The organism is Frigoribacterium sp. VKM Ac-2530 (assembly GCF_015350835.1).
In the GTDB taxonomy this organism is placed as follows: Bacteria; Actinomycetota; Actinomycetes; order Actinomycetales; family Microbacteriaceae; genus Frigoribacterium.
In genome coordinates this window covers 1,727,359-1,840,503 of record NZ_JADKSE010000001.1, presented here as the reverse complement: position 1 = coordinate 1,840,503, position 113,145 = coordinate 1,727,359, and the positions used below count along the sequence as shown (strand labels likewise).

Annotated in this window: 106 protein-coding genes (1 of these 106 only partly in view); 44 read left to right on the top strand and 62 right to left on the bottom strand. The window is 73.3% G+C overall.

Translation table 11 applies throughout. The features are described from left to right. Both ITJ48_RS08650 and ITJ48_RS08645 read right to left on the bottom strand, forming a co-directional pair. Window positions 1-1,665 carry the 5' portion of an ATP-dependent endonuclease gene (locus tag ITJ48_RS08650; RefSeq protein ID WP_194613196.1) on the bottom strand. Its footprint begins 114 nt before the window's first position, so 1,665 of the gene's 1,779 nt are visible here — the first part of the coding sequence; it begins with the start codon at window positions 1,663-1,665; the stop codon falls past the left edge of the window. 625 nt (window positions 1,666-2,290) lie between these two features. Continuing rightward, window positions 2,291-4,180, bottom strand: coding sequence for a DUF4209 domain-containing protein (locus ITJ48_RS08645; RefSeq protein ID WP_194613195.1), 1,890 nt, complete (start codon window positions 4,178-4,180; stop codon window positions 2,291-2,293). A gap of 507 nt (window positions 4,181-4,687) precedes the next feature. On the opposite strand from ITJ48_RS08645, the gene ITJ48_RS08640 reads away from it, so the two are divergent. Continuing rightward, complete coding sequence (locus ITJ48_RS08640) at window positions 4,688-6,589, top strand: ABC transporter ATP-binding protein (RefSeq protein WP_194613194.1); 1,902 nt, start codon at window positions 4,688-4,690, stop codon at window positions 6,587-6,589. Between the two features lie 22 nt (window positions 6,590-6,611). After that, window positions 6,612-6,947 (top strand): hypothetical protein, encoded by a 336-nt coding sequence (locus ITJ48_RS08635; protein ID WP_194613193.1) that lies wholly within the window; start codon window positions 6,612-6,614, stop codon window positions 6,945-6,947. A 24-nt stretch (window positions 6,948-6,971) separates the two neighbouring features. On the opposite strand, the gene ITJ48_RS08630 is transcribed toward ITJ48_RS08635, so the two are convergent. From ITJ48_RS08630 to ITJ48_RS08610, 5 genes are all read right to left on the bottom strand, one after another. Then, on the bottom strand, window positions 6,972-7,148 hold the full coding sequence (locus ITJ48_RS08630) for a hypothetical protein (protein ID WP_194613192.1): 177 nt from the start codon (window positions 7,146-7,148) through the stop codon (window positions 6,972-6,974). An 89-nt stretch (window positions 7,149-7,237) separates the two neighbouring features. Beyond that, a complete protein-coding gene (locus ITJ48_RS08625) occupies window positions 7,238-7,486 on the bottom strand; it encodes a DUF4287 domain-containing protein (protein ID WP_194613191.1) in 249 nt (82 codons plus the stop codon). Window positions 7,487-7,590: 104 nt separating this feature from the next. Further along, window positions 7,591-8,802 (bottom strand): DUF4232 domain-containing protein, encoded by a 1,212-nt coding sequence (locus tag ITJ48_RS08620; RefSeq protein ID WP_194613190.1) that lies wholly within the window; start codon window positions 8,800-8,802, stop codon window positions 7,591-7,593. A 150-nt stretch (window positions 8,803-8,952) separates the two neighbouring features. Beyond that, entirely contained in the window at window positions 8,953-9,417 is a 465-nt protein-coding gene (locus tag ITJ48_RS08615) for a hypothetical protein (protein ID WP_228506245.1), read from the bottom strand. A 59-nt stretch (window positions 9,418-9,476) separates the two neighbouring features. Then, complete coding sequence (locus ITJ48_RS08610) at window positions 9,477-10,193, bottom strand: B3/4 domain-containing protein (RefSeq protein WP_194613188.1); 717 nt, start codon at window positions 10,191-10,193, stop codon at window positions 9,477-9,479. A gap of 250 nt (window positions 10,194-10,443) precedes the next feature. Here ITJ48_RS08610 and ITJ48_RS08605 point away from each other — a divergent pair, with 250 nt between their 5' ends. The 11 genes from ITJ48_RS08605 (at window position 10,444) to ITJ48_RS08555 (ending at window position 22,944) form a co-directional block, all read left to right on the top strand. After that, window positions 10,444-11,889, top strand: coding sequence for a sugar porter family MFS transporter (locus ITJ48_RS08605; protein WP_370544843.1), 1,446 nt, complete (start codon window positions 10,444-10,446; stop codon window positions 11,887-11,889). Then, window positions 11,886-12,857 carry a 5-dehydro-2-deoxygluconokinase gene (gene iolC, locus ITJ48_RS08600; RefSeq protein WP_370544842.1) on the top strand — a complete coding sequence of 324 codons (972 nt, stop codon included), beginning with the start codon at window positions 11,886-11,888 and terminating at the stop codon, window positions 12,855-12,857. Before ITJ48_RS08605 ends, iolC begins: the two co-directional genes overlap by 4 nt. Further along, window positions 12,850-13,779, top strand: coding sequence for a deoxyribose-phosphate aldolase (locus ITJ48_RS08595; protein ID WP_194613186.1), 930 nt, complete (start codon window positions 12,850-12,852; stop codon window positions 13,777-13,779). Before iolC ends, ITJ48_RS08595 begins: the two co-directional genes overlap by 8 nt. 35 nt (window positions 13,780-13,814) lie before the next feature. After that, window positions 13,815-15,356: a CoA-acylating methylmalonate-semialdehyde dehydrogenase gene (locus ITJ48_RS08590; protein ID WP_194613185.1), complete on the top strand. Its 1,542-nt coding sequence runs from the start codon at window positions 13,815-13,817 to the stop codon at window positions 15,354-15,356. A 74-nt stretch (window positions 15,357-15,430) separates the two neighbouring features. Beyond that, window positions 15,431-16,357: a 5-deoxy-glucuronate isomerase gene (gene iolB, locus ITJ48_RS08585; protein ID WP_194613184.1), complete on the top strand. Its 927-nt coding sequence runs from the start codon at window positions 15,431-15,433 to the stop codon at window positions 16,355-16,357. Further along, window positions 16,354-18,252, top strand: a complete 1,899-nt coding sequence (gene iolD, locus ITJ48_RS08580) for a 3D-(3,5/4)-trihydroxycyclohexane-1,2-dione acylhydrolase (decyclizing) (RefSeq protein ID WP_194613183.1) — start codon at window positions 16,354-16,356, stop codon at window positions 18,250-18,252. The genes iolB and iolD overlap by 4 nt, the downstream gene beginning before the upstream one ends. 47 nt (window positions 18,253-18,299) lie before the next feature. Continuing rightward, window positions 18,300-19,268, top strand: a complete 969-nt coding sequence (locus tag ITJ48_RS08575) for a sugar phosphate isomerase/epimerase (RefSeq protein WP_194613182.1) — start codon at window positions 18,300-18,302, stop codon at window positions 19,266-19,268. 29 nt (window positions 19,269-19,297) lie between these two features. Then, complete coding sequence (locus tag ITJ48_RS08570; RefSeq protein WP_194613181.1) at window positions 19,298-20,359, top strand: Gfo/Idh/MocA family protein; 1,062 nt, start codon at window positions 19,298-19,300, stop codon at window positions 20,357-20,359. A gap of 6 nt (window positions 20,360-20,365) precedes the next feature. Further along, a complete protein-coding gene (locus tag ITJ48_RS08565) occupies window positions 20,366-21,244 on the top strand; it encodes a sugar phosphate isomerase/epimerase family protein (RefSeq protein ID WP_194613417.1) in 879 nt (292 codons plus the stop codon). 41 nt (window positions 21,245-21,285) lie between these two features. Continuing rightward, entirely contained in the window at window positions 21,286-22,395 is a 1,110-nt protein-coding gene (locus tag ITJ48_RS08560; RefSeq protein ID WP_194613180.1) for a transaldolase family protein, read from the top strand. A 129-nt stretch (window positions 22,396-22,524) separates the two neighbouring features. After that, entirely contained in the window at window positions 22,525-22,944 is a 420-nt protein-coding gene (locus ITJ48_RS08555) for a tautomerase family protein (RefSeq protein ID WP_194613179.1), read from the top strand. Between the two features lie 21 nt (window positions 22,945-22,965). On the opposite strand, the gene ITJ48_RS08550 is transcribed toward ITJ48_RS08555, so the two are convergent. Beyond that, window positions 22,966-23,721 carry a GntR family transcriptional regulator gene (locus tag ITJ48_RS08550; protein WP_194613178.1) on the bottom strand — a complete coding sequence of 252 codons (756 nt, stop codon included), beginning with the start codon at window positions 23,719-23,721 and terminating at the stop codon, window positions 22,966-22,968. 211 nt (window positions 23,722-23,932) lie between these two features. Then, the gene (locus ITJ48_RS08545; RefSeq protein WP_370544841.1) at window positions 23,933-24,814 is read right to left on the bottom strand and encodes a helix-turn-helix transcriptional regulator; all 882 of its coding nucleotides are present in this window, start codon (window positions 24,812-24,814) and stop codon (window positions 23,933-23,935) included. Window positions 24,815-24,923: 109 nt separating this feature from the next. On the opposite strand from ITJ48_RS08545, the gene ITJ48_RS08540 reads away from it, so the two are divergent. Next, a complete protein-coding gene (locus ITJ48_RS08540) occupies window positions 24,924-25,349 on the top strand; it encodes a VOC family protein (RefSeq protein ID WP_194613177.1) in 426 nt (141 codons plus the stop codon). Window positions 25,350-25,518: 169 nt separating this feature from the next. On the opposite strand, the gene ITJ48_RS08535 is transcribed toward ITJ48_RS08540, so the two are convergent. The 5 genes from ITJ48_RS08535 to ITJ48_RS08515 form a co-directional block, all read right to left on the bottom strand. After that, window positions 25,519-26,262, bottom strand: a complete 744-nt coding sequence (locus tag ITJ48_RS08535; RefSeq protein ID WP_194613176.1) for an SDR family oxidoreductase — start codon at window positions 26,260-26,262, stop codon at window positions 25,519-25,521. A 149-nt stretch (window positions 26,263-26,411) separates the two neighbouring features. Further along, window positions 26,412-26,966 carry a phosphoribosyltransferase family protein gene (locus tag ITJ48_RS08530; protein WP_370544840.1) on the bottom strand — a complete coding sequence of 185 codons (555 nt, stop codon included), beginning with the start codon at window positions 26,964-26,966 and terminating at the stop codon, window positions 26,412-26,414. Between the two features lie 28 nt (window positions 26,967-26,994). Further along, window positions 26,995-27,516 carry a tetratricopeptide repeat protein gene (locus tag ITJ48_RS08525; RefSeq protein ID WP_194613175.1) on the bottom strand — a complete coding sequence of 174 codons (522 nt, stop codon included), beginning with the start codon at window positions 27,514-27,516 and terminating at the stop codon, window positions 26,995-26,997. A gap of 9 nt (window positions 27,517-27,525) precedes the next feature. Continuing rightward, window positions 27,526-28,905 (bottom strand): MFS transporter, encoded by a 1,380-nt coding sequence (locus tag ITJ48_RS08520; RefSeq protein ID WP_194613174.1) that lies wholly within the window; start codon window positions 28,903-28,905, stop codon window positions 27,526-27,528. Then, window positions 28,902-29,501: a helix-turn-helix domain-containing protein gene (locus ITJ48_RS08515; RefSeq protein ID WP_194613173.1), complete on the bottom strand. Its 600-nt coding sequence runs from the start codon at window positions 29,499-29,501 to the stop codon at window positions 28,902-28,904. Before ITJ48_RS08515 ends, ITJ48_RS08520 begins: the two co-directional genes overlap by 4 nt. 270 nt (window positions 29,502-29,771) lie before the next feature. Here ITJ48_RS08515 and ITJ48_RS08510 point away from each other — a divergent pair, with 270 nt between their 5' ends. After that, complete coding sequence (locus ITJ48_RS08510; protein ID WP_192042799.1) at window positions 29,772-30,350, top strand: MarR family winged helix-turn-helix transcriptional regulator; 579 nt, start codon at window positions 29,772-29,774, stop codon at window positions 30,348-30,350. 85 nt (window positions 30,351-30,435) lie between these two features. Here the strand turns inward: ITJ48_RS08510 and ITJ48_RS08505 are convergent, their stop codons facing one another. The 4 genes from ITJ48_RS08505 to ITJ48_RS08490 all read right to left on the bottom strand — a co-directional run bounded on the left by ITJ48_RS08505 (window position 30,436) and on the right by ITJ48_RS08490 (window position 32,105). After that, entirely contained in the window at window positions 30,436-30,633 is a 198-nt protein-coding gene (locus ITJ48_RS08505; RefSeq protein ID WP_194613172.1) for a hypothetical protein, read from the bottom strand. After that, window positions 30,630-31,235 (bottom strand): hypothetical protein, encoded by a 606-nt coding sequence (locus ITJ48_RS08500; RefSeq protein ID WP_194613171.1) that lies wholly within the window; start codon window positions 31,233-31,235, stop codon window positions 30,630-30,632. Before ITJ48_RS08500 ends, ITJ48_RS08505 begins: the two co-directional genes overlap by 4 nt. A gap of 279 nt (window positions 31,236-31,514) precedes the next feature. After that, complete coding sequence (locus ITJ48_RS08495) at window positions 31,515-31,706, bottom strand: hypothetical protein (RefSeq protein WP_192042796.1); 192 nt, start codon at window positions 31,704-31,706, stop codon at window positions 31,515-31,517. 69 nt (window positions 31,707-31,775) lie between these two features. Continuing rightward, the gene (locus ITJ48_RS08490; protein WP_194613170.1) at window positions 31,776-32,105 is read right to left on the bottom strand and encodes a hypothetical protein; all 330 of its coding nucleotides are present in this window, start codon (window positions 32,103-32,105) and stop codon (window positions 31,776-31,778) included. A gap of 216 nt (window positions 32,106-32,321) precedes the next feature. Here ITJ48_RS08490 and ITJ48_RS08485 point away from each other — a divergent pair, with 216 nt between their 5' ends. After that, on the top strand, window positions 32,322-33,056 hold the full coding sequence (locus ITJ48_RS08485; protein WP_194613169.1) for a VanZ family protein: 735 nt from the start codon (window positions 32,322-32,324) through the stop codon (window positions 33,054-33,056). A gap of 101 nt (window positions 33,057-33,157) precedes the next feature. After that, window positions 33,158-33,949, top strand: a complete 792-nt coding sequence (locus ITJ48_RS08480; RefSeq protein WP_194613168.1) for a hypothetical protein — start codon at window positions 33,158-33,160, stop codon at window positions 33,947-33,949. A 201-nt stretch (window positions 33,950-34,150) separates the two neighbouring features. On the opposite strand, the gene ITJ48_RS08475 is transcribed toward ITJ48_RS08480, so the two are convergent. Both ITJ48_RS08475 and ITJ48_RS08470 read right to left on the bottom strand, forming a co-directional pair. After that, window positions 34,151-35,584 (bottom strand): MFS transporter, encoded by a 1,434-nt coding sequence (locus ITJ48_RS08475; protein ID WP_194613167.1) that lies wholly within the window; start codon window positions 35,582-35,584, stop codon window positions 34,151-34,153. A 120-nt stretch (window positions 35,585-35,704) separates the two neighbouring features. Further along, window positions 35,705-36,091 carry a carboxymuconolactone decarboxylase family protein gene (locus ITJ48_RS08470; protein ID WP_194613166.1) on the bottom strand — a complete coding sequence of 129 codons (387 nt, stop codon included), beginning with the start codon at window positions 36,089-36,091 and terminating at the stop codon, window positions 35,705-35,707. Window positions 36,092-36,183: 92 nt separating this feature from the next. Between ITJ48_RS08470 and ITJ48_RS08465 the strand changes: the two genes are divergently transcribed. Then, a complete protein-coding gene (locus ITJ48_RS08465) occupies window positions 36,184-37,542 on the top strand; it encodes an MFS transporter (protein WP_370544839.1) in 1,359 nt (452 codons plus the stop codon). Window positions 37,543-37,659: 117 nt separating this feature from the next. After that, a complete protein-coding gene (locus ITJ48_RS08460; protein WP_194613165.1) occupies window positions 37,660-38,706 on the top strand; it encodes an NAD(P)-dependent alcohol dehydrogenase in 1,047 nt (348 codons plus the stop codon). Window positions 38,707-39,058: 352 nt separating this feature from the next. Here the strand turns inward: ITJ48_RS08460 and ITJ48_RS08455 are convergent, their stop codons facing one another. Further along, the gene (locus tag ITJ48_RS08455) at window positions 39,059-39,718 is read right to left on the bottom strand and encodes a TetR/AcrR family transcriptional regulator (RefSeq protein ID WP_194613164.1); all 660 of its coding nucleotides are present in this window, start codon (window positions 39,716-39,718) and stop codon (window positions 39,059-39,061) included. Between the two features lie 124 nt (window positions 39,719-39,842). On the opposite strand from ITJ48_RS08455, the gene ITJ48_RS08450 reads away from it, so the two are divergent. Next, complete coding sequence (locus tag ITJ48_RS08450) at window positions 39,843-40,157, top strand: multidrug efflux SMR transporter (protein ID WP_194613163.1); 315 nt, start codon at window positions 39,843-39,845, stop codon at window positions 40,155-40,157. Next, entirely contained in the window at window positions 40,157-40,570 is a 414-nt protein-coding gene (locus tag ITJ48_RS08445) for a multidrug efflux SMR transporter (RefSeq protein WP_194613162.1), read from the top strand. The genes ITJ48_RS08450 and ITJ48_RS08445 overlap by 1 nt, the downstream gene beginning before the upstream one ends. On the opposite strand, the gene ITJ48_RS08440 is transcribed toward ITJ48_RS08445, so the two are convergent. From ITJ48_RS08440 to ITJ48_RS08415, 6 genes are all read right to left on the bottom strand, one after another. Then, entirely contained in the window at window positions 40,560-40,706 is a 147-nt protein-coding gene (locus ITJ48_RS08440; protein WP_194613161.1) for a hypothetical protein, read from the bottom strand. The genes ITJ48_RS08445 and ITJ48_RS08440 overlap by 11 nt on opposite strands. 211 nt (window positions 40,707-40,917) lie before the next feature. Further along, window positions 40,918-41,457 (bottom strand): putative immunity protein, encoded by a 540-nt coding sequence (locus ITJ48_RS08435; RefSeq protein ID WP_194613160.1) that lies wholly within the window; start codon window positions 41,455-41,457, stop codon window positions 40,918-40,920. Between the two features lie 187 nt (window positions 41,458-41,644). Continuing rightward, a complete protein-coding gene (locus ITJ48_RS08430) occupies window positions 41,645-42,127 on the bottom strand; it encodes a MarR family winged helix-turn-helix transcriptional regulator (protein WP_194613159.1) in 483 nt (160 codons plus the stop codon). Window positions 42,128-42,196: 69 nt separating this feature from the next. Next, window positions 42,197-43,423 (bottom strand): FAD-dependent monooxygenase, encoded by a 1,227-nt coding sequence (locus tag ITJ48_RS08425; RefSeq protein WP_194613158.1) that lies wholly within the window; start codon window positions 43,421-43,423, stop codon window positions 42,197-42,199. A gap of 215 nt (window positions 43,424-43,638) precedes the next feature. Beyond that, window positions 43,639-44,190 (bottom strand): YbhB/YbcL family Raf kinase inhibitor-like protein, encoded by a 552-nt coding sequence (locus ITJ48_RS08420; RefSeq protein WP_133739207.1) that lies wholly within the window; start codon window positions 44,188-44,190, stop codon window positions 43,639-43,641. Window positions 44,191-44,341: 151 nt separating this feature from the next. Next, the gene (locus tag ITJ48_RS08415) at window positions 44,342-45,139 is read right to left on the bottom strand and encodes an SDR family NAD(P)-dependent oxidoreductase (protein ID WP_194613157.1); all 798 of its coding nucleotides are present in this window, start codon (window positions 45,137-45,139) and stop codon (window positions 44,342-44,344) included. 55 nt (window positions 45,140-45,194) lie between these two features. Here ITJ48_RS08415 and ITJ48_RS16685 point away from each other — a divergent pair, with 55 nt between their 5' ends. Further along, the gene (locus ITJ48_RS16685) at window positions 45,195-45,800 is read left to right on the top strand and encodes a TetR/AcrR family transcriptional regulator (protein WP_192042783.1); all 606 of its coding nucleotides are present in this window, start codon (window positions 45,195-45,197) and stop codon (window positions 45,798-45,800) included. Between the two features lie 126 nt (window positions 45,801-45,926). Here the strand turns inward: ITJ48_RS16685 and ITJ48_RS08405 are convergent, their stop codons facing one another. Further along, window positions 45,927-46,985 (bottom strand): hypothetical protein, encoded by a 1,059-nt coding sequence (locus ITJ48_RS08405; protein WP_194613156.1) that lies wholly within the window; start codon window positions 46,983-46,985, stop codon window positions 45,927-45,929. 211 nt (window positions 46,986-47,196) lie between these two features. Continuing rightward, complete coding sequence (locus tag ITJ48_RS08400; protein WP_194613155.1) at window positions 47,197-47,421, bottom strand: hypothetical protein; 225 nt, start codon at window positions 47,419-47,421, stop codon at window positions 47,197-47,199. Window positions 47,422-47,514: 93 nt separating this feature from the next. On the opposite strand from ITJ48_RS08400, the gene ITJ48_RS08395 reads away from it, so the two are divergent. After that, window positions 47,515-48,180 carry a hypothetical protein gene (locus ITJ48_RS08395; RefSeq protein ID WP_194613154.1) on the top strand — a complete coding sequence of 222 codons (666 nt, stop codon included), beginning with the start codon at window positions 47,515-47,517 and terminating at the stop codon, window positions 48,178-48,180. A 94-nt stretch (window positions 48,181-48,274) separates the two neighbouring features. Here the strand turns inward: ITJ48_RS08395 and ITJ48_RS08390 are convergent, their stop codons facing one another. Further along, entirely contained in the window at window positions 48,275-49,006 is a 732-nt protein-coding gene (locus ITJ48_RS08390) for an alpha/beta fold hydrolase (protein ID WP_194613153.1), read from the bottom strand. 99 nt (window positions 49,007-49,105) lie between these two features. After that, on the bottom strand, window positions 49,106-50,527 hold the full coding sequence (locus ITJ48_RS08385; RefSeq protein WP_194613152.1) for an MFS transporter: 1,422 nt from the start codon (window positions 50,525-50,527) through the stop codon (window positions 49,106-49,108). Between the two features lie 122 nt (window positions 50,528-50,649). On the opposite strand from ITJ48_RS08385, the gene ITJ48_RS08380 reads away from it, so the two are divergent. Continuing rightward, window positions 50,650-52,530 (top strand): GAF domain-containing protein, encoded by a 1,881-nt coding sequence (locus ITJ48_RS08380; protein ID WP_194613151.1) that lies wholly within the window; start codon window positions 50,650-50,652, stop codon window positions 52,528-52,530. 101 nt (window positions 52,531-52,631) lie between these two features. Here ITJ48_RS08380 and ITJ48_RS08375 read toward each other — a convergent pair whose 3' ends face one another. The 4 genes from ITJ48_RS08375 to ITJ48_RS08360 all read right to left on the bottom strand — a co-directional run bounded on the left by ITJ48_RS08375 (window position 52,632) and on the right by ITJ48_RS08360 (window position 57,698). Further along, entirely contained in the window at window positions 52,632-53,519 is an 888-nt protein-coding gene (locus ITJ48_RS08375) for an alpha/beta fold hydrolase (protein ID WP_194613150.1), read from the bottom strand. Further along, window positions 53,519-55,003 carry an FAD-binding oxidoreductase gene (locus tag ITJ48_RS08370; protein ID WP_194613149.1) on the bottom strand — a complete coding sequence of 495 codons (1,485 nt, stop codon included), beginning with the start codon at window positions 55,001-55,003 and terminating at the stop codon, window positions 53,519-53,521. Before ITJ48_RS08370 ends, ITJ48_RS08375 begins: the two co-directional genes overlap by 1 nt. Before the next feature lie 368 nt (window positions 55,004-55,371). Beyond that, window positions 55,372-56,169 carry a response regulator transcription factor gene (locus tag ITJ48_RS08365; RefSeq protein ID WP_194613148.1) on the bottom strand — a complete coding sequence of 266 codons (798 nt, stop codon included), beginning with the start codon at window positions 56,167-56,169 and terminating at the stop codon, window positions 55,372-55,374. Next, complete coding sequence (locus tag ITJ48_RS08360; RefSeq protein WP_194613147.1) at window positions 56,166-57,698, bottom strand: histidine kinase; 1,533 nt, start codon at window positions 57,696-57,698, stop codon at window positions 56,166-56,168. The genes ITJ48_RS08365 and ITJ48_RS08360 overlap by 4 nt, the downstream gene beginning before the upstream one ends. 84 nt (window positions 57,699-57,782) lie before the next feature. Between ITJ48_RS08360 and ITJ48_RS08355 the strand changes: the two genes are divergently transcribed. Further along, entirely contained in the window at window positions 57,783-58,487 is a 705-nt protein-coding gene (locus tag ITJ48_RS08355; protein WP_194613146.1) for a DUF4232 domain-containing protein, read from the top strand. 64 nt (window positions 58,488-58,551) lie between these two features. Here the strand turns inward: ITJ48_RS08355 and ITJ48_RS08350 are convergent, their stop codons facing one another. The 4 genes from ITJ48_RS08350 to ITJ48_RS08335 all read right to left on the bottom strand — a co-directional run bounded on the left by ITJ48_RS08350 (window position 58,552) and on the right by ITJ48_RS08335 (window position 62,628). Next, window positions 58,552-59,832 (bottom strand): amidoligase family protein, encoded by a 1,281-nt coding sequence (locus tag ITJ48_RS08350; protein ID WP_370544838.1) that lies wholly within the window; start codon window positions 59,830-59,832, stop codon window positions 58,552-58,554. Window positions 59,833-59,840: 8 nt separating this feature from the next. Then, window positions 59,841-60,626 carry a hypothetical protein gene (locus ITJ48_RS08345; protein ID WP_194613145.1) on the bottom strand — a complete coding sequence of 262 codons (786 nt, stop codon included), beginning with the start codon at window positions 60,624-60,626 and terminating at the stop codon, window positions 59,841-59,843. Window positions 60,627-60,936: 310 nt separating this feature from the next. Beyond that, window positions 60,937-61,980 (bottom strand): NAD(P)-dependent alcohol dehydrogenase, encoded by a 1,044-nt coding sequence (locus ITJ48_RS08340; RefSeq protein WP_194613144.1) that lies wholly within the window; start codon window positions 61,978-61,980, stop codon window positions 60,937-60,939. Window positions 61,981-62,145: 165 nt separating this feature from the next. Next, window positions 62,146-62,628, bottom strand: coding sequence for a MaoC family dehydratase (locus ITJ48_RS08335; RefSeq protein WP_194613143.1), 483 nt, complete (start codon window positions 62,626-62,628; stop codon window positions 62,146-62,148). A gap of 200 nt (window positions 62,629-62,828) precedes the next feature. Between ITJ48_RS08335 and ITJ48_RS08330 the strand changes: the two genes are divergently transcribed. The 4 genes from ITJ48_RS08330 to ITJ48_RS08315 all read left to right on the top strand — a co-directional run bounded on the left by ITJ48_RS08330 (window position 62,829) and on the right by ITJ48_RS08315 (window position 66,409). After that, entirely contained in the window at window positions 62,829-63,887 is a 1,059-nt protein-coding gene (locus ITJ48_RS08330; RefSeq protein WP_192042768.1) for an ABC transporter ATP-binding protein, read from the top strand. After that, complete coding sequence (locus tag ITJ48_RS08325; RefSeq protein WP_194613142.1) at window positions 63,884-64,537, top strand: ABC transporter permease; 654 nt, start codon at window positions 63,884-63,886, stop codon at window positions 64,535-64,537. Before ITJ48_RS08330 ends, ITJ48_RS08325 begins: the two co-directional genes overlap by 4 nt. Further along, window positions 64,534-65,361: an ABC transporter permease gene (locus ITJ48_RS08320; RefSeq protein WP_194613141.1), complete on the top strand. Its 828-nt coding sequence runs from the start codon at window positions 64,534-64,536 to the stop codon at window positions 65,359-65,361. The genes ITJ48_RS08325 and ITJ48_RS08320 overlap by 4 nt, the downstream gene beginning before the upstream one ends. 127 nt (window positions 65,362-65,488) lie before the next feature. Then, window positions 65,489-66,409 (top strand): ABC transporter substrate-binding protein, encoded by a 921-nt coding sequence (locus tag ITJ48_RS08315; protein ID WP_194613140.1) that lies wholly within the window; start codon window positions 65,489-65,491, stop codon window positions 66,407-66,409. A gap of 365 nt (window positions 66,410-66,774) precedes the next feature. Here the strand turns inward: ITJ48_RS08315 and ITJ48_RS08310 are convergent, their stop codons facing one another. The 3 genes from ITJ48_RS08310 to ITJ48_RS08300 all read right to left on the bottom strand — a co-directional run bounded on the left by ITJ48_RS08310 (window position 66,775) and on the right by ITJ48_RS08300 (window position 70,981). Further along, a complete protein-coding gene (locus ITJ48_RS08310; protein ID WP_228506229.1) occupies window positions 66,775-67,482 on the bottom strand; it encodes a hypothetical protein in 708 nt (235 codons plus the stop codon). 80 nt (window positions 67,483-67,562) lie between these two features. Then, window positions 67,563-69,413: a cation:proton antiporter gene (locus tag ITJ48_RS08305; RefSeq protein WP_194613139.1), complete on the bottom strand. Its 1,851-nt coding sequence runs from the start codon at window positions 69,411-69,413 to the stop codon at window positions 67,563-67,565. A 146-nt stretch (window positions 69,414-69,559) separates the two neighbouring features. Next, window positions 69,560-70,981 (bottom strand): alpha-amylase family glycosyl hydrolase, encoded by a 1,422-nt coding sequence (locus ITJ48_RS08300; RefSeq protein ID WP_194613138.1) that lies wholly within the window; start codon window positions 70,979-70,981, stop codon window positions 69,560-69,562. A 119-nt stretch (window positions 70,982-71,100) separates the two neighbouring features. Between ITJ48_RS08300 and ITJ48_RS08295 the strand changes: the two genes are divergently transcribed. Continuing rightward, on the top strand, window positions 71,101-71,754 hold the full coding sequence (locus ITJ48_RS08295; protein WP_194613137.1) for a hypothetical protein: 654 nt from the start codon (window positions 71,101-71,103) through the stop codon (window positions 71,752-71,754). Here ITJ48_RS08295 and ITJ48_RS08290 read toward each other — a convergent pair. After that, on the bottom strand, window positions 71,723-72,907 hold the full coding sequence (locus tag ITJ48_RS08290) for a glycosyl hydrolase family 18 protein (protein ID WP_194613136.1): 1,185 nt from the start codon (window positions 72,905-72,907) through the stop codon (window positions 71,723-71,725). The genes ITJ48_RS08295 and ITJ48_RS08290 overlap by 32 nt on opposite strands. Before the next feature lie 139 nt (window positions 72,908-73,046). Here ITJ48_RS08290 and ITJ48_RS08285 point away from each other — a divergent pair, with 139 nt between their 5' ends. Then, window positions 73,047-73,757 (top strand): hypothetical protein, encoded by a 711-nt coding sequence (locus ITJ48_RS08285; protein ID WP_194613135.1) that lies wholly within the window; start codon window positions 73,047-73,049, stop codon window positions 73,755-73,757. Between the two features lie 156 nt (window positions 73,758-73,913). Here the strand turns inward: ITJ48_RS08285 and ITJ48_RS08280 are convergent, their stop codons facing one another. The 4 genes from ITJ48_RS08280 to ITJ48_RS08265 form a co-directional block, all read right to left on the bottom strand. Next, window positions 73,914-74,366 (bottom strand): VOC family protein, encoded by a 453-nt coding sequence (locus ITJ48_RS08280; protein ID WP_192170568.1) that lies wholly within the window; start codon window positions 74,364-74,366, stop codon window positions 73,914-73,916. A gap of 165 nt (window positions 74,367-74,531) precedes the next feature. Further along, window positions 74,532-75,257, bottom strand: coding sequence for a response regulator transcription factor (locus ITJ48_RS08275; RefSeq protein ID WP_194613134.1), 726 nt, complete (start codon window positions 75,255-75,257; stop codon window positions 74,532-74,534). Further along, window positions 75,254-76,882 (bottom strand): sensor histidine kinase, encoded by a 1,629-nt coding sequence (locus tag ITJ48_RS16680; protein ID WP_370544837.1) that lies wholly within the window; start codon window positions 76,880-76,882, stop codon window positions 75,254-75,256. The genes ITJ48_RS08275 and ITJ48_RS16680 overlap by 4 nt, the downstream gene beginning before the upstream one ends. Window positions 76,883-76,947: 65 nt before the next feature. Beyond that, window positions 76,948-79,125 carry a serine hydrolase gene (locus tag ITJ48_RS08265; RefSeq protein ID WP_194613132.1) on the bottom strand — a complete coding sequence of 726 codons (2,178 nt, stop codon included), beginning with the start codon at window positions 79,123-79,125 and terminating at the stop codon, window positions 76,948-76,950. Between the two features lie 116 nt (window positions 79,126-79,241). Here ITJ48_RS08265 and ITJ48_RS08260 point away from each other — a divergent pair, with 116 nt between their 5' ends. Further along, window positions 79,242-79,886 (top strand): hypothetical protein, encoded by a 645-nt coding sequence (locus ITJ48_RS08260; protein ID WP_194613131.1) that lies wholly within the window; start codon window positions 79,242-79,244, stop codon window positions 79,884-79,886. A gap of 211 nt (window positions 79,887-80,097) precedes the next feature. Here ITJ48_RS08260 and ITJ48_RS08255 read toward each other — a convergent pair whose 3' ends face one another. The 3 genes from ITJ48_RS08255 to ITJ48_RS08245 are packed head-to-tail and all read right to left on the bottom strand — an operon-like array spanning window position 80,098 to window position 82,976. After that, the gene (locus ITJ48_RS08255; RefSeq protein WP_194613130.1) at window positions 80,098-80,835 is read right to left on the bottom strand and encodes a response regulator transcription factor; all 738 of its coding nucleotides are present in this window, start codon (window positions 80,833-80,835) and stop codon (window positions 80,098-80,100) included. Further along, a complete protein-coding gene (locus ITJ48_RS08250) occupies window positions 80,832-82,157 on the bottom strand; it encodes a sensor histidine kinase (RefSeq protein ID WP_194613129.1) in 1,326 nt (441 codons plus the stop codon). The genes ITJ48_RS08255 and ITJ48_RS08250 overlap by 4 nt, the downstream gene beginning before the upstream one ends. 9 nt (window positions 82,158-82,166) lie before the next feature. After that, window positions 82,167-82,976: a DUF998 domain-containing protein gene (locus ITJ48_RS08245; protein ID WP_194613128.1), complete on the bottom strand. Its 810-nt coding sequence runs from the start codon at window positions 82,974-82,976 to the stop codon at window positions 82,167-82,169. A 244-nt stretch (window positions 82,977-83,220) separates the two neighbouring features. Here ITJ48_RS08245 and ITJ48_RS08240 point away from each other — a divergent pair, with 244 nt between their 5' ends. Beyond that, a complete protein-coding gene (locus ITJ48_RS08240; protein WP_194613127.1) occupies window positions 83,221-83,838 on the top strand; it encodes a hypothetical protein in 618 nt (205 codons plus the stop codon). A 138-nt stretch (window positions 83,839-83,976) separates the two neighbouring features. Here ITJ48_RS08240 and ITJ48_RS08235 read toward each other — a convergent pair whose 3' ends face one another. From ITJ48_RS08235 to ITJ48_RS08225, 3 genes are all read right to left on the bottom strand, one after another. Further along, a complete protein-coding gene (locus ITJ48_RS08235) occupies window positions 83,977-84,708 on the bottom strand; it encodes an ATP-binding cassette domain-containing protein (protein ID WP_194613126.1) in 732 nt (243 codons plus the stop codon). 79 nt (window positions 84,709-84,787) lie between these two features. Next, window positions 84,788-85,660, bottom strand: coding sequence for an ATP-binding cassette domain-containing protein (locus ITJ48_RS08230; protein WP_194613125.1), 873 nt, complete (start codon window positions 85,658-85,660; stop codon window positions 84,788-84,790). Then, entirely contained in the window at window positions 85,657-88,905 is a 3,249-nt protein-coding gene (locus tag ITJ48_RS08225) for an ABC transporter permease (RefSeq protein ID WP_194613124.1), read from the bottom strand. The genes ITJ48_RS08230 and ITJ48_RS08225 overlap by 4 nt, the downstream gene beginning before the upstream one ends. 99 nt (window positions 88,906-89,004) lie before the next feature. Here ITJ48_RS08225 and ITJ48_RS08220 point away from each other — a divergent pair, with 99 nt between their 5' ends. Together ITJ48_RS08220 and ITJ48_RS08215 are read left to right on the top strand one after the other, a co-directional pair. After that, entirely contained in the window at window positions 89,005-89,442 is a 438-nt protein-coding gene (locus tag ITJ48_RS08220; RefSeq protein WP_194613123.1) for a hypothetical protein, read from the top strand. 139 nt (window positions 89,443-89,581) lie between these two features. After that, a complete protein-coding gene (locus ITJ48_RS08215) occupies window positions 89,582-90,613 on the top strand; it encodes an LLM class flavin-dependent oxidoreductase (RefSeq protein ID WP_194613122.1) in 1,032 nt (343 codons plus the stop codon). Between the two features lie 24 nt (window positions 90,614-90,637). Here ITJ48_RS08215 and ITJ48_RS08210 read toward each other — a convergent pair whose 3' ends face one another. Further along, entirely contained in the window at window positions 90,638-91,426 is a 789-nt protein-coding gene (locus ITJ48_RS08210; protein ID WP_194613121.1) for a FadR/GntR family transcriptional regulator, read from the bottom strand. Between the two features lie 94 nt (window positions 91,427-91,520). Here ITJ48_RS08210 and ITJ48_RS08205 point away from each other — a divergent pair, with 94 nt between their 5' ends. From ITJ48_RS08205 to ITJ48_RS08195, 3 genes are read left to right on the top strand one after another with little or no spacing between them, the layout of a single operon-like run. Continuing rightward, on the top strand, window positions 91,521-92,423 hold the full coding sequence (locus ITJ48_RS08205) for a proline iminopeptidase-family hydrolase (protein ID WP_228506241.1): 903 nt from the start codon (window positions 91,521-91,523) through the stop codon (window positions 92,421-92,423). A 56-nt stretch (window positions 92,424-92,479) separates the two neighbouring features. Beyond that, complete coding sequence (locus ITJ48_RS08200) at window positions 92,480-93,925, top strand: APC family permease (protein WP_194613119.1); 1,446 nt, start codon at window positions 92,480-92,482, stop codon at window positions 93,923-93,925. Beyond that, window positions 93,922-94,860, top strand: coding sequence for an acetamidase/formamidase family protein (locus ITJ48_RS08195; RefSeq protein WP_194613118.1), 939 nt, complete (start codon window positions 93,922-93,924; stop codon window positions 94,858-94,860). Before ITJ48_RS08200 ends, ITJ48_RS08195 begins: the two co-directional genes overlap by 4 nt. A 127-nt stretch (window positions 94,861-94,987) precedes the next feature. Here the strand turns inward: ITJ48_RS08195 and ITJ48_RS08190 are convergent, their stop codons facing one another. The 4 genes from ITJ48_RS08190 to ITJ48_RS08175 all read right to left on the bottom strand — a co-directional run bounded on the left by ITJ48_RS08190 (window position 94,988) and on the right by ITJ48_RS08175 (window position 98,540). Then, the gene (locus tag ITJ48_RS08190; RefSeq protein WP_194613117.1) at window positions 94,988-95,680 is read right to left on the bottom strand and encodes a hypothetical protein; all 693 of its coding nucleotides are present in this window, start codon (window positions 95,678-95,680) and stop codon (window positions 94,988-94,990) included. A 173-nt stretch (window positions 95,681-95,853) separates the two neighbouring features. Further along, window positions 95,854-96,447, bottom strand: coding sequence for a hypothetical protein (locus tag ITJ48_RS08185; protein ID WP_194613116.1), 594 nt, complete (start codon window positions 96,445-96,447; stop codon window positions 95,854-95,856). 118 nt (window positions 96,448-96,565) lie between these two features. Beyond that, window positions 96,566-97,723 carry a M20/M25/M40 family metallo-hydrolase gene (locus ITJ48_RS08180; RefSeq protein ID WP_199732362.1) on the bottom strand — a complete coding sequence of 386 codons (1,158 nt, stop codon included), beginning with the start codon at window positions 97,721-97,723 and terminating at the stop codon, window positions 96,566-96,568. A 208-nt stretch (window positions 97,724-97,931) separates the two neighbouring features. After that, window positions 97,932-98,540: a hypothetical protein gene (locus ITJ48_RS08175; RefSeq protein WP_194613115.1), complete on the bottom strand. Its 609-nt coding sequence runs from the start codon at window positions 98,538-98,540 to the stop codon at window positions 97,932-97,934. Window positions 98,541-98,690: 150 nt separating this feature from the next. Between ITJ48_RS08175 and ITJ48_RS08170 the strand changes: the two genes are divergently transcribed. Together ITJ48_RS08170 and ITJ48_RS08165 are read left to right on the top strand one after the other, a co-directional pair. Further along, window positions 98,691-99,920 (top strand): exonuclease SbcCD subunit D, encoded by a 1,230-nt coding sequence (locus ITJ48_RS08170; protein WP_194613114.1) that lies wholly within the window; start codon window positions 98,691-98,693, stop codon window positions 99,918-99,920. Further along, the gene (locus ITJ48_RS08165) at window positions 99,917-103,162 is read left to right on the top strand and encodes an AAA family ATPase (protein WP_194613113.1); all 3,246 of its coding nucleotides are present in this window, start codon (window positions 99,917-99,919) and stop codon (window positions 103,160-103,162) included. The genes ITJ48_RS08170 and ITJ48_RS08165 overlap by 4 nt, the downstream gene beginning before the upstream one ends. Before the next feature lie 101 nt (window positions 103,163-103,263). Here ITJ48_RS08165 and ITJ48_RS08160 read toward each other — a convergent pair whose 3' ends face one another. The 3 genes from ITJ48_RS08160 to ITJ48_RS08150 form a co-directional block, all read right to left on the bottom strand. Beyond that, window positions 103,264-103,524, bottom strand: a complete 261-nt coding sequence (locus tag ITJ48_RS08160; protein ID WP_123547128.1) for a DUF6458 family protein — start codon at window positions 103,522-103,524, stop codon at window positions 103,264-103,266. 318 nt (window positions 103,525-103,842) lie between these two features. Beyond that, window positions 103,843-104,637, bottom strand: coding sequence for a type I 3-dehydroquinate dehydratase (gene aroD, locus ITJ48_RS08155; protein WP_194613112.1), 795 nt, complete (start codon window positions 104,635-104,637; stop codon window positions 103,843-103,845). Between the two features lie 2 nt (window positions 104,638-104,639). Beyond that, entirely contained in the window at window positions 104,640-105,605 is a 966-nt protein-coding gene (locus ITJ48_RS08150; RefSeq protein WP_228506240.1) for a shikimate dehydrogenase, read from the bottom strand. A gap of 213 nt (window positions 105,606-105,818) precedes the next feature. Here ITJ48_RS08150 and ITJ48_RS08145 point away from each other — a divergent pair, with 213 nt between their 5' ends. After that, complete coding sequence (locus ITJ48_RS08145; protein ID WP_194613110.1) at window positions 105,819-106,268, top strand: GNAT family acetyltransferase; 450 nt, start codon at window positions 105,819-105,821, stop codon at window positions 106,266-106,268. A 78-nt stretch (window positions 106,269-106,346) separates the two neighbouring features. Here the strand turns inward: ITJ48_RS08145 and ITJ48_RS08140 are convergent, their stop codons facing one another. Next, on the bottom strand, window positions 106,347-107,285 hold the full coding sequence (locus ITJ48_RS08140; RefSeq protein ID WP_370544836.1) for an EamA family transporter: 939 nt from the start codon (window positions 107,283-107,285) through the stop codon (window positions 106,347-106,349). 211 nt (window positions 107,286-107,496) lie between these two features. Between ITJ48_RS08140 and ITJ48_RS08135 the strand changes: the two genes are divergently transcribed. From ITJ48_RS08135 to recQ, 3 genes are all read left to right on the top strand, one after another. Next, on the top strand, window positions 107,497-109,788 hold the full coding sequence (locus ITJ48_RS08135) for a bifunctional UDP-sugar hydrolase/5'-nucleotidase (RefSeq protein WP_228506238.1): 2,292 nt from the start codon (window positions 107,497-107,499) through the stop codon (window positions 109,786-109,788). A 75-nt stretch (window positions 109,789-109,863) separates the two neighbouring features. Continuing rightward, window positions 109,864-110,817, top strand: coding sequence for a CPBP family intramembrane glutamic endopeptidase (locus ITJ48_RS16675; protein ID WP_194613108.1), 954 nt, complete (start codon window positions 109,864-109,866; stop codon window positions 110,815-110,817). 31 nt (window positions 110,818-110,848) lie between these two features. Further along, window positions 110,849-113,020: a DNA helicase RecQ gene (gene recQ / locus ITJ48_RS08125; protein ID WP_194613107.1), complete on the top strand. Its 2,172-nt coding sequence runs from the start codon at window positions 110,849-110,851 to the stop codon at window positions 113,018-113,020. The last annotated feature ends 125 nt before the right edge of the window (window positions 113,021-113,145 follow it).

Below are 113,145 nucleotides of genomic sequence, written 5' to 3'. Positions count from 1 at the left end.
CTTTCTCGCCGTGACCTCAGGGGCAAGGCGCTCCAACTCACCGACTCGCACGAGTACGATTCCTATCGTCTCTAGGTAAGTAAGGAACTTAAGGAGGGCAGCTCGTGCTTCGCCCTTGAACGCATCCACACCATAGGCCTTCACTTCCGCCCAAGGAGATTCGCGACTTCGGGCCTGCGCGAGCAATTCCTCGCGAATGGTTGCAGTAAAGGGCTCTTTTCGCCTGTCACTAAACAAGGCTGCAATCGCATCTAGGACGTGCCCGGTGCTTACGGCGTCTCGCGGGGCTCGTTGAGCCGCGGTCGCTTGCCTCCAAGTACCCCTTTCCATGTCACCCCACTGACCCCCCATGGCCACTATGAGGCGGCCAATTGCTGCTTCGTCGTTCAGCATGTCAAGGTCGGGACTCGCGACGACCGGAACGGCTATAGCTCGAAGAGTTCGCGCGACCTTCCACATGGCGTCTTTTCCACCCGTCGGGATGAAGAGCATTTCGTTTCGCGGTAGGTGGTCTGCCTTTTCTTGAAGGTGATCTAGGGCCGCATTTAGGTATGCGCAATCTCCTTCCGCCTCTCCCAACACGACGACTCTGTGAAACAGCCCGTCAAGAACGTTGGTGTACTTCAAGACCGGATCGTGCCAGAGGTCTTTCAGCTGATCGGAATTTAATTGGTGAGCTCGCGTTGGTCCATTGGTTCTGCTGACTCGCACTACAGATACCTCAACGCCGGAGTCGAGAAGCCCTGTTAGCAAACTGCGATCATGCGTTGCGACAAAGATCTGCACACCTCGCTCAACGGCAAGTGCGCCAAGTTCGGCACCAAGCGCGTGAGCCTGCGGTGGGTGCAGAAAGGCCTCGGGCTCGTCAAGGACGATGACCGGGTATGTAGCTGCGATGACAGGCATAACTTGGCCAAAGAACCCGCGCATACCGTCACCTTGATCGTCAAGGGGCCGAAGTCCAGTCATGGCTGCCCGGTAGTCAGCAGGTATGTTGTCGATCGTGGGCGCGGCAGCGTCAATTTTACCAACGCGTAGGCGAATTGTCCGGCCCAGTGTGTCAAGGGTCAGGGGTTCCCCAAACACTGATTGTGAGGTGGCGCTAAGTCGATCACGTAATTCACGAGAATCCTGGAGGGTGTGGATGGGATGCACCGCCGGATCGTCACCCGACTCCCGCATGTCGGCGGAACCGCCGATAGAGAATCTACCGGCAGCATTGCCATAAAACGTAAAGACACTGTTGAGTTGGCCCAACCCGCTTTCTTGCTGCTGCCATAGGTACGAAATGGTTGCGGGGTCGTGGATGGTGCCAGCGCGTGCGAAGCCCATGTTCGTACCATCGACGGTGAACGGTGCAGTTTGCCCTATCCATTGGAGCATGTCACCAGTGGTCCCGCTGGTGTTAAGTTGGACAGACTCTACGGACTTCATAGGTGGACGTGCTTGACCAGGGTACTGCTGCATCCACTCGTGCACCTCTCGCAATATCGTGGATTTACCTGCGTTGTTCGAACCCACCAGCACCGTGACACCAGACGATTGGGGCCGGATGACGTCACCGCTCTTCAGGACGATATCTCCGACGCTGAAGTGGAACGCACTGGGGTCTCCGATAGTCCACTCGGGATTACGGGATGCGTAGAGAGAGGCAAAAGTTTCCATGTCGACACGCTGCACATTGCTGAGCATTGCAGAATAAGGCGCCCTTTGCGACAAGCTCGTCGGATTTGGCCTGTTCTGGGCATGCAATTCGTACCCGCCGCCGATATACGCTGCTGCGAGCAGATTCGGGCGAGTGCATTCCCGAGGCGAGGAACCGTGGGAGAACGTCAAGCAAGTCTGAGATGTCGATAGCAGCTGTCGCCGCGCCTGAGGCTATGGGGTGGGCAGCGCGAATGGTGTCGGCAGCGCGTCGGAAAGGGGAGGCCGGATCGGCTGTCTCCAGTCGCGCAGCATCTGCTGTCCAAGTCGCTGCGCGCGGCCGCGAGCTGGAGCGCGCGGTCGCAAATCGCATTTCGGTTAGCGTGATCCGTCACATTGCCGTTGTTGGCGGGGCCTACGACGTGAAGTCTCGTGCCGCCGTTCCCGGTCGCGCTGCAACTGTTGAGATCGCTTCACTCGCGGGGCGCCAGGTCAGGACTAAGAAGACGGACTTCATGGCGTGCCCCAAGACCGCGGTCTTCGGCACGAGGGGCCGCCTTGACAAGGGGGCAGGGTTGCGGGACGCCGACTTGCTCGGAGGCTAGGTTGCGCGAGCCGCAGATGCTGTATGCGGCCCGTGTCCGCCTCAGTTGCCTGATTCGGCTTGGGCTCGCTCGGCTGGCTCTTGCTCATCCACGGCTTGTGCGTCGTGAATCCTGTTCCAGTAGGGAATGAAGGTAAGTCGGAGCATGAACCACCAGCAATGCAGCGACTGCGCGGAGTTCACCCACGAGTCATTGACGAGCCCATGCGCGATCTCGTTTCGAAGGTTTGGTCCAATGGGCCCACAGAAAAAGGCACGAATGGCATAGGCGATATCATCCCCAAGAATATCTGCTGCAATTTCACGGGCCATGAGGGCCGATAAGCCAACTTCGTTCTCTATTCCCTGTCCGTCTATGGTCGTGGTCGCCTGGCCGGCGTTGCGGAAATGCGTTCGGACCAGGTGCTCGAGTTGCGGTGTGAGTAGCTGGGCTGCCGTGGCGAAGTCACCGTTGAAGCCATAGAGGAGCGCTTGCGCGTAGAGCATTTCGCGGTCGGCCGGAACGATAGAGCTCCCGTGCGTGACTTGGAGAAAATCGCCAACCGACAAGGTGTGCTCGTTGGTGAGCGTCAACCACGCTGGCGCTAGATATGCCTGTACCTCGAGCCCAATCCGAAATTCGTACCCCTGCACGAGTTGGCGCCAGATGCTTGGATCCTCACCATAAATGGGCTCCCCACCCTGCCCTGCTGAACGATGCACCACTCGCCCGTCGTGCGAGTAGTGCACGTTTGAAAACAGGCTTTGAAGTGGGTGCTTCTGAATCAACTCTTGAGCAAACTGTCTGTCATGGGCTAAGGATGCGATGGGCGTGAGGCCTGTGAAAGCACGGAGGGCCTCGAGCGGGCTTTTGTTCGAGACTGCTTCGATGCTGGTTCTGCGGAGGTCACCCAGGTCCGCGGATTCGGATTGAAAGACTCCCATCGACCCCAAGGCGGCTGCGCCTGCCGTGCGAATTCTCGAGGCTATTTCCTGAGTGAGATCCCCCGCTCCGAGAGCTTCTCGTCGTGAACGAGGGATTCGACGCAGTTCCTTCAGGGCTCTCTCATAGAGGTATCCAGATTTAGGGGCTGAATTAGAGCCAGGGGAAACGGCGAGGGTTTCGGCTTCCGACATGAGGCTCTGGACGACCGCAAAACGCTCCTCGTCGGCGCGGCCTTTCTGGCCGGCCTTCGAATACCACTCTGCGGCACGGTCGAGATAGGCGCGGGCTTGCTCAGGGTCGACCAATTCGGGATCTGTGCCAATGTCATGCATGCGGGCTGCGATGCCGCTCGCGCGAGTTCGAGCCAGACCATGTTTAAGGAGGAGATCCGCACCCCATCCAGGAAAATCAGTGACGTCCGCCGTCAAAGCATGCTCGATGACAAGCGCCTCGAGGGTTCGCACTCCGTCCTGCAGCGGTTTCCCGTAGCGGAGTCCAACTCGCAAACCGCGGTCCAGGATCACTTGATCTTGTCGCCGCGACACCCGCACAAGGTCGAGTTCACTGAGGGCGGCCAGCTCATGATTGAACCAACCAACTCGCTCTCCACCAGATGATCGAATAGCTATGACGTCGCAGATGCGAGCGCGCAGGATGAGATCGGGGACCAGAGACGCCAGGTCCGTGAGAATCTCAATTTCGTCATCAGATAAGTCGGAGGGAACGGCTGACCGTCCCTCACGCATGTTGAGCATGGGTTCGTAGGGCTGGGACAAGTCGTCTGGGCGGCACATGAACGACGCGACATGGGCTAGGAGCGTGCGAAGCCTGTCGACATCCTGGTCGTTTGAGCCTGACTCGGCATTTGAGAGTCGACTCCACAGCGATGGAAGCCGCTCCTCATCCTCGCTGGGTTCGTCCCGGAAAGCGCCGCCAACCTCAAGTTCTTTCAACGCTCGAATCCATGCAGCTGAACGATCTGCCGGTGTTTTTTGAGCATCGTTCATACTGTGACTTTAGACCGATCTAGATGCGTCCAGAAAGTTAGTGCCCTGAGTGGGTCGAGTGCGCCTGCAGGACGAACTCTGCCTTGCTGGCATCGTGAACATTCGGACTTGGCAGTCTCTGCGTCGAGGGCGGCGGCGCCGTATTCTTAGATACACTTCCCCGTTTGCCTCCTTGAGGCAGGGCGGGCGTTGTCCTGATTGAGGGGCCCTCAGTCTTGGGTGGAAGACAGCCCATCACGCGGGTCCTCGGGGCTCTTCGTGGCGGAAGGGCCTGACAACAGCCTCCTAACCTCGCTCCCCATTGAGCGGGCCTCTCAGGAAAGGCCGTCATCGGCGCCGACCTGCGCGCAGGGTCACCTCCGTAGCCGCCTCGCGACCGCCGCCCACACAACCGCCCCCACCCGAGTTGACTCGTACTGCCCCCATCACGCCGCCCAGGGGCAGAACCGCGACCCCGGGGCGGCCTGCCGCAGACGTCGGGCCTGCACCCCACGGAAGGAACCACCCATGAGCATGGAAGGCGCGGCCTGGAGCTCGCTCTACAAGATCTCGTCCGCGAGGGACGGCAAGCACGGCATCTCGCGCGAGTCCGTCCGGCGGATCATGACGTTCGCCGTGCCCTACCGGGCCAAGCTCGTCATCTTCATCGCGCTGTCCGTCGTGGGGGCGTTCCTCGCCGTCGCGACACCGGTGCTCGCCGGCCGCGTGGTCGACGTCATCGTGGCGAAGGGCGAGGTGTCGATGATCGTCCGGCTCGCCGTCCTCATCGCCGCCGTGGCCGTGGCCGACGCCGTCGTGTCGCTCATCACCCGCTGGTACTCGGCCCGCATCGGCGAGGGCGTCATCCTCGACCTCCGCACCGCCGTCTTCAACCACGTCCAGAAGATGCCGATCGCGTTCTTCACCCGAACCCGCACCGGCGCCCTCGTCAGCCGCCTCAACAACGACGTCATCGGCGCCCAGCAGGCCTTCAGCGGCACGCTCTCCGGCGTCGTCACCAACGTCGTCGCACTGATCCTCACCCTCATCGTCATGCTCAGCACCTCCTGGCTCGTCACGGTGCTCGCCGTCATCATGCTGCCGATCTTCCTGATCCCCGCCCGCCGCATGGGCAGCCGCCTCGCCGCCCTCCGCCGCGAGGCGGCCGACCACAACTCCGCGATGAGCACCCAGATGACCGAGCGCTTCTCGGCACCGGGCGCCACCCTCGTCAAGCTCTTCGGCCGTCCCGACGAGGAGGCGGAGGAGTTCCGCGTGCGCGCCGCCCGTGTCCGAGACATCGGGGTCCGCAGCGCTCTGCTGCAGTTCGTCTTCGTCACCGCGCTGACGCTCGTCTCCGCCCTGGCCCTCGCCCTCGTCTACGGCCTCGGCGGCTTCCTCGCCCTCGCCGGCCAGCTCGACACCGGCGAGGTCGTCACCCTGGCGCTCCTCCTCACCCGCCTGTACGTGCCGCTCACCGGCCTCGCCAGCGCCCGGGTCGAGATCATGAGCGCCGTCGTCAGCTTCGAGCGCGTCTTCGAAATACTCGACCTGGAGCCGCTCATCCAGGAGAAGCCGACCGCCTCCTCCGTCCCCGAGGGCCCGGTGAGCGTCGAGTTCGACGACGTCCGGTTCGCGTACCCGTCCGCGGACAAGGTGTCGCTCGCCTCCTTGGAGGAGGTCTCGACCCTCGACACCCGCGGCGGCGAGGAGGTGCTGCACGGCGTCTCGTTCCGCATCGAGCCGGGGCAGACCGTCGCCCTCGTGGGCACGTCGGGTGCGGGCAAGTCCACGATCGCCCAGCTGCTCTCGCGCCTCTACGACGTCGACAGCGGTGCCGTGCGCCTCGCGGGCGCCGACGTGCGCGACGTGACCTTCGCCTCCATGCGCCACACCCTGGGCATGGTCACGCAGGACGGGCACCTGTTCCACGAGACCATCCTCAGCAACCTGCGCCTGGCGCGGCCGGAGGCGACCGAGGACGAGGTGTGGGGCGCCGTCCGTCGTGCTCGGCTCGAGCCGCTGCTCCGCTCGCTGCCGGACCAGCTCGACACGATGGTGGGGGAGCGGGGCTACCGGCTCTCGGGAGGCGAGCGTCAGCGGATGACGATCGCGCGCCTCCTGCTGGCCCAGCCTCGCGTCGTCATCCTCGACGAGGCGACCGCGGCGCTCGACTCGACCTCGGAGGCCGCCGTGCAGGCGGCGCTGAGCGAGGCGCTCGAGGGGCGGACGGCGATGGTGATCGCCCATCGCCTCTCCACGATCCGCAGCGCGGACCTGATCCTCGTGGTCGAGGACGGCTCCATCGTCGAGCGCGGCACCCACGACGAGCTGCTCGCCGCGGCCGGCCGCTACGAGGAGCTGCACCGCACCCAGTTCGCCGTGCAGAAGGACGTGACGGCCGACGAGGAGGCGGCGGTCCGGCCGTAGGACCGGCTCGGCGAGTGGTTCGATGACCCTCATGACGAACCCGCCGAACATCGCACGAGTCACGGTCCAGGGCGCCGAGGTCTCCCGTGACCACGACCTCGGCGGCGAGCCGGTGTTCGAGTTCGAGACCGATCGGGGCAACTCGTACCGCGTCACGGCCGAGGAGGCGGGACGGCAGCGGACGTGGACCGTCACCCGCCTGTCGACTACCGGGGACGTGCCGGCAGGGACCGTCCGGCACGACAAGCCGTGGCTGATCTTCGGCTCGAGCGCCCACCACTACTACCGACCGGGCGCCCGGACCTCGTCAGGGTTCCAGAACGACCTCTGGAACGCCGTGCAGTCGCTCGCCGAGTGAGGGCGGCTTGACCCCCGAGAGGCGTCAGAGGACCGCGTAGGCGATGACGGCGGCCGCCACCACGCCGGCGGCGCAGTAGGCCGACAGCGTTCGGCGCGACATGGACCGGTCCGCACGGATGTCCCTCACGCCGAGCACGATCGCGACGACGGCGATGACGACCGCCACCGCGACGCCCGCCAGGATCACCGTACGCATCACGCGTCGACCGTAGTGCTCCCTGCCCCGTGGCGGCCGGTCACGTCTCGTGCGGCCAGCAGGTCAGGGTGTCGGGGCAGCAATGCGTCGGGTCAGGCGCGGGCGGCCCGCACATACGCGACGATCGCGTTCGCGTGGCCGTGGCCCATGCCGTGCTCGGACTTCAGCCAGGCGACGACCTGCATGTGAGTGTCGTGGTCGAGGCGCTCGTCCACGAGGTCGAGCCACTCCTGGACCGGGCGCCCGTAGGTCTTCTCGATGCTCGGGAAGTACGACGCGGGGCCCTTCAGCTTCGCGCCGTCGGCGGGCGGCTCGGGGGCGAGGACGCGGTCTCCGGACATGGCTCAGAGGGTAGCGGCCGGGCCCGCCGGGTGCGTCGTATTCCGTCTCGTTCTGAGCATCCCGTCCGGCCTCGACGCGACGTGATGCTCAGAACAGGACCGCGTCAGGGCGTCGCGCCCTGGCCGCCGGTCTCGAGCGCCCACGCGGTCACGTGCACGACCGACCCCGCGACGACGTCGAGCTCGACGGGCCACGAGCCGCGTTCGTCGGTCGCGAAGGGCGCCGCGAAGAGGGTCCTGGCGACGAGGGCGTCGGAGGTGGCGCCCGCGTCCCAGCCCAGTGTCGTGACGGCCGAGGCCCCGGCGGGCAGCTCGAACTGGTCGTAGCCCGGGTCCTCCGCGAGGAACGACGCGCCCTGCTCGACGGTGACCGCGAGCTCGTTGCCGTTCTGGTCGGCGAAGGCGACGTCGGGATAGCCCTCGACGACGCACGAGGCATCCGTGAAGTTCGTCAGCCGCAGCGTCTGGCTGCGGTGACCCGTCGCCGCGCCGGTCTCCCCGAGCAGCAGCATCGCCTGGTCCCGGGTGCACCACGACGGATCGCGGTCCGGATCGCGGTCGGGATCCAGCGTCGGGACGGGCGTGCCGTCAGCGTACGGGTCGGGGAGGGCACCCAGGCCGGGGTCTGCGCCCTCGGCGACCGCCGCCTCCTGCGCGGACGCGACGCGTGCCGCACGCTGCCCGAGCGCGCCGGTCGCGACGACCGCAGCGGCCGCGACGACGGCGGTCGTGACGAGGACGGCCTGCCGCCGACGGGCGGCGGAGCCCGTCGCAGGGGTCGTCCGGTCCTCGGGCCCGGAGGGCGACGTGGCCGTGCCCGTCGCGTGCCGCCGGACGAGCAGGGCAGGCAGCCAGCCCTGCACCACTCCCCACCAGGCGCCGACGGTCGCGCCCGTGCCCAGGCCGTCGAGGAGCATGCGGAGGCGCGGTGCCGGGAGCGCGCCCACGATCGTCGCGAGGTCCAGGGCGAGGCCGGCCGAGCCTCCTGCCAGGACGAGCGCGAACCAGGCGAGCGCGAACCGCGCGGTGCGGTCGTCGACCCGACCGGCGAGCGGGACGAGGAGGCGAGCGACGAGGAAGACGACGGCTGCGGCCAGCAGCGTCGTGCCCACGCCCCAAGCCCAGGGGCGCACCCCGGGCGAGAACGGGACGGTCGCGGGCAGGACCGCGCCGACGCTGGCCGGCAGCACTCCGCTCCAGCTGACGGCGACGGCCAGGCCTCCGCTCACGAGCCACAGCGCCGCGGCCGTCGCCGCTGTCGTCACGGCGCCGGGTCGAGACGTGTGCGGGGGAAGTCGGGCGTCACCATCGGTCATGGGACGAGTCCATCACGTCGGCGCGTCGGCATCATCCGCCGGGGGGAGCATCGTGAGTCGGGTCGGGTCGGGTCGGGTCGAGTCGGGTCGGGTCGAGGGCGTCATGCTCGACGGAGGACGCGTCGGTCGTTCGACGGCCTGCGGGCAGCCTCAGCCGACGCTGCCGGGATGCTGCGCTCGAAGCCGGCCTGCCCGCTGCGCGACGGCCGACAGGACGTAGGCCGCCGCGAGGGCTGCGTAGACCAGCGCCGAGACGACCGCGACGGCGGCTCCGTCGTCGCCGGCGGCCAGGGCGAGGACTGTGCTCAGCCCCTGGAGGATGAAGAACCCTGCCATCACGACGCTCGAGGTCGTCCCGCCGGTGAGGCGCCACGCGGGACGAGGAGGGGCGGTCGGCTCGTCTTCTGCCCGGAAGGTGCGCCCGCAGAAGACGACCGTGGCGACGGTGACGGCCAGGAGCGTGAGGGCCCCGGCCGTGGGGCCGAGAAGGAACATCGCGAAGAACCCGAGGGCGAAGCCGAGGACGACCGCCACGAGGACGACGCCGACCTTCGAGGTGGCCGAGGTGATGCGGAGTGCCATGTCGCTCCCGTCGTGGTGGAACGTGTGGGTCACTCGACTCTAGGGGGCGAGATCGCCTCGGCGGTCGGTGTTCCGGAAGGTCGCCGGGGGCGTCAGATGGCCTCGGGGCCGCCGAGGGTGCGGGACTCGACGAGCACGTCCGGTCCGAGCCGAGTCAGGTGCGACGCCAGGTCGTCCGTCGCGGCCCGGAGCTGCTCGTCGGTCATGGGTGCGAGGGCGTCGAGGATGAAGAGGGAGCTCGTGGTGCTGTCGCGCAGCTGCGTTCGTCGGCCCTGGCGCCAGTTCCACCGTCGGCAGGTGACGCCGGCGTCGTCGCGCCAGACGACCTCGCCGGCGTCGGGGTGCTCGGTCACGTCGGCGCCGCCGGCCGCCGTGTCGAAGTCCTCGTCGCCGGAGGCGCGGGTCAGGTGGGCCGCGCCGACGTAGTGGTCGAGGTCCTCACCGCCGAGGGGCACCTGGTGCAGGACGGAGATGGCGTTGTAGACGTCGGTCAGCCTGTTCACCCGCGGCAGGCCGCCCTCGGCGCGGCGGAGGAGTGCCTCGAGGCTGTTCCGGGTGCGCTGGGGCTTCGCCCCGAAGCTGCGGTAGGCGTCGCGCCAGGCTGCGACGTGCGCCAGCTCCTCCACGGGGGAGTCGGCGAGCAGCGCACGGGCCTTCTCCTCGGCGGCGCTCAGGAGATCGTCGGACGCCTGGTCGCTGTCGCCGGGGGTGAGACCCGACACGGCGAGGAGGGACACCCGGTAGTCGGGCCGTAGTGCCAGGACGGTGTCGTCGATCCGGGCCTGGTCGAGCAGGTCGAAGGTGGTCATGGTCGGTCCTCTTGCAGTTCTTCGGACGGGGGCTGGGCGATGAGCTCGGGGCGCGAGGCGTCTCGGGACCATCCTCGTCGTGCGTCAGGGGACCCGGTGACGTGGCAGTGTCGACTCGCCGGTCCCTGTCGGGTCAACTATGAATGATTGACAGGACATTACGGCATGGCTAGTCTCATCCTGTCGCTGGCACCAGGGCGATGCACCCGCACCGATGCGCGGCGCAGTCACCACAACCAATGGAGGAATCGTGGTCACCAACACGTCCGGGAGCAGCCCTCGCACGGCGCTCCCCGCCCTGGTCTCAGGGCCGCACACGAAGAGACTGGGCACGGTCGCGGTCATCGCCACCTTCGGCGGCCTCCTCTTCGGCTACGACACCGGTGTCATCAACGGTGCGCTCGACTCGATGGAGGAGAGCCTGGGGCTGACCCCCGCCAGTGAGGGCATCATGGTCTCGGCCATCCTCATCGGCGCCGCCGTGGGCGCGTTCTTCATCGGCCGCATCTCCGACGCCTTCGGTCGCAAGCCCACGATCAACACCCTCGCGATCCTCTTCTTCTTCGCGGCCCTGGCGTGCGTGCTCGCCCCGACCTGGGAGTTCCTGACCGGAGCGCGGTTCTTCCTCGGCATCGCCGTCGGCGGAGCGTCGGTCACCGTCCCGGTGTTCCTCGCCGAGCTCGCTCCGACCGAGCAGCGCGGCGGGCTCGTCAGCCGCAACGAGCTCATGATCGTCTCCGGCCAGCTGGCCGCGTTCACGATCAACGCCGTCATCGGCAGTGTCTGGGGCGAGCACGACAACGTGTGGCGCTACATGCTCTCCGTCGCCGTCCTGCCGGCCATCGCGCTGTTCATCGGCATGTTCCGGGTCCCCGAGAGCCCTCGTTGGCTCATCGCCAAGGGCCGTGACGACGACGCGCTCGCCGTGCTCAAGCAGATCCGTGCCGACGACCGGGCCGTCGCCGAGATGGCCGAGGTCCGGCTGCTCGCCGAGGAGGAGAAGGAGGCCAAGAGCGCTCGTCTCGCCGACCTCGTGGCCGAGCCCTGGCTCCGCAAGATCCTCTTCATCGGCATCGGGTTGGCCGTGGCCCAGCAACTGACCGGGATCAACTCGATCATGTACTACGGCACCCAGGTGCTGCAGCAGTCGGGCTTCTCGCAGAGCGGCGCGCTGATCGCCAACGTCGGCGCCGGCGTCATCGCGGTCGTCGCGATGCTCGTCGCCCTGCGCGTGATCAACAAGGTCGGCCGACGCAACATGCTCATGTTCGGCTTCGCCGGCGTGACCGTCTTCCACCTGCTGATCGGCCTGTCGTCCCTGCTCATCCCCGAGGGCCTCGGCCGGGCGATCGTGGTGCTGATCTTCGTCATCTGCTTCGTCGGCACCATGCAGGGCACCATCGGCCCGCTGGTCTGGCTGATGCTCTCCGAGATCTTCCCGCTGAAGCTCCGCGGCGTCGGCATGGGCCTGACCGTGCTCATCCTCTGGCTGACCAACTTCGCCGTGAGCCTGCTGTTCCCCATCCTCGTGGCGGGCATCGGCATCTCGACGACCTTCTTCATCTTCGCGGTGCTGAACGCCGCCTCCCTCGTCTTCGCCGCCACCCGAGTGCCCGAGACGAACGGACGTTCGCTCGAACAGCTCGAGGAGGACTTCAGCACCGGAGCCATCTACGTCGTGAAGGACAAGAAGTGACGACCGACGAGACCACCACGAGTGCGCTCGACGTCCTCACCATGGGACGCATCGGCGTGGACATCTACCCGCAGCAGTCCGGCGTTCCCCTCGAGCAGGTCGAGACGTTCAGCAAGTCCGTCGGCGGCAGCGCGACGAACGTGGCCATCGCCGCCGCGCGGTACGGCCGCCGCGCAGCGGTCCTGACGCGGACCGGCAACGACCCGTTCGGCCGCTACGCGGTGCAGGAGCTCGAGCGGCTCGGCGTCGAGACCCGGCTGATCTCGACGGTGGAGGGCCTCCCCACGCCCGTCACGTTCTGCGAGATCTTCCCGCCCGACGACTTCCCTCTCTACTTCTACCGCCAGCCCAAGGCCCCCGACCTCATGATCAGCGCGGGCAAGCTCGACCTCGCGGCCATCGAGCAGGCAGGTGTCTTCTGGACCACCGTCACCGGCCTCAGCGAGGAGCCGAGCCGTCAGGCGCACCACGTCGCGTGGCAGGCACGGGCGCGCCGGCCGCTCACGATCCTCGACCTCGACTACCGGCCGATGTTCTGGAGCAGCTCCGAGGTCGCCCACCGCGAGGTCGAGCGCGCCCTCGAGCACGTCACGGTCGCCGTCGGCAACCGCGAGGAGTGCGAGGTCGCCGTCGGCGAGACCGACCCCGACCGGGCCGCTGATGCGCTGCTCGAGCGTGGCGTCGAGCTCGCCGTCGTCAAGCAGGGCCCGAAGGGCGTCCTCGCGAAGACGCGTGACGAGCGCGTCGAGGTGCCCGCGCACCTGGTCGAGGTCATCAACGGCCTCGGCTCGGGCGACGGCTTCGGCGGCGCCCTCTGCCACGGCCTGCTCGAGGGCTGGTCGCTCGACCGCGCCCTCCGCTTCGCCAACGCGGCCGGCGGCATCGTCGCCACCCGATTCGAGTGCTCCACCGCCATGCCGACGACCGCCGAGGTCGAGGCCGTCCTCGAGGAGGCGCACCGTGCCTGAGCAGACCGCCACCGTCGACGAGGCGGTCACCGTCCAGCAGTTCGACCGCCTCCGTGAGATCCGGGCGACCGAGCCGGAGCGTCTCGGCGAGGTCCTCGCCTCCCGCACGCGCCGCGCGCCGCTCGCGGGCGACGGCAAGCTCTTCATCGTCGCCGCCGACCACCCGGCTCGCGGTGCCCTCGGGGTGCGGTCCGACGCGACCGCGATGGCCGACCGGTACGACCTCCTCCGCCGCCTCGTCGTGGCTCTGGGGCGACCGGGCGTCGACGGGGTGCTCGGCACGCCCGACATCGTCGAGGACCTCGCGCTGCTCGGGGCCCTGGACGGCAAGGTCGTCGTCGGCAGCATGAACCGGGGCGGCCTGCAGGGCGCCTCCTTCGAGCTCGACGACCGCTTCACCGCCTACTCGGCCGGGTCGATCGGCGCCTCACGGCTCGACTTCGCGAAGCTGCTCGTGCGGATCGGCCTGGGCGACCCGGGCACCGCGGCGACCCTCGAGGCGACCGCCCACGCCGTCACGGAGTCGGCGGCGCTGCGCCTGCCGATCATGCTCGAGCCCTTCATGAGCGAGTGGCGCGACGGGCGCGTCGTCAACGACCTCACCGCCGACGCCGTCATCAAGTCGGTCGCCATCGCCTCCGGCCTGGGGGAGTCGTCGGCCTACAGCTGGCTGAAGCTGCCCGTCGTCGACGAGATGGAGCGCGTGATGGCGTCGACGACGCTGCCGACCCTCCTGCTCGGCGGCGACCCTGCCGGCCACCCCGACGAGACGTACGCCCGCTGGGGCGCCGCCCTCGCCCTCCCCGGCGTCCGCGGCCTCGTCGTCGGCCGCACCCTCCTCTACCCCGCCGACGGCGACGTCGCCGCGGCGGTCGACGTGGCCGCCGGCCTCGTGCACGCCGACGAGCCCGCCCGACGCTGACCGCGCCTCCTCTCGAGATCCGGAACGGAACCACCATGACCACCACCAGCACCTCCACGCCCACCGACGGCACCGTCGCCGCCGACAGCCGCCCCCTCGTCGCGCACTGGATCGACAACGTCGAGGTGCCCGGCGCCAGCGGCCGCACCGCCCCCGTCTGGGACCCGGCCCTCGGCGTCGTCACGAAGGACGTCTCGCTCGCCGACCGGTCCGAGATCGACGCGGCCGTCGCCTCCGCCGCCAGGGCGTTCCCCGCCTGGCGCGACCTGTCGATCACGAAGCGGCAGCAGATCATGTTCCGCTTCCGCGAGCTGCTCAACGAGCGCAAGGGGGAGCTCGCCGAGATCCTCACGTCTGAGCACGGCAAGGTGCTGAGCGACGCCCTCGGCGAGATCACCCGCGGCCTCGAGGTCGTCGAGCTGGCGACCGGATTCCCGCACCTGATCAAGGGCGAGTTCTCCCAGCAGGTCTCGACGGGGGTCGACGTCTACTCGACGAAGGCGCCGCTCGGCGTCGTCGGGATCATCAGCCCGTTCAACTTCCCCGCGATGGTGCCGATGTGGTTCTTCCCCATCGCGATCGCGGTCGGCAACACCGTCGTCCTCAAGCCCAGCGAGAAGGACCCGTCCAGCGCGATGTTCCTCGCCCGCCTCTTCGCCGAGGCGGGCCTGCCCGAGGGCGTCTTCAACGTCCTTCACGGAGACAAGGAGGCGGTCGACGGCCTGCTCACCCACCCCGAGGTGAAGAGCATCTCGTTCGTCGGCTCGACCCCGATCGCGCAGTACATCTACGAGACCGCCGCCAAGCACGGCAAGCGCGTCCAGGCGCTCGGCGGCGCCAAGAACCACATGCTCGTGCTGCCCGACGCCGACCTCGACCTCGTCGCCGACAGCGCGATCAACGCCGGGTTCGGGTCGGCGGGCGAGCGCTGCATGGCGATCAGCGTCGTCGTCGCGGTGGAGCCCGTGGCTGACGAGCTGATCGAGAAGATCACCGCCCGCATGTCGGGCCTCACGGTCGGCGACGGGCGCCGGAGCTGCGACATGGGCCCGCTCGTCACCGAGCAGCACCGCGACAAGGTGGCCAGCTACATCGACATCGCCCTCGGGGACGGCGCCGACGTCGTCGTCGACGGCCGGGGCGTCGAGGTCGACGGCGAGGCCGACGGCTTCTGGCTCGGCCCCACCCTGATCGACAAGGTGCCGCTGACCAGCCGGGTCTACACGGAGGAGATCTTCGGGCCGGTCCTCTCGGTCGTGAGGGTCGCCTCCTACGAGGAGGGCGTCGCGCTCATCAACGCCGGCGCGTACGGGAACGGCACCGCGATCTTCACCAACGACGGAGGCGCGGCGCGGCGCTTCCAGGCCGAGATCGAGGTCGGGATGATCGGCATCAACGTGCCGATCCCCGTGCCCGTCGCCTACTACTCGTTCGGCGGCTTCAAGGACAGCATCTTCGGCTCCGACAAGGCGTACGGGATGCAGGGCTTCGAGTTCTTCACGCGCGAGAAGGCGATCACGTCGCGGTGGCTCGACCCGAGCCACGGCGGCGTCGACCTGGGGTTCCCCCAGAACTGACCGACCGCAGGATTCTCCCCAGGCTGCTCGCTCGCGACCCCGCGGTCGCGGCACTCGATGATGAGGTGGACGACATGAACGACGAGACGCGCTGGTTCTTCCCCCGCGGCGACCTGGCTCGCGACAGCTGGCAGACCGTCGTCGACGGCGAGCTCGCCGGCTGGCAGCACACGGGCCTGCGCATCGGCGAGCTGGCCGGCGGTGCCGAGCTGCGCCTGCCGGCACGGCAGGTCGAGCGCATGGTCGTGCCGCTCTCGGGCGACGTCGTCGTCGAGTGGAGCGACGGCCGCGGCAGCTCGGGCACGGTCGAGCTCGCTGGTCGCCCCTCCGTCTTCGACGGCCCCGCCGACGTCGTGTACCTGGGCGTCCACACGGAGGCGCGGGTCACCGGGTCGGGCCGTGTCGCGATCGCCGAGGCGCCGGCCGACCAGGTGCTCGACGTGCAGGTGCTGCGCGCGGCCGACATCCCGGTCGAGATCCGGGGTGCGGGTCGCTCCACCCGGCAGGTGCACAACTTCGGCACGCCAGCGGGGCTGCACGCCCAGAAGCTGATCGTCTGCGAGGTGGTGACGCCGGCCGAGAACTGGTCGTCGTACCCGCCGCACAAGCACGACGAGTCGGTGCCCGGGACGGAGTCGCGGCTCGAGGAGATCTACTACTTCGAGTCCGCCGTCAGCCGTGGCCTCGAGGCCCCCGCGCAGGCCGACCCGTTCGGCATGTTCGCCACCTACGGCTCACCTGCCGGGCAGATCCAGGTGGACCAGCTCGTCCGCACCGGCGATGTCGCCCTCGTGCCCTTCGGCTACCACGGGCCCGCCGTCGCCGCCCCCGGGTACGACCTCTACTACCTGAACGTCATGGCGGGCCCCGATCCTGAACGCGCGTGGCTCATCACCGACGACCCGGCCCACGGCTGGGTGCGCACCCAGTGGGGATCGCAGGACCCGGACCCCCGCTTGCCCTACCTCCCCACCGCAGCACCGAAAGGACCGCGTCGATGACGACGAAGCGACTCACCGTCGGCCAGGCACTGGTCGAGTTCCTCGCCAACCAGTGGACCGTCGACGGCGACGTGCGTGAGCGCACGATCCCCGGCATGTTCGGCATCTTCGGCCACGGCAACGTCGCCGGCGTCGGCCAGGCCCTGAAGCAGTACCACGTCGACCGCCCCGGCCTCATGCCCTACCTGCAGGCCCGGAACGAACAGGCCATGGTCCACGAGGCCGTGGGCTACGCCCGCATGCACCGGAGGCGCGCCACCTACGCGAGCACCGCCTCCGTCGGCCCCGGCGCCGCCAACATGCTCACCGCCGCCGCGCTGGCGACGACGAACCGCCTCCCTGCGCTGCTGCTGCCGAGCGACACCTTCGCGACACGGGTCAGCGACCCGGTGCTGCAGCAGATCGAGATGCCTCACGACACCTCGCTGCAGGTGACCGACGCGTTCCGGCCCTTGTCGCGGTTCTTCGACCGGGTCGACCGGCCCGAGCAGCTGTTCTCCATCGCCCTCGCCGCCCTGCGGGTGCTGACCGACCCCGTCGAGACCGGCGCCGTCACCATCGCTCTCCCCGAGGACGTCCAGGCCGAGTGGCTCGACGTGCCCGAGGAGTTCCTGCAGCCGAGGGAGTGGCACATCCGCCGTCCGGTCCCCGAGCGCGGGCCCCTCGTACGAGCAGCGGCAGCGATCCGGTCCGCGAAGCGCCCGGTCATCGTCGCCGGCGGGGGAGTGCTCTACTCCGGCGCCGAGCAGCAGCTCGACGCCCTCGCCCGTGCGACGGGGATCCCTGTCGGGACCACGCAGGCCGGCGGCGGGTCGCTCGCCTGGGACCACCCGCAGTACCTCGGGGGGATCGGCGCCACCGGCACGACCGCCGCGAACCGGATCGCGGCCGAGGCGGACGTCGTCATCGGGATCGGCACCCGGTACAGCGACTTCACCACCGCCTCCCGCACCGCCTTCCAGGACGCGGACGTGCAGTTCGTGAACGTCAACATCGCCTCGTTCGACGCCTACAAGCACGGCTCCCAGCTGCCCGTCGTCGCCGACGCCCGCGAGGCCCTCGACGCCCTCGGCGCGGCCCTCGCCGAGCACACGGTCCCTGCCGAGCACGCGACGCGCGTCGCCGCCGAGAAGGCGGCGTGGGACGACCTGGTCGACGAGGCGTTCCTGCCGTCCGGGCTCGCGCTGCCGGGACAGCCGGAGATCATCGGCGCCGTCCAGGCGGCCAGCGACCCCACCGACGTCGTCGTCCAGGCGGCCGGGTCGCTGCCCGGCGACCTGCACAAGCTGTGGCGCGTCCGCGACCCGCTCGGCTACCACGTCGAGTACGCCTTCTCGTGCATGGGCTACGAGATCGCCGGCGGCCTCGGCGTCAAGCGGGGTGCCCCCGACCGCGACGTCGTCGTCATGATCGGCGACGGCTCGTACCTCATGCTCCACACCGAGCTCGTCACCGCCGTGGCCGAGGGCATCAAGATCATCGTCGTGCTCATCCAGAACCACGGCTACGCCTCGATCGGCCACCTGTCCGAGACGGTCGGCGCCGACCGCTTCGGCACCCTGTACCGCAAGCTCGACCCCGACTCCCTCGACTTCCAGGGCAGCGAGGTCCTCCCGGTCGACCTGGCGATGAACGCCCGCAGCTACGGGGTCGACGTCATCGAGGTGGAGCCGTCCGAGAACTCCATCGCCGACCTGAGCGCCGCGATGGCGACGGCGAAGGCGTCCCCGACGACCACCCTCATCCACATCAACAGCGACCCGCTCGTCTACGCCCCCGACGGCGAGGGCTGGTGGGACGTCCCCGTCGCCCAGGTCTCCACCCTCGACGCCACGGAGGCGGCCCTCGCCGACTACCGCGAGCACCGGTCCTCCCAGCGCCCGCTCCTGGGCTGACCTCCTCGACTCGATCTCACGACACACTCTCGAAAGGCACCGCCGCCATGACCGACACCGTCACCGATCCCGACGCCACACCCGTCGAGACCCCCTCCGCTCCGAATGACCGTGGGCTGCGCATCGGCACCGCCCCCGACTCGTGGGGCGTGTGGTTCCCCGAGCACCCCAGCCAGATCCCGTGGCCGCGGTTCCTCGACGAGGTGCAGCAGGCCGGCTACCGGTGGATCGAGCTCGGCCCGTACGGCTACCTCCCCACCGACCCCCATGAGCTCGAGGACGAACTCGGCAAGCGCGACCTGCTGCTGTCGGCCGGGACCGTCTTCACCGGCTTCCACAAGGGCGACGACCAGTGGCAGCGCGCCTGGGACCAGGCGCTCGCCGTCGCGGGGCTGGCCTCGGCGCTCGGCGCCGAGCACCTCGTCGTCATCCCCGACCTCTGGCGCAGCGACGCCACCACCGAGGTCCTCGAGGCCCGCACGCTCACCGACGAGCAGTGGGCGAAGCTCGGCGCGGGGCACGACAAGCTCGGCAAGGCGCTGCTCGAGGAGTTCGGGGTCAAGCAGCAGTTCCACACCCACGCCGACAGCCACGTCGGGACCTACCAGGAGACCGAGCGGTTCCTGGCCGAGACCGACGCCCGCTACACGAACCTCTGCCTCGACACCGGCCACTTCGCCTACTACGGCGGCGACAACGTCAGGCTCATCGAGGCCCACCCCGACCGCATCGGCTACCTGCACCTCAAGCAGGTCGACTCCGACCTCCGCTTCACCGTGCTGAAGAACGACGTGCCCTTCGGCGACGCCGTCGCGATGGGCGTGATGGTCGAGCCCCCGAAGGGCGTCCCCGAACTGGCTCCCGTGCTCGAGGCCGTGAGCCGGATCGACCCCGACATCTTCGCCATCGTCGAGCAGGACATGTTCCCGGTGGAGTCGATCGACCTGCCGCTCGGCATCGCCACCCGCACCCGCGAGCACATCTTCAGCTGCTCGCCCCGCGCCCGCCTCGTCTGACGACACCCGATCCGGAAAGAGAACCGACCATGACCTCCAGCACCCAGGACCTCCGCGTCGCCGTCGTCGGCGCCGGCATGATGGGCGCCGACCACGTCGCCCGCATCACCTCGACCATCAGCGGCGCCACGGTCGTCGCCGTCGTCGACCCCGACACCGCTCGGGCGACCGCCGCAGCAGCGACGGCGCCCGGCGCCGTCACCGCGGTCGACTTCGAGGAAGCCCTCGCGGCGACCGACATCGACGCGGTCATCATCGCCACCCCCGGTTTCCTCCACGAGGCCGTGCTGATGCCCGCGCTCGAGCGTGGGCTCGCGATCCTCTGCGAGAAGCCCCTCACGACCGACGAAGCGGCGTCCCTGCGCGTCCTGGAGGCCGAGCAGAAGCTCGACCGGCCCCACATCCAGGTCGGGTTCATGCGTCGCTTCGACCAGGGCTACCAGGACCTGCGCGCCCTCGTCGCGTCCGGCGACCACGGAGCCCTGCTCGCCCTGCACTGCGCCCACCGCAACGCGACCACCCCGCCGAACTACTCGGAGGAGATGCTGATCCTCGACTCCGTCATCCACGAGATCGACGCCGTCCCGTTCATCGCCGGCGAGCCCATCGTGGCCGTCGAGGTGAAGAAGCCCCGCCGCAACTCCCTGGCGCCGGGCGGCCTCCGCGAGCCGCAGTTCGTCATCCTCGAGACCGCCTCGGGAACCATGGCGATCGTCGAGATCAACGTCAACATCCAGTTCGGGTACCAGGTCACCACCGACGCCGTCTTCGAGAGCGGCGTCGCCTCGATCGGCCGCGAGACCGGCCTCCAGCTCACGAGCTCCGGCCGCACGGGAGTGCCCGTCTCGCCGACCTTCAAGGAGCGCTTCGGCGCCGCGTACGACACCCAGGTGCAGCGGTGGGTCGACGCCGCCCGCCGCGGCACGATCGACGGGCCCAGCGCCTGGGACGGCTATCTCGCCAGCGTCGTCGCGACCGCGGGGGTCGAGGCGCAGAAGACCGGTCGCCGGATCGAGGTCGACTACGCCATGGCCAAGCCCGCGTTCTACGACTTGGACGCCAGTGCCGGCGTCGTCCCGACGGAGGCGTGACCGATGGTGAAGATCGCCCTCGATCCCACACCGCTGCACCACAGCCACTCGCTGCTCGAGATCCCCGCGAAGGTCCGCGAACTCGGCTACGACCACCTCCAGCTGACGCCGCACGCCGACTTCATCCCGTTCTTCCGGCACCCCAAGGCCGACGACGACCTGGTCGACGCGTTCGCGGCCGCCTGCCGTGACGCCGACGTGCAGATCGCGTCGGTGCTGCCGGTGCTGCGCTGGTCGGGGCCCGACGAGGAGTCACGGCGAGCGGCGGTCAAGCAGTGGAAGCGCGTCCTCGAGATCACCGCGCGACTCGGCGTCGGCGTCGTCAACACCGAGTTCAGCGGACGCCCCGAGCTGCAGGAAGAGTCGGAGCGACAGTTCTACTGGTCGATGGAGGAGCTGCTCCCGATCATCGAGCGCGAGGGCATCCAGGTCTTCATCGACCCGCACCCCGACGACTTCGTCGAGGACGGCCTCGAGGCGCTCCGCGTGATCCGCGGGCTCAACTCCTCGAACGTCGGCCTCGCCTACGTGGCGTGCCACACCTTCCACTACGGCGGCGACATGGCCGGGATCATGGCGGCCGCAGGCCAGTCGCTCGGGCTCGTCCACATAGCCGACACCTTCGACCACCACCGGTCGCACGGCCTCCGGTACATCACGAACCCGCCCGGGAACGCGGCCCGCGTGCACCAGCACCTCAAGATCGGCGACGGCGACGTCGACTGGGACGGCTTCTTCGGCGGTCTCGGCAAGCTCGGCTTCCTCGACCGTGACGACGCCGTCGCCGTCTCGAGCGTCTTCGCCGAGGACGAGGACGTCGATGCCGTCAGCCGCTACCAGCGCGAGCAGATCCTGTCGCGGATCGCCTCCGCTCCCCGCCACTGAGCGTCGTCGCCCGCGACGACCGACCCCTCCGGAGAAGAACGATGACGACCCTCACCGACACGACCACCACGCCCCCGACCGACGAGCGACCGACCCTGCTCCGAGCGGTGCAGGACACCCCGACCAGTCTCTGGAACGACTCGGCCGACCTCACCGAACTGGCAGCCTCGATCGAGTTCGGGGCGGTGGGGGCGACCTGCAACCCCGTCATCGCCTACACGGTCATCAAGAACGACCTCGACACCTGGGTTCCCCGGCTGCGCGAGATCGCCCAGGCCAACCCCACCGCCGGCGAGTCCGAGATCGGGTGGCTCGCCGTCGAGCGGCTGAGCATCGAGGCCGCAGCCCTGCTCGAGGCGGAGTTCGAGGCCTCGGGCGGCCGCAACGGACGTCTGTCGATGCAGACCGACCCTCGTCTGCACCGAGACGCCGCGGCGCTGGTCGAGCAGGCCGTGCACTTCTCGTCGCTGGCGAAGAACATCATCGTGAAGATCCCGGCCACCGAGATCGGCATCGAGGCGATGGAGGAGGCCACCTACCGAGGTGTCAGCATCAACGCGACGGTCTCGTTCACCGTCGCCCAGGCCGTCGCCGTCGGAGCTGCCATCGAGCGCGGCCTCGACCGCCGCACCGCAGAGGGCATCGAGAACCACGAGTTCGGCTCCGTCGTCACCATCATGGGCGGACGCCTCGACGACTGGCTGAAGGCGGTCGTCAAGCGGGACCACGTCATGATGGACCCCGGCCACCTCGAGTGGGCCGGCGTCGCGGCCCTCAAGAAAGCGCACCACGAGTTCGTGGCCCGTGGCTATCGCTCGCGTGTCCTGTCGGCCGCCTTCAGGAACCACCTGCAGTGGTCGGAGCTCGTCGGCGGGGACCTCGTGGTGTCCCCTCCCTTCTCGTGGCAGGTCGACATCAACGCCGCCTCGCTGCCCGTCGAGGACCGCATCGACGTCCCCGTCGACCAGGGGATCCTCGAGTCGCTCGCCGCGAAGATCCCCGAGGAGTGGCACCGGGCCTACGACGTCGACGGCATGGCCCTCGAGGAGTTCGAGCGCTTCGGCGCGACCGTGAGGACCCTCCGCCAGTTCCTGGAAGCGGACGCACAGCTCGACGCACTCGTCCGAGACGTGATCGTGCCCGCGATCTGATCTGCGGCTGAAGGACGCGGGAGGCGCGGAGTCCGTTCTCGGGCTCCGCGCCTCCTCGTGTCCGCCTGGCGCTCCGGTCTTGCACTTGTTAGTATGTCCTTACATTTGACCGACAGTGAGGACCCCGCCATGCCCCTCGTCCGCATCGACCTGATGACCGGCCGCACACCCGAACAGATCACCGCGATCGCCGATGCGATCCACGAGGCCATCGTCGACGTCTACGGCATCCCGGTCCGCGACCGGTTCCAGGTCGTGAACGAGCTGCCCGCGGGGCGCATCGTCGCCGAGGACGCGGGGCTCGGCTTCGAGCGCACCGGCGGCGTCGTGATGATCCAGATCTTCACCCAGCGTGGCCGGAGCGACGAGACGAAGCAGGCTCTCTACGCCCGCATCGCCGCAGGGCTCGAGGGGGCCGGCGTGGGCGGGGAGGACGTCTTCATCGGCTACGTCGAGAACGGGCCGCAGGACTGGTCGTTCGGGTTCGGCGTCGCCCAGTACATGAACGGCGAGTTGAAGGTCCCTGCTGCTGCGCCCACCCTCGGCTGACGCTCGCTCTCGCCCCGAGCGCTACTTGTCGACGAGAGTGATCGAGAACGAGTAGAGGTCGGGCCGGTAGCAGTGGTTCCCGACCTCGACTGCCCGCCCCGAGGCGTCGTAGGCAGTGCGGGTCATCGTGAGCACGGCGCCGCGAGGCTCGATCTCCAGCAGCTGCGCCTCGTCTCCGTGCGCGGCCCGCGCGCCGATGTTCTGCTTCGCGACCCGCATCGTCACGCCGTGGGCGCGGAGGAGCTGATAGAGGCCGCGGGCCGCGAGATCGGCGTCGGAGAACGGGGCGAGGTCGAGCGGCAGGTAGTTCTCGAGGATCGCGACGGGCACGTCGTCGGCCAGGCGCAGCCGGCGGACGTGGCTCACCTGGGCCCCTGCCTCGACGCCCAGGGCGGTCGCCGTCTTCTCGTCCGCGGGGGTGATGTCGTGCGTCAGGAGACGCGTCGTCGGTGACTGACCGGTCTGGGCGAGGTCCTCGAACAAGCTCGTCAGCTCGACGTTCCGCGTGACGGGTCCGTGCACCACCTGCGTGCCGATGCCCCGTCGACGAACGACGAGGCCCTTGTCGACGAGCTCCTGGATCGCCCGGCGGATGGTCGGACGGGACAGGCCGAGCCTCTCGCCGAGCCCGACCTCGTTCTCGAGCCGCGCGCCGGCGGGCAGCTGACCGCTCAGGATGGAGGCCTCGAGGCGAGTGGAGATCTGGTACCAGAGAGGAACTGGCCCGCCTCTGTCCAGGTCAGCGAAGAGGTCGTCGGGAAGAGTCGTGTCTGTCATCTGCTGCACCGCCCCAGGTCATGTCGTGACAACCCTACGGGTCGATCTCCGCTGCGCGGGCGGGCTGGCCGGGCGGGCGGGTCTCGGGGGCCGGGCCGGGCCGCGCCTCGACGGGTCGTCGATCACGGCCGGCGACCCGGGCCTCGCGAGTCGAGCAGCCGCCGCGCCAGCTCCTGCCCTGCCTCGACGAGAGCCGGCGGCCCCTCGAGCGTCAGGTCCGCGTCGAACCCGGCGAACCGGGCCGCGAGGGCACACCACGACCACGAGCCCGTCGTGAGCCTCGTCCGACCGTCGTCCCCCTGCTCGACGAGGGCATCGGCGTCGACGTAGGGGGCGACGTCGCTCGCCGGGAGGTCGAGCAGCGCCGTGCCGACGCAGGGCCAGGAGGCGTCGGTCGACCCACGGAACCGCGCCGCGACGAAGGCGACCGGGTCGTCGCCGGGCACGGGCGCCGGCTGAACGACCGGCGCGTGGCCGCCCGCGGGTGCATCCGGTCGATTCGGTAGGTGCGCCAGTCGTCGGCGGCGGGCGCCCACGCCAGGAGGTACCAGCGGCCGTTGCTCGTGACGACGGCGTGCGGCTCGACCGAGAGCGGTGGGCCGACCTCGGCCTCGCCCCAGACGGGCGCGTAGTCGAACCGGAGCACCTCGTGTGCGCTGGTCGCCTCGATCACCGCGACCAGCACCTCCGGGTCGACGACCACCGCCGACGGCGTGCTGAGCACCTCGATCGAGTCCATCCGGTGCCGCAGCCGAGACGGCATCACCTGCCGGACGGTGCCGAGCGCACGAGCGGCCGCCTCGCCGATCGCGGTGCCGGAGGCGGGCGCCACCGCGAGCGCGAGCGCGACGGCCACGGCCTGGTCGTCGTCGAAGAGCAGGGGCGGCAGCTCGGCACCCGCCGACAGGCGGTACCCGCCCGCCGGCCCTCGCAGGGTCGTCACCGTGTAGCCCAGCTCGCGCAGGCGCTCGACGTCGCGGCGGACCGTGCGGGGGCTCACGCCGAGTCGCTCGGCCAGGAACGTCGCCGAGCTGTCCCGTCGCACCTGCAGCAGCGAGAGGAGCGTGAGGATCCGTGAGGAGGGGCTGGTCACGTTCTGATCGTCGCACCGGATGCGGTCACGATCTGACCGCATCGGGGAGGAGAGTCGCCGTCGACGCGGTCCTCACCACCGAGGACGGCGCGACGACGAGGAGACAGACATGACCATCTCGACCACCCCGCACCTCAACTTCGACGGGGACGCCCGCCAGGCCCTGGACTTCTGGGCCGCAGCACTCGGCACCGAGGTGACAGCCATGACCTACGGACAGATGGGCGCCTCAGACGACCCGGCGTGGGCGGACCGGATCGTCTGGGGGCAGGTCGAGACCGCGAGCGGGGTCCGTGTCATGGCGTTCGACGTCTGGCCGCACCAGGAGTACGACCAGGGGACGAACTCGTCCTACGTCTACCTCAGCGGCGACGACGCGGCCGAGATCACGGCGGTGTGGGAGGGGCTCGTCGACGGGGCCGAGATCCGGCAGCCGCTGGGCGCCTCCGCGTGGTCGTCGTTGGCGGGGCAGCTCCGCGACCGGTTCGGGGTCGTGTGGGCGCTCGACGTCCGGGCTCCGCAGCCGGGGGCGTGACGGGCGCCAGGTGCACCTGACACCTGGCGGCTCGGCACCCCGTGACCCGGCACCTCGCAGCCCGGCACCCCGTTGCCTGACACCCCGTGGCACGGCACCCCGAAGTGGACGATGCACCTCGTCACTACGGGGTGCATCGTCCACTCGGAGGTGCGTCGCGTGACCTGGGCTACTCGCTGACGCTGTCGCTCTCGCCGGCGAGCTCGCCGCCGTCGATGACGAACTCGGCCCCGGTCTGGAAGCTGGACTCGTCGCTGGCCAGGTAGACCACCAGGTTCGACACCTCCTGGGGCTCGCCGATGCGGTGCAGGGCGCCGAGCTGGTCGCCGAGCTCGAGGCCGTCGGTCATCGGGGTGCGGATCACGCCGGGGTGCACCGAGTTCGAGCGGACGTTCGCCGAGCCGAGCTCGAGGGCGACGGACTTGGTCAGGCCGCGGAGGGCGAACTTCGAGGCCACGTAGCCGTGCAGCGCCGTGGTGCCCTGCAGCCCTGCGGTGGAGGAGATGTTGACGATGCTCGACGGGGCGGACGCGACCAGCGCCTCCTTGGCTGCCGTGATGCCGAGGAAGGCTCCCGTGACGTTGATACCGAGGATGAGGTTCCACTGGTCGAGCGTGTACGTGCCGAGGCGGCCGAAGTTGACGATGCCGGCGTTGTTGACGAGCACGTTGAGGCCGCCGAACTCGCTGACGGCGGTGGCGACGGCCGCCTCCCAGTCGCCCGGCGACGTCACGTCGAGGTGCACGTAGCGGGCGGCGTCGCCGAGCTCGTCCGCGAGGGCGCGGCCCTCGTCGTCGAGCAGGTCGCCGATGACGACCTTGCCTCCCTCGGCCACGATGGCTCGGGCGTGCGATGCGCCCATGCCTCGCGCGCCTCCGCTGACGAGGGCGATCTTGCTGCTGAGTCTGTCCATGGGTGGCTCCTTTGCCATCGGGTGCTGCGGGTCCGGCAGGTGTCGCGGTGGGCGACGGGTGTTGCCGTCCGGGCACAGTAGCGACCGAACCGTCGGGTTCGCTGAGGAACCCTCGATGCTGCCCACGCGCTCGCGGGGCCCGCCGAGTCTCAGAGCTCGCGGACGGAGAGCAGCGACCGCACGGTCAGGGCTCGTCGGGGCGCGTTGGTCTCGAGGCCGTCGACGACGACTGCCGCGCCGAGCCAGGTCGCACCGCTCATCTCGACGAGGGCGTGACAGGCCTGGACCTGTGCGCCGGTCTGGACCCAGTCGTCGACGAAGAGGACGCGGTCGCCCGACTGCAGCAACGACCGCCGCAGGCCGAGCCGCAGGTGCCTGTCCTGGTAGTCGGGCGGTGTCGAGGTCTCCCACCAGGCGTCGCTGTCGGCGCTGCGCGACGGGTCCTTGCGGACCTCCGCGAAGCCGACGCCCAGATGTCGTGCGGTGAGCACCCCGAGGAGGCTGCCCCGCGACTGGGTGCCCATGACGACCGTGGGCGCTGCTTCGGAGAAGAGGTCGGCGAGGCCCTCGCCGATGGTCTGCAGGGTGTCGGCGTCCCGCCACCAGCCGGTCACGTCCGCGAGGTAGTCGGGATCGTTGCGGTCGCCCCGCCAGCGGAAGGAGGTGCGAAGCCGGTCGCGCAGGGCAGCGGAGGAGGTGGGCACCTGGTCATCTTGGCGGCTCCCGCGGCCGCTACTGCTCCGTCAGGGCCGCCGCGTACGCCTTCACCGAGCGGTGGTACCGCGGCAGGGTCGGCTCGACGGCCTCGATCGCGACCCTGAGCGCCTCGTCCGGACGGCCGGCGCTGTGCAGCGCGAGCGCGAGGAACACCCTCGGCGCGGCCCCGGTGGCAGGGTGCTCGGGAGCGTCACGCAGCATCGCGATCGCCTCGTCGAGCCGGCCGAGGTTGCGGAGGGTCGAGGCGTGCTGCACCACCAGCTGTGCCGCCCGCGTGGGGTCGACGGCGTCGAGACCGGCCGCGGTCGCGGCGGCGTAGTGGATGTCGGCCGCCGCCTCCTGGCCACCCGAGTCGTGGGCGCCGCCCAGCTCGAACGAGCCCAGGGCGGGGTGAGGCGCAGCGGCCGCCAGCGCCTCCATCAGGGTGATCCGCTGCGCGTCGTCGATGTCGGCGTCGGCCCAGAGGGCGGCGACGCGGGCTTCCCAGTCGTCGGTGCTCGTCCGGCTGTCGGTGCTGGTCCGGCTGTCGGTGCTCATGTGCCGAGGCTAGGGCGTGCGGCCCGTCTCGAGGTGGACCGCGCCGCGTTCCATCAGCCGCCACGACCCGCCCGCGAGCGGCGTGAGCGTCACCGCCACGTAGACCGCCGCGACGATGCCGAAGGCGATGGTGAGACCGATGGTGTCGGCGGCGACTCCGCCGAGGAGGGCTCCGAACGGGACCCCGGCCCAGGCTCCCGCGTTGAGGAGCCCGAACACGCGGCCGCGCAGGTGCTCGGGCACCCGCTCGAGCTCGACCGTCGCGAGGATCGGGTTGAGAGCGCCCGCCGCCAGACCGGACAGCGCGGTCGCGGCCACCAGCACGGGCAGCGGCGAACCGAGCGCGAACGCCAGGCTCGACGGGCCCCCGGCCAGCGCGAAGCAGAGCGCGAACGTGACCCGCCGCGGCACGCGGTGCGCGACGAAGCCGAAGGCGACGTTGCCGAGCAGGGCGCAGCCGCCCATGGTCGCGACCAGCAGCCCCAGGGCGGCCGCGCCTCCTAGTCGGTCGTTCGCGTAGAGGGGCAGCAGGGTCGAACCGCGGGCCGCGTCGAGGAGGTTCGTGACCAGCACCAGCGCCACGATCAGCCGCATCAGCGGGTCACGGACCACGAAGCGGGCTCCCTCGGCGAGGTCCTGCCAGTAGGAGGCGCGGGCCGCGTCCCCGAGGCCGGCGTCACCTGGTGCTGTAGCTGCGGCTGCGCGCGCGTCGCGTGGGACCAGCGTCCAGGTCAGCACCGCCGAGACGGCGAACGTCGCCGCGTTGACGAACAGCGACGGGACGGGCCCGACGGCGGCGACGAGCAGACCGGCCAACGACGCGCCGATCAGCTTGGCGAAGCGCTCGGAGCCGTCGAGCAGGCCGACGCTCCGTTCGATGCGGATGCCGGCGCGCTCGGTGAGGCCGGGGAGCATCACGCGACGCGCGGTCTGGCCGGGGGTGTCGAGCAGGCCGGCGACGAAGACGAGCGCCAGCAGGGCCCAGAACGGCAGCCCGACGGTCAGCGCCAGCACCGGCATCGCCAGCACGGAGGCGCCGCTCACGACATCCGCGACGATCGCGGCCCTGCGATGGCCGACCCGGTCGACGACGACCCCGCCGAGCGGCCCGCCGATGATCACCGGCGCGGTCGCGAAGGCCGCGGCGACGCCGATCTCGACCCCGGAGCCGCCGAGCGCGAAGACGTAGAACGGGACCGCGAAGGCCGTGACGACGTTGCCGGTCTGCGAGATCGCGTGGGCCGCGACGAGCGCCGAGAGGGCGGTGCGGGAGGCGCGCGAGGCGCGGGTCGGGTCAGCCGGGCCTGCCGGGCCTGCCGGGCTGGTCGCGCTGGTCGGGCCGGCAGGTGCCGGGGCGACCGTCTCGGGTGCGGGGGCGTCCTCGGTCACGCGCCCGCGCCTCCTGGGTGCCGGTAGGCCTGGTAGGCGAGGACGACGGTCTCGGCTCCGTCGTCGTCGGCGGGGTCGTGCGCGTCGCCGACGTCGACCCAGCGGTCGACGACGGACTCGAGCTCGGCGCGGAGGGCGGCGAGCTCCGTGACCGTGAGGCGGATCGCTCGGTCGCCGCCTGCCGCCGCCGCGACCCACTCGCGCGGCAGGGCCGGCATCTCGTCGACGTACTGGGTGTAGCGCGCGGCGTTCGCCTGGACGATCGACTTCTCGAGGGCGGCCGACGCACTGAGGCGCTCGGGGTCGTCGAGGAGGTCGGCGGGCTCCCACGAGGTGAGGAGGGCCGTGGCCTGCCACCAGCGCTCGCGACGGTCGGCGCTCTGCGGGTCGGCGGCCTGGATCAGGTCGCTCGCCGCGAGCTTCGACAGGTGGTAGCTGACCGTGCCCGGCGCCTCGTCGACCACGTCGCCGAGCTGCGCCGCGGTCTGCGGACCGCGCTGGCGCAGCAGGCCGAGGAGGCGCAGCCGCGTCGGGTGGGCCAGTGCGCGCATCGAGGCGGCGTCCGTGAGGGTGGAGCGGGGCTCGTCGCGGGTCATGGGGCCACGCTAGGTGCGCAAGAGGTGTTGCGCAAGAGGTGTTGTGGATTCTGAGATCAGGTCCGATCTCAGAAGTCGGAGGCGCGGCGTTCTGAGATCACCCGAACGCTTCCTCGTGCGCCCGTCAGGGCGGCTCGCAGGGCGATCAGGCGGTCGCGCGCCTCCTCGGCTATCCGCTTTGCGTCGCACCGAACGGGGGGTGTCTCGACCGTCGAGATTCTCGCTAATCTAATGGTCGGCACGGATGCCGATCTCAGCGCAGGAGCGAACATGACCACCCCGACACTCTCGACCCGACCCAGGCACATGACCCGACCGAACACCGCACCGGACCCGACCCCGGCCGCGGCGCCCTCCCTCGACGGAGGCGCCGGTCACGACGCCGGCGTCGGCCCCGACTCCGTCACCGGCTTCATGCAGGCCTTCGGCGTCGCGCAGATGCGCGCGGAGGCCCTGATGAAGATCGTGGCGGCCGACCACGGGATCGGCGTCTCGGACCTCCGCGCGCTGTACTTCGTGCACGGCGGCACCGACGTCACGCCGCGCGAGCTCGCCGCGTACCTCGAGCTCTCGTCGGGCTCCGTCACGAGCCTCGTCGACCGGATGACCGACGCCGGGTTCCTGGACCGCGCCGCCCACCCGACGGACCGGCGCAGCAGCGTCCTCGTCATCGCCCCCGACGGCGTCGCCCTGATCGAGGGCGAGATCGGGTACTACCTCGAGGTCTTCGACGGGCTCGCGTCGCGGCCCGAGCTGGCCGTCGTGACGACCGCGCTCGCCGAGCTCGCGAACTCGATGACGCGGCACGCGGCTGCGCGGTCTGCGGGCACTCGCACGGGCGCGGCCTAGCCCGAGCCCCACTCTCTCGAACGATGTGACGCGTCCAGGGGATCCGGGAAGAGCAGACCCCCGCGACGCGTCACCTCGATCGCGGTCACCTGTGCGGCGACCGGCGCCTCGCGAGCGCCTGGACTCCCGCGACGACGAGACCTGCGCCGATCACGAGCACCAGGACGGTGCCGAGGCTGACGACGTGCTGCAGGTCGAGCAAGGCGAAGCCGGCGAGGAAGAGCCCGGCGGCCGTCTCGACCAGAGCGACGGCGACCGCGACCCCGCGGGAACGGCGCTTCATCGGCGTGCGGGGTCGTCGTCGGGCTGCTGCCCCGGCGGCATGAAGGGGGCGAAGGAGGCGGTCGTCCCGTCGCGCAGGGAGCGGGGCGAGGGCGGTGTCGCTCGGGCGTCGCGGGGCCGGAGCAGTTGCTCTGGCTGGGCGGGCGCCTTCTGCGGGAGAGCCGACCGCTCGTGCTGCGGCTGCGGCTGCGGGTGCAGGTGCGACTGCGACTCAGGCTGCTGCTGCGTGGTCCGTCGGGCGCGGAGGGCGATGCCGAGCAGCAGGCCGGTCGTGCCCGAGCCCAGGGCGGGAAGGGCCAGGGCGTAGGCGAGGCCGTCGGTCGCGAGGGTCCAGGAGCACGGTCCGCCCTGGCTCTCGCACGAGATGACCCGTCCCGTCTCGGGATCCATCCGGATCGTCGACACGGGCTGCGCCGTGTCGAACGAGCCGTCCGCGCTCGCCTGCCACAGGAGCGCTGCACCGGACGCGACGAGAGCGGCGGACAGGATCCAGAGGAGCAGCTCCCACGAGGAGCGGCGGGGTCGGACCGCGGCGGGGCCTGCGACCGACGCGTCGGCATCGGCGTCTCCGGCCGGGGAGGCCGGGTGCTCGAGTGCGCTCACGCGGGATTCCTCCGGGGTGGTCAGATCTGTCTTGGGACCGTCCCATCATGGGATGTGCCGGAGTTGAGTGCGAGGGGCGCGCCGGGTCGGGCCCGGGAGGCGGGGTGGGCGGCGCCTCCTTCGGTCCCGCTTGCCTCGCGGGCACTGGCCGCTGCAAGACCCGACAGCGGAGGCGTGAGGAGACTCGTAACAACCGGAAAAGCCTGCATTGCGTGCGGTGCGGTCGGCATCTGCGGAACCGGACCCGGACCGGGAGCTGCGGCCGGAGCAGGGGTGCGGTCAGCGTGGGTCGGGCGAGGCGCCGAAGGCCTTGCGGCCGTTCCACACGGCGATCCCGATCACGAAGAGCGTGAAGAAGACCGAGAACACGACGCCCGGCTGCAGCACGGCCCACACGACGACGAGCATGCCGACGCTGACGACGAGGCTGATGCCGTACATGATCCGCCCGAGGCGCGTGTTCATCTGCATGGGGACTGTCTACACAGGCGCCGTCACCGAGGTGACGTGTGCCCGTTCCTCCAGCCGTGCGGGCGAGGCTCAGATGGAACAGTCCAGGTCGTCGTCCTCCCGTGCCTCCGAGATCCGCCTCGTGTGGGGACGCTCGCCCGCACCCCGGGTGTCGAGGACGAGGCAGAGCTGCCAGTCGACCTGGCAGTTCTCCGTCGTGCCCGCGTCGACGACGAGGACCGCGCTGGCCCCGGGGCGCACGTCGCCCTCGTTGTGCCACAGGCAGGTGAGGTCGACCGTCCGATCCGTGTCGTTGACGACGGTGACCTCGACCTGGGGCGGCATGAGGAGGATCCCCGCTGCGACGACGGAGGCGGTCACGGCTGCCGCGACGACGAGGATCTTCCGGCTCAGGCGCACCGGCTCACCGTATCGACCTGCCGGGGAGGCGTCGGCGTTCGCGGGACAGTCTCCGTCCTGGGGCTGAGAGACGAGCCGTGGTGGCGCGTCAGCCGCCGGGCCCTGTCCTGCTCGGACCGCGGCCGCTCCGGGTACGCACCGCCGCGCTTTCAGCCCTGCGGGCGAAGCGGGCTGCGACGGTCGGCGGCGAGACTGGACGTCGAACGAAAGGACCCCATGTTCGCCGCCTCCTCGCACGTCGTCCTCCCGGCGCTCGCGACCGTCGTCCCCGTGACGATCGCCGCCGTCGCGCTCGTGGGGCTGCGCTCGCGGCGAGCCGGGGACGATCTGGGGACGATCCTCTGGCGGACGTCGTTCGTCGCCTACCTCGGGGCGCTGGTCGCGGTCACGTTCTTCCCGTTCGTGATCGACCTCGACGCACCTCCGGACTCGCCCTGGCGGCCGATGATGAACCTCGACGCGCTCAGCTCGCTGCACCTCCGGTCGTTCTGGCTGAACATCGTGATGACGGTGCCCCTCGGGGCGTACTTGACGGGACACGGGCTGGCGGCACACGGGCGGGCCGGCCGGGCTGGCCTCGGGCCGACCGGGCGGCGTCGCCTGCGCGGCATCGTGCCGGTCGCCGCGATCGCGCTGGTCGCCAGCGTCTCGGTCGAGCTGCTGCAGCTGGTGCTGCACCTCACGATCGGGGGCAACCGTGCGACCGACATCGACGACGTGATCGCCAACACCGCCGGAGCCGTCGTCGGCGCGGTCCTCTGGCGGGCCGTGCTGTTCGTCGGGCGGCGGGTCCTCCCGGGTCGGCGCCCCGAGGCGGTCGCCATCGGCCCGAGCCCGAGCCCGAGCCCGCAGGAGGCGGCACTCGCCACGGCGGGCCCGTCGCCAGGGCGTCCGCACCCCTCGGAACCGCGCACACCCGCTCGCGCGAGCGAGGGTGCGCGCGGGTCCTGAGGGTGCGGACGAACCGTTCGCGGCCGAGCACGTGGCCGTGCCGCGCGCGACGGCGCCGTCGGGCGGCCCGGGCGTAGGGTCGGATCGACCGAGGAGGCGCCGTGACCGACCCCCGGACCGACCGCGGCGGCGCCAGGCCCGCCGTGCCGACGCCGACGCCGGCGTTGCGTGACGTTGTCTGGGCCTGCCTCCGGCCGGCGCTCCGGCTGCGGCTCGCGCTCTTCCGCCGGGCCGTGCGCTCCGGGACGTTCCCGCCGGCCGCCACCGCACCTCCGTCGCTGCTCGACGACGTCACCGCCGACCGGGTCGCCTACGTCGGCAACGCGGCCGCGGCCCGGTTCGGCGTGCTCGAGGAGGAGCTGACGACGCTCAGCCGCGTCGCGGCCGCGGTCGGCTCCGCGCGGGGACGGCCGTTCGTCTGGGTCGAGGGCCCGGCCCAGGTGCTGACCGCGCGCGAGGCGGCCGACGAGCCGGCCTCGGCCGTGCCGGACGTCGACGCGGTCGTCGTCGCGCTGGGGTTCAGCGACGTGCTGCTGATGACCTCCGCCGCCGCGTGGCGCCGCGACCTCGACCGGCTTCTCGACGCCGCACGGCACCCGGGGAGCGTCCTCAGCCCGGTGCTCGTCGCGGGGATCCCGCCGATCGATCGCCTGCGGCTGACGTCGCGGGGCGCGCGAGGCCGCGTCCACGGGCAGATCGCGCGGCTCAACGCCGAGTCCGAGCGGCTCGTCCGGGAGCGCGGCGACTGCGTCTTCGTGCCGTTCCCCGAGCCCGAGCCGGCCGTCGGCAGCGCCCGCCTGAACGGCCAGCTGTGGTCGTGGCGACGGGTGCACGAGCTGTGGGCGGCGAGCCTCTGGCCCGAGCTCGTGAGGGTGCTCGACGAGTCGAGCTGAGGAGGCGTCGTCTCGACGAGTCGAGCTGAGGAGGCGCCGTCTCGACGAGTGGAGCCGAGGAGGCGCGGGCCGGGCCGGCAGGGACGGCCTGCGACGACAGGGACGGCGTCCCCGACGTGAGAGCGACGAACCTCCGTGGGGATCACGGAGGTTCGTCGCTGTCGTGGAGGTCCGCGGCCGGCGCGCCGCGGGCGGTCCCGCCTAGCGGGCCTCCGCCTCCTCGGCGTCGCGGGCGCGCTTGCGCTCGTTCAGCGCGCGCTCGTCGCGGCCGACGACCGCCAGCAGGACGATGGCGAGCACGACGCAGGCGAGGATCAGCACGAAGGTGACGTCCCAGCCGAACGCGTGCACGGCCAGGCCGATGCCGGTGGAGGCGAGGGTCGCGCCGAGCACGTAGCCGAACAGCCCCGTGAACCCGGCCGCTGTGCCGGCGACCGAGCGCGGGCTGAGGTCGAGCGCCTGCAGGCCGATCAGCATGACCGGGCCGTAGATGAGGCCGCCGATGGCGACGAGCATGGCGAGCGAGATCCAGAGCGGGCCCTCGACCGGCGACAGCCAGTAGACGGCGACGGCGACCCCGACCGCGGTCATGAACAGGATGCCCGTGGGGGAGCGTCGGCCCTTGAACACCTTGTCGCTGATGTAGCCGCAGAGCAGGGTGCCGGGGATCCCGGCCAGCTCGAACAGCGAGAACCCGGCGATGCCCTCGCCGAGGCTCGCGCCGCGCACCTCGGACAGGTAGACCGGCGCCCAGACGAGCACTCCGTAGCGCAGCGTGTAGACGAAGACGTTGGCCAGGGCCAGGTTCACCATGGTGCGGTTCGTGAGCACGTAGCGGCGGATCGTCGACCAGGTCGAGGCGCCCTCGTCGGCGGCGTCGGTCTCGACGGGGGCCGGGTCGTTCCGGTACTCCTCGATGGGCGGCAGGCCCTCGGACTCGGGGGTGTCGCGCAGCAGCACCAGCGCGACGACCGCGATGACGAGGCAGACGACCGCGGGGAACCAGAACACGCTCTGCCAGGTGCCGAACGAGGCGAGCGCGACACCGGCGAGGCCTCCGGCACCCGCGCCTCCCACGTTGTGCGCGACGTTCCAGATCGCGGTCTTGCCGCCGCGCTCCGAGGTCGAGAACCAGTGCACGAGCGTGCGGCCGCTGGGCGGCCAGCCCATGCCCTGGAAGAACCCGTTGAAGATCATCACCACGGCGAAGAACGCGACGGAGGCGCCCACCGCGGGGACGAAGGCGATGAACAGGTTCGCGAGGGCCGAGAGCGCGAGGCCGATCGGCAGGAAGAACCGCGCGCTGCTCTTGTCGCTCACGATCGCGCTGAGGAACTTGCTGAAGCCGTAGGCGAGCAGCACGCCGTTGGTGATGACGCCGAGGCCGACGGTGCTGAAGCCGTTCTCGTCCTTGAGGATCGTCGACACGAGCGGCACGTTGTTGCGGATCAGGTAGTAGGCGGCGTAGCCGATGAAGATGCCCAGGAACACCTGCCGCCGGAGGCGCGGGTAGCGACGGGCGACGGTCGCGTCGTCGAGTCGGGGAGCGGATGGCGGGGCCGCGAGGAAGGCGGTCAGCCCTCGTCGCGACGACGTCTCGGTGGGGGTGCGCGGGGCGCGGTGGTCGGTGGTCATCTCGGCCTTCCTCGTCCACGGCGGTGTGGGCGAACTCATAGCTGAACACAAGGTTGCAGTTCACGCAAATGACACCTGCCGTTCACCTGGAGGGGTTGACAGCGCGCCCCGCTCCGGCCATCAGGGGGTCGGGTCCTCGTCCCGGTCGCTGCCCAGGGCGTCCTTCGCGACGGCCATCGCCGCCATGCCGTTCGGCCAGCCGGCGTAGAGCGTGACGTGCGTGATCGCCTCGATCAGCTCGTCGCGGCGGACGCCGTTCTCGAGCGCACGCCCGAGGTGGAACGGCAGCTGCCCGGTGTGGCCGCCGGCAGCGAGGACCGCGACGGTGATCAGGCTGCGGTCGCGGGCCGACAGCTCGGGGCGGTTCCACACGTCGGCGAAGAGGACGTCGTCCGTGAGCTCGGCGAGCTTGGGCGCGAAGTCGCCGAGGGAGGCGCGGCCTCCGCCGACCTGGCGGGGCTGGTCGGGCTGGGACGGCTGGGAGGGCTGGCGGGGCTGATCGGTCACGGGGTTCCTTCTCCGGTTCGGGGGCGGACGACGCAGGAGGTGCGCCTGGCGACAGTCCACCTCCTCGGCTCGTCAGGAGGGGTGCCCTGGCAGTGCCTGTCAGCCCGCGGGGCGCGTGCGTAGCGTGGATCTCGACGCCGCAGGTCGGCGTCGCCCCTCTTCTTCCTGCTGCTGCCCGCAGCTCGCCCCTGCCCTCGACCCTGAGAGGACCCGTCCTGACGAACGCCCCCGCACCCGCCCCCGCGCCCGCTGCCGACGTCGCCCCGTCGGGCGAGCCCGGCGCACCGACCCCGACCCGCCTGCCGCTCTTCTCGCTCGTCGTGCTCGCGACGGTCGGCTTCGTGCTCGTCGCGATGGAGACGATGCCCGCCGGGTTGCTGCCGCAGATCGCGTCCGGGCTCGACACGGGCGAGGGCACCGTCGGGCTGCTCATCAGCTCGTACGCGCTCGGCACCGTCGTCGCGACCGTCCCCGCGATCACGCTGACCCGTGGGCTGCGGCGTCGCCCCGTGCTCGCGGCGGCGCTCGCCGGGCTCGTCCTCGCGAACGTCGTGACCGCCTTCGCCCCGACGGTCGGCGTCGCCCTCGCGTCCCGGCTCGTCGCCGGGGCCTTCTCGGGCACGATCTGGGGCCTGCTCGCCGTGCACGGCCGCCGCATCAGCCCGCCCGGCAGCGCGGGCCGCGCGCTCGCGATCGTCTCGGCGGGAGCTCCCGTCGGCTTCGCGTTCGGGACCCCGCTCGGCTCCTGGCTCGGAACGACCCTCGACTGGCGCTGGTCGTTCGGCGGCCTCAGCCTGATCGGGCTCGCCGCCCTCGTGCTCGTGCTCACCGTGGTGCCCGACGCGACCCCGTCGCCCGCCCCGGCCTCGGGCCGCCTCCCGCTCGGCCGCGTCCTCCGCCTCCCCGGGGTCCTCGTCGTCCTGGCCGTCATCGCCGCGTGGATGATCGCGCACAACACGATCTACACCTACGTCGCGCCGTACCTGCGAGCCGGCGGCTCGGGCCTCGGCGTCGACCTGACGCTGCTCGTCTACGGGGTCTCGTCGATCGGCGGCATCGTCGTCACCGGAGCCCTGCTCGACCGGCACCCCCGGCCCCTGCTGCACGGCAGCGTCGCCCTCTTCGTCGTCGCGGGAGCCGTGCTGCTGGTCGGCCAGGCGTCCCCGGCCGCGGTGCTCGCCGCCTCCGTGCTCTGGGGGCTGACCTTCGGCGGGGCCTCGGCCCAGCTGCAGGCGGCGGTGACGACCGCAGGAGGCGCGGAGGCGGACGTCGCGAACTCGTTCCTGCCGGTCGCCTTCAACGTCGCCATCTTCGCCGCGGGTGTCCTCGGAGCGCTGCTGCTCGGCGGGGTCGGCCCTCTCGCGCTGCCCGTCGTCATGATGGGAGCAGGCGCCGTCGCCCTCGGCCTGACGGTGTGGGGCAGGCGCAGCGCCTTCCCCGCGCAGTACTGACGCGGCGCCTCGCCGACGCGGGCGGTTCCGGCGGCCGGACCCGCGCCTCCTCGACTCTCACCTCTCTTCTTCTCCACTTCCCCGACATCACCACCGAACACGAACACAGGAGCACACATGCGCACCGTCAAGGCCTACGCGGCACCGTCCGCCACCGAGCCCCTCGTCCCGACGACCATCGAGCGCCGCGACGTCGGCCCGAAGGACGTCATGATCGACATCGCCTACGCCGGCATCTGCCACAGCGACATCCACACCGTCCGCGGCGAGTGGGGCGAGATCCAGTACCCGCAGGTCGTCGGCCACGAGATCGTCGGCACCGTCTCGGAGGTCGGCTCCGAGGTCACGAAGCACAAGGTCGGCGACCGCGTCGGCGTCGGCTGCATGGTCAACTCGTGCGGCGAGTGCGAGTACTGCCAGCGCGGCGACGAGCAGTACTGCGCGAAGGGCAACACCGGCACCTACACGAGCGTCGACCCGGCCGACGGCACCGTCACCCAGGGCGGCTACTCGCAGGCCGTCGTCGTCACGGAGGACTTCGTGCTGCGTGTGCCCGAGTCGCTCGACTACGACAAGGTCGCGCCGCTGCTCTGCGCCGGCATCACGCTCTACTCGCCGCTGCACCACTGGGGCGTCACCGAGGGCACCAAGGTCGCCATCGTCGGCATGGGCGGCCTCGGCCACATGGGCGTCAAGATCGCCGCGGCGCTCGGCGCCGACGTGACCGTGCTGTCGCAGACGACCTCCAAGAAGGAGGACTCGCTGCGCTTCGGCGCGAAGGCGCACTACGCGACGAGCGAGGAGCAGACCTTCACCGACCTGGCGAACTCCTTCGACCTGATCGTCAACACGGTGTCGGCCAAGATCGACATGGGCGCCTACCTCGGCCTCCTCGCCGTCGACGGCACCCTCGTCAACGTCGGTGCCCCCTCGGAGCCCCTCGAGGTGCCCGCGTTCGCGCTGATCCCGGCTCGCCGCAGCTGGGCCGGCTCGGCCATCGGCGGCATCCGCGAGACCCAGGAGATGCTCGACTTCTGCGCCGAGCACGGCATCCTGCCCGAGACGGAGCTGATCAGCGCCGACCAGATCAACGAGGCCTACGACCGCGTGCTCAAGTCGGACGTGCGCTACCGCTTCGTGATCGACGCGGCGACGTTCGCGTAGGTCGCACCCGCTGGTCGCACGAACGCCCTCGCCGTGCGCGGGGGCGTTCGTGCGTGCGTGCGTGCGTGCGGGAGGCGGCTCGCACCCGCGGGGCCTGCGGAGACCCCTCGAACCCGCGCAGACCCCTCGGACCCGTGCACACCCTCGCGCGCGCCGAGGGGTGCGCGCGGCTTCGGCGGGTGCGGGCGACCGGGCGGCTGCGATGGGCGGCTGGACCCCGTCCCGTCGACGCGAGCCGCAGCTCCTGCGGGCGCCGGGCTGGCCGTCAGCGCGGCCGCATCACGTCGCACCGGGTTTCGTACACTGCACCGGGTCTAGACGCGGCGCAGTGTACGAAACCCGGTGCAGTGCGTCAGGGGCGCAGTGCCAGCAGCGCGAGGTGCGCGTCGAGAGCCGTGACCGCCCAGGAGGCGTCGGTCCCGACCGCCTGGGCGAGCAGGTGCAGGGCCAGGCCGTCCACGACGGCGTGGGTGAGCTCGACGTCGACGTCGACCAGCTCGGCCGCGGCGGCCGTGCCGGCGACGGCGCGCGTGCCGGGAGCGGCGTGCGTGCGGACCCCGTCCCCCGCGCCGGCCGCGCCGCGGGCGCCGAGGTGCGCGAGCGCGAGCGCGCAGACGTCGCGCACGGCGGCGTGCGTCTGCTCGTGCGCCGCGCGCAGCGAGGGGTCGGTCAGGGCGAGGGCGGCGAAGGCGACGGTCACCTCCATCTCGGCGCGACGCTCGTCGTCGAGGGGGAGCAGCTCGAGCAGGACGGCCCGGGCCGCGTCGCGTCCGCCGGTCGCGGCGGCCGCCCGGTCGACGCGCTCGCGCAGCCGTGACACCAGCAGCTCGACGGCCGCGTCGCGCACGCTCGCCTGCGTCGGGAACGTGTACCGCAGCGACGAGGGAGGCAGGCCCGCCTCGGCGGCGACCTTGCGGACCGACACCCCCGTGGGGCCCTCGCGCACCAGCACCCGCCAGGCGGCTTCGCCGACGATGCGGCGGCGGTCGTCGAGGTCCACGGTGCGGGGCATGCGTCGATTCTGGCACGACTGTGCGAAAACGTGCTAGAACTGATTCCGCACGACTGTGCGACAACGAGTCGCGCAGGGTGTCGACACGAGGTCGGCTCGGTGCGCCGGAGGAGAGGGGCCCGTCATGGCCTGGGTGCTGTTGATCGTCGCGGGGGTGCTCGAGGCCGTGTGGGCCTCGGCTCTGGGGGCGTCGAAGAACTTCACGAAGAAGGGGCCGACGGCGCTGTTCGTCGTCGCGCTCGTCCTGAGCATGGTCGGCCTCGCGCTGGCGATGAACGACTTGCCCGTCGGCACGGCATATGCCGTCTGGGTCGGGATCGGCGCCGTGCTCACGGTCGTGATCGCCGTCGTCCGCGGCCAGGAGGTGCTGACCGTCGCCCGCGCACTGCTGCTCGCCGTGCTGATCGGCTGCGTCGTCGGACTCAAGGTGGTCAGCTGATGCCGTGGGTCGTGCTCGTCGTCAGCGCCGTGCTCGAGGCGGTCTGGGCGACCGCGCTGGGTCGGAGCGAGGGGCTCTCCGTGCTCGCCCCCTCCGTCGTGTTCGTTCTCGGCCTCGCCGCCTCGATGCTGACGCTCGGCTGGGTGACGCGGCACATCCCGATCAGCACCGCGTACGCGATCTGGGCCGGCCTCGGCGCGGCGTTCACCGTCACCTGGAGCATGCTCACCGGCGGCGAGGCCGTCACGGTCGTGCGCGTGCTGCTGCTCGCGGGGATCGTGGGCAGCGTCGTCGGGCTGAAGCTGCTCAAGTCGGGGCCGATCACGAGCGTGGCGGTTGCTGCTGCGGGTGCGGCCGGCGGCGACGAGATCGGTGCGGCCGAGGAGGCGGCCGGGCGACGTCCTACGCGCTGAGGCCGAGGAGGAACAGCATCCCGACGACGAGGCTGGCGCAGGTCGCGACGGCCGACGACGCGAGGACGAAGAGCGTCACCTGGCGCTCGTGGTCGCGCACCTCGGAGAAGGGGCTCGTGGGGCGGACGATGCTCATGGAGGGCTCCTCTCGGCAGCTCTGCGCTGCATGGGGTCGACGTCGCATTTCTATGCATGTGCATCTTGTCACGGTCGGCCAGAGCATCTGGTCACACGGACGGCGGCCTTCGCGAAGTGGACAGCGGCGGCATCGAATTGCCCCGGACTGCTGCTTCCCGGGGCTCAGGGCAGCGGTTCGGGGCAAGTCGTCGAGGGTGAGGCGAGGGCGGCTAGCGCAGGCCCGCCTGGAGCGTGCGCATCGCCTCGCCGAGCGCCCCCGACGCGAGCAGGCCCGTGCAGAGCGGGCCGGAGCTGTCCTCTCCGAGCAGGGGGAGGCGCGCGAGGGCCGTACGGACCGGCGGGCTCAGATGCCGCAGCTGCCAGGCGATCTCGGCGGCGCCTCCTGCGGCCGCACCCTCGACGTCGGGGGCGGCCAGGGTGACGGCCTTCACCGCGTAGGCCGCGGCGCCGAGGGCGTGCGCGCCCATGTGGGCGACGCCCGACGCCTGGCCTGCCGACCACGCGGCGGCCCTCGCCGCGGGCGACGTCACGGACTGCGCGGCACGACCGGCGACGAAGCGGCGACGGATCTCGCCGGCGGCGTCGAGCTCCCCGCGGGCGAAGGCGTGGGCGCGCGCGATGCCGTCGCGGGGGCGGTCGTCGTCGGGCGCCTCCTGCTCGAAGAGGGGCAGGACGCGCTCGGCGCAGTCGGCCGCCCAGGCGGCGACGAGCCGTCGGTCGGTCTCGGAGAGCGCCTGCGGGGAGGTCATCCCTGCACCCTGGCATGGCACGTGCACCGCGTCGACGACGAGTTGCCCGGACGTGCTGCCTCGCGCCCCCGGGAGGTGGCGGCGGTGGTGGCGCTGTCGTCGGCGACCGGCAGCGGCGGCGAGTCGCCTCGAAGTGCTGCTTCGCTCGCCCGGGGGCAGCCGTTCGGGGCAACTCCTCGAGGGGTCGTCAGGAGGCGGGGGTCGGCGACGCGTCGGAGGCGCCCGGCAGCACCGCGGCGAGCCGCGTCAGGAACGCGCGCACCGCCTCCAGCGCCTCGTCGTCGTAGTCGTCCAGGGCCGCCTCGAGGGCGGCGCCGCCCCGGCGGAGGAACGGCTCGATGCGCTCGTGCGCCTGCTCGGTCGGACGCAGCGTCACGACGCGGCGGTCGGTGCTCTCGCGGCTGCGGGCGACCAGGCCCTGGGCCTCGAGCCGGTTGAGCAGGGCGGTCGTCGCGCCCGAGGTCAGGCCGATCCTGCTCGAGAGCTTCGCCGGCGTGAGCGGCGCGCCCTCGCGCTCGGCCCAGATGACCTCGCCGAGGGCCGTGCCGTCGGCGGTCGGCAGGTCCATCCAGCGGGCGAGCTGGTGGGCCGACTCCTGGTACGTCACGGCGTAGTGGCGAAGGGCCTCGAGCACCTGCGTCCTCGGCGTCGGTGTCGTCGGCGTGCTCATGGGTCGATCCTCCCATCGCGCAGCGCGGGCGCGGCGGCCTCGGGCACGTCGGCGGCAGGCACGCCGGCCTCAGGCACGCAGCTGCGGGTACTCGGCCAGCACCGGCACGTGCTTCTCGCTCGTCAGCAGGTTCGCCTGGAAGAACTTCCGGACCGGCCGCGACGCGGTGACGCGGTGCATCGTCTGGATCGCCTTCACCCCGGCGCCCGACGACGGGTGCATCAGCTTGGCTCCGCCGCGCGGAAGCCCCTGCGCGCTGTCGGCGTACCGGCGCATCTGCTGCTCGTACCGGGCGAAGGCCTGCGCCGGGCGGTCCGGGCTCGTGGCGAGCTCGCCCACCAGGATGTGGGCGCCGACCAGCGACAGCGTCGTGCCCATGCCCGTCGGGCCCGACCCCCACGCGGCGTCGCCGATGAGCGCGATGCGGCCCCGGCTCCAGGTCGACATGACGACCTGCTCCATCCGCTGCGTGTAGAACTCGTCCGGGCGGGCGTCGAAGCCGTCGAGGATGCGCTCGGTCTGCCAGCCCGCACCTCGGAAGCGCTCCCTCAGGATCTGGAGCTGCGCCTCCACCGGGAGCCCCTCGAAGCCCATCGGCTCGGACTCGAACGACATGCTCGCCCTGATCGTGCCGAGGTCGTCGGGCCGCACCGACGCGACGCGGCCGCGGGCCGCGGTGAACCAGTCCCAGGAGTCGACGTCGTCGGGCCGGCGGTCGATCGTGCCGTACGTGATGCTGACGCCGAATTCGCGCAGCTCGGTCTCGTCCGCGAAGAGGAGGCGGCGGGTGCGCGAGCTGCGCCCCTCGGCCACCAGGAACAGGTCGAACCGCTCCTCCGCGCCGCTGTCGAAGGTGACGTCGACGCCCGTCGCGTCCTGCTCGGCCCCCACGACGAAGTCGCCGAAGCGGCGCTCGACGTCGGCGGGGACGGCGTCCGCGAGGATGCCCGCGAGCCGCCCGCGAAGGATCTCGACCTCGGCGGTCGGGCCGTCCTGCCCCTCCTCCCGCGGGAACACGGCGTAGGGGCGGCCGGACTCGTCGACGAAGCGGGTGCCGTCCTCGCCGGTCAGGTTCGCGAGCACCGCCTCCTCGACGCCCATGCGGGTCAGGATCTCGCGACCGAGCCCGCGGACGTCGATGTTCTGGCCCGTCTCGCGGGGCTCGGCGGAGCGCTCGAGCAGCACGACGTCGAAGCCGGACTTCGCGAGGCCCCAGGCGAGCGCCGGGCCGGCGATGCTCGCGCCGGTGACGAGGACGCGGGGGCGCGCGGCCGGGGAGGAGGGAGGTGTGGTCATCGTCGTGCCTTCCGTCGCGGAGGCCGGGGTCGGCCGCACGACTCGAGGATAGCTTCACTGTGATGTGACTTCACAGTGAAAGCACATGCGGTCGAGGCCTTCCTCTCCCTAGCGCACGCAGCAGGTGGCGACAGCGAGTTGCCCCGGAGTGCTGGCTCCGTGAGTCTCGAGCGGCAGTTCGGGGCAACTCGGGCCGCTGCCGCCTCCTGGGCCGGCTACTCGGCGGGGATCTCGCCGGTCGCGACGAGCGTCGCGCGCGCGAGGATGTGCGACGCGATCGTGAAGTTGAGGAACGCGGGCGTGCCGTCGGCGGGCACCTCGATGTCCTCGACGTCGAGAGCGTGCACCGTCACGAAGTAGCGGTGCTGGCCGTGGCCCGCAGGAGGTGCGGCGCCGATGAACGAGGGAGCCCGCGAGTCGTTCGGCAGCTGGTACGCCCCCTCGGGGAGCTGTGCGCCCGTCGCGTCGCCGGCGCCCTCGGGCAGGTCGGTCACGGACGCCGGGATGTTCGCGACGGCCCAGTGCCAGAAGCCCGACTGCGTGGGCGCGTCGGGGTCGTAGACCGTCACGGCGTAGCTCTTGGTGCCCTCGGGGGCGCCCGACCACGACAGCTGCGGCGAGACGTCCTGGCCGCCGGGCACGCCGAACGCGCCGGAGTACTGCTGCTGCGCGAAGGGGGCGCCGTCCTCGACGGTGGCGCTCGTGACGGTGAAGCTCGGCACCTCGGGGAGGCGGGCGAAGGGGTCGTTTCCGGTGGTGTCGCTCATGACGGTCCTTTCCTGGGGCGGCCGGGTGGCGCCTCCTGGAGGATCATGCTCCCGGCACCCTCGGAAACCGCGCAGACCCCCGTGCGCGAGCGGGGGTCTGCGCGGGTCGCGCGGGTGCGGACGCGGGCACGCCCGCAGGAGGCTCGGCCGGTCAGCTCAGGCGGGTCGCCGCGATGCCGCCGTCGACGTCGACGGTGCTGCCGTGCACGAACGCGGCCTCGCCGGAGACGAGCCAGCGGACCGCGAACGCCACGTCGACCGGGCGCACGGGGCGGCCGGCGACGGTGCCGGCCGTCATCGCGGTGAGCACGTCGGCACTGTCGGCGTTGCCGGGCGTGCTCGTCGCCCCGGGCGCGACGGTCGTGACGCCGACGCCGTGCGGGCCGAACTCCGCCGACCAGGTGCGGGTCATCTGCTCGAGCGCGGCCTTCGAGCCGGTGTAGGCAGCCCCGAACGGGACTCCGACGCGCGCCATCCACGAGCCGACGTTGACGATCGACCCGCGACCGCGCTCGGCCATGGCCGGGGCGAGTGCGGCGACGAGGAGGTGGGGAGCCCGCACGTTGGTCGCGAGGACGGCGTCGAGCTCGGCGTCGGAGAGGTCGGCCGTCGCCCCCGCGGGGTAGATGCCGGCGTTGTTGACGAGGACGTCGACGCGTCCGCCGAGCGCGGCCTCGGCCTCGGCGGCGACGCGTCGCACCTCGGCCGGCGAGCCGCCGAGGTCGCCGACGACGGCGTGTGCGCGGCCTCCGGCCTCGGTGACGGCGCGGACGACGGAGGCGGCGCGCGACGCGTCGCGACCGCTCACGACCACCTCCGCACCGGAGGCGGCGAGCACGCGCACGATCGCCTCGCCGATGCCGCTGGTCGAGCCTGTGACCAGCGCGGTGGTGCCGGCCAGGCGGGTGTCGGGGGTCAGGGTCTGCAGTTCTTCGTCATTGGACTTCATGGTCCATTCCTAGCACAGGAATGGACCGCATGGTCCACAGCGGTAGGATCGACGGGTGGACGACAAGAAGCTCACCGAGCGCGGCCGGGCGACCCGGCAGCGCATCATCGAGGCGACGGGGGAGCAGATCCTCGCGTCCGGGATCGGCGGGACCACCCTCGACACCGTCCGGGCGGCGACCCTGACGAGCAAGAGCCAGCTGTTCCACTACTTCCCGGGCGGCAAGGCGGAACTCGTCCGTGAGGTCGCCGCGTGGGAGGGCGGGCAGCTGCTCGCCGCGCAGCAGCCGCACGTCGACGACCTCGGCTCGTGGGAGTCGTGGAGCGCCTGGCGAGAAGCGCTCGTCGACTACTACCTCGGCCTCGGCCGGTGGGCCTGCCCGATCGGGTCGCTCGCGACGCAGGCGGCCATGACCGACCCCGAGCTCGAGCGCGTCATCGCCGAGAGCATGGGCGCCTGGCGTGACCTGCTCGCCGCGGGGGTCCGCAAGATGCAGGCGTCGGGCGACGTCGACCGCGAGGCCGACCCGGAGCGGATCGCGATGGTGATCCTCACGGCGGTGCAGGGCGGGCTCGTGATGAGCCAGCCGCTGCGCTCGGCGTGGCCCCTCGAGGCGGCGCTGGACTCGGCGCTCGACCCGCTGCACCGCGTGCGGGTCTGAGGAGCGCTGCACGGGTGCCGTGAGCTGCGTGCCCACACCCTCGAGACCCGCGCGCACCCTCGTGCGCGCGAGAGGGTGTGCGCGGATGCCGCGGGTGCGGGCAGGTGCGGTGCCGCAGGAGGCGCGCTAGCGGTCGAAGAGACCGCCGAGGTCGCCCAGCCCGGGGATCTGGAAGCCCTCGCCGAGACCGCCGACCTGCTCGCCGAGGCCGCTGAGGTACTCCTCGCCGCCCTGTGCGATGCCGTCGACGCCCTCGGTCAGGCCGCCGAGACCCTCGGAGAGCCCGGCGATGCCCTCGAGCCCGAAGTTCTCGGCGAGGCCGCCGAAGTCGACGCCGTCGGCGAGCGCTCCGGAGAGGAGCGGGCCCGCGACGCTGCTGACGGCGGCGCCGCCCGCGACGGCGAGTGCGAGGCCGCCGAGTGCGGCGACTCCCGCGCCCGCCGCTGCTCCCGCGGCGAACTTCCCTGCGCCCGAGCCCTGACGGGCGCCGGTGGCGGCGCCGCCCGCGCTCTGGCCGGGACGGCCGTGGCCGCCGAAGACGCGCTGCATCAGCCCGGGGTGCACGGTCTCGCCGCGGGTGGCGGCCCGTGCGAGGTCGTCGGTGCTGCCGCTGCGGGGCTGCTCGTGGGCGGGCAGCTCCTCCGTGAGGCGGGCCTGGACCAGCTCGCGCTGCTGCGGGGTCAGGCGGGCGAACGCGTCGCGGTGCACCTGCTCGAGCTGCTCGGGCTCGGCCGTGCGGAGCAGGTAGTCGTACTTGCCGAGGGCGACGCGGTCAGCCTCGGTCGCGCGGGGAGCGCCGGAGGCGTCGTGCTGCTGGGCCGGGCGCTGTTGCTGACCCTGCTGACGCCCGTCGTAGCCGCCCTGCTGGCGCTGCTCGTAGCCGCCCGGCTGGCCCTGCTGGCCGTGACCTCGCTGGCCGTAGCCCTGCCCCTGCTGCTGGCCGTAGCCGGCCTGCCCCTGCTGCTGGCCGCCTCCTCGCTGGTCGCCGTGCTGCTGCTGGCTGTCGTCGCCGGTGAGCTTGTCGGCCGCCGTGCGGACGAGGTCGCGCCAGTCGGTGCCCGAGCCGGAGCCGGAGCCGGCGCCGGCGCCCGGTCGAGGCGGCTGGCCGTTGCGGGAGGACGAGGAGGAGTTCGAGTCGCCGAGCGCTTTCGCGGCGGCGCCCAGGAGGCGCTTGAAGTCGGGCATGCCCCCATCGTGCTGGCCCCCGATGTGCAGACCCCCGGGAGGACCTGCGGAAGTCATCCGAACTGCCTCGTCTGCTCGCCCGCCTCCTCGGCTCGTCCGACCGATCGACCACGGGCGTGTTCGTCGCGAGCGGGCCGTCCTGACAGCCCGGCGACGACGAACCCGCCCGTCCGCAGCGGAGCGCCTGCGGCGGGCGGTGGCGAGCCGCGGCCTAGAAGGCGTTGCTGAGGGCGTCGAGGAACGCCGCCAGGGGGCGCACGACCCAGCGCTGCAGCCAGCGGCGCAGGCGAGGGAACCGGCGCGGGGCGCCTCCTCGGGCTCGGGCGTCCTCCGCCTCGCGACGCTCACGTCGGCTGAGCGGACGGTCGAGGTGCATCGGCCCGTCGTGCACGGGCCCGTCGTGCGCGGGCCCGTCGGGTGCGGCCCCGCCGGGCACGCGAACGCTGTCTGCGTCATGAGGCCGTCGATCCACGGAGGCGACGCTATCGTGACGAGGTCCGCCTCCCGACCCCTTGCCCCGGAGCCCCGCATGCCCACCCGCACGACCCGCGAGATCGTCGACGCCGCCCGCGCGCGCTTCGACGACGGCGAGCACCGGGCCGCGTGGGACTCGCTGCTCGTCCACGCCCGTCGCCACCCGGACGAGCGCGCCTACCGCGACGCCCTCTCGGAGTTCTACCGCCGTGCCGGCAACCCCGACCAGGCGGCCCGCTGGGGCGCCCACGACCTCGCCTCGCTCGACGCCCGTGAGCGTCACGCGCTGCGCCGGTCGCTGCTGCAGTTCGAGACGGAGAAGGAGGTGCGCGACTACCTCGTCCTGTCGGGCGGCCTGCCCCCGGAGACGACCGAGCACCTCGGGTCGCCCCGGCAGCAGCGGCTGATCCGGTGGGAGCCGACTTCGGAGCTGCTCCTCTTCATCGCCGGCCTCAGCGGAGTCATCGGGGCCGTCTTCGTCGTGACGCTGCTCGTCTGCGTCGTGGTCGCGGCGTTCACGGGCGACCCGGAGACGCAGTCCGTCGCGCAGGTCGCGGTCTCCATCGTTCTCGTGGTCGTCACCGTCGCGGGTGCATCCAGCTCGGCCGGGTACCTGCTCAGCGAGCGGTGGTGGCGGGGCGGGCTGCTCGGGGTGGTGGCCGTCGCCGCGGCCCTCGTGCTCGCGCAGACCGACATCACGTCTCCGCTGCCCTTCGGCTGAGGCGCGGCCGCACGAGTCGCCCCGAACGGTCGCCTCCGGCCGGGCCACGTGACGATCCGGGGCGACTCGCGGCTCGCAACCCGAGGGAGGCGCGCTAGAGCACGTCGGCGACGAGCTCGAACACGCGGTCGGGCGCCTCGAGGTGCATGTCGTGGTGCACGCCGGGCAGGCGGCGCAGCTCCCAGCCGACGCCCTCGAGGGAGCGGGCGACGGGCTCGGGCAGCACGGCCGGGCTGTCGTCGGAGAGCACGACGACCGAGGGCACCGCAGGAGGCGCCACCGCGATCGGCGCGTGCGCCACGTCACGGAACACCCCGATCGCCATCCTCGTGTCGAACCGCTCGCGGGCGTCGTCGAGCAGCGCGACCGTCGCCGCGTCGTAGCTCGCGCGCACCGCCTTGGTCGTGCGTGCCTGGGCGAGCCCGGCCACGGCCAGCGTCAGCGGCGGCACGGCCCAGAACAGCCGCCCGGCGAGGCCGCTGGTCGGCAGCGCCAGGTGGAAGCCCGGGTCGAGGTAGACCGCCCGGAGGGGCTGCAGCCGCGCGACCGCCCGCACGAGCACGGCCCCGCCGAGCGAGTGCCCGACCACGCTGTGCAGGCCGGTCGGCAGGGCCTCGACCAGGTCCGTCGCGAACTCGTCGAGTCGGTACGACGACGCCCGGCCGCTGTGACCGTGGCCGCGCAGGTCGACCGTCGTGACCGTGTACCGGCCCGTCTCGAGCATCCGGTCGACGAGCGGTCGCCACGTCTCGCCGTCGCCGCCGAGCCCGTGCACCAGCCCCACGTGCCGCTCGCCGTCGCCGGTGGTGGTCGTGTGCAGCTGCATGGGGTTCCTCGGGATTCGTGTCGAGCAGGGCGGGGCAGGTGGTGCAGGTCGAACAGGGGCGGGCGGAGCGGTGCAGGGGCGAGCAGGTGCGCCCCCGACTCAGCGCACCGACTTGATCGGGATCACCGCGAGGGCGCCGAGCACCACGAACACGATGCCCGAGATGAAGAGCACGGGGTAGCCCCCGGTGATCGAGACGAGGCCGGCGGCGATCGAGGGGCTGAGGGCCTGGGGCAGCGTGGTGGCGAGGCCGAGGATGGCCAGGTCGCGCCCCGCGGAGCTGGCGCCCGACGTCAGGGAGGCGGGCAGCACCTCCGTCATGAGGGCCAGGTCGATCGAGATGTAGGCGCCGAAGCCGAGGCCGAGCAGGAAGCTGTAGATCAGGATGCCGGTCGTCGTCGGCATCACGAGGGGCACGACCAGGCCGATGGCCATGACGACCGAGGCCCAGAAGATGAAGGGCTTGCGGCGGCCGATCCGGTCGGACAGCACGCCGCTGGCCAGCGCCGAGATGAGCACGCCGAGCAGCAGCACGACGCCGATCTGGGCGGCGAAGGCGTTCGAGGCGGCGTCGCTCAGCCCGATGTAGTCGCGCAGGATGTACAGGCCGAAGGTCTGCGCGCCGTAGAAGCCGATCACCATGAGGAACCGCGCCGCGAAGGCCCAGGCGAAGTCGGGGTGCTTCCGCGGCGAGACCCAGAAGCCGCGGGCGAACTCGCGGAACGTGGGGCGGGGCGCGGCAGGGCCGGCCGTCTCGTCGAGGCTCGAGCGGTCGGGGTTCACCACGACGAACACGGCGACGACCACGAGCACGAGGGCGGCGAGCACGAGGTAGGGCAGGGCTCCCGCGCCGGAGGCCGAGCCGGCGACGACGGCCCCCACCGCGTTGCCGACCGTGATGCCGAGGCCGATGAGGCCCGAGACCCCGCCGCGCTTGGCGGCCGGGAAGCGGTCGGGCACGAGCGCCGTGGCCGCGGCCTGCAGCGCGTTGAGCCCGAGCTGCACGACCAGCCAGATCAGGGCGACGGTGACGATCGAGCTCGCCAGCGGCAGCCCGGCGAAGAAGCCCGCGGCGAGCAGCGCGCCGCCGACCATCCAGGGCGAGCGCCGGCCGAAGCGCGAGCGCGTCGCGTCCGACAGGGCCCCGGCGATCGGCTGCGCGAACACGTTCGCGAGGAACGCCACCGTCGTCACGATCGCCAGGTTGCCGATCTTCGAGGCCTCGTCGATGTCGGCCACGAGGTTCGGGATGAGGATGCCGAGCCCGCCGGAGTTGATCGCGAGGATCGACACGTAGACGAGCGCGAGGCCGATCGAGAGCCGGCGGAGGCGCGGCGGGCCGACGCTGACGTCGGTCGCCTCCGCGACGGCGGCGATGCCGGCGGGCCCTGCGGAGCCGGGGGTGGGCGCGACGAGGGAGGCGGCAGCGCCGCCGATCGTGCCGGGCGCGTCACCGGGCGTGCCGGAGGGGGTGCCGGGCGTGCTGCCGGCGGAGGCGGTGGTGCGGTCGACGTCGGTCATGGGGGACTCCTGAGCTGAGGGGCGGCGCTGCCGCTCGGGGACGCTCAACCCTGCGCCTCGGCCCCCTGCCGCCACAACGGCTGTTCCGTCTACTCTCGACCCATCGGATGGAGGGAACCACCATGGCTGAGCGCGACCCGCAAGGGACACGTGGCCCGCAGGGGCCGGGGTGGCTGCAGCTGCTCGCCGACCAGGCCGGCATGCCCGAGCTCGAGGCGCACCGCCGCCTCCTCGTCGCCGACGGTGCCGACGCGGCCCGCACCGACCAGGAGGCGCGCTCGGCGGTCGAGGTCGCGTCGCTGCTGCAGGAACGACGGCAGCGCGCGGTCGAGCTCGCCGCCCTCAACGACATCGCCGGCCGACTGGCCGCCGTGGCCGACCCGGCCGACCTGCTCGTGGAGGTCGTCGACCAGGCCCGGCGCCTCCTGGGTGTCGACCTCACCTACGTCGCGCTGCTCGTGGGCGACGACCTCCGCATCGAGGTCGCGAGCGGCGACCGCTCGTCCGCCCTGGTCGGCACGCGCCTGCCCCGCACCGCCGGGCTCGTCGGCAGCGTCGCCGCCGGCGGCACCCCGCGCTGGACCTCGGACTACGCGGCCGACCCCGAGCTCGTGCACGAGGAGAGCGCCGACCGGGCCGCCCGGGCGGAGTCGATCCGCGGGCTGCTCGGCGTCCCGCTGGCCGTGCGGGGCCGGGTGCTCGGCGTGCTGCTCGCCGCCAAGCGGGAGGAACGCCGCTTCGGCGCGCACGAGATCAGCCTGCTGACCGGTCTCGCCGCCCACGCCGCGGTCGCCATCGACAACGCCCGCACGGCCGCCGAGCTGCGCGACGCCAAGGAGGGGCTGGAGTCGACCCTGCGCCTCGACGCCGACCTGACCCGCGCCGTGCTCGCCGGGGGCGACCCCGCGTCGCTCGTCGAGCGGGTGCAGGCGCTCACGGACGTGCCCGTGCGGTGGGTCGAGCACCCGGCCGCCGGGCCGGTGGGGGCGGCGCTCGCCGGGGCGGCCCGCAGCGGGGAGCCCGGGCCGGTCGTCGTGGGGGCCGAGACGGTGCAGCCGGTGGCGGCCGCGGGGCAGGTGTTCGGGGCGCTGGTCGCCGGGCCTGCGGGTGCCGGGCCTGCGGGTGCCGGATCTGCGGGCGCCCGACCTGTCGGCGGGGCGCCCGCCGACGCCCTGCTGCTCCTCGAGCGGGCCGCGCCCCTGATCGCGCTCACGCTCGTGGGGGCGAGGGCCACCGCCCGCGCCGCCCAGCTCGGCCGTGACATCGCCACCGTCGACCTGCTCAGCCGCGGCGAGCCCGACGCGGCCGCCGACCACCGGCGCTGGCGCGGCGCCGGGCTCGACCCGCGCCGGCCGCACGTCGTCGTGGTGGTCGAGGGCGACCCCGACGCTGCCCGACGGCACGTCGTGGGGCTCGGGCTCGGCGGGCACGTCGCGTCCGCGGTGCACCGCGAGCGGTTCGTGCTGGTCGCCCCGGCCTCGCTCGAGCTCGAGGAGCGCTGGGGAGCGCAGGAGGCGCCCGTCGCCGGCCTCGCCGGCCCCGTCGTCGAGACGGCCGGGCTGCGCGCCGCGTGGGGCGAGGCCGCCCGGACGGCCCGGGCCCTCACGGCCCTCGGCCGCCGCCCGGGCAGCGGCGGCGGGTTGTCCCGGGGCGACGACCTCGGGGTCTTCGCCGTGCTGCTCAGCCGCGCCGGCAGCCGCGAGCTGCACGAGCAGGTCGAGCGGGAGCTCGGGCCGGTCCTCGCTGAGGAGGCGCGGCGCGGCGTGCCCCTCACGGAGACGCTCGAGGTGTTCCTCGACCAGGGCCGACGCCCGACGGCCACGGCTGCCGCGCTGCGCGTGCACGTGAACACGGTGTACCAGCGGCTGGCGACGCTCGACGGGCTGCTCGGGCCCGCGTGGCGGGAGCGGGCGCTCGAGCTGCAGGTGCTGCTGCGGCTCGGCCGGGCGGCGCAGGAGCTCGACGGGCCCGGGGCTGCGCGCTCGCCCGGGCGCCCGCGCTGAGTCGCCCGGACCCGTCGAACCCGCGCGCACCCTCGTGCGCGTCGGCGGGTGCGCGCGGGTTCGAGGGGTCCCGACGTGCGCCCGCGCGGGGCACCCGCGCCTCAGAGGCCCGCGACGAACGCGAGCAGCACCCCGTTGAACTCGTCGGGGCGGTCGAAGTTCGTCGCGTGCCCGGCGTCGTCGATGACGACCGACCGGCCGAGTGCGTGGCCGCCGACCGCCGCCTCCGCGTGGCTGCAGGGCCAGAGCTGGCTGTCGCGGCCCGCGACCATCGTGAACGGCACGTCGAGCCGGGCGATCACGTCGCGCCAGTCCTGCAGGCCGTGGTCACGGAGCAGCTTCCGCGTCTCGGGCGCGTTCGCCTCGCGCACGGCGGGCGGGCCGCCGAGCCGCTCGAACAGGCGGGCGACGCCGGTGTTCGACGGGTCGACGCGGGCGCCGCGGCCGGTGTCGGGGATGCCGTCGTCGAAGAAGGTGCCGCTGTTCTCGGGCGTCATGCCGTAGAAGCCGTGGCTCCACCCGGCGTCGTTCACGAGCTTCGGCGTCTGGTCGATCGTCAGCACGCCCGCGATCCGGTCGGTGCCGAAGAGGTCGATCGCGGCCCAGACCGTGCTCGCGCCCATCGACTGGCCGACGAGCACGACGTCGTGGAGGTCGAGGTGCACGAGCAGCTCGTGCAGGTCGGCGCCGTGCCGGGCGATCCGCTGGCCGTGCAGCACGTCCTCGCTGGCGCCGTGCGATCGCCGGTCGAACTCGACGACGCGGTGGCCCGCCGCGAGCAACGCGTCGGTCTGCAGCGCCCACGCCGCGGCGGGCATCGCGTAGCCGGCGACGAGCACGACGGTGCGGGAGGCGGTGGTGCGGGAGGCGGTGGTCGTGGGGGAGGCGGCGGCCGCGTCGGTCCTGCCGGTCGCGACGGGCGCCTCCCCCGAGTCCGTGTACGCGAGCGTCACGCCGTCGGCGCTGACGAACGTGCCTGCGGTGCCCATCAGAAGGCCTTCCCGGGGTTGAGCGTGCCGGCCGGGTCGAGGGCGTCCTTGACCGAGCGGTGCATCGCGAGCACGCGCTCGCCCAGCTCCTCGCGGAGGCCCGGCAGCTTGAGCAGGCCCACGCCGTGCTCGCCGGTCACGGTGCCGCCGAGGTCGAGGCAGTCGGCGACGATGGCGTCGAACGCGACCTTCGCCCGGGCCTTCGCCGCGTCGTCGCCCTCGGGCGCGATGATCAGCGGGTGCAGGTTGCCGTCGCCCGCGTGCGCGATGTTCGCGATGACGACGTCGGCGCTCGCCGCGGTCGCCTGGATGCGCCGGAGCATCTCGGGCACGGCCGAGCGCGGCACGCAGATGTCCTCGGTGAGCACGGGGCCCAGTCGCTCCAGCGCGGGGTAGGCGAGCCGCCGCGCCTGGAACAGCCGGTCGATGTCGGCCGGGTCCGTGGCCAGCTCGACGTCGGTGCCGCCCGCCTCCGCGAACACCCGGGCGACCTGGTCGGCGAGCTCGTCGCCGGCCGCGCCGCGCTCGTCGACGCGGGCCAGCAGCAGCGTGTCGACGTCCGAGGGGAGCCCCAGGTGCACCCAGTCGTCGACCGCCCGCAGGCAGGTGCGGTCGAGCATCTCGAGCGCGGCGGGGATGATCCCGGCACGCGAGATCGCCGCCACGGCGTCGCCCGCCGCGACGAGCGAGGGGAAGTACCCGATCACCGCACGCTCGTCGCGCCCGGCGAGCGGCAGCAGCCGCACGGTCACCGAGGTCACGACGCCGAGCGTGCCCTCCGACCCGACCATCAGCCCGACGAGGTCGTAGCCGGCGACGCCCTTGGCGGTGCGCCGCCCGAGCTCGACGATCGAGCCGTCGGCGAGCACGACCGTGAGGCCCAGCACGTAGTCGCGGGTAACCCCGTACTTGACGCAGCAGATGCCGCCCGCGTTCGTGGCGACGTTGCCGCCGATCGTCGAGATCGCCGAGCTCGCCGGGTCCGGCGGGTACCAGAGCCCGTGCTCGGCCACGGCGGCGCGCAGGGCGTCGTTGATCACCCCGGGCTGCACGACGGCGTACCGCTCGTCGACGTCGATCTCGGTCACGGCGTCCATCAGCTCGAGCGACAGCACGACGCAGTCCGCGACGGCGTTCGCACCGCCGGAGAGGCCGGTGCCCGCACCGCGCGGCACGACCCGGACGCCGGAGGCGGCGGCCCGGCGGAGCACGGCGCTCACCTCGTCCGTGCTGCGGGCGAGCACCACCGCGAGGGGCGCCTCGAACGGCGCCCACTCCGCGTCGTCGTGGCTGTACCGCGCGAGCGACTCCGGGTCGCGGAGCACGCGGTCGACGTCGAGCGTCGACGTCAGGTCGGCGACGAACGCGTCGACGGCCTCGGCGGCGAGGGCAGGCGCCGAGACGGCGGGGGTCTGCGCGGCTGCGTTCGCGGGCGCGGCCGCGGAGGAGGCGGCGCGTGCGTCCGCTTCGGTGGTGACGGTCATGCGGGGCGTCCTCCTGGCTCGGCTCGGTGCGGACCGACTGTAGCCCCGCTCCCCGGGCCGCGCCTCCGGCCGGGCAGCTCTCCGCGTGCGCGAGACCCCTCGAACCCGCGCACACCCGCGTGCGCGCCGGCGGGTGCGCGCGGGTTCGGTGGGTGTGGACGGCCGTGCAGGCCTGCGAGACGCACCTGCTCTCCGCTTCGGCGGGCCGCACCTCCTGCGGGGCGTGCGTGCGCCCGCGTGCGGAGTGCGGCGGGTTCCCGTCGCTGTGGGCAGGTTCCCGCCACGCACGGCGGTCGAGCGCTGACCCCCCGGGGACGACGGGAGCCCGCCGGGGACGACGGGGACCCGCCGACTCGTAGGTCGGGCGGTCAGCGGGCGGTGCCGCCGGTGCCGGCGTCGCGGCCGGCCCGCGCGAAGCCCGACTCGTAGGCGAAGACGGCGGCCTGGACGCGCGTGCGGGTGCCGGTCTTCGCGAGCAGGTTCGAGATGTGGGTCTTGACGGTCGCGATGCTGAGGTAGAGCTCCTGGGCGATGTCGACGTTGCTGAGGCCCCGCGCGACCCCGTCGAGCACGTCGAGCTCGCGGTCGCTCAGCCCGTCGAGAGCGGCACGGAGGAGCGGCGGGGCCGGCCGGGACGCGGCGGTCCCCGCGACGGCGCGCGACTGGGCGGACGCCTGCGCGTTCGCCTGGGCGGGCGCCTGCACGGGCAGGTGCGCGGGCGAGTCGCCCGACGTGCGCGCCGCCTCCGTCGCGACGGTCTGCTCGATCAGCGCCCGCGTCATCGCCGGGTCGATCAGCGAGTCGCCGCGGGCGGCCGAGCGGACGGCGGCGGCCATGAGGTCGGGCCCCGAGTCCTTGAGCAGGAACCCCGAGGCGCCCGCGGCGATGCCGTCGAAGAGGTGCTCGTCGTCGTCGAAGGTCGTGATGAGCACGACGGCCGTCGAGGGCTCGGCGACGATGCGCCGGGTCGCGGCGATGCCGTCGAGGCGCGGCATGCGGATGTCCATGACGACGACGTCGGGTCGCAGCGCGAGGGCGTCGCGCACGGCGTCCTCGCCGTCGCGGCTCTGGCCCACGACCGTGAGGTCGTCCTCGGCGTCGAGCATCGTCGCGATGCCGGCGCGGGCGATCGCCTGGTCGTCGACGACCAGCACCCGGAGGGTCACGACGCGCCTCCGTCCGACGTCGCCACGAGGGGGCGGGCGTCGGCCACGCGGGGGGTCGCCGCGCCCACGGTCGCCGGCCCGGCCGACGCCGGTCCGTCCACGGTCGTCACCACGGTCGCGGCGACGCCGGTCGCGCCGGCGCCTGTCGCCGCCGCAGCCGCCGCCTCGGCCGCCGTCGCCGGTCCGACCGAGAAGGAGGCGCCTCCCCGGGGCAGCTCGGCCCTCACGGCCCAGCCCGTCCCGGCCGCGTCGTGCCCGGTGACGAGCACGCCGCCCAGCCCGACGATCCGCTCGCGCATGTTCGCGATGCCCGCGCCGCCCCGCGGCACGTCGGGGAACCGCTCGGCGGCCGGCCCGGGGTCGGTGACGACCACCTGCCAGGCCGTGGGACCCTCCGTGATCGCGACCCGTACCTCCTCGGCGGACGAGTGCAGCATCGTGTTGGTCAGGCACTCCTGCACGACGCCGAGCACCGCGATGCGCTGCGGCGCGGGCAGCTCGCCGTGCACCAGCACGGTGCAGTCGACCTGGTAGCCGATGGCGCGCAGCCTGGCCGCCATCGCCTCGAGCTCGACGTCGAGGTCGCCGGTCGCGTCGGCGAGCGGCCCGACCGGTGCGGCCTTGAGCACCCGGACCACGGTGCGGATGCGGGTGAGCACGTCCTTGCCGCCGAGCACGACGTCGTCGAGCGCGGCGACCAGCCGATCGGGGTGCTGGCCGGCCACGCGGACCGCCGCCTGCGCGCCGATCACGAGCGCGGCGACGTGGTGCGCGACCTCGTCGTGGACGTCGCGGGCGATCCGGGTGCGCTCGCGCTCGGCGATGCGCACCGCCTCCTCGGCGCGGAGGGCGACCAGCTCGCGGTTGCGCGCCGCCAGCTGGGCCGTGGCCCGCCGCTGGTGCTGCAGCGCGAGCGCGGCCGCGACGACGAGCGCACAGCCGACGAGGTAGCCGAACTGCGTCGAGCGGTCGTAGAAGACCGCCCAGTCGAAGGCGTCGAAGACGGAGCCGGCCGACAGCCACGAGTCGACGACGACCTGCCACGGCACGATGGTGAGCACGGCGAGCACCGCGAAGGAGGCGGCCGGCGCGAACACGGGGAGCCCGTTCGACACCGAGATGAAGACCGTGACCGCCAGCGGCACCAGCAGCTCGGGCGCGCGGACGTACCAGTCGCCCGGCACCGGCCCGAAGGCGATGGCGACGGTGATCGCCGAGACGACGGTGAGCGAGGCGAGGGGGAACCGCTTCGTGGTCGCCGCCGCGACGAGCGCCGTGAGCCCGACGATGACGTAGCCCGGCAGGCTCGAGGGGTACCAGTTGAACTGCAGCGCGACGGTCAGCGCCGTCAGGTAGGCGGCGACGCCGAGCCCGAGCAGGAGCACGCGGCGGAGCCCGGGGCCGAGGTCGCGGAGCGGCGCGACGGCACGGAGGCGGGCGGTCAGGGAGGGCTCCTGGGGCATCGTGGCGGCCCGCCCGGCGGCGGCCTCGGCCTGCTCGTCTGTCGCCCTCACGTCTGCTGTCTGCACGTCCACACGCTAGCTCCGGGCCCGCGTGCGTTTCTCGGCCAGAGGGATGAACGACGTTCGTGCAGTGAGTGCACGATCGGGGACATGAACCGTTCCGCGAAGATCCTCCTGCCCCTCGTGCTGGCCTCGTCGCTCGGCCTGCTCGTCTCGGGGTGCACCTCCGGCGACCCCGACGCGTCGGCGCCCGGCGCCTCCTCGGGGCCGTCCTCGTCCGCCTCGCCGTCCGCGTCGGCCGCACCCGACGGGTCGGCCAGCCCGTCGGCGTCCGCGCCGGCCGAGCCGAGCGCGACCCCCGGCCCCGACGGCGCCTCGGGCGGCGGGGGAGACCTCGGCGACGGCGCCTCCGGCGACGCGTCGGCCCGCTGCACGGTCGACGAGCTGAGCGCCGAGATCGCCGACGGAGGCGGCGGCGCGGCCGGCAGCTACGGCATCGCGTTCGTCTTCACGAACACCGGCGATCGCACCTGCACGCTGCAGGGCTGGCCGGGCGTCTCGTTCGTGGGAGGCGGGGACGGCACCCAGATCGGCGCCTCCGCCACGCTCGACCGCGGGACGCCGCACGAGACCCAGAGCCTCGCGCCCGGCGGCGAGGTCCAGGCGCTCGTGAAGATCGTGCAGGCCGGCGGCTTCGACGCCGCCACCTGCCAGCCGACCGCGACGGACGGCTTCCGCATCTACCCGCCCGGGTCGGTCCGCTCGATCTTCGTGGGCGCGTCGGGCTCGAGCTTCGAGGCGTGCGCGAACACGGCCGTGCAGCAGCTCTCGACGAGCGCGCTGGCGGCGTTCTAGGGGCCGCGAGTTGCCCCGAAGTGCTGCTTCCGCGCTCGCGGGGCAGCAGTTCGGGGCAACTCGATCAGCTGTGGGTGCGTGCGAGCACGAGCGCGCGGAGCTCGGCGACGGCGCGGGCGGGAGCCACGGAGGCGGCGGTCGTCGGGCGCGGGAGGGGCGCCTCCTCGAGGCAGCGGTCGAGCAGGGCCTCGACGAGCCGGGCACGCGCCGTGATCGCGGAGGCGGAGAGCGAGCCGGGCAGGATCCGCACCTCCACGGTGTCGCGCGTGGGGCTGTCGGTGAGCAGGGCGGTGAGGTTCACGTCCATGTACTTGAGCAGGCCGGTGCGGGCGGCGGCCTGCTGGAGGCGGTGCCAGCGCTGGGCGGAGGCGGCGCCTCCTGCGGTCGTCGCGTCGTCGCCTCCTGCGGTCGTCACGTCGTCGTCTTCGGCGTCGGCGTCGGTCCGGGCTCCGCTCGTCGCCGCGGCCCAGGCGGCCGCCTCCTCCTCCTCGACCAGCGCGAGCAGGGCAGGCGGCATGGGTGCGAGCCGGGTGCAGGCGGGGTTCGTCTCGAGCAGCTCGTGCAGGGCCCCGCGCCAGTGCCCGAAGAGCCGCACCAGGTTGGCGAAGGCGTGCGCCGAGCGGAACGGCGCCCCGTCGACGTGCAGGTGCACGGCGGCCTCGAGGGGGACGGTGAAGCCGAGCTCCCTCGCGGGCCGGAGCAGCGCCTCCAGCGCGGCCTCGTGGTCGACGGTCAGGGGCGCTGTCACGATCTCGCACGGCCGTTCGCGGCCGGGGGCGAGCGGGGCCGCCATCGCGATGCTCGCCCCCGAGCGGTCGCGCAGCCGCCGGACGCCGCCGACGACCTCGACGTCGGTGCCGAAGAGCCGCGCGGCCGCGTCGAGCGACTGCTCGAAGCGGGCGGCCGGGTCGCTGTGGTCGGCCACGAGGCGGAGGAGGCGCGGGTCGTCCGAGAGGACGCGCCACAGGTCCGGCGACGATGGAGACGCGAAGGTGACGCCTCCTGCCTTCCCGGCCCGCGCCTCCTCGTGCTCGCGTCGCAGGTCGTCGGCGATCGTGATGTCGTCCACGAAGGAGGCGACGGGCGCGCCGTGCGCGTCGGACACCTCCCACGCCGGTGTCAGGTGCCAGAAGTGGCCCATCCCCGGCACGAGCGAGGGCTCGGAGTCGGTGTGGAAGACCCGACGGGCCGCCCCGCCCGAGGCGAGGGCGACCCGTCGGGCGAGCACGCCGCGATCGACGCCGGGCGGGGCGATCAGCTCGATCTCGACGCCGATCCGGCGCCGCAGCGCCGTCGTCCCCTCGGCTCGCAGCGTCGTCCCGTCGTGTCCGGTCGGCGTCGTCACGGCGCGGCTCAGGGGACGACCGGCAGGCTGTCGCCGGCGAGCAGCGCCGCCCCGGCCCGGGCCTCGGCCTCGCGGACGGAGCCGCTCTGCCAGATCGCGGCGAGCTCGGTCGCGTTCGCCTCGGTGTACCCGCTCGCCGAGAACGCGGCCACCTGCTGGTCCTCGGTGAACGTGGCGGGCGCGGCCGGCACCTCCTCGTGGGCCAGCAGGGCCGCACCGATGGTGCTCTTCACGGAGTACACGCTGGGCTCGCCCCAGGCCACGGCGAGGCCGAGCGCCTGCTCCCAGCTGCCGCGTCCGAGGACGAACGCCACCAGCCGCTGGTCGTCCGTGTAGGAGGCGGCGGGCGCGTCGTCCGGACCGAACGGCAGCGGGGTGCCCGCCGTGATCGCCGCCCCGGCCTTGCCCTTCGCCGTGTCGACGTCGGGCGTGCCCCAGACGACGGCGAGGTTGAGGGCGTCGTCGGCGTACGGCGAGGCGGCGAACGCCGCGAGGTCGGCCTGGCTGTACGTGATCTTCGGCGCCGGGGTCTCCTCGCCCCCCGCGGTGCTCGCGGCCTGCGCCGCAGCGGCGTCGGCCGCGACCTGCGCGGAGGAGGTGGCCGGGGCCGCCCCGTCGGTGGCGAAGGCGCCGGCTGCCCCGAGCCCCAGCGCGGAGCCGGTGACGGCGCAGGCGACGACGGCGACGACTCCTGCGCGGCGGAACGACGCACCGCGGCTCGTGCCGGGCGCGGTGCGGGCGGTCGGGCTGGTGCGGGTGGTGCCGGTCTGCGTGGTGGGGCTGTCCTGGTCCATGAGGTGCTCCTCGGTCGGGTCGGCGGGGTGCGACGGTGCGTCGCGGTGCCGACCCTCCGGACGCTACGAGCCCGAGGAGGCGCGGGTCGAGCGATCCGGGCCGGTCCCGTCCGCACGGCGTCCGGTTCGGTCCGGAGGGATGAGCCGCACGCGCCGACCGCCCTCGCCCGGCTCATCCGAACGACCGATCGTGGCGCGTGCGTGCGTGCGTCCGCATTCACGGGCACGACGGACGAGTTGCCCCGAATCGTCGCTCTGACGAGGTCGGAACGACAGTTCGGGGCAACTCGACGCCGCCGGGCGTGGGGCGCTACGGGACGATGACCGCGCGGCCGCGGACCGTGCCGGCCGCGAGGGCCTCGTACGCGGCCGGGCCGTCGTCGAGCGAGTACCGCTGCGTCTCGACCGAGACGCGGCCCGACCGGGCGAGGTCGAGCACCTCGATCAGCTCGGAGCGGCTGCCCCAGTACGGCACCCGGACAGCGGCGTCGTAGGCGATCGAGCCGAAGCCGACCTGCGCGGTGCCGCCGCCGATCCCGACGAGGGTGACGTCCGCCTCCGAGGCGGCGACCGACGTGGCGAGGGCCACCGTGGGAGGCGCCCCCACGAAGTCGAAGACCGCGTTCGCGCCCAGCCCGCCCGTGAGCTCGCGGATGCCGTCGGCCGCGTGCTCGTCGCTGATCAGCACGTGGTCGGCGCCGACGTGGGTGGCCAGCTCGAGCTTCTCGTCGCTGACGTCGAGGGCGATGATCTGCGCGCCCGAGAGCGCCTTGAGGATCTGGATGCCGACGTGGCCGAGGCCGCCGGTGCCGATGACGACCGCGAAGGTGCCCGCCCCGAGCTTCGGCAGCGACGTCTTGATCGCGTGGTACGGCGTGAGGCCGGCGTCGGTCAGCGACACGTTCTGGACGGGATCGAGGTCGCCGAGCGGCACCAGGTGGCGCGGGTCGTCGACGATCATGTACTCGGCCATCGAGCCGGGGGCGCCGAGGCCGGGGGGCTTGATGCCCTCGGCCGCCGCGTTGACGCAGTAGTTCTCCTTGCCCTGCGAGCAGGGGCGGCAGCGGCCGCAGCCCCACGGGCCGTAGACGGCGACGGCGTCGCCGACCTGCAGGTGCTCGACGCCCTCGCCGAGCTCCTCGACGACGCCGGCGCCCTCGTGGCCGAGCGTGAGCGGGAGGGGGTAGCCGCCCGCCGCGTAGTCCTCCTCGCTGAGGCCCATGACGAACTCGTCGCTGTGGCAGACGCCGGCCGCGGTGATCTTGAGCAGCACCTGCCCGGGGCCGGGCGACGGCTTCTCGACCTCGACGACCTCGGGGTGCTGACCGATCTTCGTGTACTGGAGTGCCTTCATGGCCAGAGGCTACGCCGGACGCGCGGCCGGTGCCCGACACCTGTCGGCTGGCCGGCCCGCTGGTCGGCCCGCCGGCGTGCCCGAGCGCCGCGAGTGGTCAGGAAACGTCCTCCATGGGCTCGGGAGGGACATTTCCTGACCACTCGGCGCCGGCACAGGGCCGGCTCAGGCGAGCGGCGGCAGCTCGCGCAGGACGAGGTTCATCATCACCTGCGACATGACGACCTCGTCGCGCTGGTTGAGCACCTCGATGCGCGTCCGCACGAGGCCGCGGTCGGGCTTCGACGCGGAGACCCGCGACGAGAGCACCGTGAACCGTGCCCGCAGCAGGTCGCCCGGCCGCACCGGCAGCAGCCAGCGCAGCTCGTCCACCCCGGGCGAGGCGACGCTCGCCCGCTGGTTCAGGAACCCGCCCACCATCAGCCGCATCATCAGCGCCGTCGTGTGCCAGCCGCTGGCGATGAGGCCGCCGAACGGGCTCCTCCTCGCCGCCTCGGGGTCGACGTGCATGTCGTGGGGGTCGAACGAGGAGGCGAACGCCACGATCTCGGACTCGGTCACCTCGAGGGGCCCGTGCGTCTCGACGAGCCCGGGCACGTAGTCGTCGAAGGTGCGGTCGGCGAGCGGGGGCGAGGCGTGTGCGGTCATCACGGAGATCCTGCACCTGCACGACCGAGCAGGCTCACGGAACTTCCCCCCGATCAGGCGGAACGCAAGACCCGTTCATCACGATCGAGACTCGATCTCGACGCGATGGCCGCAGATCGGGGACAATGATCCGTGAATGGCTGTTCTACCGGTCATGTCGAACACCCGGCCACCACGGTTCCGACAGGCAAGGAGAACAGATGATCACGTTCGAGGGCGTCAGCAAGGTCTATCCCGACGGCACGGTCGCCGTCGAGCAGCTCGACATGACGCTGCCGACCGGCGAGCTCACCGTCCTGGTCGGCCCCTCCGGCTGCGGCAAGACCACCTCGCTGCGCATGATCAACCGGATGGTCACCCCGTCGACCGGCCGCGTGCTCATCGACGGCGTCGACGTCGCCGGCCAGGACGAGGCGCTGCTGCGCCGCGGCATCGGCTACGTCATCCAGGCCGCCGGCCTGTTCCCGCACCGCACGATCGTCGAGAACATCATGACGGTGCCCGCCCTCGTCGGCACGAGCAAGAAGGCGGCCCGCGCCACCGCGGTCGAGCTGATGGAGCGGGTCGGGCTGACCTCGGCGATGGCCGACCGCTACCCGGTGCAGCTCTCCGGCGGGCAGCAGCAGCGCGTCGGAGTGGCCCGCGCCCTGGCCGCCGATCCGCCGGTGATGATCATGGACGAGCCGTTCAGCGCCGTCGACCCGATCGTCCGCGAGGGCCTGCAGGCCGAGTTCCTCCGTCTGCAGCGCGACCTCGGCAAGACCATCGCGATGGTCACCCACGACATCGACGAGGCGATCAAGCTCGGCGACAACGTCGCCGTGTTCCAGGAGGGCGGCCGCCTCGCCCAGTTCGCCACCCCGCGCGAGCTGCTCGCGAACCCGGCCGACGACTTCGTCGCGGGCTTCGTCGGCCGCGACCGCGGCTTCCGCAGCCTCTCGTTCGACTCGGCCGCGAGCCTCGACGTCGCGCCGCTCTCCGAGGTGACGACCGGGCCCGAGCAGCTCGTGCTCGACCAGGCCGGCCGGCCCCTCGGCTGGACGGGCGCCGGTCTCGGGTCGACCGCCTCCCCGACCCCCACCGGAGGCGCGTTCCAGACCACGGACTCGCTGCGCCTCGTGACCGACCTCGCGATCACGTCGCCGGTCGGCGTCGTCGTCCGTGTCGACGAGGACGGGGTCGCCGACGGCGTGATCCGCCACACCAGCCTCATGCAGCAGCTGGAAGCCCGCCGCCGACGGGAGGTCGACCCGGCGTGATCCAGTACCTGCAGAACAACGTCGCGGTGATCCAGGCCGCCCTGTCGCAGCACGTGTTCCTCGCGCTGGTGCCGGTGCTGATCGGCATCGTCGTGTCGCTGCCCATCGGCTACCTCGCGGTCCGCTTCGGGTTCCTGTACCACCCGCTCCTCAACCTCAGCGGCATCCTCTACGCGGTGCCGTCGATCGCGCTGATCGTGCTCGTCCCGACGATCGTGGGCATCCAGATCCTCTCGCCGCTGAACATCATCATCGCCCTGAGCGTCTACACGATCGCGCTGCTCGTGCGGGTCGTGGCCGACGGGCTCAAGTCGGTCGACCCGCTCGTGACCGAGGCCGCCTCCGCGATGGGCTACCGCCGCCTCCGGCGCCTGGTCTCGGTCGAGCTGCCGATCGCGCTGCCGGTCATGCTCGCGGGGCTCCGCGTCGCCACCGTCGCCAACGTCAGCCTCGTCAGCGTCGGCGCCCTGATCGGCGTCGGCGGCCTCGGCGCCCTCTTCACCCGCGGGCAGCAGCTCGACTACACCCCGCCGATCGTCGTCGGCATCGTGCTCTCGGTGCTGCTCGCCGCCGTGTGCGACGGGATCATCGTGCTCGTCCAGCGGCGCGTGACGCCCTGGACGCGTGCGGCAGGGAGGATCGCCGCATGAGCGACGGACTGCTCGGCTACCTGCTCGACCCCGCCAACTGGCAGGGCGGCGGCGTGCGCGCCTCGATCCCCGAGCTGGTGCTGACGCACCTCTGGTACACGGTGCAGGCGCTCGTCGTCGCGGCCGTGATCGCGCTGCCCCTCGGCCTCTACATCGGCCACACCGGCAAGGGGTCGTTCATCGCGATCAACGCGGCGAACGCCGGCCGGTCGCTGCCGACGCTGGGCCTCATCATCCTGCTCGTCGTGATCATGGGCCTCGGCTTCGGGCCCGTGCTGATCGCCCTGGTCATCCTGGCGATCCCGCCGATCCTCACCACGACGTACGCGGGCATCCGCGCGGTCGACCCGGCCGCGATCGACGCCGCCCGGGGCATGGGGATGCGGCCGCTGCAGGTGCTCTTCAAGGTCGAGGTGCCCATCGCGCTGCCGCTGATCTCCTCCGGCCTCCGCAACGCGCTGCTGCAGCTCGTCGCCACGTCGACCGTCGCCGCGTACGTCGGCATCGGCGGCCTCGGCCGGCTGCTGATCGACGGGCTGTCGCTCAACGACTACGGCCGCGTCGTGGCGGGCGCCGTCGTCGTCGCCGCGCTGGCGATCGTGCTCGACCTGCTCGCCGCGGGCACGCAGCGGCTCGTCGTGTCGCCCGGCCTCACCGGGCGCATCCCGAAGCGCCAGCTGCGGCGCACGGCCCCTGCCGCTCCTGCACCGGCACTCGCTCCCGCCGACGGGGTCGCGGCGACGACCTCGGTGCACGGACCCTCGACGCCCACGACCTCGACGCCCGAGCCCGCCTCCTCGGCCCGCGACGGCGCGTCCTCCTGACCCGGCGCGCGCCTCCCGGCCCGCGCCTCCTCGACCCGGCCGGCACCTCCCGGTCTTGCCCCTTCACCCACACCCCCGCACCCGAACGAATCGTCGTCAGGTGCACGAGAGCAAAGGCTCACACCCCATGAAGAAGACCCTCCTCGGCGCCATCGGCGTCATCGGCGTCGGCGTCCTCGCGCTGTCCGCCTGCTCCGACCCCACCGCCAGCACCGGCGGCGGCTCGTCGTCCGACAGCGACACGATCGCCGTCGGCTCGGCCAACTTCCCCGAGAGCGAGCTGCTCGGCGAGATCTACGCCCAGGCACTCGAGGCCAAGGACGTCAAGGTCAGCCGCACCTTCAACATCGGGTCGCGCGAGGTCTACCTCAAGGCGCTCGAGGACGGCTCGATCGACCTGCTGCCCGAGTACAACGGCGCCCTGCTCGCCGCGCTCGCGACCGACGGCGTCGACGAGAGCATCACCACGCCCGACGCCGTCTACGACGCGATGGTCGACGTGCTCCCCGACGGCATCGGCGCGCTCGAGCAGTCCGACGCCGAGGACAAGGACACCCTCGCGGTGACCCGTGCCACGGCCGACCAGTACGGCCTCGAGACCATCGAGGACCTGGCGCCCGTCGCCGCCGACATGCGCCTCGCGGCCGCGCCCGAGTTCGCCGAGCGCCAGCAGGGCGTCGTCGGCCTCGAGTCGCTCTACGGCCTCACCTTCAAGGAGTTCGTGCCCCTCGACGCCGGCGGACCGCTGACGCTCGCCGCGCTCGAGAACGGCGACGTCGAGGTCGCGAACCTCTTCTCGACCGACTCGGCCATCACGACGAACGACCTCGTCACCCTCGAGGACACGAAGAACCTGTTCCTCTCGGAGAACATCGTGCCCATCATCCGCGAGGACAAGTCGAGCGACACCGTCGAGGAGGCGCTCAACGCCGTCTCGGCCGCCCTCACCACCGAGAACCTCACGGAGTACCTTGCCATGGTGCAGGTCGACAAGAAGGACTCGGCGAGCGTCGCCACCGCGTTCCTCACGGAGTACGACCTGCTGTAGGTCTCGCCCCGCTGTAGGTCTCGTTCGCGAACCGACGAAGAAGGTCCTCCCCGGTCTCGGGGAGGACCTTCTTCGTCGTCTCGCCCCCGTCACCCGTGCCCCTCCGGTCGTGTGTCTCCTCGTTCAGGAACATCGGTCCTGGGTCGCGCAGCGGGGGGAGCGAGAGTCCTGAGTCGTGCACGATCCAGGAGGTGCGGGTCGCGTTCTCCTGAGTGCGCAGAGCCGGGGTAGAGGAGGCGCGGGCCGGGGAACGCGGGAAGCCCCGTCCCGCAGGGTGCGGGACGGGGCTTCACCGGGAACGTCGGCGGGTGCCGGCGGGGGACGCCAGCCAGGTGAGGTGCTCGAGGAGCCTTCCTCGATGAGTACTACTCGGTGGCGACGGTGATCTTCGCGACGCCGACGAGCATCTCGTCCTGGACGGCGTCGGTGTTGAAGGTCTGGTTCAGCAGGGCGGCGGCGTCGGGGCTGATGTGGACGGTGGTGCCCTCGAGGACGGCGTTGGTGCCTTCCATCTGGAGGGGCTTCAGGGTGCCGCCGTAGAGGTTGAAGAGGTAGGCGTCCTCGGCTGCGACGGCGCCGTTGGCGGTGACGGTGCCGTAGAGCTTGCTCTCGCCCGGGTCGATGCGGAAGTCGCTGAGCTCGACGACGGTGCCGTCGGCGGCGGTCAGGGACAGGCCGGAGCCGTCGTGGTCGATCTCGCCCTGGACGTAGGGGCGCACGTCGCTGGAGGGGTCGTAGTAGTCGACGTTGCCGCCGGTGATGGGGAAGGAGAAGGTGCCGGTGGTGGCGTCGAACGCGGCGGTGCCGACGACTCCGGGGGTGAGGCCGAGGCTCGTGAGGGCGTCGACGAAGGACGCGTCGACGGCGACCTGGGTGTCGACGCCCTTGCTGAGGTCGGGGAGCGACGCGACGGGCTCGGTCGACGCAGCGGACGACGAGGACGACGGGGCGGCCGAGGACGACGAGCCGGAGGTGGCATCGCCGGAGGAGCAGGCGGCGAGGCTGAAGATGAGGGCGCCGGAGGCGACGATGCCGAAGGCGGACTTGGTGATGGTCTTGCGCGAGATGTTCACGATGTTTCTCCTTGTCTGTGGTTCCCGGTGGGGAGTTGACAGGGGTTCGCCACCCTCGCGCAGAACGACTGGTCCCGTTATCAGTCCGTGACCTCCGGGTCCCGAACGGGGCTCTCGGGGCCACCGGGGCTGCCGCGGCGGCCCCTCCGGCCTGGTCGCCCGCCCGCGGGCTCGTGCGGCACCCGCCCCCTGAGCCGGATCGCGATCTCGGAGGCGTCGAGATCCGCCAGGGACTCGGCCAGCACCTCGGCGTCCACCGTGCCGGCGTCGCGCGCGTCGAGCAACGCGGCCCGCTGCGCGGCCAGCACCGCCAGGGTGTGCCGGACGGCGGCGTCGATGCGGGCACGCCGCGCGTCGTCGTCCAGGTCGGCAGCAGCGGCTGCGGCCGCGTCGTCCGCATCTGCATCTGCACCTGCTTCCGTTCTCTCCCCGACCCGCCGAGCGGCGTCCCGCACCGCCTCGCCGCCCGGCACGGCGGCCGCCGCGTCGCGGAGCAGCACCACGAGGCGGCGCCGTTCCGACTCCGTCTGCCGGTGCACCGCCTCCTCGTCGACCGGTGCGGCGATGCGCCGCAGCAGCGGCCCGATCGTGCCGCCCTGCACCAGCAGCGACAGCGCCGCCACCGCGTACGCGATGAGCACGAGCACGGGACGCTGCGGGGTGTCGTCAGGCAGCGTCTGTGCCGCGGCGACCGTCACCGCGCCGCGCATGCCGGCCCAGACGACGGCGGTGCCGTCCCGCCAGCCGAGGGGCTGCGCGAGGAAGTACTCGATGTCGGCGAGCCCCTGCGTGACCCGTCTCGCGAACTGGTCGAGGGCCCGGGGCGACGGCGTCCGTCGGCCGCGGTTCATCTCCGTGAACGACTCGTGCGTCCCCTCGCTCGTCGAGATGCGCTCGTGCATGTCGGCGACGCGCGGACGCATCGCCTCGGCGTGCCGGGCCCGCGCCGAGAGCACCCGCAGCAGCGGTGCCACGTAGGCGGCCCGCACGAGCACGGTCAGCACGAGCGCCCCCACGGCGATGAGCAGGGCAGGGGCGAGGCCCGCGTGGTCCTGCTCGACCGCGATGACGATCGCCCGGATCTGCAGCCCCATCGTGAGGAACACGGCGCCCTCGAGCACGAGCTCGACGGTCCGCCAGTTCTGCCCGTCCGACAGGCGCGACTGGGGCGACAGCTCGCGTGGCGCCCGGATGCCCGTCACCAGCCCGGCCACCACGGCGGCGACCAGCCCCGACGCACCCACGGCACCGGCCGGCACGGACGCGAGGAACGGCACCGCGAACGAGATGACCGTGTTGACGGTCGGGTCGGTGAGCCGACGCCGCACGGCCAGGTTCACGGCCCCGACGACCAGCCCGATCACGACCGCCACGACGACCGAGTACGCGAACGTGCCGAGGGCGCCCCAGAACGAGAAGGAGGCGGCGGTCGCCACGATCGCCGTCCGCAGCAGCACGAGGGCGGTCGCGTCGTTGAGCAGGCTCTCGCCGTCGAGCATGGCGACGACCCTTCGCGACACCGACGTCTGCTTGACGATCGACGTCGCGACGGCGTCGGTGGGGCTGACGATCGCGCCGAGGGCGACGCCCCACGCGAAGCCGAGATCGGGCAGCACCAGCGAGAAGAACAGGCCGAGCAGCAACGAGCTGGCGACGACGAGCAGCACGGACAGCCCGCTGATCGCGCCGAACTCGCGCCGGAAGTTCATCGCCGGCATCGACACCGCCGACGAGTAGAGCAGCGGCGGCAGCACCCCGGCGAGGATCAGCTCGGGATCGATCTCGACCGAGCCGAGCGACGGCAGGAAGCTGGCGCCCACCCCCACGGCGACGAGGAGGAGCGGCGAGGCCACGCCGAGGCGCGGGCCGACGACCGTGGAGGCCGCGATCACCACGAGGCCGGCCACGAGGAAGAGCAGGGTCTCGGTCACGGCACCACTGTGGCACGCGCGCCGCCTGCCGCACGCGCTCTGGTCGAGGGCGGGTGTTCCGGGCCGAGGGCGGGTCGCGGCGTACCCGCCCTCGGCTCGGAATGCCCGCCCTCGAGAGGATCTTCAGGCGCCGAGGGGGATGGCGGTCAGGCTCGGGGTGCGACCACGGCCCAGCCGTGCGCGCCGACGACGAGCACGTCGCCGTCGAGGCCGGCGCCGCGTCCCGCGACCCAGCCGTCGGCCGCGGGCGTCGGGTCCGCGACGCGGAGGGGCTCGTCGCCGAGGTTGAGCGCGACGACCAGCAGCTCGTCCGCACCGTCGGCCCCGCCCCCGGCCCCGCGCACCTCGAGCACGAGCGTCTCGTTCGTGACCGAGACCGTGCGCGTGCGCGCCCCGTGCAGCCACGGGTGACGGCGACGGACGCCGACCAGCTCCTGGTGCAGGCCCAGGACAGCCGGGTCGGCGCCGGCCACGAGGGACACGGCGCCGTCGTCGCCCGACCAGCGGGGGAACGCGGGACGGATCGCGTCGTCGCCGCCGACCCGCTCCTCCTTGACGGCCCGCAGCCCGAGCTCGTCGCCGTAGTAGACGGACGGCACGCCGCCCAGGGTGAAGAGCAGCACGACGGCGTGCGCGTGGTGTCGCTCGTCGTCGATCTGGCTGGCGATGCGGGTGACGTCGTGGTTGCCGACGAACGTCAGCGGCGCGAACTCGTCGAGGAACTCGTCGTGCCGCGTGAGCGCCCAGGCGAGCTCGTGCAGGTTGACGTCCTGGATGCCGTGCCAGGTGCCCTGCCAGAGCTCGTACTGGGTGACGCTGTCGAGGCCTCCGTCGCGGACGGCCGCGGCGTAGTCGCCGTGCAGCACCTCGCCGACCACCCAGACGTCGGGGTGGCTCTCGCGCAGGGGAGGCAGCACCTCGGCCCAGAACGACGACGGCACCGAGTAGGCGGCGTCGAGGCGCCAGGCGTCGGCGCCGCGGTCGGCCCAGTGCACGAGCACCTCGGAGACGGTGCGGACCACCTCGGGCGAGGAGTGGTCGAGCGCGATCAACCCGCCGTGCCCCTCGAAGGTCGCCAGCTCGCCGTGCTCGTCGCGACGGAACAGGGCGGCGGCTGGCGAGGACGAGTCGGCCCGCGCCTCCTGCAGGGCCGGGAACTCGGGACCGACGTGGTTGAAGACGCCGTCGAGCATCACCCGCACCCCCTTGGCGTGGGCGGCGTCGATCAGCGTGACGAGGTCGTCGTCGGTGCCGAGGCGGGGATCGACGCGGAGCCAGTCGATCGTGTCGTAGCCGTGCGTCGACGACGCGAAGACGGGGCCGAGCGCGAGCCCGTTCGCGCCGAGCGCGAGCAGGTGGTCGAGCCACGGCACGAGGTCGAGGAGGCGCGGCTGCGGCGAGCGGTCCGCCCCGGTCGTGTCGGCCCCGCCGAACCCGAGCGGGTAGACGTGCCACCAGATGACGTGCTCGGTCCAGGCGCGCTCGGGGGCGGTCGGGGTGCGGGCGTCGCTGGTGCTGTCGGCGCTGGTCGGGGTGCTGCCGTCGGTGGCCGGGGTGCTGTGCTGCATGCGGGCCACGGTAGCGGCGGGCGCACGGGCCGGTCCGCGCGCACGTCGTCGTGTGCGCTGCGCGGCCGGGCCTGCGTGGCAGCACCCGACGACTGTCCCGGGCCTGGCACGATCGTCCGGTGACCGCCTCCGTCCCTCCCGGCCCCACCTCCGGCCCCGATGCCCCCGGCACTCCGCCGCGGCACCGCGCTCCCGGTGCCCCGCCCCGTCGACTCGGCGTCGTCGACGTCGGGATCCGCGTCGTCTTCTACCTCGGGGCGCTGGCCGCCCTGCTCGTGGTCGTCGGGCTCGGCGTCGCGGCGATCGTCGACACCGGGGCACCGCGCACCTGGGGCAGCTACACGGAGGTGAGCTGCGAGGGAGGGACCATCCGCCACGGCTGCCAGAGCCGCGGCACGTGGGTCAGCGACGACGGCCGCGACCGGCTCGACGACGTCGGCCTCGACGGCTCCGTCTCGGACGAGGGGACGACCCGGGCGTACGCGACCCCGGACGCCCTGCTGGGAGGAGACGACATCGTCCACGACGGCGCCTGGACCTGGGTGGGCTGGGTCCTCCCCGCCGGCCTCCTCGTCGCCCTCGTGGTCGGCGTGCTCCGGCGGGCGGAGGCGTTCGGCGACCTGGAGCGGCTGCGCTCTCGACGCCGTCGCGGCGAGGGAGGGCGCGGCGGGGACGCGCGGGACGACGACGCGCGCGGCGAGGACGGGCGGGACGACGACGCGCCTGGCGGCCCCGCGCGCCTCAGTCCGCGTCGATCTCGACCGGATCGCTGAGGTCGAGCGACCAGACGGCGACGCCGGCGAGGCCCAGCCCGCGGGCGAGCTCGACCCGCGTGTCGAGCGAGCGCGAGTCCGACCACCAGAGCACCGCGCCGTCGGCGAGGGTCGCAGTCTGCTCCGCGGCCGTGGAGTCCCAGCGGGCACTGCCGCCGGCGTCCCCGACGCGGTCGCGCGCCTCCTCGTCGGACACCTGCCCGGCGGGCTCGTCGCCGCCCCAGCGGTAGCCGTAGCCCGCGACGCCGAGCACGACCTGGTCGGTCGGCGCGAGCGCGGTGAGGGCGGCGAGCGAGTCGATCGTCCAGCCGAGGGAGCCGACGGGGCCCGGGTCGTCGGGCTCCCACGGGCCGTGCTGGTCGTAGGCCATGAGCGTGAGGTGGTCGAGCGACGCCGCCAACGCCGGCACGTCGTAGCCGAGGTCGCCGTAGCCCTCGACCGTCGTCGAGGCCTGCAGCGCGACGTCCAGCCGCACGTCGGGTCCGACGGCTGCACGCAGCTCCGAGGCGAAGGCGGTCAGCCCGGCGGAGTCGTCGGCCGTGAGGCCCTCGAGGTCGACCATGAGCGAGTCCCAGCCGCCCGTCGACACGCGCGAGGCCAGGTCGGCCGCGACGGCGGACCGGTTCGCCGGGCTCGAGAGCAGCGCGCTCGCGACCGGCTCGCTGAAGTCGCCGATCCGCTCGTCGTAGTTGCTCACGAGCAGCTGCGCCTGCAGCCCCCTGGCGTGGGCCGCGTCCCGCTGGGCCTCGGCGTCGAGCGACGGGCTGCTCACGCTGGCCCCGTCGGCGGCCACGAGCACGCCGTCGACCCCGACCACGTCGAGGGAGGCGGCGCTCGCGTCGACGAGGTCGGGGTCGGAGCCCTCGAGCACGAAGCCCGTGACGTCGAGGGCAGGGGCCGTGGTGGCGTCGGCGGGGGCTGCGTCGGCAGGGACGGCGTCAGCGGGGGCGGCGTCGTCCGACGCCACGGCGTCGTCGAGCGTCGCGCCGGACGAGGAGGCGGCCGGCTCGTCCGGCGGCGCGGCGCGAGTGGTCGAGGTGCACCCGCTCAGCACCAGGGCGAGCAGGGCCAGGGCCGCGACAGGGGCGACGGGCACGACGGGACGCGACCCGCCCGCGAGGACGGAGCGGGAGCGGCCGGACGTCGGTGTCATGGACGGATCGTACGACGACTCGCGACCGATGCGAACTCCCGCTGCAGGATGACGCGCCGACGCCCCCGGCCGCCTAGCGTGGGCGGCACGACCTCGGAGCACCGGCCCCGGGGCGAGGACGGTCCGGGGGGACGCGCACATGAGGACCACACGCTCGATCACCACGGTCACGACGCTGGGTGCCGTCGCTGCCCTCGCCCTCTCGCTCGCCGGGTGCGCGAGCGGGGCAGGCAGCGCAGGAGGCGCCTCCTCGGAGACGCCCCGGCCGACGGCCACCGACACGGCCGCGTCCCCGAGCGCCTCGCCGTCCACGACCGCTCCGGCACCCTCGCCGGAACCCGCCGTCGCCTCGATCCCCACCGACTGCACCGACATCGTCGACCCGGCGACCTACGCCTCGACGATGGCGGACACGCCGCTCAACGACCCCGAGTTCTTCGTCGAGACCCCGATGGGGCAGATCGACCCGATCGCGCCTCCCGCGGGCGCCGACCCGTACACCGTCGTCGACTCGGCGACCCAGCTGCGCTGTGGCTGGCGCGACATCCGCGCCGACATCACGGGCCTGTTCGTCGACGTCGCCACCGTCGACGAGGCGACTGCCGCCTCCTACCCGGCGTGGCTGGCCGACCCGACCGTCGACGAGGATCGCCGAGTCGCGGGCGCCGTGTCCGACTGCACGGACCGGCTCGGCGGCACCGTCTGCCAGTACACCCGCGTCGAGGAGCAGTACGGGACCGACTTCACGCAGACCGTGCTCGTCCGCGACGACGTCGTCGTCACGGTGCGTCAGTCGAACTACCCCACGAACGACCTGCTCGGCGCGATCGTCACCCGCATCTGGGGCTGACTCCCGGTCTCGCGCTCGTGCTCGCGTTCGCGCGCTGCGGGATCGGTCGAGTTGCCCCGAAGTGCTGCCCTCGCGGGCCTCGAGCCGCACTTCGGGGCAACTCGACGTGTTCGGGCGCGGGTCGTGCGGCCGGGGGTCAGGCGCGACCGCCGGGGGTCAGACGCGACCGCCAGGGCGGGCCGCGGCGAGCTCGAGGTTCACGTCGTCGGGGTCCTGCAGCGAGAGGACCACGAGGCCGAACGCAGGCAGGTCCGTGACCTCGCCGTGCTCGATCCCGGCTGCCTCGAGCCGCTCGGCCGCGGCGTGCAGCTCGTCGACCGAGCCGACCCGGAGGCTCAGGTGGTCGAGCCCGACCCGGTCGGGGTCGAAGCGGTCGCCGGCCGGGGCGACGGGGCGCAGCCCGAGCGTCTGGCCGCCGAAGGTGAACGAGCAGCCGCCGTAGGTGCGCTGCGGGTCGTCGTGGATCGTCGGGTCGTCGATCTGGTCGCTGAAGTCGCTGCCCGGCGGCATGCCGAAGAGCTGCTCGTAGAAGGCCTTGCTGCGCCGGATGTCCGTGACCGTGAGGCGCACGTGCGAGAAGCCGAGGGGGGTGACGATGGCGTCGTTCATGGGGCCATCATCGGCCTCGAGGCTGGTCGTGGCCCGCTCGCGACGCGGGGCCGAGAACGGGCGAGCTCGACGGGGGCGGGCGGTCGTGACGTCCCGCCCCCGTCGAACCCGCCCGTCCTGCCCGGCGGTCGCAGACGAGCGGCCAGCCGGCGCGCAGCGCCGGTGTCAGCGCAGCAGCCCGGAGCGCCAGGCCCAGACGACGGTCTGCAGCCGGTCGCGCGTGTCGAGCTTCGTCATGACCCGGGTCAGGTGCGACTTGACCGTGCTCGTCTCGATCACGAGGCGCGCACCGATCTCGTCGTTCGACAGGCCCTCGCCCAGCAGCCGGACGATCTCCTGCTCGCGCGGCGTCAGCACGTCGACCGAGGCCCCGGACGAGGAGGCGGCCCGCCGTCGCGTGAACTCCGCGATGACCCGGCGCGTGGTCGCGCCGTCGATCGCGGCGCGCCCCGACGCCAGTGCACGGACGGCGGCGACGAACTCGTCGGGCTCGGCGTCCTTGAGGACGAACCCGCTCGCCCCCGCCTCGAGGGCGCCGAAGACGTACTCGTCGAGGTCGAAGGTCGTCGCCACGAGCACGGCGGGGCCGCGGCGCGCGTCGCCGGGCATGCCCGGCTCCGCCCGCGGATCGCCGGGCACCGCGACCGAGGACGCCTGCGCGTCGCCGCCCGGGGCCGCGCCCGTGATCGACCGCGTCGCCTCGATGCCGTCGCCGCCGGGCATCCGGACGTCCATCACGACGACGTCGGGCCGGGCGCGCCGCACGACCTCGACGCCCTCGCGGCCGCCGGAGGCCTCGCCGACGACCTCGATCCCTCCCGCGGTCTCGAGCACGATGCGGAACCCGGCCCGCACGATCGACTGGTCGTCGACGAGCACGACCCGGATCACGCGACGGTCCCGTCGGCGGACTCGGCGTCGTCGGCGGTGTCGGTCCCGTCTCGCCCGTCGGCGGCGCCGGGCTCCCTCTCGACGGGCAGCTCGAGCCGCACGCGCCAGATGCGGGCGCCGGCCGCGTCGGCCCCGCCGACCGTGTCGCCCCTGCCTACGGCAGCGGTCCTGGCGTCCGAGTCACCGTCTCCTCGACCGCCGACCGCTCGCATCTCGGCCGACCCCGTCTCGGGCGGCCCCGTCTGCGTCGACCCCGTCTGCGTCGACCCCGTCTGCGTCGGCTCCTTCGCGACGACGCCCGCCTCGAGCAGCCCGCCCACGAGGGCCGCGCGCTCGCGCATCCCCACCAGCCCGTACCCTGCCGGAGCAGAGCTCGCGGGCCCCCGGGGCACCGCGTTCTCGACGACGACGACGAGCCGCCCCTGCCGCACCGTCGTGGTGAGCTGGACGCCGGCACCGGGGGCGTGCCTTCGGGCGTTGGCCAGCGCCTCCTGCACGGTGCGGTAGGCCGTGACGTCGGCGAGCGGGGCGAGCGTGGGCAGCTCGCCCTCGACTCGCTCGTCGACGACGGTGCCCGCCGCACGGGCCGCGGCGACGAGCCCGCCGACGTCGCGCAGCCCGGGCACCGGAGCGGTGCCGGTGGCGTCGTCGCCGGTCTCGCGCAGGATCCCCACGATCGACCGCAGCGAGTCGAGCGTCTCGCGCCCCTGCGACCGGACGCTGCGGAGCGACTCCTTGGCGCGCTCGGGGTCGACGTCGACGAGGCGCTCGGCGGCGCCCGCCTGCACGACGAGGCCGGTGAGGTGGTGCGCCGCGATGTCGTGCAGCTCGCGGGCCATGCGGGTGCGCTCCGCGGCGACGGCCGACCGGGTCAACGTCTCGTGGTGCTCGACGGACTCGGCGGCCCGAGCCCGGCTGTCGCTCTCGTGCCGACGCCGCAGCGCGACCCACGAGCCGACTGAGGCGCTGATCCCGTTCACGAGGACCGCCGTCGCCACGAGGGCGAGCGCCTCGACGAGCACCGACGATCCGGACGCGCCGACGCCCCCGAGACCCGCGATGCCGGCGCCCGCGCCGAGCGCCTGCTTGACGACCGCCGTCGCGCCGACGACGGCGCCGACCGTCTCGACGCCGACCGCGACGAGCACGACGGAGACGGCGCGACGGGTCGGCAGCAGGGTGCCGACCGTGTAGGCGGCGACGACGGGCGCGGCCGTCCAGATCGCCAGGCCGGTGGGCAGCACGGCCAGCAGGCACGCCTGCACCACGCTGATCGTCAGCAGGGTCGCCACCGGCCAGCGGCGCCGGAGCGCGAGCGGCAGGCACTGGACGACGGCGAGCACGAGGACGACGATGATCTGCGCCGCCGGGATGCTGCGCGACGCACCGAGGAACTCGCCCGCGCCCAGGAGCGAGGCTAGCAGCGCGACGGTCACCAGCGTCCACACCGCGGCGAGGACGACGTCTCGTCCGGCCGCCGTGCGCACCCCGACCCGAGCCAGGAGGCGCCGCGTCGCCGCGAAGCCGGGCCCCGTCCCCTCGTGCGCTGCCTCACCTGCGGCGTCGGCACGGCCGGAGACGGCGGCGACGCCTGCGAGAGCAGAGCGGGAGGAGGAGGTGGTCACGTCCCGAGCATGCCAGGTGCCGTCGCCCTCGTGGTCGCGAGGCGCACCTCCCTGTGGGCGCCGCATCAGAAGCTCACGCTCGGGGAGAGGAGACGCCACGTGACCGCGAACACGGCCAGCACGACGAGCGCCACGACGACGAGCACCCGTCCGGTCACCGAGGCCCAGCCCCGTCGTTCGCGCACGGCCTGCACGGCGGCGACGGCGGCGGGCACGATCGCGACGACGCCCACCAGCTGCAGCGCCTGCACGACGCGGATCGACCCGGCCGAGACGTCGACGAACGACATGGCCTGCCCGGCCACGACCGCCCAGCCGACGAGGGCGAGCAGCGTCGCGACCTGGCCGATGCGCGACAGCAGCAGCGCGCGGCGGCGGCGTCCGGTCTCGGGACGGCGTGCGGCGACGAGGTCGCGGCGTCCGGTGCGGCGGCCGAGCCCGACGAGCGCGGCGGTCGGCCACGCGACCACCGAGACGAGCAGCACCGCGACGGCGGCGATCACCGACGGCAGCGCCGTCGACGCGACCTGCCAGGGCTGCGCCCGCAGCATCGTGAAGGAGGCGCCCCACGAGATCGCCTGGACGGTCGCGTCGGCGTCGTCCGAGTCGCCGTCGGTCCGGGTCGCGAGCAGGGAGTCGCCTCCCACCTCGCGCCACAGGTGCTCGTCGACCAGCTCGTACACGCCGGTCGTGGTGGCGAGCGGCTTCGGGGTGACCGCGATCGTGCCGTCCGAGCGGGGGACGATCGTCGTCTGGCCGCTCAGGGCGAGCAGGGCGCCCGGGTTCGTGACCGGCGAGCGGGAGGAGGTGAACGTGCCGGCCATCGCGGCGGCCGCGGCGGCGCTGTCGAGCTGGCCCGCGCCTCCTGCGGTCTCGTCGGTCGTCAGCGACGACCCTGCCGCCGACGCGTCGTCAGAGGAGGAGGAAGAGGAGGAGGCGTCGCGCAGGTACCGGTCGGCGAAGCCCTGCAGCAGCGTCGTGCGCAGGTCGAGCGTCGCGGTCGGGGTGCGTCCCGAGGCGTTGAACGACACGAAGATGCCCGCGTCGGACTCGGGGAACATCCGCATCGCGCTGTGGAACACCTGCGTGTCGCCGTCGTGGCCGAAGGCCGGGACGCCGGGGGTGCTGTCGTCGAAGAAGCCGAGGTCCATGCGCTGGCCGACGGCGAGGGTGCCGAGCTGGTCGGCCCCGAGCGCGGGGCGGTGCATCTCGTCGAGGGTCGCGGGCTCGAGCAGGGACTGCTCGGCGGGCAGGTCGCCCAGGTGCGCGAGCATGAAGCGCGCCATGTCGGAGGCGGTGGCCGACATCGCGCCGGCGGGCGCGGCGTTCACGACCTCGGTCGGCACGGACGGCGCCGAGTCGTTCGGGTAGCCCTTCGCGAGCCGGGCGTCGAGGTCGGCGGGCAGGGGCTGTGCGAACGACGACGAGGTCATCCCTGCACGGTCGAGGACCTGCTCCTTCACCAGCTCGGCGAACGGCTCCCCGCTCACCCGCTCGGCGACGTAGCCGGCCAGCGTGGCGCCGTAGTTCGAGTACGCGGGGGTCGTGCCGGGCTCGTAGACCTGCGCCGGGGGAGCGGCCGTCACCGCCTCGCGCAGCGTCTTCTCGCTGCCGGGGGTGCCGATCAGGCCGCCGATGACCTCCTCGAAGCCCGCGGTGTGGGTCAGCAGGTGGCGCAGCGTGATCGCGCCCTTCGGGGTGTCGAGGTCGAAGTCGAGGTACTGCTGCACGTCGGCGTCGAGGTCGAGCTTCCCCTGCTCGACGAGCTGCATGATCGCGGTCGCCGAGACGACCTTCGAGACGGAGCCGATGCGGAACAGGGTGTCGTCGGGGTCGACCGGGCGGGCCGGGTCGCCGTCCGTCCCGGTGTCGGCGAGGCCGTAGCCGCGGGCGGTGAGCACCTGGCCGTCCGAGACGACGGAGACCGTCGCGCCGGGGATGCCGGTCGTCTGCAGCGCCGAGCCGAGCGCGCCGTCGAGCCAGGCGTCGACGTCGCCCTTCGTGAGCTCGCCTCCGCCGGGCTGGTGCTGAGGGACCGCAGGAGGCGCGGGCTCGGTGGCGGGGGAGGTCGCGCCGGCCGCGGTGGCCGAGTCGGCACCGCTGGCCGAGTCGGACGCGCCGGCCGAGCAGGCGGCGAGGGGGACGGCGAGGGCGACGACGGCCGCGGCGGCGGCGAGTCGGGGCAGGAGGCGGCGGGCGCGGAGGCCCGTCCGCGGCGGGGTGGGGAGGGGTGTCGATGTCATGCCTCCACGCTCGCCGCTCGGGCGACGTGCCACAGGGGGCAGAGGTCGGGACCTCGCCTGCGACCTGAGTCGCAGGCCGCTGCGACAGGTGCTGCGTGCCGCAATAGTCTCGGTACATGACGACGGCCGACGAGGGTGACGCGCCTGACGGCCCCGACGTGCCCCTCCCCTCCGGCTGGGTGCGGATCGGCGAGCGCGGCTGGTGGTCGTCGTGGGCCGGCTACAGCGCCGTCTTCGTCGTCACGACGATCGTCTACTTCGGCGCGCAGGCGGGGCGGTTCTTCGACGACCTCGTCCCGTGGCCGAGCGACCTGCTGCTCGGCGCCGTGGTGATCGCCGCCCTGCTGTGGCTCGGCACGGCGGCGCGGAACGCGATCTACCCGCAGCCCTGGGTCAACCTCGACACCGACCAGCTGAGGGCCGGCCGCCGTCGCACCGTCGCGCTGACCGACCTCGACCGGGCGACCGTCCCCGTCGATCCTGCCCTGAAGGCAGACGTGCTCGTGCTCCGCCTGACCGCGAAGGAGGCGCGGGTCGAGATCATCCTGCGCGACCGGCGGGGCCCCCGCCTCGACGGCACCTCCACCCGGGTGCTCGCGGAGGCGCTCCGCCGCACGTCCGTCGCGATGCCGACCTCGGCGCCCGATCCGACGGGCCGCTTCGGGCGGTACAACTTCCCCGGGCACATCGGCCTCGACGACGCGATCGCGCTCGTCGAGCACCCGCCTGTTCCCGGTGCGCCGCTGCCTGCCTCCTGGTGAACGCGCGCCGTGAGACCCGCGCCACACCCCTGAACGAGCACCGCACCCCCGAATTCGAGGGTGTGGTGCTCGTTCAGGGGTGCGGGGGCAGGGGCTCGAAGTCGTGAGCTGACGCTGCGCGCAGACCCTGCGGACCCGCGCGCACCCGTCGGCGCGCTCGAGGGTGTGCGCGGGTTCCGCGGGTGCGGCGGCCGGTGCGGCCGCCGCGGCGTCAGACGAGCCCGTGCTCGTAGGCGAGGATCACGACCTGCACGCGGTCGCGCAGGTCGAGCTTGGCGAGCACCCGGCCCACGTGCGTCTTGACCGTGGACTCGCTGACGACGAGCCGCGCGGCGATCTCGGCGTTGTTGAGGCCCTGCGCGACCGCGAGGAACACGTCGTGCTCGCGCTCGGTGAGCGCCGCGAACGGGCTCGGGGTGCCCGCGGCTGCGTCGTCCGCACCGCGGCCGGCGCCCGCACCCGCACCTGCCCCCGGACCGACGCCACCGCCTCCTCCTGCCCCGCCCGCGCCGCCGCGCGGCAGACGCGGCAGCGCCACGTCGAGCACCGCGCGCGTGACCCGCGGCGAGACGACGGCGTCGCCCGCGGCGACCGCGCGGATGCCGGCGAGCAGCTCGGCGCGGGGCGCGGTCTTCACGAGGAACCCGCTCGCCCCTGCCCGCAGCCCCGCGAACGCGTGCTCGTCGAGGTCGAAGGTGGTGAGGATGAGCACGCGGCTCGCCGGCGTCTCGCGCACGATCCGCCGGGTGGCCTCGATGCCGCCGATGCCGGGCATGCGGACGTCCATGACGACGACGTCGGGCGACAGGTCCGCGGTCAGGACGACCGCCTCCTCGCCGGTCGCCGCCTCGCCGACGACGACGAGGTCGTCGGTCGAGTCCACGATCATCGCCATGCCGCGTCGGACCAGTTCCTGGTCGTCGACGAGCAGGATCCTGGTGTCGGTCACCGTGCCTCCTCCGTGTCGGTCAGCACGACGGCGACGCGCCAGCCGGCGCCGTCCGGCAGCGGGCCTGCCTCGACGGCGCCGCCGTACATCCTCGCGCGCTCGCGCATGCCGATCAGGCCGCGACCTGCGCCTGCGAGCCGCGGAGCACCGCCGTCCCCGCCGACCGGACCGCCGTCCCCGCCGGCTGCCGCGGCCTCCTCGCGGGCGACCCCGTCGTCGGTCACGGTCACCGACACCTGATCGCCCCAGTCGAGCTCGACGAGCACCCGGCTCGGCGACCCTGCGTGCCGCAGGGCGTTGGTCAGCGACTCCTGGACGATCCGGTGCACGGCGGTCTGCAGCGCCTCGGAGGCGGCAGGCGAGCCCCGGGACTCGACCACCACCGGTAGCCCCGCGGCCCGGAACGAGGCCACGAGCTCGGGCAGCTGGTCGATCCCGGGCTGGGGCTGCGCCGAGAGCGCGGCGCCGGGGGCTGCCGCCGACGTGCCGACGCCGCCATCGACGCCGGCGCCGGGGGCTGTCGCCGTCGACGCGTCGTCGTCGTCGTCGCCCAGCGCCCCGAGCAGTCGACGCATGTCGCCGAGCGACCGCCGGCCGACCTGCACGATCTCGACCACCGCCTCCTGCGACCTCGCCGGGTCCTTGCGGGCGAGGGCGTCGGCGCCCTCCGCGAGCGTGACCATCACGGAGATCCCGTGCGAGACGATGTCGTGGACCTCGCGGGTGATGCGCGCCCGCTCGGCCGCCGTCGCGAGCCGCGCCTGCTGGTCGCGCTCGCGCTCGAGTCGCTCGGCCCGCTCGACCAGCGTCTCCAGCCGGCGGCGCCGGGAGCCGACGTCGACCCCGATCAGCACCGCGACGAGGGCGAGCAGCACCGTGACGACGGAGGCGCCCGTCGCGTCCCCGAGGACGGCCGTCGACAGGGCCGACACCGCCGCCCCGACGACGACGGAGACGCCGAGGCCGATCCAGGCGGCCCGGACCGAGCGGTGCACGGCGAGGGCGTAGAGCGCGAGGCAGGTGCCGAGCGGGTCGAGGCCGCCGTCGACGAGGGCCGCGACGGCCGTGGTGACGGTCACGACCGCGAAGGTCAGCCAGGGGCGTCGGCGTCGCACGAGCAGCGCGGCGGTCGAGAGCACGAGGCCTGCCCCGAGCACGACATCGACGCCGAGCGGGCGGCCGTCGCCGGTGGCGAGCCAGACGAGCGCGAGACTCGTCCCGCTGACGAGCAGGTAGCCGAGGGCGACGAGGGCGTCCGCCACGGCGGGACGCGACACGGCCCGGCCGCGCACGGCGCCCGGCGGGCGGAGGCTGTCGGGCATGGTCCGACTCTACGCAGCGGCCCGGACGGAGGCGCGGACGCGGTCGGCGTCCCCGTGGCCGGAGCCCAGCGTCGAGACGCCCAGCACGATCAGCCAGCCGATCGCGATCGTCGTGGCCACGAGCTCGAGGACGCCGCCGACGTCGGTCCCGACGCGCAGCAGCGAGAGCAGGCCGCCCGTCGCCGCGATCAGCGCCACCGAGACGCCGCTCGTCATCGAGAGCACCCGCAGCCGGCCGCGACCGGCGACGAACGAGGCCTGCAGCATCGCGACGCAGGCCGCCGCGAAGGCGAGCACGGCCGACGTGGTGTGGACGAGGTCCTGCACCGTGAACGTCGCGCCGACGGGCAGCGGGCAGCCCGCCGTGCAGGGCACCTGCGACGCCACCAGGAACAGCCCCGACGCGGCGGCGATCGACGTCGACACCGACCAGGCCCCGAGGAGGCGCCTCGCAGCCCGTGTGCCCCGCCCGGCCTGCGTGCCCCGTCCGTCCCGTGCAGCGCGCAGGCCGCGCCCGGCCCACGCGACGAGCAGCCCGCCCGCGACCACCAGCAGCAGCGCCGCCTCGAACAGCGCGGCCGTGGGCTCGCCGTCGGCCCCGAGCTCGCTGACGTAGACGGGCCGGTCGACCCGGCTGCGGGCGACCCAGATCAGCACGAGCGCGACGGCGGTGAGGGCGCTGCCGACGACCGCCGCGGCGGTGCGGGAGGCGGCCCCGGCGGCGGCGCGCGAGGCCCCGGTGCGCCCGGTGGCGGAGGCGGTCGCGCCGCCGGCAGGACGGGCGGCGGACGGTGAGGTGCGGGACACGGTGGAGGCCATGTCCCGACGCTAAGAAGACCCCTGCCCCGCCCGCGTCGGACCCTGGTGCACGCCCGAGGCGGGCGTGGCACCTGGGTACCACGCGCCTCCTCGTCGCCTCTGTCGTGGTGCAGGCGTCGTGGGACGGCGTGGGCACGGGCCCGCCCCTGTCCCGTCCCACGACGCCGTCCTCGTGCGACGGACCCGGCGGGGCAGGCGGCGAGGAGGTGCTGGCGCAGCGCTCGGCGACGTGGTGAGGTGGGCCATGTCCTTCTTCCCCGACGTGCCCCCGGTCGACGACGACGAGCTGGCGGAGGCGTGGGTCCCGCCCGCCTGGACACGGCCTCCCGAGGGCTGGTTGCCCGGACGCCTGGCCGAGGCCGCGCTGCTCGCGCGCACGGACGAGGTCGCGGTCGCCGTGACGGGCGTCACGGCGCACCCTTCCGGCGTCGGCATCGAGCTGCAGTGGACCCTGAGGAACCCCGGCCAGGGCCGGCGCGCGTGGGCCGCCCTGGTCGACCGCTTCGAGGGCGGGCGCTTCCGGCCCGGCCTCGCGGACGAGACGGCGGGCCTCCGCTTCGGCGTCCAGCTCGCCGACGGCAGCACGGCGATCGCCGACATGGGCCACGGCTTCGGCGGCCACGGCGACCCCGAGGAGGTGCCGATCGGCCCCGTGCTGACGTTCGCGCCCCAGGGCGGCCAGGGCGACGACCGTCTCATGACGACCACCGGCACCCTGTGGCTGTGGCCCCTGCCCGCCGACGGGCCCCTCGAGCTCGTGCTCGCCTGGCCCGAGTTCGGCATCCCCGAGACGCGGCACCGCTTCGAGCACCTCGAGCTCGACGCCGCCGCCCGCCGGGCACAGCCCCTCTGGGAGGCCTAGGGGCCCGCCCGCCGCTCACACCCCCGACGGTGCAGCACACCCTCGAATTCAGGGGTGTGCTGCACCGTCGGGGGTGTGAGGGTGACGGGCGCGGGTGCGCGGCGGGCGAGCGCAGGAGGTGCCGGCCGGGCGGGCAGGTCAGCGCACGCTGAGCAGGGCGACTCCCGCGCGCGCGACGTCGTCGGGCGAGCCCGCGCTGAGCACGGCGGCGCCGTCGCGGCGGGCGGCGTCGACGGCGTCCCACACGACCGCCGCGCTGCCCGGGTCGAGCTCGCTCGTGGGGTCGTCGAGGCAGAGCACCGCGGGCCGTCCCGCCAGGGCGCGCGCGACGGCGACCCGCTGCTGCTGCCCGCCCGAGAGCTGCTCCAGCAGGTTGTGCCAGCTCGCCTCGGGGACGCCGAGGCCGTCGAGCAGCTGCTCGACGTCGGTCCACGAGTCGAGCGCCCCGGGCGTGCGGGCGAGGAGCGGCAGGGCGACGTTCTCCGCCGCGGTGAGGGAGCCGAGCAGCTCGTGCTGACGCGTCACGAGGCCGACGTCGGGCCGGCTCGCGCGGCTTCCGTGGCTGCCACTGCCACGGCCACTACCGCTGCCGTCGCCGCTGCCGTCGCCGGCACCCGCGCCGCCCCGGCTCCCGAGGAGCACCTGCCCGGCGAGCGGCCGCTCGAGCCCGGCGACCACGCGCAGCACCGCGGAGGGCACTCCGTCGGGGTCGCCGAGCAGCACGGCGGCCTCGCCTCGCGGGAGGACGAGGTCGATCGGGGCCGAGGGGGAGCCGTCGGGACGACGCACCACGAGCCCGACGAGACGCAGCGCGGGGGAGCCGACCCGCGCCTCCTCAGCAGTGAGCCCCGGCCGGACCGGCTGCCCCACTTGCTCCGGCTGCCCCGCTTGCTCCGATGGCCCCGCACCCGCACCCGCGCCCGCACTTGCACCCGCGCCCGCATCGCGCTCACTCATGCCTCGCGCCTCCCGTCGTCCGGCCGCCCGACCTGCCGTCCGTCTCGTCGACCCGGCGCACGCGCAGCTCGCCGGGCGCCACCTCCTCGACCGAGACGAGCGCCCCGTCCGACCAGTCGGCCCGAAGGGCCTGCGGCAGCTGCAGCGAGCCGTCGGTGCCGACGACCGACCAGCGCCCCTCCGCGGTGGCCTCCTCGCCGACCCGGCCGTCGCGGAGGTGGACCATGCGCTGCATCCGCGCGGCGACCGCGTCGTCGTGGGTGACGACGAGCACGGCCGTGCCCGCCTCCGACGTCGTCTCGACGAGCAGGTCGAGCAGGGCGTCGCGCGCCTCCGGGCCGAGCCGGCTCGTGGGCTCGTCGGCGAGCAGGAGGCGCGGGCGCGGCGCCAGCGCCACGGCCAGCGCGACGACCTGCTGCTCGGTCGGCGTCAGCAGGCCGACCGGTCGCCGGTCGCCCACGAGCCCGGCGGCGCGCAGCACGCGTCGGCCGACGCGGAGGTCGTCCCGCTCGCGGCTGCCCACGGCCCAGGCGACGTTGCCGACGGCGTCGTCGTGCAGGAGGAGGTTGGCCGGCGCTCCCTGCATCATCAGCCCCAGCGTGCCGCGGCGCAGGCGGCTGACCGTGCCGGGTCGCGCGGTCGCGAGGTCGGTGCCGAACACCTCGGCCCGGCCGGCCGAGGGCCGCGTCACCCCGGCGACGATCGAGAGCAGCGTCGACTTGCCCGAGCCCGACGGGCCGAGCACGGCGACGCGCTGCCCGGCGGGCACGACGAGGTCGACGCCGCGCAGGGCGGCGACGTCGGTGCCGGCCTCGCGGTACACGTGCACGAGCCCGCGGCAGAGCAGGGCGAGGTCGTCGTTCACCGAGGCTCCTCCTCGGGGCCGAGCTCGGGCCCGCTGCGCTCGGGCCCGCCGAGCTCGGGGCGGATGCGCTCGAGCCCGCTGCGCTCGGGCCTGCTGCGCTCGGACCCGCCGAGCTCGGGCCCGCTGCGCTCGGGCCCGACCGGTCCGCTCCCGCCGAGCTCGACGCGCCCCGCGACCCCGGCCACGCCCGCGAGCAGCGCGAGCGTGCCGACGACCAGCAGCGCGAGTGGCCCCCACGACGGCACGAGGTCGGGCGGCGGCGTCCGCCCCGAGCCCACGACGAGCGGCAGCCGCGACACGGTCAGCAGGTAGGCGACCAGCCCGGCCGCCCCGCCGAGCACCGTGCCGACCGCGGGAGGCAGGAACACCTCGAGGGCCGCCGCCTGCCGCAGCCGTCGTCGGGGCACCCCGGCCGACTCGAGCGCCGCCCGGTCGCCCCGGCGCGACGGCGCCGACACGACGCGCGCGGCCACGGTCGCGGCGAGCGTCAGCAGCAGGGCGGCGGCTCCCACCACGAGGGCCAACGAGGAGGCGCGGGTCGGCGACGCGTGCCGGTACCCGGCCGTCACCTCCTGCAGGGTCCGGGTGCCGACGACCTCGACGCCCTGGTCGGACAGGGCCGAGACGACCCGCGCCTCCTCGGCGGTCGTCATCGGCGCGAGCCACACCTCGTGCTCGGCCTCGGACGCGCCGGGATCGCTGACCCGGTCGAGCAGCGGGAGGTCGACGAGGATCCCCTCGCCGCCGATGCGCGGCAGGATCCGGGCGTGGCCGACCTGGGCCAGCACGCGCGACGTCAGGTCGGGGGCGACGCCGACGAGGCCGCCCTCCACCCCGGCGAACGGGGTCGTCGCGGTGCCGTCGGCGACGACGACCGGCAGCGGCTCGGGCGCGTCGAGCGGCGCGATCGACGCCGTGTTGCCGCCCTGCTGGTCGAGGAACGACAACGCCAGCCCGGGCACCGCGCCGCCGCGGTCGAGCGCGTCGGCGATCGCGGTCGTCGCCGGGCGGGTGGGGTCGACGGCCTCTCCGACGCGGTCGCGCCACCGGTCGGGGGCGAGCCAGCCGGCGGTGTCGGCCGCCGCCTCCTGGTCGGTCGAGATGCCGGTCACGGTGAGGGCGACGCCGAAGGTCGGGGTGGTCGCGCGCGAGCTGGTGACGCCGAGCCAGACGACCCGGCAGCCGCGCTCGCACGGGAACCGGCCGGGCACGCTCGTCAGGGTACCGTCGCGGGGATCGCCGAGGTCGACCGTGTGCCAGCCGTCGGCCGCCTGCACCACCACGCGGAGCGACACGTCGGCGAGGTCGGTCGGGAACCCCTCGACGGTGAGCCCCTGCGGCGCGATCGGCGTCACGTCGGCGACGTCGAGCGAGAGGCTCGAGCCGGTCAGCACGAACGAGTCGCCGACCGGCGGGGCGAGCAGCTCGGCCAGGCGGTCCGGGGTGCCGGCGGAGCTCCAGCCGGCCGACCAGGCGGACACCGCGCCGAGGCGCTCCGTGTCGACGGCGACGATGCGGCCGACGCCCTGGCCTCGGCGGAGCACGTCGACGGCCATCGCCCGGTCCCCGTCCGGGTCCGCGGCGCGGACCGCGTCGACGAGGTCCACGTCGTCGCGGACGCCCACCCTCAGCACGGTCGAGGCCCCGACGGAGGCGCGGGCCCGGTCGACCTGCAGCCGGTCGGCCGTCACGGCGACCTGGCTCGCCCACCCCGTCACGGCCACGCCGAGGCAGACGAGCACGGCCGCGGTGAGCACCGACGGCGTCCGGCCGAGCCGTCGCGTGACGAGCAGCGCGCCGAGCGAGCGGGGCGGTCGTCGGGCCGAGCGGCGGGCGAGCAGGGCGACGAGCCGGAGGGCGCCCACGCCGACGAGCACGGCGACGAGGCTGGGCGCGAGCAGCGCGACGCCCGGGCCGGTGGCCTCGCCCTGCGTGACGAGCGCGACGAGCACGGTGACGGTGACGAGCGCGAGGCCGGCCTGCACGACGACGCCGAGCCGCCCGAGCCGTCTCGGGTCGGCCGACCCGCCGAGCAGCTGGTCGAGGGGCACCCGCGCCGAGCGCAGGCTCGCGACGCCGAGGGCGACGAGCGACCCCATGAGCGCCAAGGAGGCGGCGCCCACCACGAGCGGGCTGGTCGGCTCCACGCGCCCGGCGTCGCCCAGCCAGGCCCGGGCCGCGACGGCGGCGGAGCCCCAGCCGGCCAGCGCCCCGAGCACCGCGCCGAGCACGACGGCCAGGGCCGGCTCGGTGAAGACCGTGGCGAGCCAGCGGCTGCGCGTCAGGCCCCGCAGTCGTGCGAGGCCCCACTCGGCCGAGCGGACGCGCGCCAGGCGCTGCACGACGAGTGCGACCGCGAACCAGGCGAGCGCGAGGGCCTGCAGCGCCGTGGCCGCGGCGATGACGGCGGCCGCGTCGGCCTGCCGGTCGACCTGGCCGAGCACGCCGGTGAGGCCGGTGCGCAGGCTGGCACGGGCGGCGGCGCCGTCCGTGCCGAGGGTCGCCTGCTCGAGGGCGGCGGCGTCGGCACGGACCCGAGCGACGTCGTCGAGGGCGAGCGGCCGCGACGGGATGAGCGCGGCGTAGACCTTGGCGTTCAGCAGCAAGGCGTCGAAGCCGTCCGACGTCACCACGAGGTCGTCGGCGCCAGGGACGTCGACCCGCACGGCGCGGGAGGGGGCGGCGAAGAACCGGCCGTCGTCCCGCGTCGGGTCGTAGCGCCCGCTGACGGTCAGCTCGACCTGGTCGCCGTCCGTGACGACCGTGAGGACGTCGCCGACGGCCACGCCCTCGACGGCGGACGACACCATCACCTGGTCGCTGCCGACGGGGCAGGTGCCCTCGTCGAGCACGGTGTCGCCGCAGTCGTCGCGGAGGAGGCTCGACACGCGGGCGCCGCCCGTCACGTCCGCGTCGCTCGCCGACGTCCAGAGCACGTCGGCGGCCGACTCCGCGGCCACCACGGGGGCGCGCCACACAGGGCCCAGGTCGACCGACTCGACGACGTCGCGGCCGTTCGACATGCCCACGAGGGTCGAGTCGCCGTAGAGGTCGGACACGACGACGAGGCTGAGATCGTCGACCCGCGAGAGGGCGGTCGCCTCGGCGAGGCCGTGCTGCTGGACGGCCCGGAGCAGCATCGGCGCCAGCACCGAGATCAGCACGGCGAGGGCCGAGAGCACGACGAGGGAGGCGGCGCCCGCGGGACGGCGGCGCACGCTCGTGACCCAGGCAGGTCGAGCCACCGGGCACCTCCTCGTGCGGTCGTGGACGAGCAGACACTACCGCCGAACGGTGCCGCGGCTGCACGTTCCCGGCGTGGGCACGCGCGCTAGCCTTCGACGGTGGACGACGACCTGCCCTGGGCCCGCTACGAGAAGGACAGGCTGCCGCGCGGCTGGGGCTGGCCCCTGACCCGGTCGACCGTCGAGGAGCTGCTGCGCGAGCAGGAGGTGGTGGTCGACGAACTGCACTTCGGGATGCCCCTTCTCCCGGCCGACCTGTCCCGCGTCTGGTTGGTCTCCGCGCGAATCCCCGGGAACGCCGTCTCGCCCCTGCGCATGCCGTCGGTCGACACTCGTAGATCACGCCCCTGGCTCCTGGTCAGAGCGTTGAGCCCGGAAGCCAGGAAGGCCGTCCCCGCCGAGGTCGTCCGGGCCGAGGTCGTGGCGACGATCGCCTGGATCGCCACGACCCTGAGCAGCGGTGACGCGCGCCTCGCCAGCGACCACTCCCGGTCGAGCTGGTGGGACGGAGAACGGGCCGTCTCGCGAGAAGACTGAGCTGGGCTCGGCGGCCGCGCGGAGGGGCTGCGCGGGGCAGGCGTCAGGGGACGAGACAGGCGTGGGCCCACGCCTGCCTCGTCCCACGACGCCGGCGTGACGACGCGCGCGGCGCAGCCGCCCCTGCGAGACTCGGGGCATGCCCGTACACGGTTCCCCGCTGCAGCGCCTCGGCTTCCTCACGATCGGGTCGTTCGACCCTGCGTCCCCGGCCGGCGGCCACGAGGACACGCTGCGCGTCATCGAGCGCGGCGAGCAGCTCGGCCTCGACAGCGCCTGGCTGCGGCACCGGCACCTGCAGCCCGGCATCTCGTCCCCCGTCGCGATCATGGCGGCCGCGTCGCAGCGCACCAGCCGCATCGAGCTCGGCACCGCCGTCACGCCGATCGGCGCCGAGAACCCGTTCCGCCTGGCGGAGGACCTCGGCACGGTCGACGTGCTGCTCGGCGGCCGCCTCAACCCCGGCTTCTCGACGGGCACGCCGATGAACTTCGACCTCTACCGCGACGCGATCTACCCCAACACCCTCGACCAGGAGGACCTCGGTCCCGACCGCCTCCTGCGCCTCCGCGACCTCGTCCGCGGCGACGTCGTCAGCGCCTCCCCGGGCCGCCGCGGCATCGAGGAGTTCAGCGACGTCGTGCAGCCGCACAGCCCCGGCCTCGTCGACCGGCTCTGGTGCGGCGTCGGCAGCACCCGGTCGGCGGTCTGGGCCGGCGAGCACGGGTTCCACCTGCTGGCGTCGAGCGTCACGAAGGCCGAGCAGGGCACCGACTTCGCCGTGAACCAGCGCGCCCAGATCGACGCGTACCGCGACGCCCACCCGGCCGGCGCCTCCGCCCGGGTCTCGCAGGGCCTCGTCGTCGTGCCGACCGACTCGGCGACCCTGGAGCAGCGCGCCCGCTACGCCGCGTACGCCGAGTCGCGCGCGGGACGAGTAGGCGTGCCGCAGGGCCCGGGACAGCTGCTGTTCGCCGCCGACCTGGTCGGCACCTCGGCCGAGATCGCCGACGCGCTGCACGCCGACCCGGCCTACCAGGCGGTCGACGAGGTCGCCTTCGCGCTGCCCTTCTCCCTCGAGCCGGACGACTACGCGCAGATCCTCACGGACCTCGCCGAGCACCTCGGGCCCGAGCTCGGCTGGGCTCCGGCCCCTGCGCCGACCTCCTGACGATCGAGGCGGGGAGAGGTGCGCTCAGGCGCTGCCAGCCCCGCCCCCGTCGCCGCGCACCACGCGCTCGAGCAGCTCGAGGTCGATGCCGACGTGCGCCCGCGCCAGCGACGCCGCCTCCCGCGCGCGCCCCGCGCTGATCGCGTCGACGATCGCCTCGTGCTCGGCGAGCGCGCGCAGCTCCATCTCGCGCATGCCGTCCCGACCTCCCCAGGGGTGTGCCGGCGCGGCGATGCTGACCCGCGCCTCCAGCTCGAACAGGACGTCGCGGAGGACGGCGTTGTGGGCGGCCTCGGCGATCGCGACGTGCAGCAGCTCGTCGGCCTTCTGCGAGGCGAGCCCCGAGTCGGCGGCGCGGTAGGCCTCGAGCCGGTCGCGCAGCAGGGCGACGTCGGCGTCCGTGCGGTTCTCGGCGGCCGCCTCCGCGACGGTGCCGTGCAGTCGGCCGATGGCGGCGCTCGTGTCGCTGAGGTCCGACCACCGGGCGGCGAGGGTGCGCTGCGCGACGGCGGACGTCGACCGGGCGTCCTGCTCGGGGCGGGAGTCCTGCGCGAGCACGAACGACCCGCCTCCTCGGCCGCGCTGCGTCTCGATCAGCCCCTGCTCGACGAGCCGCGCGAGGGCCTGCCGCACGGTCATGCGCCCGACGCGCAGCGAGGTCGCGAGCTCGCGCTCGGCGGGGAGGCGCTGGCCGGGCAGGTACTCGCCGGTCGCGATGGCCGTGACCAGGCGGTCGGTGATGTCGTCGGCGCGGGTCGTCGGCTCGAGGGGAGCGTCGAGGGCGCCGGAGGCGGTCGTCTCGCTCGTCGTCATCCGCCCTGCCCCTGCCTGCGTCCGTTGTTACGTCCACGTTAAGTCACGAACAAAGGTCTTGGCACGAGACCTTTCCGGGTGCATGCTCTCTCGCATGTCCACGAGCACCGCCGACGTCCTCCCCTTCCGTGACGGCCACACCTGGCTCCAGGTGACCACGCCCGACGAGCCGCGCGCGGGCGCCCTGCCTCTCGTCGTGCTGCACGGCGGCCCTGGCATGGCGCACGACTACCTGCGGAACCTCGCGGCGCTCGCCGACGAGACCGGCCGCACGGTCGTCCACTACGACCAGTTCGGCTGCGGCCGTAGCAGCCACCGCCCCGGCGCCCCCGTCGAGACCTGGACCCCGGCGCTCTTCGTCGCCGAGTTCGACGCCGTCGTGGCGCACCTCGGCCTCGAGCGCTTCCACGTGCTCGGCCAGTCGTGGGGCGGCATGCTCGGCGCCGAGATCGCGGTGCGGCAGCCCGCGGGGCTCGCCAGCCTCGCGATCTGCAACTCGCCCGCCTCGATGCAGCTCTGGGTCGAGGGCGCGGCCGAGCTGCGGGCCCAGCTGCCGACCGACACGCAGGAGGCGCTGCAGCGTCACGAGGACGCCGGCACCACCACCGACCCCGAGTACCTCGCCGCGACGCAGGTCTTCTACGAGCGCCACGTCTGTCGGGTGGTGCCGATGCCGCAGGACTTCGTCGACAGCGAGGAGCAGATGGAGGCCGAGCCGACGGTCTACCACACGATGAACGGGCCGAACGAGTTCCACGTCATCGGCACGATGCGCGACTGGAGCATCGTCGACCGGCTGCCGCGCGTGTCCGCTCCGACCCTCGTCGTGGCCGGCGAGCACGACGAGGCGACGCCCGCCACCTGGCAGCCCTTCGTCGACGGCATCGCCGACGTCCGCTCGCACGTGTTCCCCGGAGCCAGCCACTGCAGCCACCTCGAGCAGCCCGAGGAGTTCCGCCGCGTCGTCGCGGAGTTCTTCGCGGCGCACGAGTCCTGAACCACCCCCACCGCACCTCCTCGTCGTTCACCCGCCTCGACCCGAGAAGAGACACCATGTCCGAGAAGACCGCGTCACCCGAGCTGAGCAACCAGCAGCAGCTCGAGCAGTACGGCTACAAGCAGGAGCTGAAGCGGTCGGTCTCGACCGTCGACCTGCTCATCTACGGCCTGATCTTCATGGTGCCCATCGCGCCGTGGGCGATCTTCGGCACCGTCTACAACGCGTCGTCGGGCATGGTGCCCCTGGTCTACCTCGTGGGCCTCGTCGCGATGATCTTCACGGCGCTCGCCTACGCGCAGATGGCGAAGTCGATCCCGCTCGCCGGGTCGGTCTTCTCGTACGTCGGCCGGGGCATCCACCCGATCGCCGGGTTCTTCGCCGGCTGGGCGATCCTGCTCGACTACCTGCTCGTGCCGACGCTGCTCTACGTGTTCGCGGCCGAGTCGATGATCGGCATCTTCCCGGGCAGCGCCCGCTGGATGTGGGCGCTCATCTTCGTCGCGATCAACACCGCGGTGAACCTGCTCGGCATCAGCTCGATCAAGATGATGAACCGCGTGTTCCTCGCCATCGAGGTCGTCTTCATCGCGATCTTCGTCATCATCGCCGTGGTCGCGCTCAACAACGGCACCATCCCCGGCGCGGAGTTCACGACCGACCCGATCTGGGACTCGAGCAAGGTCACCGCGCCCCTCATCGCCTCGGCGCTGTCGATCGCTGTGCTGAGCTTCCTGGGCTTCGACGGCATCTCGACCCTGTCCGAGGAGAGCACCGGCAAGCGAGGAGGCGCGGGCAAGGCGATGATCCTCGCCCTGTTCATCGTCGCGTTCTGCTTCGTCCTGCAGACCTGGCTGGCCAGCGCGCTGGCGGGCGGCCGAGACTCGTTCCCCGAGGGCGAGGCCGGCAACGCGTTCTTCGACCTGGTCAGGGCCGCGTCGAACAGCGGCTGGGCGACGGCGTTCTTCGTCGTGAACGTGCTCGCGGTGGGCATCGCCAACGCGATGGCGGCGCAGGCCGCGACCTCGCGCCTCCTGTTCTCGATGAGCCGCGACAAGCAGCTGCCCGCGTTCCTCTCGAAGATCAACGCCCGCAAGGTGCCGCAGGCCGCGATCCTCGTCGTGTCGGCGCTGTCGGCCGTGCTCGTGCTCTTCTTCGTCGGGCAGATCAACGTGATCGCGTCGCTGGTGAACTTCGGCGCGCTGTTCGGCTTCATGCTGCTGCACGTGTCGGTCGTCGTGCACTACGTCGTGAAGAAGAAGTCGCGCAACTGGCTGCTGCACCTCGTCGTGCCCGTGATCGGGTTCCTGATCATCGGCTACGTGCTCGTCAACGCGGCGCCCGAGGCGAAGATCGGCGGGCTGATCTGGCTCGTGCTCGGCGCGGGCGTGTTCCTGTACTACCGCAGCCGAGGAGGCGCCGCCCCGACCCTGGGACAGGGCGCCGACGACGCTGCGGTCGCGTCGACCCCGGCCACCGACTCCGAGCGGCACGACGCGTGAGCGGCGGCGACGGCGTCGACCACTTCCTCGGCAACGAGCTCGGCCGCCCCGGCTTCACCGCCTCGGTCGAGCCGGTGCTGCGGATCACGCCGGGCACCGGCGAGACGATCGGCTTCGAGACGAGCGACGCGGTCTACGCCGAGCTGCACGAGCACCACGACCTCGCGCAGCTGTCGGTGCCGATCAACCCGGTCACCGGGCCCGTCTTCGTCGAGGGGGCGATGCCCGGCGACGCCCTCGCCGTGACGGTGCACGACATCCGGCTGGTCGACCACGGCTGGTCGGTCAGCCTGCCCGGCTCGGGAGCGCTGCAGCACGTGATGGGCGACGAGATGTTCACCCGGCGCGTGCCGATCGACGCCGACGGGGTGCACGTGACGTCGCGGCACACCTTCCAGGCGCGGCCGATGATCGGCTGCATGGGCACCGCGCCCGCCGAGGGCGAGAACTCGACGATCATGCCGGCGTACCCGCAGGGCGGCAACATGGACGTCACCGAGAACACGATCGGCTCGACCGTCTACCTGCCCGTGATGGTCGAGGGCGCGTACCTCTCGATCGGCGACGTGCACGCGATCATGGCGGAGGGCGAGTCGTCGTTCGTGGCGATCGAGGCGCAGGGCACCGCGGTCGTGTCGATCGACCTCGTGAAGGGCCTCGGGCTGCGGGCTCCGCGGATCGAGACGGCCGACGACTGGATCTTCGTCGGGCTCGGCGACCCCGTGCAGGAGAGCGTGCGGCGGGGCTACGAGGACGCGTTCGCGTTCCTCGTCGACGACCACGGCTGGTCGCGGGGAGACGCCTACGCCGTGCTCAGCGCGGTCGGGCACTCCCGGCTGGGCGGGCCGACGGGGTCGGTCGCGCCCGACCCGCTGCACCCGTTCGCGGCGGTCGGCGCGGTGACGCTGCACCGCGTGCCGAAGAGCGTGCTCTAGGCAGCCACGCCTGTGACGGCTGCCGCCTGCTGGCTGGCTGCTGGCAACATCTCTTCGAACCGTGTTCCGTTCGAAGAACCCGATTGCTCAGTGGTTCTTTGAACGGAACGCGGTTCTTCGCGAGAGCTCAGCTCTCGAGGTGCTCCAGGATCGAGCCGATCAGGTCGTTCGTCGGCACGTTGATCTGATCCACCGCGATGTAGAGGTCGCCGCGGACGAACCAGGTGTCGGCAGCCTCGACCGGGTACTGCTCGACCGCGACCTGCTGCTGGCAGAGCTGGCCGCCGTGCGCCTCCTCGCAGGTGGCGCCTGCTGCGGCGACCTGGTCGAGCAGGGAGGCGGCGGTCGGCTGGTCGAGACGCCCCAGGATGACGCCGATGCCCGAGATGTCTGCTCGAGGATCCCGCCAGTAGCAGTCGAGCTCGGCGGCGGCGTCGACGATCTGGAACGGCTGCGCGCCGGCCTCGGGCACGGAGGCCGTCCGTGCGCCCCGGGCAGTGCCGTCGCGGCGCGGGAAGTTCTCGGGGTTGAGGGGGATCTCGCCGAAGGTGGCGGCGTAGGTCGCCTCGTCGACGATCCGGGTGCAGTCGGTCGGGATGGTCACCAGCGGTGCGGCGACCTCCGTCTCGGTCGGCTCCGGCGTCGGCGACTCCGAGCTGCCTGGCGTCGACGTGGGCGGCGGCACGGTCACCGTCTCGGTCGGGCCGGCCGTGACGTCGTCGTCGCCGGCCGCGCCGCCGGCGCACCCCGTCAGGGCGACCAGTGCGGTGAGGACGAGAGCAGCGGCCCCCGTGGTCGTCCTGCGTCTGCGGTGCGTCATGGCTCTCCCCGTGGTCCGTGGTCCGTGACCCGTCGATCCGGGTGCCTGCGCCCACGGTACCGAGCCGGAGGAGGCGGTCGATCGTCCCCGAGGATGACATCGCCCTCGGACCGATCACGATCGGATCACGCTGCTCACCCGGCGAGGTCGCCGGCCCCGCCTCGGACAGCGGGTCACCCGTCGGCGTCGACCGTCCAGATGACGGTCCTGCTGCCGGCCATGCTCCTTCGGGTCCGTTCGTTCTTCGCCCCGGAGTAGCCGATCTCCGTCACGGTCGAGCCGCCGGGGGCCAGGAGCAGCACGCAGATGTCCGCAGAGCCCTCCGAGCGCAGGGCGGCCGCGGTCGCCTCGGCGTCGTTCGGGCAGTCCTCCCGGTCGAGGTGCGGCCCGCCGAAGCTGAGGCGGCTGGGGCCCTTCACGTGGTCGCCGTCGACGCCCACGACCCACATGCCGTTCTCGAAGGCGCCCGTCCTGCCGTCGCCCGACCAGCTGCCCTCGACGAGCTCGACGGTGAAGCGTGCCTCGTAGGCGTCCTGGCCGCCCGCGTCGAGCTCCCACCGGTCGAGCGTCTGCTCGGTCACCGGCTCCAGGGACTCGGCCGTGATCGAGAGGGTCCCGTCCTCGAAGTCGGGCTGGGCCCAGAGACGGGTCTCCACGGGTTCGCCGAGGGCGGCCTCGGGGCGGTCGCGCCCCAGGTACACGGGCACCACGACGGCGAGGACGGTGATGACGGCGATGCCGATCGGGACTGCTCTGCTGCGCTCCACGGGACCCTGCTCCCCAGGACCGTCCTGGCCCGGAGCTCGCCCCCTGCGGGCAGACCGGTGGGCTCGCCAGCCTCGTCCACCGCTCTCCGCTGCCCGACGTCCGCCCATGCCCTGCGCCCTACGCCAGCTCGACGAACAGCGCCGAGACGAACTCGGTGCGCTCGACCATGCCGCCGAGGCTGATCCACTCGTGGCGGGCGTGTGCCCCGCCGCCGACACCGCCGACGCCGTCGAGCACGGCGCAGCCGAGCGCGGCGGCGAAGTTGCCGTCGCTGGCGCCGCCCACCGACACCTCGCGCAGCTCGAAGCCGAGCGAGTCGGCCACGGCGGCGGCGCGTCCGTAGAGCGCGGCCGTCGCCTCCGTGCGCTCCATCGGCGGCCGGTTCCAGCCGCCGGTGACCTCGACCCGGGCGACGGGGTCGTGCGGGGCGAGGGCCGCGAACACGGCCTCGACCCTGGCCGCCTCGTCGGCCGAGGTGACCCGCACGTCGACCGAGGCGCGGGCGTGGCCGGCACGGACGTTGGTGCGGGTGCCGCCCTGCACGATGCCGACGTTGAGCGAGGTGCCCGCGTCGATGTCGGCCGCGCCGTGCAGCTGCAGGATGATCCGGGCCATCTCGTCCACGGCGCTGGCGCCCGAGCGCGGGTGCAGCCCGGCGTGCACCTCGACGCCGAACGTCTCGACCTCGAAGATGCCGACGCCCTTGCGGGCCGTCTTGACGGCGCCCTCCGCAGCGGACTCGAAGACGAGCACCGCGCCTCCTCGGGAGACCTCGGCCTCGATGGCGCTGCGCGACGCGAGGCTGCCGATCTCCTCGTCGCCGTTGAGCAGCAGCCGGACGCCCGGCCGGGGCAGCCCCAGGGCGTCGGAGGCGGCGATCGCGTGCCCCAGCTGGATCAGCCCCGACTTCATGTCGAAGACCCCGGGGCCGGTCATGTGGTCGCCGTCGATCGTGACGGGCCACTCGGCGAGGGTGCCCTCGGACCAGACGGTGTCGTAGTGGCAGAGCGCCGAGACCCACTCGGCCGAGCCGGTGGGCGACGGGTACTCGAGCGTGACGGTGTCGCCGTAGCCCTCGACGACGTGCACGCGGCGCTCGGCGGGCGGGCCCACGGTGCGGCCGAGCCAGTGCTCGATCCACTCCAGGCCGCGGGCGAGCAGGTCGACGTCGTCGGAGGGCGTCTCGAGCGACGCATAGGTGACCAGGTCGGCGACCATCGCCTCGCGCCGCTGCTCGATGCGCTCGCGCAGGGCGGTGATGTCGAGGTCTGTCACGGTGGTGCCTCCGGGGGAGTGGCGGCGCGGACGCCGACGTCGCTCACCAGGAGGACGCACCCCCAGGGTAGGAGGCGCGGGTCGCCACCGCCCGCCGGTCCCGACCACCTGGGGGCGGCTCGGGCCCGTGTGGCCGCTGTGGAGGAGCGGCGCGCTGCTCCCTGCGGGGCGCGCGACCGCCTCCTTCGGGCACGGCCACGGGCAGGGGTCAGGGCGCGTGCTCGCCCGGGGCCGGCGGCTGCAGGACGACCTGCTCGGCGCCCTCGCGGTCGAGCGTCCCGGGGAAGTTGTACCGGCCGAACGCGCCCGTCGGGTCGTGCGGGCTGACGGGCCGGGCGATCCGAGAGCCCCGGATCACGGCGAGCAGCAGCTGGCGGCGTTCGTCGTCGAGGACGGGCTCGGCGCGGTCGCGCAGCAGCACGGACGCCTTGCGTCCCTTCTTCTGTCCGAACCTCAGCAGCAGCCCCGACGCGTCGTCCCTCGACAGGGGGAGCAGCTCGGCCGAGTCGACCTGCTCGAACGCGAGCACCTTCCCGCGGATCCGGAGGCGCTTCCCCACGACGTCCACCGCGAAGGGCCGTGAGAGGCGCAGCACGACGTTCCAGGTGATCGCGGCCGCCGTGCTCCAGCCGACGAACCAGATCGGCACCGTGATCAGGCCCCAGGTCTGGAACGGCGACTCGCCCGACTTCGAGAAGAAGGCGCTCGCCGTGCCGACGAGCACCATGATCGGCAGGACGGTCCGCATGAGCCGGAGGAACGCCCGCTGCTTCGGGGCGTCGGCGAACTCGACCCAGGTGCCGGCGTCGTCGGACATGCGCTCGAGGGTACGGGAACGGCGCGGGGCGAGTGCCGATGTCCCGAGCGGGCGTCCCGGCGGTGTCGGCGGTGTCGGCGGCCGCCGATACAGTGACGGCGATCTGACGACGGCCGTCACGGCCACACCGACCACGACGAGAGGGCGACCGTGCGCATCCTGCACACCAGCGACTGGCACCTCGGGCGCACCCTGCACGGGGTCGACCTGCTCGAGCACCAGGCCGCGTTCGTCGACCACCTCGTCGCGCTCGTCGCCGAGGGCGACGTCGACGTCGTCGTGGTGGCAGGCGACGTGTACGACCGGGCCGTCCCCTCGGTGCCGAGCGTCCGCCTCCTCGGCTCGGCCCTGCGGCGCCTGAGCGAGCACGCGGTCGTCGTCGTGACCCCGGGCAACCACGACAGCGCCGTGCGGCTCGGCTTCGCGGCCGAGCTGATGCGGCCCGGGCTGCACGTGCTCGCCTCGGTCGAGGCCCTCGACCGGCCCGTCGTCGTCGCCGACGAGCACGGGCCGGTCGCGTTCTACGGGCTGCCGTACCTGGATCCGGACACGGTCCGGCACACGTTGGCGCCGGGTGTCGGTGCGGGCGCCGGCGAGGACGCGAGCCTCAGTGCCGATGCGGGGCCCGGCCCCGCCGCCGAGCGCCTGCCGTTGCCGAGGTCGCACGAGGCCGTCGTCGCGGCCGCGATGGACAGGGTGCGCGCCGACCTCGCCTCGCGCCCCGGCACCCGCTCGGTCGTCGTCGCGCACGCCTTCGTCAGCGGGGGCGAGGCCAGCGAGAGCGAGCGCGACATCCGGGTCGGCGGGGTCGACTCGGTGCCCTCGGCCGTGCTCGACGGCGTCGACTACGTCGCGCTCGGGCACCTGCACGGCGCCCAGCGCATCGGTGCGTCCCGCGGCGAGCGGCCCGTGATCCGGTACTCGGGCTCGCCCGTGGCCTTCTCGTTCGGCGAGCTCGGGCACGTCAAGTCGACGGCCCTCGTCGACCTCGACGGCGAGGGAGGCGCGACGGTCGAGCTCGTCCCCGCTCCCGTCCCGCGTCGCCTCGCCGAGGTGACCGACACGCTCGAGCACCTGCTCGACGGTCGTCACGACGAGCTTCGCGAGGCGTGGCTGCGCGTGCACGTGACCGACCCGGTCCATCCCGAGCGCCTGTACAGCCGCGTCAAGGCGCACTTCCCTCACGCACTCGTCGTGCTGCACGAGCCGGTCGGCGCCGTCGACGCCCCCGCGCTCCGCCTCGTGACCGCCGAGACCGACCCCCTCGAGGTGGCCGCCGACTTCGTCGCGTTCGCCTCGGGCGGCGTCGCGACCGACGCCGAGCTCGCGGCCGTGCGGCACGCCTACGAGACCGCCCGCAGCGCCGAGGAGTCCGCGTGAACCTGCACCGCCTCACCCTCCGCGCCATCGGGCCGTACGCGGGCGAGCACACGGTCGACTTCGCCGAGCTGGGCGCGTCCGGCACCTTCCTGCTCGAGGGGCCGACGGGCGCGGGCAAGTCGACGGTGATCGACGCGATCGTCTTCGCGCTGTACGGGTCGCTGGCCGGCGAGGGCGCGAGCCGTGACCGGCTGCGCAGCCACCACGCCGCCCCCGAGGTCGAGCCGTTCGTCGAGCTCGTCTTCGAGACCGCGGCGGGCATCCACCGGGTGCGGCGCACCCCGGCCTGGCGGCGGCCGAAGAAGAACGGCGCCGGCACGACCCCGGCGAACGCCACGGCGACCCTCGTCCGCCTGACGTCTCCCGACGCGACCGACGGCGAGCCGGTCTCGACCAGCACGCAGGAGGTCGGCGGCGAGATCGGACGCATCCTCGGCCTGACGCGCCAGCAGTTCGTGCAGACCGTCGTGCTGCCGCAGGGCGAGTTCGCGGCGTTCCTCCGCTCGACGGGAGAGGAGCGTCGCACGATGCTCCAGTCGCTCTTCGGCACCGAGATCTACGAGGCGACGACGGCGCAGCTCGTCGAGGCTCGACGCGCCGCGAACACCGAGGTGGCCGCCGCCGACCACGCCGTCGAGCTCGGCTGGGCGCGCCTGCGCGAGGCCGCCGGCGTCGGCAGCGACGACGAGCTCGGGGGCGCCGGCGGCGGCTCTGGCACCGGCGCTGGCGACGAGCCCGCACAGGGTGACTCCGCGGTCGACGGTGACGCAGCCCAGGGCGACGGGGCGTCCGACGCCGCGGTCGTCGTCGTCCGTGACCTCGCCGCGCGACTGGACGCCGGGCCTGACTCCGACCCGGACGCGGTCCTCGCCGACCTCGAGGCGGCGGCCGCCACGGCGCAGTCGCTCCGTGACCGGCGGGCAGCCCGTCGCGACGAGCTGAGGTCGACCCTCGACGCGCGACGTCGGCTCCGTGAGGCACTCGACCGCCGGGCCGCACTGCTCGTCCGCGCCGCCCAGCTCGAGGCCGCCGAGCCGGCCGTCCACGCGGCACGCGACAGCCTCGACGCTGCCGCCCGCTCCGACCTCGTCACGGGAGCAGCCCGAGGTGCGGCCCGAGCCGAGGAGGCGGTCCGCACGACCGCGGACGAGCTCGCCCGTGCTGCGCGCGCGGCCTCCGCAGCCGGGGTCGCCGCTGCTCGCGCGGCCGACGCCGGTGCCGCCGCTCCTCCGGAAGCCGCCGCTGATGCCTCGAGCGTGCCCGCCGCCCCCGCCCCTCATGCCGATGCCGACCCCGACCCCGTCCCCGACCCCGCCCTCGACGCGGCCGGGCTGGCCGCCGAGCGCGACCGGCTCCGGTCCGAGCTGGCCGTGCTCGCCGAGACGGCCAAGGTCGAGGCGGCGCTGCCGGCCCGCCGAGCCGCCGTCGAGTCGACCCGGGCACGGCTGTCCGCGCTGGATGAGGCTCGTGCTGCCGCCGACGCCGAGCTCGCCGGTCGGCCCGCGGCCCGCGAGGTGCTCGTGGCCGATCGCGACGACGCCGCCCGGCGAGCAGGAGGCCGCCCCGCCGCCGAGCAGGCGCTGGCGACCGCCGAGCAGCAGGCTGCCGCCGTCGACCGTGTCGCGGTCCTCGACCGTGACGCCGAGCAGGCTGCTGCTGCGCTGGCGTCCGCCAGCCGCGACGCGGTCTCGGCCGTCGAGGCCGAGTCCGCCCTGCGCCTCCGCCAGATCGCCGGGCTCGCGGGCCAGCTCGCGACGACGCTCTCGGCGGGCGAGCCCTGCCCGGTCTGCGGCTCCGTCGAGCACCCGGCCCCGGCTGCCCTCACCCCCGAGCACCCGACCGACGACGACGTCGAGCTCGCCGCCGCTCGTGCCCGCGCGGCACAGGACGACCAGCGTCGCGCCGCCGAGCTCGCCTCCGTCGCCGAGGCCCGGCGCGACGACGCGCGCAGCGCCCTCGGCGCCCTCGAGGCCGACGCTGCCGGGGCGCTGGTCGACGCCGCCCGGCTGCGGGTGCGCGAGGCCGTGGCCGCCGAGCAGCTCCTCGCGGCGGCCGAGCGCGCGCTCGCCGCGTTCGACGCCGACACCGAGCGTCGCCGGTCGGCGCTCGCCGCGGGCCTGACCGAGCACGCGACCCTGGCCGAGCGTCTCGTCGGCGAGCAGCGGCGACTCGACGACGACACGGCGGTGGTCGCGGCCGCGCTGGCGGGGGCAGGCGAGTCCGTCGCCGGCATCGTCGCCGAGCGTCGGGCCCGCGCCGAGGCCGCCGAGCGCCTCCTGCGGGCCCTCGACGCCCACGAGACCGCCGTCGCTGCGGGGGCCCAGCGCACGGCCGAGCTGGGCGCGGCCCTCGCCGAGTCGGGCTTCGACGACGCGGCCGCCGCGGCGCGTGCCGTGCTGCCCGTGCCCGAGCGGGACGCGCTGCGCGCCCGGGTCGGACGGCACGAGGCCGACCTCGCCGTCGTCGCCTCCGGGCTGGCCGAGTCCGACGTCGCCGGCCTGTCCGGCGACGAGCAGGTCGACGTCGACTCCGCGGTCGAGGCGCTGGCCGCGGCGGAGGCCGCCCTCGCCGGGGCAGCCGAGCTCGCGACCCGGCGTGGCGCACGGGCGACCGCGTCGGCGGCGGCCCTCGACGACCTCCGACGTGCACAGCGGGCCGGGGCCGAGGTCGCCGACGAGGCCAGGGCCGTCGTGAGGATGGCCGACCTCGCGAGCGCGACCGGCTCCGTCAACGTCAAGGGCGTGACCCTCGGCACCTACGTGCTGCTGCGGCGCTTCGACGACGTGGTGGCCGCGGCCAACGCCCGCCTGAGCGTCATGTCGAGCGGTCGGTACGCGCTGGAGGCGTCCGACGAGCGCGAGCAACGGTCACGGTCGCGTCGGGTGGGCCTCGCTCTCGCGATCCGCGACCACGCGACCGACACGACGCGCGACCCCGCGAGCTTCTCGGGCGGCGAGACCTTCTACGCGTCGCTGAGCCTGGCGCTCGGGCTCGCCGACGTCGTGCAGGCCGAGGCAGGCGGGCTCGAGCTCGGCACCCTGTTCGTCGACGAGGGCTTCGGCTCGCTCGACCCCGAGACCCTCGACGCGGTGATGACCGAGCTCGGTCGCCTGTCCGACACGGGGCGCGTGATCGGCATCGTCAGCCACGTCGACGAGCTCAAGCAGCGCATCGCCGACCGCATCGAGGTGCGACGGCAGCCGGACGGCTCGTCGGTGCTGCGCACGACCGTCGGTTCCTAGGCCTGCGCACGAGAACGGGCGGGTCCGTCGTGACCGGGCGCTCGTGAGCGCCCGCCCGGGACGAACCCGCCCGTCGGGAGGGTGCGTGTCGGCAGGACCGGTCAGACGACCGGGCCGCCGCCGTCCTGCGTCGAGCGACGCGTGACCTGCTCGCCGCTGGCCGGGTCGACGGCCGTGCGCGCCTCGGTCACGGTGCGGCGACGACGCGTCGCGAACACGATGCCGAGGATCGTCACGAGGACGCCCGCCGCGATGAGGATGTAGCCGATCAGCATGATGTCGATGCCCGCGACCTGGAAGTCCAGGGCGTACGCGAGGATCGCGCCGATCACGATCAAGGCGATTCCGCCGCCGATGCTCATGGTGTCTCCTTCGTCGAGCGGGGGAGTGTCCACCGCGGTGGGCCACGGTACCGACGCCGCGCCTCCTGCGTCACCCCTCCTTCGGGAGCGCCCGGGGGCGAGCGGCGCCACCACCACGACGCCCGTCGCGCAAGTACCCCGCGAGACCTCCTCCCGCCGGGCCCCGTCCTCGCGGTATCCTCAACTCACTTCGGCGGGTACCCGGCCCTGGAGTCCCTGTTCAGCGACGTCCGTCGCTCGTGTTTCCCGGTGTGGGACACAGGGCCGGGTCCGTCGGAGCCCTCGGCCGGGCGCTCGCAGCCCGCACCCCGAGCGGGCTCAGACCTCGGTCGTCGTCGCTCCGTGCAGCAGCTCCAGCGCCGCCCGCACGCCCACCGCGTCGAGCTGGCCGGGGGCGCTGGCCCCGTCCGCCGTCGCCGCGGCGAACGTGAGGCACGACCCGAAGGTCTCGCCGACGAGGCGGGACGCCGCACCCAGCGGGCCCATCGACATGGTGATCGCCGGCACGAGGCCGGGGCCCGAGCGGAAGTCGTCCGTCGCCGCGAGCAGGGTGAGCACGTCGGCCGGGCTCGCGGGCATCGCGGCGAGCTTCACGACGTCGGCGCCGTGCTCCTGCTGCTGCAGCAGGCGCGAGAGGATCTCGGCCCGCGGCGGCGTGCCCGCGAAGTCGTGCGACGACATGACGACGACGACGCCGGCGTGGTGCGCGGTCTCGACCACCGCCTCCCGGATGTCGGGCTGCGTGAACATCTCGACGTCGACCGCGTCGACGCCCCCGTCGCGGATCGTGCGGGTGAGCAGGTCGCCGTACTCCTCGGGCGTGATGTCGCGGTCGCCGCCCTCCTGCTTCGTGCGGAACGTGAACAGCACGGGGACGTCGTCGGGCAGCGCGGCCCGGACCGCCGCGACCGCCTCGCGGACCTTCTCGGCGTCGTCGACGGCCGTGAGGTGGTCGACCCGCAGCTCGACGAGGTCGTAGGAGGCGCGGGTCAGCGAGCCGGCAGCCTCGCCGAGCGCCGAGGCGGTCCGGGCGACGAGGGGCACGCACACCGCGGGCCTGCCGTCGCCGAGCACGAGCGACCGCAGGGTCGCGGGCTGGGGCGTCGGGCGCACGGTCAGGCCACCGGCGACGTCGTCGTGGCGGCTGCCGTGGTGGCAGCGGCCTCGGCGGCCGGGGCCGCAGCGCCCACACCGTCAGCCGCGGTCGAGCGCGTCTCCGGCAGGCCGACGGCGGCGCGCATGGCGGCGCGCACGCGGTCCTCGTCGTCGAGCCGCTCCTCCTGCGCCCGTCCGGTGAAGAGGCGCACCTGCGACACCGCCTGCTCGACGAGCATGTCGAGCCCGCTGAACGCGATGCCGCCGTCGGCCGACCAGGTCGACGCGACACGGGTCGGCCACGGCTCGTAGGCGACGTCGAACAGGATCGACGACCCGCTCCGCGGGCGCAGCGGGAGGTCGTCGGCGACCCCGCCGGGCAGGGTGCTGATGACGAAGTCGAGCGGAGCCAGCGTGCCGAGCTCGGTCAGGGGCGCGATGCTGATGTCGCCGCCGAGCTCGCTCGCCAGCGAGGTCAGCTCGCCGGCGCGCATGGGGTTCCGCAGGTGCACCGAGAACGAGCGGGCGCCGAGCTGCCACGCGGCCCACATGGCCGAGGAGGCGGTGGCCCCGCCGCCGAGGATCGTCGCGCTCTCAGGGCGCGCGTCGTGGTGCGCCTCGACGGTGCGGACGATGCCGTCGACGTCGGTGTTGTGGCCGTGGCGGCGTCCGTCGTCGTCGATGACGACCGTGTTCGCGACGCCGAGCGACCGGGCGAGCGGCGAGACCGTGTCGAGCAGGGGGAGCACCTCGCGCTTGAGCGGCATCGTGAGGCTCAGCCCGCGCCAGGGTCGGTCGGCGGTGCCGGTGCCGGTGCCGTCGACGGTCTCGGCCAGGAACTGCTCGAGCTCGCCCGAGGCGACCTCCGCGCGGTCGTAGTGCCAGTCGAGCCCGAGCTCCGCGTAGGCCGCCCGGTGCAGGGCGGGCGAGAGGGAGTGGGCGATCGGCGAGCCGAGAACGGCCAGGCGGCGGGGAGCAGCGGACAAATCGGGCACCTCTCTGACGGCGGACGGACGCGACACAGTATGCCCGGGCCCCCTGGACCGTCCCTCCTCCCGCCGGTGCTGCTGGGCGTCGCACCCCGTTGTGGACGATGCACCCCGTCGTTCCGGGGTGCATCGTCCACTCCAGGGTGCTTCGCGCATCCGTCCGTGCAGGAGGGACCGCGCAGCTCGCGGCGTCCGTGCCAGCATCGTCGGATGCAGATCCGCGCCTTCCGCCCCGCCGACACCGAGACCGTCGTCGCCCTCTGGCACGAGTGCGGCCTCACGCGCCCCTGGAACGACCCGCACCGCGACATCGAGCGCAAGCTCGCGGTGCAGCCCGAGCTGTTCCTCGTCGGCACCGAGCTCGTCGAGCCGGCCGACAGCACCGGCAGCCCCGAGGAGGTGGTGGTCGCGACCGCCATGGCCGGTCACGAGGGCCACCGGGGCTGGCTGTACTACGTCGCCGTCGCGCCCGGGCACCGCGGCGGCGGGCGCGCCCGCCAGATCGTCGCCGAGGCCGAGCGGCTGCTGCTCGAGGCCGGCTGCCCGAAGGTGCAGCTGATGGTGCGCTCCGGCAACGACACCGCCGAGGCGACCTGGGGCAGCCTCGGCTACGAGCAGTCCGACGTCGTCGTCTACGGCAAGCGCCTCATCGAGGACTGAGCCGCTGCCCCGCCCGGCAGCCCGGCCAGCCGGTACGGCAACTCAGCCAGCCCGCACGGCAGCGCAGCGCGGCGCCGCTCAGTCCAGCGCCAGCAGCGCCGCCGCGCCGAGGGCCAGCACGAGCCCGCCGACCTGGGCCCGGGTCAGCCGCTCGTGCAGCACGACGGCCGCGAGCACCACCGTCGCCGCCGAGTAGAGCGCCGTCAGCACGCTCATCACGGTGAGGTCGCCGACCCGCAGCCCCACGAGGATGAGCACGTTGGCCCCGCTGTCGGCGACGCCGCAGGCGAGGGCCAGCCCCAGGGCGCGACGCAGGGGCAGGAGGTGCGGGGCGGCCTCGGCGACCGGCGCCGCGCCTCCTTCGCCCTGCTGCAGCAGCGGAACGCGCCCCGGCTCCGCGGCCCGCGTGCGCCCCCGCACCCGCGCGACCAGCAGCAGCACCAGCACCGCCCCTCCCGTCAGCACGAGGTTCGCCGACCGGTTGGCGACGAGCGGCACGAGCCCGGAGTCGTCCGCCGTCCGGTCGAGGAACACGAGCACCAGCCCGATCCCCGCGCCGGCGCCCAGTGCCATCAGCAGCCCTCGCGCGCTCGGTCGCGGAGCCGACGGATCGGGCACGAACCCGACGAGCACCACGGCGACGAGGGCGAGCGCGATGCCGGCCCAGCCCGCGCCTCCCAGCCGGGAGCCCTGCGCCAGCCCCACCCCCACCGGCACGATCGCCGAGACCACCGCCGTGAGGGGCGAGAGGATGCTCATCGGCCCGAGGGCGAGGCAGGCGTAGAGCAGGGCGAGGGCGACGGCGCCCGCGACGCCGCTGAGCAGGCCCCAGCCGACCGCCGCCGTCGAGGCCGTGCCGGGCACGACGAGCAGCAGCAGCGCGAGCAGCACCAGCCCGCTCGCGGCGGCGATCGCGGTGACGCGCAGCGGGGCGATCCGGCGGGCGGCGAGCCCGCCGAGGAAGTCGGCCGAGCCGTAGGAGGCGGCGGCCAGCAGGCCGAGGACGGCGGCGATCACGGCGACTCCAGGAGGTGCGGGGCGAGCCAGGACGACAGCTGTCGCCTCGCGAGACGGCCGTCGCGTTAACAACGGATGACGAAGCTGCGGGAGGCCTTGTCGGACTCCCAGCTGGATCTTATGGTCGTGGGGGCCGTCCCTCGACCGGGGGGCAGGCCGTCGAGGCCGATCCGGCCCCCACCCCCGCAGCCCACCAGGAGACACACTCGTCATGCGCCCCCGCCCCGCCGCCACACCCCAGCGCGAGAACGGGGGCCGGCGCCGTCGCCGCGCCGCCCTCTCGCTCGTCGCCGTCACCACGATGGGCCTCGGCGTCCTCGTCGCCGCCCCGGCCGCCCAGGCGGACACCACGACGATCGATATCGTCGGGATCAACGACTTCCACGGCCGCCTCGAGCGCGGCACCGACCCGGTCGCCGGCGCCGCAGCGATGGCCGGGACCGTGAACCAGTTCCGCGCGGCGAACCCGTCGACGATGTTCGTGTCGTCCGGCGACAACATCGGTGCGTCGACGTTCACCTCGTTCATCCAGGACGACAAGCCGACGCTCGACGTCCTGAACCAGATGGGCCTCGACGTCAGCACGCCGGGCAACCACGAGTTCGACAAGGGCCAGACGGACTTCAACGACCGCGTCGTCCCCGCGAGCAAGTTCCCCTACGTCAACGCGAACATCTTCAGGACCGCGACCGGCGAGCACGCGTACGACCCCTACTACGTCGAGGAGGTCGACGGCGTCCGGGTCGGCTACATCGGCGCCATCACCGAGCTGATGCCCGAGCTCGTGAGCCCGGCCGGCATCGAGGGCCTCGAGTTCCGCGACATCACCGAGTCGGTCAACGACGCTGCCGAGGAGCTGACCGACGGCATCGACGAGGGGGAGAACGGCGAGGCAAACGTCATCGTCCTCCTCGTGCACGAGGGAAACGCCTCGGCGAACCAGGCCGACGCGACGGGAGACTCGGACTTCGCCACCATCGCGAAGGGCGTGACGCCCGACGTCGACGCGATCCTCTCTGCGCACACCCACGCGACCTACAACTTCACCGGGATCGTCCCGACCGGCGGCACGAAGCCTCGCCCCGTCGTGCAGACCGGCAGCTACGGCGCGAACCTGAGCCACCTGTCGATCCAGCACGACGACGTGACCGGCGAGAACACGGTGACGAGCGAGCTAGTCCCGCTCTTCACGTCGACCGCCGCGGCCGACAAGCCCGTCGCGGACATCGTCGCGGCCGCCGTCGAGGTCGCCCGGGTCGAGGGGCGCAAGCCCGTCGGCACGATCACCGGCGACGTGCGCCGTGCTGTCCAGACCAACGGCTCGGAGAACCGCGGCGGGGAGTCGGCCCTCGGCAACCTCGTCGCCGACGCCCAGCTCGCCGCCACGCAGGACCAGCAGTCGCAGATCGCCTTCATGAACCCCGGCGGCCTGCGTGCCGACCTGACCTTCGCGTCGAGCGGCACCGAGGGCGACGTCGACGGTCGCGTCACCTACCAGGAGGCGGCGGCCGTGCAGCCGTTCGCCAACACGCTCGTGGTGTCCACGCTGACCGGGGCGCAGATCCGCGCGACCCTCGAGCAGCAGTGGCAGCCGGCCGGCTCCAGTCGCCCGTTCCTCAAGCTCGGCGTCTCGAAGGGGCTGGCCTACACCTACGACCCGACCGCGGCCGCCGGCTCGCGCGTCGGCACGATCACGCTGAACGGCGTCGTCCTCGACGAGGCCGCGAGCTACAAGGTGACGGTCAACTCGTTCCTCGCGTCCGGCGGCGACAACTTCACCGCGCTGAACGGCGCCTCGGCGAAGGCCGACAGCGGCAAGATCGACCTGCAGAGCCAGGTCGACTACTTCACGGCCAACCCGGTCGTCTCGCCCGACCTCGCCCAGCGCGCCGTGGGCGTCACCACGACTCCCGCGCCCGCTGTCGGCTTCGCCGCCGGTGACGAGGTCACGATCGCGCTCTCATCGCTGCTCTTCAGCGCGCAGGACGCCACCGTCGCCGGCGACGTGTCGGTCAGCCTCGACGGTGTCGTGCTCGACTCGAGCGTGATCGACGCCAGCGTCGTCGACACGTTCGACGAGCAGGGCCGCGCCACCCTGACCTTCGCCGTCCCCGAGGGCATCACCGCCCCCACGGCCGGCCCGGTCACGCGCTCGCTCCGCATCGCGGTGGCGGGCACCGGCACCGCTGTCGACGTGCCGGTGGTGTTCGCCGCCGCGGCGGCCCCGGTCGTCGTCGACCCCACCCCCGGCGACGGTGACCCGGGCACGCCCGGCACCCCGGGCACCGGCGCAGGCGCCGCCCCCGGCACGGGTGCTGGCACCGGGTCGGGCACGGGCTCGACCCCGCGCCCCGCCGCCTCGGGCGACCTCGCCTTCACCGGCTCGGACGCGGCCACGACGGGCCTCCTGGCGGCGCTCGCCCTGATGCTCGCCGGAGCCGGCGTGCTCACGGCCACGCGCCTCCGCCGCCGTCGCGAGCTGCTCGCCGAGGCGACCGACTGATCCCTCCCGCACCACCCGGCGGCCCGGCCTCACCTGCACAGGTGCGGCCGGGCCGTCGGCGTTAACCTCGGGGGCGTGACCACCGCCTCCGTCGAGTACCACCGGCTGTTCCGTGCGCTGCCGACGTACCGCTGGTGGCGGCCGCTGCTCGCGGCCGTGATCGGCGCCGTCCTCTACTGGGTGCTCGCGAACGCGGTCGTGCTGGCGATCTTCGCGGTCCTCCGGGCGGTCGGCGGCCAGGAGCTCACCTCGACGGTCGCGCAGGGCGTCCAGGACGACCCGCTCGACGCCTCCCAGCCGCTCGTCCTGCTCACGACGCTCGCGTCCATCGCGACGCTGCTGCCCGCCGCCCTGCTCGCGACGAAGCTCGCCGGCCTCGGACGACTCGGCCAGCTGTCGAGCGTCACCGGCCGCCTCCGCTGGCGCTGGATGGCCCGCACGCTGCCCGCCGCCCTCGTGCTCATGACGCTGACGGTCGGCCTCAGCTACCTCGTGCTGCCCCCGCTGACGGGCCAGGCGATCGGCACGGGTCCCGTGACGACGCCGCCGGCCACGATCGTCTGGTCGGCGCTCGTCATCCTGCTTCTCGTGCCGCTGCAGGCCTCCGCCGAGGAGTTCGTCTTCCGCGGCTTCGCCATGCAGGCGCTCGGGTCGTGGATCGTGTGGCCCGCGGTCGCGATCGTGCTGCCGACGGCCGCGTTCGCGCTGTCGCACGCGTACAACCCCTGGGGCATGCTCGACGTCGCCGTGTTCGGGGTCGCGGCGGCGTGGCTGACCTGGCGGACGGGAGGGCTCGAAGCCGCCATCGTCGGCCACGTGCTCAACAACACCGTCCTGTTCCTGCTGCTGGCGCCCTTCGCGGGCACCGAGGCGAGCGACGGCAGCCCGCTGGGTCTCGCCGTCACGGTCGTCTGCACGCCGGTCTGGGCGTGGCTCGTGACCCGTGCCTTCCACAGGTCGGGGGAGCGTCGGTCCTCCCCGGCATCGCCCGCCGACGGCACCGTCCACGAGGAGGCGCAGGTCGGCTGACGCTGTCGGCGCAGCCTCCTAGACTCGTCGCGTGACCGACCCCGCCGCACCCACCGCCACCGCCGCGCCCTCCTCGTCGGGCCCCGCCGGGGCTCCTCTCGAGGTGCTGCAGCGCGTCTTCGGCTACGACGCGTTCCGCGGCGACCAGGCCGCGATCATCGACCAGGTGGTCGGCGGCGGCGACGCCCTCGTGCTGATGCCCACCGGCGGCGGCAAGTCGCTCTGCTACCAGGTGCCGGCGATCGTCCGGCCGGGCACGGGCGTCGTCGTCTCGCCCCTCATCGCGTTGATGCAAGACCAGGTCGACGCCCTCGAGGCGGTCGGCGTGCGGGCGTCGTTCCTCAACTCGACACAGGATCCCGACCAGCGGCGAGCCGTCGAGCAGGCCTTCGTCTCCGGCGAGCTCGACATGCTCTACCTCGCTCCCGAACGACTGAAGCTCGACTCGACCAAGTCGCTGCTCGACCGCGGCCGGGTCTCGTTGTTCGCCATCGACGAGGCTCACTGCGTGGCGCAGTGGGGCCACGACTTCCGCCCCGACTACCTCGAGCTGTCGGTGCTGCACGAGCGCTGGCCCGACGTGCCCCGCATCGCCCTCACCGCCACCGCGACCGAGACGACGCACCGCGAGATCTCCCGTCGGCTCGAGCTCGACGACGCGGCGCACTTCGTCGCCGACTTCGACCGGCCCAACATCCAGTACCGCATCGAGGCGAAGGACGGCCCGCAGCAGCAGCTGCTCCGGTTCATCCGTGCCGAGCACGAGGGCGACGCGGGCATCGTCTACTGCCTGTCGCGCAAGTCCGTCGAGGGCACGGCCGAGTTCTTGGTGAAGCAGGGCATCGCCGCCCTGCCGTACCACGCGGGCCTCGACGCCGGCACGAGAGCACGCAACCAGTCGCGGTTCCTCCGAGAGGACGGCATCGTCATGGTCGCGACCATCGCCTTCGGCATGGGCATCGACAAGCCCGACGTGCGGTTCGTCGCGCACCTCGACCTGCCGAAGTCGGTCGAGGGCTACTACCAAGAGACCGGTCGAGCGGGGCGCGACGGCCTGCCGTCGACCGCCTGGCTCGCCTACGGGCTGCAGGACGTCATGCAGCAGCGCCGCATGATCGACCAGTCCGAGGGCGACGCCGAGCACCGCCGCAAGCTCGGTGCCCACCTCGACGCGATGCTCGCCCTCTGCGAGACCGTCGAGTGCCGGCGCGTGCAGCTGCTCGGCTACTTCGGCCAGGCGAGCACGCCGTGCCACAACTGCGACACCTGCCTGAACCCGCCGCAGGCCCTCGACGGCACCGTACCGTCGCAGAAGCTGCTGTCGACGATCGTGCGCCTCAAGCGCGAGCGCAACCAGCAGTTCGGTGCCGGGCAGATCATCGACATCCTGCTCGGCCGCACGACGCCGCGCATCACCCAGAACCGCCACGAGCAGCTCTCGACGTTCGGCATCGGCACCGAGCTCAGCGAGATCGAGTGGCGCGGGGTGGTCCGCCAGCTGCTCGCCCAGTCGGTGCTCGCGGTCTCGCCCGACGGCTACGGCACCCTGCTCATCACCGACGCGGCCGCCGAGGTGCTCTCGGGGGCGAAGCAGGTCCGCCTCCGCAAGGAGCCGGAGAAGGCTCCCCGCGTCCGTGGAGCCCGCGGGTCGTCGGGCAGCGGCTCGTCGCGAGGGTCACGCGGCGGCTCGGGGGCTGCCGACCTCGACGCGGCCGACGTGCCGCTGTTCGAGACGCTCCGCCAGTGGCGGGCGGGCATCGCCAAGGCGCAGGGCGTCCCGGCCTACGTCGTCTTCGGCGACGTCACGCTGCGGGGCATCGCGTCGAGCCGTCCGGGCTCGATGGGCGAGCTGGCGGGCATCAGCGGCGTCGGCCAGAAGAAGCTCGACACCTACGGCCAGCAGGTGCTCGACGTCGTCTCGGGGGTGGCCCCCGAGGATGCGGCGGCCCGGGCAGCCGAGTCCGGTGCCGGCACCGGCGCGGTCGGCTCGGGGTCGGGCTCGGCCTCAGCTTCGGGCACTGGCTCGACCCCGTCGTTCCGGGCGGAGACGGGCTCCCGCAGCCGTCCCGCCGCCGCCCCAAGTTCTCGCCCGACGCCGACGACGAGCGCGGCCCCGGCGGCCGGCTCGGAGCCGTTCCCGTTCGACGACGAGCCGCCGTGGGACCCGTACGACGAGTCCGCCCCGCCCGACGACGGCTACTGACGGGCCGCCCAGGCGAACACCGGGCCTGGCTGACGCGAACGGGACGAGGTGACGCGGGGCCCCGCGTCACCGCGTCCCGGTCGCGTCGCACGCGGCACCCGGCTCGCGCGTGAACGGCCGCGGCG

Coding starts and splice junctions, on each gene's coding strand:
- ITJ48_RS08645 (WP_194613195.1), bottom strand. CDS start 4,180: ATGAACGATGCTCAAAAAACACCGGCAGATCGTTCAGCTGCATGGATT.
- ITJ48_RS08640 (WP_194613194.1), top strand. CDS start 4,688: ATGAGCATGGAAGGCGCGGCCTGGAGCTCGCTCTACAAGATCTCGTCC.
- ITJ48_RS08635 (WP_194613193.1), top strand. CDS start 6,612: ATGACCCTCATGACGAACCCGCCGAACATCGCACGAGTCACGGTCCAG.
- ITJ48_RS08625 (WP_194613191.1), bottom strand. CDS start 7,486: ATGTCCGGAGACCGCGTCCTCGCCCCCGAGCCGCCCGCCGACGGCGCG.
- ITJ48_RS08620 (WP_194613190.1), bottom strand. CDS start 8,802: ATGACCGATGGTGACGCCCGACTTCCCCCGCACACGTCTCGACCCGGC.
- ITJ48_RS08610 (WP_194613188.1), bottom strand. CDS start 10,193: ATGACCACCTTCGACCTGCTCGACCAGGCCCGGATCGACGACACCGTC.
- ITJ48_RS08590 (WP_194613185.1), top strand. CDS start 13,815: ATGACCACCACCAGCACCTCCACGCCCACCGACGGCACCGTCGCCGCC.
- iolB (WP_194613184.1), top strand. CDS start 15,431: ATGAACGACGAGACGCGCTGGTTCTTCCCCCGCGGCGACCTGGCTCGC.
- iolD (WP_194613183.1), top strand. CDS start 16,354: ATGACGACGAAGCGACTCACCGTCGGCCAGGCACTGGTCGAGTTCCTC.
- ITJ48_RS08575 (WP_194613182.1), top strand. CDS start 18,300: ATGACCGACACCGTCACCGATCCCGACGCCACACCCGTCGAGACCCCC.
- ITJ48_RS08570 (WP_194613181.1), top strand. CDS start 19,298: ATGACCTCCAGCACCCAGGACCTCCGCGTCGCCGTCGTCGGCGCCGGC.
- ITJ48_RS08560 (WP_194613180.1), top strand. CDS start 21,286: ATGACGACCCTCACCGACACGACCACCACGCCCCCGACCGACGAGCGA.
- ITJ48_RS08555 (WP_194613179.1), top strand. CDS start 22,525: ATGCCCCTCGTCCGCATCGACCTGATGACCGGCCGCACACCCGAACAG.
- ITJ48_RS08550 (WP_194613178.1), bottom strand. CDS start 23,721: ATGACAGACACGACTCTTCCCGACGACCTCTTCGCTGACCTGGACAGA.
- ITJ48_RS08540 (WP_194613177.1), top strand. CDS start 24,924: ATGACCATCTCGACCACCCCGCACCTCAACTTCGACGGGGACGCCCGC.
- ITJ48_RS08535 (WP_194613176.1), bottom strand. CDS start 26,262: ATGGACAGACTCAGCAGCAAGATCGCCCTCGTCAGCGGAGGCGCGCGA.
- ITJ48_RS08525 (WP_194613175.1), bottom strand. CDS start 27,516: ATGAGCACCGACAGCCGGACCAGCACCGACAGCCGGACGAGCACCGAC.
- ITJ48_RS08515 (WP_194613173.1), bottom strand. CDS start 29,501: ATGACCCGCGACGAGCCCCGCTCCACCCTCACGGACGCCGCCTCGATG.
- ITJ48_RS08510 (WP_192042799.1), top strand. CDS start 29,772: ATGACCACCCCGACACTCTCGACCCGACCCAGGCACATGACCCGACCG.
- ITJ48_RS08505 (WP_194613172.1), bottom strand. CDS start 30,633: ATGAAGCGCCGTTCCCGCGGGGTCGCGGTCGCCGTCGCTCTGGTCGAG.
- ITJ48_RS08495 (WP_192042796.1), bottom strand. CDS start 31,706: ATGCAGATGAACACGCGCCTCGGGCGGATCATGTACGGCATCAGCCTC.
- ITJ48_RS08485 (WP_194613169.1), top strand. CDS start 32,322: ATGTTCGCCGCCTCCTCGCACGTCGTCCTCCCGGCGCTCGCGACCGTC.
- ITJ48_RS08475 (WP_194613167.1), bottom strand. CDS start 35,584: ATGACCACCGACCACCGCGCCCCGCGCACCCCCACCGAGACGTCGTCG.
- ITJ48_RS08460 (WP_194613165.1), top strand. CDS start 37,660: ATGCGCACCGTCAAGGCCTACGCGGCACCGTCCGCCACCGAGCCCCTC.
- ITJ48_RS08455 (WP_194613164.1), bottom strand. CDS start 39,718: ATGCCCCGCACCGTGGACCTCGACGACCGCCGCCGCATCGTCGGCGAA.
- ITJ48_RS08450 (WP_194613163.1), top strand. CDS start 39,843: ATGGCCTGGGTGCTGTTGATCGTCGCGGGGGTGCTCGAGGCCGTGTGG.
- ITJ48_RS08445 (WP_194613162.1), top strand. CDS start 40,157: ATGCCGTGGGTCGTGCTCGTCGTCAGCGCCGTGCTCGAGGCGGTCTGG.
- ITJ48_RS08440 (WP_194613161.1), bottom strand. CDS start 40,706: ATGAGCATCGTCCGCCCCACGAGCCCCTTCTCCGAGGTGCGCGACCAC.
- ITJ48_RS08435 (WP_194613160.1), bottom strand. CDS start 41,457: ATGACCTCCCCGCAGGCGCTCTCCGAGACCGACCGACGGCTCGTCGCC.
- ITJ48_RS08430 (WP_194613159.1), bottom strand. CDS start 42,127: ATGAGCACGCCGACGACACCGACGCCGAGGACGCAGGTGCTCGAGGCC.
- ITJ48_RS08425 (WP_194613158.1), bottom strand. CDS start 43,423: ATGACCACACCTCCCTCCTCCCCGGCCGCGCGCCCCCGCGTCCTCGTC.
- ITJ48_RS08420 (WP_133739207.1), bottom strand. CDS start 44,190: ATGAGCGACACCACCGGAAACGACCCCTTCGCCCGCCTCCCCGAGGTG.
- ITJ48_RS08415 (WP_194613157.1), bottom strand. CDS start 45,139: ATGAAGTCCAATGACGAAGAACTGCAGACCCTGACCCCCGACACCCGC.
- ITJ48_RS08405 (WP_194613156.1), bottom strand. CDS start 46,985: ATGCCCGACTTCAAGCGCCTCCTGGGCGCCGCCGCGAAAGCGCTCGGC.
- ITJ48_RS08395 (WP_194613154.1), top strand. CDS start 47,515: ATGCCCACCCGCACGACCCGCGAGATCGTCGACGCCGCCCGCGCGCGC.
- ITJ48_RS08390 (WP_194613153.1), bottom strand. CDS start 49,006: ATGCAGCTGCACACGACCACCACCGGCGACGGCGAGCGGCACGTGGGG.
- ITJ48_RS08385 (WP_194613152.1), bottom strand. CDS start 50,527: ATGACCGACGTCGACCGCACCACCGCCTCCGCCGGCAGCACGCCCGGC.
- ITJ48_RS08380 (WP_194613151.1), top strand. CDS start 50,650: ATGGCTGAGCGCGACCCGCAAGGGACACGTGGCCCGCAGGGGCCGGGG.
- ITJ48_RS08375 (WP_194613150.1), bottom strand. CDS start 53,519: ATGGGCACCGCAGGCACGTTCGTCAGCGCCGACGGCGTGACGCTCGCG.
- ITJ48_RS08370 (WP_194613149.1), bottom strand. CDS start 55,003: ATGACCGTCACCACCGAAGCGGACGCACGCGCCGCCTCCTCCGCGGCC.
- ITJ48_RS08355 (WP_194613146.1), top strand. CDS start 57,783: ATGAACCGTTCCGCGAAGATCCTCCTGCCCCTCGTGCTGGCCTCGTCG.
- ITJ48_RS08345 (WP_194613145.1), bottom strand. CDS start 60,626: ATGGACCAGGACAGCCCCACCACGCAGACCGGCACCACCCGCACCAGC.
- ITJ48_RS08340 (WP_194613144.1), bottom strand. CDS start 61,980: ATGAAGGCACTCCAGTACACGAAGATCGGTCAGCACCCCGAGGTCGTC.
- ITJ48_RS08335 (WP_194613143.1), bottom strand. CDS start 62,628: ATGACCGCACACGCCTCGCCCCCGCTCGCCGACCGCACCTTCGACGAC.
- ITJ48_RS08330 (WP_192042768.1), top strand. CDS start 62,829: ATGATCACGTTCGAGGGCGTCAGCAAGGTCTATCCCGACGGCACGGTC.
- ITJ48_RS08320 (WP_194613141.1), top strand. CDS start 64,534: ATGAGCGACGGACTGCTCGGCTACCTGCTCGACCCCGCCAACTGGCAG.
- ITJ48_RS08315 (WP_194613140.1), top strand. CDS start 65,489: ATGAAGAAGACCCTCCTCGGCGCCATCGGCGTCATCGGCGTCGGCGTC.
- ITJ48_RS08300 (WP_194613138.1), bottom strand. CDS start 70,981: ATGCAGCACAGCACCCCGGCCACCGACGGCAGCACCCCGACCAGCGCC.
- ITJ48_RS08290 (WP_194613136.1), bottom strand. CDS start 72,907: ATGACACCGACGTCCGGCCGCTCCCGCTCCGTCCTCGCGGGCGGGTCG.
- ITJ48_RS08285 (WP_194613135.1), top strand. CDS start 73,047: ATGAGGACCACACGCTCGATCACCACGGTCACGACGCTGGGTGCCGTC.
- ITJ48_RS08280 (WP_192170568.1), bottom strand. CDS start 74,366: ATGAACGACGCCATCGTCACCCCCCTCGGCTTCTCGCACGTGCGCCTC.
- ITJ48_RS08265 (WP_194613132.1), bottom strand. CDS start 79,125: ATGACATCGACACCCCTCCCCACCCCGCCGCGGACGGGCCTCCGCGCC.
- ITJ48_RS08260 (WP_194613131.1), top strand. CDS start 79,242: ATGACGACGGCCGACGAGGGTGACGCGCCTGACGGCCCCGACGTGCCC.
- ITJ48_RS08250 (WP_194613129.1), bottom strand. CDS start 82,157: ATGCCCGACAGCCTCCGCCCGCCGGGCGCCGTGCGCGGCCGGGCCGTG.
- ITJ48_RS08245 (WP_194613128.1), bottom strand. CDS start 82,976: ATGGCCTCCACCGTGTCCCGCACCTCACCGTCCGCCGCCCGTCCTGCC.
- ITJ48_RS08240 (WP_194613127.1), top strand. CDS start 83,221: ATGTCCTTCTTCCCCGACGTGCCCCCGGTCGACGACGACGAGCTGGCG.
- ITJ48_RS08215 (WP_194613122.1), top strand. CDS start 89,582: ATGCCCGTACACGGTTCCCCGCTGCAGCGCCTCGGCTTCCTCACGATC.
- ITJ48_RS08210 (WP_194613121.1), bottom strand. CDS start 91,426: ATGACGACGAGCGAGACGACCGCCTCCGGCGCCCTCGACGCTCCCCTC.
- ITJ48_RS08205 (WP_228506241.1), top strand. CDS start 91,521: ATGTCCACGAGCACCGCCGACGTCCTCCCCTTCCGTGACGGCCACACC.
- ITJ48_RS08200 (WP_194613119.1), top strand. CDS start 92,480: ATGTCCGAGAAGACCGCGTCACCCGAGCTGAGCAACCAGCAGCAGCTC.
- ITJ48_RS08190 (WP_194613117.1), bottom strand. CDS start 95,680: ATGACGCACCGCAGACGCAGGACGACCACGGGGGCCGCTGCTCTCGTC.
- ITJ48_RS08175 (WP_194613115.1), bottom strand. CDS start 98,540: ATGTCCGACGACGCCGGCACCTGGGTCGAGTTCGCCGACGCCCCGAAG.
- ITJ48_RS08160 (WP_123547128.1), bottom strand. CDS start 103,524: ATGAGCATCGGCGGCGGAATCGCCTTGATCGTGATCGGCGCGATCCTC.
- ITJ48_RS08145 (WP_194613110.1), top strand. CDS start 105,819: ATGCAGATCCGCGCCTTCCGCCCCGCCGACACCGAGACCGTCGTCGCC.
- ITJ48_RS08135 (WP_228506238.1), top strand. CDS start 107,497: ATGCGCCCCCGCCCCGCCGCCACACCCCAGCGCGAGAACGGGGGCCGG.